The 111,829-nt window shown below is 70.5% G+C and carries 108 protein-coding genes and 2 tRNA genes (2 of these 110 running past the window's edge); 70 read left to right on the forward strand and 40 right to left on the reverse strand.

What is annotated here, in order from left to right; all coding sequences use genetic code 11:
• Window positions 1-203: the final stretch of a ParA family protein gene (locus tag NVS89_RS08510; protein ID WP_309486528.1), read on the forward strand. It extends 670 nt beyond the left edge of the window; only the last 203 of its 873 coding nucleotides appear in the window; its start codon lies beyond the left edge, outside the window; its stop codon occupies window positions 201-203.
• A gap of 11 nt (window positions 204-214) precedes the next feature.
• On the forward strand, window positions 215-1,126 hold the full coding sequence (locus tag NVS89_RS08515; RefSeq protein ID WP_258732183.1) for a ParB/RepB/Spo0J family partition protein: 912 nt from the start codon (window positions 215-217) through the stop codon (window positions 1,124-1,126).
• 33 nt (window positions 1,127-1,159) lie between these two features.
• On the opposite strand, the gene holA is transcribed toward NVS89_RS08515, so the two are convergent.
• The 4 genes from holA to NVS89_RS08535 form a co-directional block, all read right to left on the reverse strand.
• Window positions 1,160-2,185 carry a DNA polymerase III subunit delta gene (holA, locus tag NVS89_RS08520; RefSeq protein ID WP_258732185.1) on the reverse strand — a complete coding sequence of 342 codons (1,026 nt, stop codon included), beginning with the start codon at window positions 2,183-2,185 and terminating at the stop codon, window positions 1,160-1,162.
• A 7-nt stretch (window positions 2,186-2,192) separates the two neighbouring features.
• Window positions 2,193-2,936 (reverse strand): hypothetical protein, encoded by a 744-nt coding sequence (locus NVS89_RS08525; protein ID WP_258732186.1) that lies wholly within the window; start codon window positions 2,934-2,936, stop codon window positions 2,193-2,195.
• On the reverse strand, window positions 2,923-5,532 hold the full coding sequence (gene leuS, locus NVS89_RS08530) for a leucine--tRNA ligase (RefSeq protein ID WP_258732378.1): 2,610 nt from the start codon (window positions 5,530-5,532) through the stop codon (window positions 2,923-2,925). Before leuS ends, NVS89_RS08525 begins: the two co-directional genes overlap by 14 nt.
• A gap of 85 nt (window positions 5,533-5,617) precedes the next feature.
• Window positions 5,618-7,405: a sensor domain-containing diguanylate cyclase gene (locus NVS89_RS08535; RefSeq protein ID WP_258732187.1), complete on the reverse strand. Its 1,788-nt coding sequence runs from the start codon at window positions 7,403-7,405 to the stop codon at window positions 5,618-5,620.
• 160 nt (window positions 7,406-7,565) lie between these two features.
• Between NVS89_RS08535 and NVS89_RS08540 the strand changes: the two genes are divergently transcribed.
• The gene (locus NVS89_RS08540; protein WP_258732188.1) at window positions 7,566-8,249 is read left to right on the forward strand and encodes a YggS family pyridoxal phosphate-dependent enzyme; all 684 of its coding nucleotides are present in this window, start codon (window positions 7,566-7,568) and stop codon (window positions 8,247-8,249) included.
• Window positions 8,250-8,277: 28 nt separating this feature from the next.
• Here the strand turns inward: NVS89_RS08540 and NVS89_RS08545 are convergent, their stop codons facing one another.
• Window positions 8,278-8,745, reverse strand: a complete 468-nt coding sequence (locus NVS89_RS08545) for a L,D-transpeptidase family protein (RefSeq protein ID WP_309486529.1) — start codon at window positions 8,743-8,745, stop codon at window positions 8,278-8,280.
• A gap of 287 nt (window positions 8,746-9,032) precedes the next feature.
• On the opposite strand from NVS89_RS08545, the gene NVS89_RS08550 reads away from it, so the two are divergent.
• The 3 genes from NVS89_RS08550 to arfB all read left to right on the forward strand — a co-directional run bounded on the left by NVS89_RS08550 (window position 9,033) and on the right by arfB (window position 10,804).
• The gene (locus tag NVS89_RS08550) at window positions 9,033-9,719 is read left to right on the forward strand and encodes a response regulator transcription factor (protein ID WP_258732190.1); all 687 of its coding nucleotides are present in this window, start codon (window positions 9,033-9,035) and stop codon (window positions 9,717-9,719) included.
• A gap of 60 nt (window positions 9,720-9,779) precedes the next feature.
• Window positions 9,780-10,265 carry a cyclic nucleotide-binding domain-containing protein gene (locus tag NVS89_RS08555; RefSeq protein ID WP_258732191.1) on the forward strand — a complete coding sequence of 162 codons (486 nt, stop codon included), beginning with the start codon at window positions 9,780-9,782 and terminating at the stop codon, window positions 10,263-10,265.
• 113 nt (window positions 10,266-10,378) lie between these two features.
• The gene (gene arfB, locus NVS89_RS08560) at window positions 10,379-10,804 is read left to right on the forward strand and encodes an alternative ribosome rescue aminoacyl-tRNA hydrolase ArfB (protein ID WP_258732192.1); all 426 of its coding nucleotides are present in this window, start codon (window positions 10,379-10,381) and stop codon (window positions 10,802-10,804) included.
• Between the two features lie 19 nt (window positions 10,805-10,823).
• Here the strand turns inward: arfB and NVS89_RS08565 are convergent, their stop codons facing one another.
• Complete coding sequence (locus NVS89_RS08565) at window positions 10,824-11,039, reverse strand: DUF1674 domain-containing protein (RefSeq protein WP_258732193.1); 216 nt, start codon at window positions 11,037-11,039, stop codon at window positions 10,824-10,826.
• A gap of 234 nt (window positions 11,040-11,273) precedes the next feature.
• On the opposite strand from NVS89_RS08565, the gene htpX reads away from it, so the two are divergent.
• The 5 genes from htpX (at window position 11,274) to NVS89_RS08590 (ending at window position 15,289) form a co-directional block, all read left to right on the forward strand.
• A complete protein-coding gene (gene htpX, locus NVS89_RS08570; RefSeq protein ID WP_258732194.1) occupies window positions 11,274-12,290 on the forward strand; it encodes a zinc metalloprotease HtpX in 1,017 nt (338 codons plus the stop codon).
• Between the two features lie 110 nt (window positions 12,291-12,400).
• Window positions 12,401-12,476 (forward strand) — tRNA-Thr (locus tag NVS89_RS08575).
• Between the two features lie 143 nt (window positions 12,477-12,619).
• Window positions 12,620-14,077 carry an AMP nucleosidase gene (locus NVS89_RS08580; protein WP_258732195.1) on the forward strand — a complete coding sequence of 486 codons (1,458 nt, stop codon included), beginning with the start codon at window positions 12,620-12,622 and terminating at the stop codon, window positions 14,075-14,077.
• 104 nt (window positions 14,078-14,181) lie between these two features.
• Window positions 14,182-15,144: a LysR substrate-binding domain-containing protein gene (locus NVS89_RS08585; protein WP_258732196.1), complete on the forward strand. Its 963-nt coding sequence runs from the start codon at window positions 14,182-14,184 to the stop codon at window positions 15,142-15,144.
• A 58-nt stretch (window positions 15,145-15,202) separates the two neighbouring features.
• A tRNA-Leu gene (locus NVS89_RS08590) sits at window positions 15,203-15,289 on the forward strand.
• 96 nt (window positions 15,290-15,385) lie between these two features.
• Here the strand turns inward: NVS89_RS08590 and aguA are convergent.
• From aguA to acnA, 5 genes are all read right to left on the reverse strand, one after another.
• On the reverse strand, window positions 15,386-16,477 hold the full coding sequence (aguA, locus tag NVS89_RS08595; RefSeq protein ID WP_258732197.1) for an agmatine deiminase: 1,092 nt from the start codon (window positions 16,475-16,477) through the stop codon (window positions 15,386-15,388).
• A gap of 76 nt (window positions 16,478-16,553) precedes the next feature.
• The gene (gene aguB / locus NVS89_RS08600) at window positions 16,554-17,444 is read right to left on the reverse strand and encodes an N-carbamoylputrescine amidase (protein WP_258732198.1); all 891 of its coding nucleotides are present in this window, start codon (window positions 17,442-17,444) and stop codon (window positions 16,554-16,556) included.
• 104 nt (window positions 17,445-17,548) lie between these two features.
• On the reverse strand, window positions 17,549-17,926 hold the full coding sequence (locus NVS89_RS08605) for a DUF2794 domain-containing protein (protein ID WP_374114543.1): 378 nt from the start codon (window positions 17,924-17,926) through the stop codon (window positions 17,549-17,551).
• A gap of 446 nt (window positions 17,927-18,372) precedes the next feature.
• Window positions 18,373-19,302 (reverse strand): DUF1223 domain-containing protein, encoded by a 930-nt coding sequence (locus NVS89_RS08610; RefSeq protein ID WP_258732200.1) that lies wholly within the window; start codon window positions 19,300-19,302, stop codon window positions 18,373-18,375.
• 448 nt (window positions 19,303-19,750) lie between these two features.
• The gene (gene acnA, locus NVS89_RS08615; RefSeq protein WP_258732201.1) at window positions 19,751-22,435 is read right to left on the reverse strand and encodes an aconitate hydratase AcnA; all 2,685 of its coding nucleotides are present in this window, start codon (window positions 22,433-22,435) and stop codon (window positions 19,751-19,753) included.
• 215 nt (window positions 22,436-22,650) lie between these two features.
• Here acnA and ccmA point away from each other — a divergent pair, with 215 nt between their 5' ends.
• The 9 genes from ccmA (at window position 22,651) to NVS89_RS08660 (ending at window position 30,960) form a co-directional block, all read left to right on the forward strand.
• Entirely contained in the window at window positions 22,651-23,277 is a 627-nt protein-coding gene (gene ccmA / locus NVS89_RS08620; RefSeq protein ID WP_258732202.1) for a heme ABC exporter ATP-binding protein CcmA, read from the forward strand.
• Between the two features lie 24 nt (window positions 23,278-23,301).
• Window positions 23,302-23,973, forward strand: coding sequence for a heme exporter protein CcmB (ccmB, locus tag NVS89_RS08625; RefSeq protein WP_258732203.1), 672 nt, complete (start codon window positions 23,302-23,304; stop codon window positions 23,971-23,973).
• 301 nt (window positions 23,974-24,274) lie between these two features.
• Window positions 24,275-24,829, forward strand: coding sequence for a F0F1 ATP synthase subunit delta (locus NVS89_RS08630; protein ID WP_258732204.1), 555 nt, complete (start codon window positions 24,275-24,277; stop codon window positions 24,827-24,829).
• Window positions 24,829-26,358 (forward strand): F0F1 ATP synthase subunit alpha, encoded by a 1,530-nt coding sequence (atpA, locus tag NVS89_RS08635; RefSeq protein WP_258732205.1) that lies wholly within the window; start codon window positions 24,829-24,831, stop codon window positions 26,356-26,358. The genes NVS89_RS08630 and atpA overlap by 1 nt, the downstream gene beginning before the upstream one ends.
• 41 nt (window positions 26,359-26,399) lie before the next feature.
• Window positions 26,400-27,281 (forward strand): F0F1 ATP synthase subunit gamma, encoded by an 882-nt coding sequence (locus NVS89_RS08640; protein WP_258732206.1) that lies wholly within the window; start codon window positions 26,400-26,402, stop codon window positions 27,279-27,281.
• A gap of 35 nt (window positions 27,282-27,316) precedes the next feature.
• Window positions 27,317-28,750: a F0F1 ATP synthase subunit beta gene (gene atpD, locus NVS89_RS08645; RefSeq protein WP_258732207.1), complete on the forward strand. Its 1,434-nt coding sequence runs from the start codon at window positions 27,317-27,319 to the stop codon at window positions 28,748-28,750.
• Between the two features lie 71 nt (window positions 28,751-28,821).
• On the forward strand, window positions 28,822-29,238 hold the full coding sequence (locus tag NVS89_RS08650; protein WP_258732208.1) for a F0F1 ATP synthase subunit epsilon: 417 nt from the start codon (window positions 28,822-28,824) through the stop codon (window positions 29,236-29,238).
• 80 nt (window positions 29,239-29,318) lie between these two features.
• On the forward strand, window positions 29,319-30,008 hold the full coding sequence (gene tenA / locus NVS89_RS08655) for a thiaminase II (protein WP_258732209.1): 690 nt from the start codon (window positions 29,319-29,321) through the stop codon (window positions 30,006-30,008).
• Between the two features lie 169 nt (window positions 30,009-30,177).
• Window positions 30,178-30,960 (forward strand): GntR family transcriptional regulator, encoded by a 783-nt coding sequence (locus NVS89_RS08660; protein WP_258732210.1) that lies wholly within the window; start codon window positions 30,178-30,180, stop codon window positions 30,958-30,960.
• 48 nt (window positions 30,961-31,008) lie between these two features.
• Here the strand turns inward: NVS89_RS08660 and infA are convergent, their stop codons facing one another.
• Both infA and NVS89_RS08670 read right to left on the reverse strand, forming a co-directional pair.
• Window positions 31,009-31,290 (reverse strand): translation initiation factor IF-1, encoded by a 282-nt coding sequence (gene infA, locus NVS89_RS08665; protein WP_013168254.1) that lies wholly within the window; start codon window positions 31,288-31,290, stop codon window positions 31,009-31,011.
• Window positions 31,291-31,497: 207 nt separating this feature from the next.
• Entirely contained in the window at window positions 31,498-33,168 is a 1,671-nt protein-coding gene (locus NVS89_RS08670) for a DEAD/DEAH box helicase (RefSeq protein ID WP_258732212.1), read from the reverse strand.
• A 243-nt stretch (window positions 33,169-33,411) separates the two neighbouring features.
• On the opposite strand from NVS89_RS08670, the gene NVS89_RS08675 reads away from it, so the two are divergent.
• Window positions 33,412-34,155: a class I SAM-dependent methyltransferase gene (locus NVS89_RS08675; protein WP_258732213.1), complete on the forward strand. Its 744-nt coding sequence runs from the start codon at window positions 33,412-33,414 to the stop codon at window positions 34,153-34,155.
• A gap of 16 nt (window positions 34,156-34,171) precedes the next feature.
• On the opposite strand, the gene metW is transcribed toward NVS89_RS08675, so the two are convergent.
• Both metW and metX read right to left on the reverse strand, forming a co-directional pair.
• Window positions 34,172-34,855 (reverse strand): methionine biosynthesis protein MetW, encoded by a 684-nt coding sequence (gene metW / locus NVS89_RS08680; RefSeq protein WP_374114544.1) that lies wholly within the window; start codon window positions 34,853-34,855, stop codon window positions 34,172-34,174.
• Window positions 34,856-34,869: 14 nt separating this feature from the next.
• Window positions 34,870-36,060 (reverse strand): homoserine O-acetyltransferase MetX, encoded by a 1,191-nt coding sequence (gene metX, locus NVS89_RS08685; RefSeq protein WP_258732214.1) that lies wholly within the window; start codon window positions 36,058-36,060, stop codon window positions 34,870-34,872.
• A gap of 133 nt (window positions 36,061-36,193) precedes the next feature.
• Here metX and NVS89_RS08690 point away from each other — a divergent pair, with 133 nt between their 5' ends.
• The 5 genes from NVS89_RS08690 to NVS89_RS08710 all read left to right on the forward strand — a co-directional run bounded on the left by NVS89_RS08690 (window position 36,194) and on the right by NVS89_RS08710 (window position 39,999).
• Complete coding sequence (locus NVS89_RS08690) at window positions 36,194-37,132, forward strand: chorismate mutase (protein ID WP_258732215.1); 939 nt, start codon at window positions 36,194-36,196, stop codon at window positions 37,130-37,132.
• A gap of 38 nt (window positions 37,133-37,170) precedes the next feature.
• Complete coding sequence (locus NVS89_RS08695) at window positions 37,171-38,313, forward strand: pyridoxal phosphate-dependent aminotransferase (protein WP_258732216.1); 1,143 nt, start codon at window positions 37,171-37,173, stop codon at window positions 38,311-38,313.
• Window positions 38,303-39,238 (forward strand): prephenate/arogenate dehydrogenase family protein, encoded by a 936-nt coding sequence (locus tag NVS89_RS08700; RefSeq protein ID WP_258732217.1) that lies wholly within the window; start codon window positions 38,303-38,305, stop codon window positions 39,236-39,238. Before NVS89_RS08695 ends, NVS89_RS08700 begins: the two co-directional genes overlap by 11 nt.
• A gap of 50 nt (window positions 39,239-39,288) precedes the next feature.
• Complete coding sequence (locus NVS89_RS08705; protein WP_258732218.1) at window positions 39,289-39,669, forward strand: hypothetical protein; 381 nt, start codon at window positions 39,289-39,291, stop codon at window positions 39,667-39,669.
• 90 nt (window positions 39,670-39,759) lie between these two features.
• A complete protein-coding gene (locus NVS89_RS08710) occupies window positions 39,760-39,999 on the forward strand; it encodes a hypothetical protein (RefSeq protein WP_258732219.1) in 240 nt (79 codons plus the stop codon).
• A gap of 103 nt (window positions 40,000-40,102) precedes the next feature.
• Here NVS89_RS08710 and NVS89_RS08715 read toward each other — a convergent pair whose 3' ends face one another.
• Entirely contained in the window at window positions 40,103-41,593 is a 1,491-nt protein-coding gene (locus tag NVS89_RS08715) for a CoA-acylating methylmalonate-semialdehyde dehydrogenase (RefSeq protein WP_258732220.1), read from the reverse strand.
• 145 nt (window positions 41,594-41,738) lie between these two features.
• Between NVS89_RS08715 and NVS89_RS08720 the strand changes: the two genes are divergently transcribed.
• Entirely contained in the window at window positions 41,739-42,656 is a 918-nt protein-coding gene (locus tag NVS89_RS08720) for a LysR family transcriptional regulator (protein WP_258732221.1), read from the forward strand.
• Here NVS89_RS08720 and NVS89_RS08725 read toward each other — a convergent pair.
• Together NVS89_RS08725 and NVS89_RS08730 are read right to left on the reverse strand one after the other, a co-directional pair.
• Window positions 42,633-43,598, reverse strand: coding sequence for a tripartite tricarboxylate transporter substrate binding protein (locus NVS89_RS08725; RefSeq protein WP_258732222.1), 966 nt, complete (start codon window positions 43,596-43,598; stop codon window positions 42,633-42,635). The two genes, NVS89_RS08720 and NVS89_RS08725, sit on opposite strands and share 24 nt — an antisense overlap.
• A gap of 277 nt (window positions 43,599-43,875) precedes the next feature.
• On the reverse strand, window positions 43,876-44,574 hold the full coding sequence (locus NVS89_RS08730; RefSeq protein WP_258732224.1) for a GntR family transcriptional regulator: 699 nt from the start codon (window positions 44,572-44,574) through the stop codon (window positions 43,876-43,878).
• A 97-nt stretch (window positions 44,575-44,671) separates the two neighbouring features.
• Here NVS89_RS08730 and NVS89_RS08735 point away from each other — a divergent pair, with 97 nt between their 5' ends.
• The 4 genes from NVS89_RS08735 to NVS89_RS08750 all read left to right on the forward strand — a co-directional run bounded on the left by NVS89_RS08735 (window position 44,672) and on the right by NVS89_RS08750 (window position 48,969).
• Window positions 44,672-45,568: a dihydrodipicolinate synthase family protein gene (locus NVS89_RS08735; protein ID WP_258732225.1), complete on the forward strand. Its 897-nt coding sequence runs from the start codon at window positions 44,672-44,674 to the stop codon at window positions 45,566-45,568.
• A 79-nt stretch (window positions 45,569-45,647) separates the two neighbouring features.
• A complete protein-coding gene (locus NVS89_RS08740; RefSeq protein ID WP_258732226.1) occupies window positions 45,648-46,892 on the forward strand; it encodes an NAD(P)/FAD-dependent oxidoreductase in 1,245 nt (414 codons plus the stop codon).
• 31 nt (window positions 46,893-46,923) lie between these two features.
• Complete coding sequence (locus NVS89_RS08745) at window positions 46,924-47,925, forward strand: 4-hydroxyproline epimerase (protein WP_258732227.1); 1,002 nt, start codon at window positions 46,924-46,926, stop codon at window positions 47,923-47,925.
• Between the two features lie 9 nt (window positions 47,926-47,934).
• Window positions 47,935-48,969: a trans-3-hydroxy-L-proline dehydratase gene (locus NVS89_RS08750; RefSeq protein ID WP_258732229.1), complete on the forward strand. Its 1,035-nt coding sequence runs from the start codon at window positions 47,935-47,937 to the stop codon at window positions 48,967-48,969.
• Between the two features lie 6 nt (window positions 48,970-48,975).
• Here NVS89_RS08750 and NVS89_RS08755 read toward each other — a convergent pair whose 3' ends face one another.
• Window positions 48,976-49,443, reverse strand: a complete 468-nt coding sequence (locus NVS89_RS08755; RefSeq protein WP_258732230.1) for a MerR family transcriptional regulator — start codon at window positions 49,441-49,443, stop codon at window positions 48,976-48,978.
• Between the two features lie 66 nt (window positions 49,444-49,509).
• Here NVS89_RS08755 and NVS89_RS08760 point away from each other — a divergent pair, with 66 nt between their 5' ends.
• Window positions 49,510-51,777 carry a heavy metal translocating P-type ATPase gene (locus NVS89_RS08760; RefSeq protein ID WP_258732231.1) on the forward strand — a complete coding sequence of 756 codons (2,268 nt, stop codon included), beginning with the start codon at window positions 49,510-49,512 and terminating at the stop codon, window positions 51,775-51,777.
• Between the two features lie 23 nt (window positions 51,778-51,800).
• Here the strand turns inward: NVS89_RS08760 and argH are convergent, their stop codons facing one another.
• The gene (gene argH, locus NVS89_RS08765; protein ID WP_258732232.1) at window positions 51,801-53,183 is read right to left on the reverse strand and encodes an argininosuccinate lyase; all 1,383 of its coding nucleotides are present in this window, start codon (window positions 53,181-53,183) and stop codon (window positions 51,801-51,803) included.
• Between the two features lie 27 nt (window positions 53,184-53,210).
• Here argH and tlpA point away from each other — a divergent pair, with 27 nt between their 5' ends.
• Entirely contained in the window at window positions 53,211-53,996 is a 786-nt protein-coding gene (tlpA, locus tag NVS89_RS08770) for a thiol:disulfide interchange protein TlpA (protein ID WP_258732234.1), read from the forward strand.
• Window positions 53,997-54,201: 205 nt separating this feature from the next.
• A complete protein-coding gene (locus NVS89_RS08775) occupies window positions 54,202-55,110 on the forward strand; it encodes a DMT family transporter (RefSeq protein ID WP_258732380.1) in 909 nt (302 codons plus the stop codon).
• Between the two features lie 27 nt (window positions 55,111-55,137).
• Here NVS89_RS08775 and NVS89_RS08780 read toward each other — a convergent pair whose 3' ends face one another.
• The 10 genes from NVS89_RS08780 to NVS89_RS08825 form a co-directional block, all read right to left on the reverse strand.
• The gene (locus NVS89_RS08780; protein WP_258732235.1) at window positions 55,138-56,019 is read right to left on the reverse strand and encodes a 3-hydroxybutyryl-CoA dehydrogenase; all 882 of its coding nucleotides are present in this window, start codon (window positions 56,017-56,019) and stop codon (window positions 55,138-55,140) included.
• Window positions 56,020-56,116: 97 nt separating this feature from the next.
• Window positions 56,117-57,061, reverse strand: coding sequence for an electron transfer flavoprotein subunit alpha/FixB family protein (locus tag NVS89_RS08785; RefSeq protein WP_258732382.1), 945 nt, complete (start codon window positions 57,059-57,061; stop codon window positions 56,117-56,119).
• A 14-nt stretch (window positions 57,062-57,075) separates the two neighbouring features.
• Window positions 57,076-57,825, reverse strand: coding sequence for an electron transfer flavoprotein subunit beta/FixA family protein (locus NVS89_RS08790; RefSeq protein ID WP_258732237.1), 750 nt, complete (start codon window positions 57,823-57,825; stop codon window positions 57,076-57,078).
• A 227-nt stretch (window positions 57,826-58,052) separates the two neighbouring features.
• Window positions 58,053-58,772 carry a rhomboid family intramembrane serine protease gene (locus tag NVS89_RS08795; protein ID WP_258732238.1) on the reverse strand — a complete coding sequence of 240 codons (720 nt, stop codon included), beginning with the start codon at window positions 58,770-58,772 and terminating at the stop codon, window positions 58,053-58,055.
• Window positions 58,773-58,780: 8 nt separating this feature from the next.
• The gene (locus NVS89_RS08800) at window positions 58,781-59,458 is read right to left on the reverse strand and encodes a cob(I)yrinic acid a,c-diamide adenosyltransferase (protein WP_258732239.1); all 678 of its coding nucleotides are present in this window, start codon (window positions 59,456-59,458) and stop codon (window positions 58,781-58,783) included.
• Between the two features lie 23 nt (window positions 59,459-59,481).
• Window positions 59,482-59,685, reverse strand: a complete 204-nt coding sequence (locus NVS89_RS08805) for a twin transmembrane helix small protein (protein WP_258732240.1) — start codon at window positions 59,683-59,685, stop codon at window positions 59,482-59,484.
• 92 nt (window positions 59,686-59,777) lie between these two features.
• Window positions 59,778-60,254 carry a TspO/MBR family protein gene (locus NVS89_RS08810; protein ID WP_258732241.1) on the reverse strand — a complete coding sequence of 159 codons (477 nt, stop codon included), beginning with the start codon at window positions 60,252-60,254 and terminating at the stop codon, window positions 59,778-59,780.
• Window positions 60,255-60,364: 110 nt separating this feature from the next.
• Window positions 60,365-61,342 (reverse strand): hypothetical protein, encoded by a 978-nt coding sequence (locus NVS89_RS08815; protein ID WP_258732242.1) that lies wholly within the window; start codon window positions 61,340-61,342, stop codon window positions 60,365-60,367.
• Window positions 61,343-61,451: 109 nt separating this feature from the next.
• The gene (locus NVS89_RS08820; protein ID WP_258732243.1) at window positions 61,452-61,910 is read right to left on the reverse strand and encodes a baeRF12 domain-containing protein; all 459 of its coding nucleotides are present in this window, start codon (window positions 61,908-61,910) and stop codon (window positions 61,452-61,454) included.
• A gap of 161 nt (window positions 61,911-62,071) precedes the next feature.
• Entirely contained in the window at window positions 62,072-62,905 is an 834-nt protein-coding gene (locus NVS89_RS08825; RefSeq protein ID WP_258732244.1) for a YihY/virulence factor BrkB family protein, read from the reverse strand.
• Between the two features lie 382 nt (window positions 62,906-63,287).
• On the opposite strand from NVS89_RS08825, the gene NVS89_RS08830 reads away from it, so the two are divergent.
• From NVS89_RS08830 to NVS89_RS08880, 11 genes are all read left to right on the forward strand, one after another.
• Window positions 63,288-64,529 (forward strand): glutamate-5-semialdehyde dehydrogenase, encoded by a 1,242-nt coding sequence (locus NVS89_RS08830; protein ID WP_258732383.1) that lies wholly within the window; start codon window positions 63,288-63,290, stop codon window positions 64,527-64,529.
• A 50-nt stretch (window positions 64,530-64,579) separates the two neighbouring features.
• Window positions 64,580-65,152: a nicotinate-nucleotide adenylyltransferase gene (locus NVS89_RS08835; RefSeq protein WP_258732384.1), complete on the forward strand. Its 573-nt coding sequence runs from the start codon at window positions 64,580-64,582 to the stop codon at window positions 65,150-65,152.
• Between the two features lie 142 nt (window positions 65,153-65,294).
• On the forward strand, window positions 65,295-65,708 hold the full coding sequence (rsfS, locus tag NVS89_RS08840; protein WP_258732385.1) for a ribosome silencing factor: 414 nt from the start codon (window positions 65,295-65,297) through the stop codon (window positions 65,706-65,708).
• Between the two features lie 10 nt (window positions 65,709-65,718).
• A complete protein-coding gene (gene rlmH, locus NVS89_RS08845) occupies window positions 65,719-66,201 on the forward strand; it encodes a 23S rRNA (pseudouridine(1915)-N(3))-methyltransferase RlmH (protein WP_258732245.1) in 483 nt (160 codons plus the stop codon).
• Window positions 66,202-66,364: 163 nt separating this feature from the next.
• Window positions 66,365-67,636 carry a murein hydrolase activator EnvC family protein gene (locus NVS89_RS08850; RefSeq protein WP_258732246.1) on the forward strand — a complete coding sequence of 424 codons (1,272 nt, stop codon included), beginning with the start codon at window positions 66,365-66,367 and terminating at the stop codon, window positions 67,634-67,636.
• A complete protein-coding gene (locus NVS89_RS08855; protein ID WP_258732247.1) occupies window positions 67,633-68,982 on the forward strand; it encodes a S41 family peptidase in 1,350 nt (449 codons plus the stop codon). The genes NVS89_RS08850 and NVS89_RS08855 overlap by 4 nt, the downstream gene beginning before the upstream one ends.
• 150 nt (window positions 68,983-69,132) lie before the next feature.
• Window positions 69,133-69,540 (forward strand): hypothetical protein, encoded by a 408-nt coding sequence (locus NVS89_RS08860; protein WP_258732248.1) that lies wholly within the window; start codon window positions 69,133-69,135, stop codon window positions 69,538-69,540.
• A 135-nt stretch (window positions 69,541-69,675) separates the two neighbouring features.
• Complete coding sequence (locus tag NVS89_RS08865; protein ID WP_258732249.1) at window positions 69,676-70,185, forward strand: RNA pyrophosphohydrolase; 510 nt, start codon at window positions 69,676-69,678, stop codon at window positions 70,183-70,185.
• Window positions 70,186-70,327: 142 nt separating this feature from the next.
• Window positions 70,328-70,975 carry a TetR/AcrR family transcriptional regulator gene (locus tag NVS89_RS08870; RefSeq protein WP_258732250.1) on the forward strand — a complete coding sequence of 216 codons (648 nt, stop codon included), beginning with the start codon at window positions 70,328-70,330 and terminating at the stop codon, window positions 70,973-70,975.
• On the forward strand, window positions 70,972-72,231 hold the full coding sequence (locus NVS89_RS08875) for an efflux RND transporter periplasmic adaptor subunit (protein ID WP_258732251.1): 1,260 nt from the start codon (window positions 70,972-70,974) through the stop codon (window positions 72,229-72,231). The genes NVS89_RS08870 and NVS89_RS08875 overlap by 4 nt, the downstream gene beginning before the upstream one ends.
• Window positions 72,231-75,431: an efflux RND transporter permease subunit gene (locus NVS89_RS08880; protein WP_258732252.1), complete on the forward strand. Its 3,201-nt coding sequence runs from the start codon at window positions 72,231-72,233 to the stop codon at window positions 75,429-75,431. Before NVS89_RS08875 ends, NVS89_RS08880 begins: the two co-directional genes overlap by 1 nt.
• Window positions 75,432-75,507: 76 nt before the next feature.
• Here NVS89_RS08880 and NVS89_RS08885 read toward each other — a convergent pair whose 3' ends face one another.
• From NVS89_RS08885 to NVS89_RS08895, 3 genes are all read right to left on the reverse strand, one after another.
• Entirely contained in the window at window positions 75,508-76,179 is a 672-nt protein-coding gene (locus NVS89_RS08885) for an LON peptidase substrate-binding domain-containing protein (protein ID WP_258732253.1), read from the reverse strand.
• An 83-nt stretch (window positions 76,180-76,262) separates the two neighbouring features.
• A complete protein-coding gene (gene trxA / locus NVS89_RS08890) occupies window positions 76,263-77,192 on the reverse strand; it encodes a thioredoxin (protein ID WP_258732254.1) in 930 nt (309 codons plus the stop codon).
• Between the two features lie 77 nt (window positions 77,193-77,269).
• Window positions 77,270-77,791 (reverse strand): prolyl-tRNA synthetase associated domain-containing protein, encoded by a 522-nt coding sequence (locus NVS89_RS08895; RefSeq protein ID WP_258732255.1) that lies wholly within the window; start codon window positions 77,789-77,791, stop codon window positions 77,270-77,272.
• A gap of 235 nt (window positions 77,792-78,026) precedes the next feature.
• Between NVS89_RS08895 and NVS89_RS08900 the strand changes: the two genes are divergently transcribed.
• A complete protein-coding gene (locus NVS89_RS08900; protein ID WP_258732256.1) occupies window positions 78,027-78,830 on the forward strand; it encodes a gamma-glutamyl-gamma-aminobutyrate hydrolase family protein in 804 nt (267 codons plus the stop codon).
• A 15-nt stretch (window positions 78,831-78,845) separates the two neighbouring features.
• Here NVS89_RS08900 and NVS89_RS08905 read toward each other — a convergent pair whose 3' ends face one another.
• Window positions 78,846-79,520, reverse strand: a complete 675-nt coding sequence (locus NVS89_RS08905) for a GntR family transcriptional regulator (protein ID WP_258732257.1) — start codon at window positions 79,518-79,520, stop codon at window positions 78,846-78,848.
• Between the two features lie 120 nt (window positions 79,521-79,640).
• Here NVS89_RS08905 and NVS89_RS08910 point away from each other — a divergent pair, with 120 nt between their 5' ends.
• Window positions 79,641-79,871 (forward strand): Trm112 family protein, encoded by a 231-nt coding sequence (locus tag NVS89_RS08910; protein WP_258732258.1) that lies wholly within the window; start codon window positions 79,641-79,643, stop codon window positions 79,869-79,871.
• 2 nt (window positions 79,872-79,873) lie between these two features.
• Here the strand turns inward: NVS89_RS08910 and NVS89_RS08915 are convergent, their stop codons facing one another.
• Window positions 79,874-81,136 (reverse strand): ubiquinone biosynthesis hydroxylase, encoded by a 1,263-nt coding sequence (locus NVS89_RS08915; RefSeq protein WP_258732259.1) that lies wholly within the window; start codon window positions 81,134-81,136, stop codon window positions 79,874-79,876.
• Window positions 81,137-81,288: 152 nt separating this feature from the next.
• Between NVS89_RS08915 and NVS89_RS08920 the strand changes: the two genes are divergently transcribed.
• From NVS89_RS08920 to NVS89_RS08970, 11 genes are all read left to right on the forward strand, one after another.
• A complete protein-coding gene (locus tag NVS89_RS08920; RefSeq protein ID WP_258732260.1) occupies window positions 81,289-82,209 on the forward strand; it encodes an acyl-CoA thioesterase in 921 nt (306 codons plus the stop codon).
• Between the two features lie 301 nt (window positions 82,210-82,510).
• On the forward strand, window positions 82,511-82,849 hold the full coding sequence (locus tag NVS89_RS08925; RefSeq protein ID WP_163075252.1) for a P-II family nitrogen regulator: 339 nt from the start codon (window positions 82,511-82,513) through the stop codon (window positions 82,847-82,849).
• 48 nt (window positions 82,850-82,897) lie between these two features.
• Window positions 82,898-84,262, forward strand: coding sequence for an ammonium transporter (locus NVS89_RS08930; RefSeq protein WP_258732261.1), 1,365 nt, complete (start codon window positions 82,898-82,900; stop codon window positions 84,260-84,262).
• A 521-nt stretch (window positions 84,263-84,783) separates the two neighbouring features.
• Complete coding sequence (locus NVS89_RS08935) at window positions 84,784-86,022, forward strand: aminotransferase class I/II-fold pyridoxal phosphate-dependent enzyme (protein ID WP_258732262.1); 1,239 nt, start codon at window positions 84,784-84,786, stop codon at window positions 86,020-86,022.
• A 39-nt stretch (window positions 86,023-86,061) separates the two neighbouring features.
• Window positions 86,062-88,773: a DNA translocase FtsK gene (locus NVS89_RS08940; protein ID WP_374114545.1), complete on the forward strand. Its 2,712-nt coding sequence runs from the start codon at window positions 86,062-86,064 to the stop codon at window positions 88,771-88,773.
• A 129-nt stretch (window positions 88,774-88,902) separates the two neighbouring features.
• On the forward strand, window positions 88,903-89,697 hold the full coding sequence (locus NVS89_RS08945) for a LolA family protein (RefSeq protein ID WP_258732263.1): 795 nt from the start codon (window positions 88,903-88,905) through the stop codon (window positions 89,695-89,697).
• A 32-nt stretch (window positions 89,698-89,729) separates the two neighbouring features.
• A complete protein-coding gene (locus NVS89_RS23030) occupies window positions 89,730-89,984 on the forward strand; it encodes a hypothetical protein (RefSeq protein ID WP_502550538.1) in 255 nt (84 codons plus the stop codon).
• Between the two features lie 66 nt (window positions 89,985-90,050).
• Window positions 90,051-90,869 (forward strand): exodeoxyribonuclease III, encoded by an 819-nt coding sequence (locus NVS89_RS08955; RefSeq protein WP_258732265.1) that lies wholly within the window; start codon window positions 90,051-90,053, stop codon window positions 90,867-90,869.
• Between the two features lie 97 nt (window positions 90,870-90,966).
• Complete coding sequence (gene lptM / locus NVS89_RS08960) at window positions 90,967-91,179, forward strand: LPS translocon maturation chaperone LptM (protein WP_258732266.1); 213 nt, start codon at window positions 90,967-90,969, stop codon at window positions 91,177-91,179.
• 16 nt (window positions 91,180-91,195) lie between these two features.
• The gene (gene lysA / locus NVS89_RS08965; protein ID WP_258732268.1) at window positions 91,196-92,464 is read left to right on the forward strand and encodes a diaminopimelate decarboxylase; all 1,269 of its coding nucleotides are present in this window, start codon (window positions 91,196-91,198) and stop codon (window positions 92,462-92,464) included.
• A 154-nt stretch (window positions 92,465-92,618) separates the two neighbouring features.
• Entirely contained in the window at window positions 92,619-95,468 is a 2,850-nt protein-coding gene (locus NVS89_RS08970) for a TIGR02302 family protein (RefSeq protein ID WP_258732269.1), read from the forward strand.
• A gap of 200 nt (window positions 95,469-95,668) precedes the next feature.
• Here the strand turns inward: NVS89_RS08970 and hpt are convergent, their stop codons facing one another.
• The gene (hpt, locus tag NVS89_RS08975) at window positions 95,669-96,277 is read right to left on the reverse strand and encodes a hypoxanthine phosphoribosyltransferase (RefSeq protein ID WP_258732271.1); all 609 of its coding nucleotides are present in this window, start codon (window positions 96,275-96,277) and stop codon (window positions 95,669-95,671) included.
• A 217-nt stretch (window positions 96,278-96,494) separates the two neighbouring features.
• On the opposite strand from hpt, the gene ftsE reads away from it, so the two are divergent.
• The 4 genes from ftsE (at window position 96,495) to NVS89_RS08995 (ending at window position 99,254) form a co-directional block, all read left to right on the forward strand.
• Window positions 96,495-97,154: a cell division ATP-binding protein FtsE gene (ftsE, locus tag NVS89_RS08980; RefSeq protein WP_258732272.1), complete on the forward strand. Its 660-nt coding sequence runs from the start codon at window positions 96,495-96,497 to the stop codon at window positions 97,152-97,154.
• Window positions 97,147-98,133 (forward strand): cell division protein FtsX, encoded by a 987-nt coding sequence (locus NVS89_RS08985; protein ID WP_258732273.1) that lies wholly within the window; start codon window positions 97,147-97,149, stop codon window positions 98,131-98,133. The genes ftsE and NVS89_RS08985 overlap by 8 nt, the downstream gene beginning before the upstream one ends.
• Window positions 98,134-98,144: 11 nt before the next feature.
• Entirely contained in the window at window positions 98,145-98,816 is a 672-nt protein-coding gene (locus tag NVS89_RS08990) for a YdcF family protein (RefSeq protein ID WP_258732274.1), read from the forward strand.
• Window positions 98,817-98,927: 111 nt separating this feature from the next.
• Window positions 98,928-99,254: a hypothetical protein gene (locus tag NVS89_RS08995; RefSeq protein ID WP_258732275.1), complete on the forward strand. Its 327-nt coding sequence runs from the start codon at window positions 98,928-98,930 to the stop codon at window positions 99,252-99,254.
• A gap of 136 nt (window positions 99,255-99,390) precedes the next feature.
• On the opposite strand, the gene NVS89_RS09000 is transcribed toward NVS89_RS08995, so the two are convergent.
• Window positions 99,391-99,963: a gamma-glutamylcyclotransferase gene (locus NVS89_RS09000; RefSeq protein ID WP_258732276.1), complete on the reverse strand. Its 573-nt coding sequence runs from the start codon at window positions 99,961-99,963 to the stop codon at window positions 99,391-99,393.
• A gap of 261 nt (window positions 99,964-100,224) precedes the next feature.
• On the opposite strand from NVS89_RS09000, the gene NVS89_RS09005 reads away from it, so the two are divergent.
• Window positions 100,225-101,307: a DUF2125 domain-containing protein gene (locus tag NVS89_RS09005; protein WP_258732277.1), complete on the forward strand. Its 1,083-nt coding sequence runs from the start codon at window positions 100,225-100,227 to the stop codon at window positions 101,305-101,307.
• Window positions 101,308-101,326: 19 nt separating this feature from the next.
• Here the strand turns inward: NVS89_RS09005 and edd are convergent, their stop codons facing one another.
• The 3 genes from edd to zwf form a co-directional block, all read right to left on the reverse strand.
• Window positions 101,327-103,171 (reverse strand): phosphogluconate dehydratase, encoded by a 1,845-nt coding sequence (edd, locus tag NVS89_RS09010; RefSeq protein WP_258732278.1) that lies wholly within the window; start codon window positions 103,169-103,171, stop codon window positions 101,327-101,329.
• Window positions 103,172-103,275: 104 nt separating this feature from the next.
• A complete protein-coding gene (gene pgl, locus NVS89_RS09015) occupies window positions 103,276-103,977 on the reverse strand; it encodes a 6-phosphogluconolactonase (RefSeq protein ID WP_258732280.1) in 702 nt (233 codons plus the stop codon).
• 149 nt (window positions 103,978-104,126) lie between these two features.
• Entirely contained in the window at window positions 104,127-105,602 is a 1,476-nt protein-coding gene (gene zwf / locus NVS89_RS09020; RefSeq protein WP_258732281.1) for a glucose-6-phosphate dehydrogenase, read from the reverse strand.
• Between the two features lie 173 nt (window positions 105,603-105,775).
• Here zwf and NVS89_RS09025 point away from each other — a divergent pair, with 173 nt between their 5' ends.
• From NVS89_RS09025 to NVS89_RS09055, 7 genes are all read left to right on the forward strand, one after another.
• The gene (locus NVS89_RS09025) at window positions 105,776-106,066 is read left to right on the forward strand and encodes a hypothetical protein (RefSeq protein WP_258732282.1); all 291 of its coding nucleotides are present in this window, start codon (window positions 105,776-105,778) and stop codon (window positions 106,064-106,066) included.
• A 269-nt stretch (window positions 106,067-106,335) separates the two neighbouring features.
• On the forward strand, window positions 106,336-107,346 hold the full coding sequence (locus NVS89_RS09030) for a Bug family tripartite tricarboxylate transporter substrate binding protein (RefSeq protein ID WP_258732283.1): 1,011 nt from the start codon (window positions 106,336-106,338) through the stop codon (window positions 107,344-107,346).
• 266 nt (window positions 107,347-107,612) lie between these two features.
• Window positions 107,613-108,113 carry a tripartite tricarboxylate transporter TctB family protein gene (locus NVS89_RS09035; RefSeq protein ID WP_258732284.1) on the forward strand — a complete coding sequence of 167 codons (501 nt, stop codon included), beginning with the start codon at window positions 107,613-107,615 and terminating at the stop codon, window positions 108,111-108,113.
• Window positions 108,114-108,128: 15 nt separating this feature from the next.
• Complete coding sequence (locus NVS89_RS09040) at window positions 108,129-109,637, forward strand: tripartite tricarboxylate transporter permease (RefSeq protein ID WP_258732285.1); 1,509 nt, start codon at window positions 108,129-108,131, stop codon at window positions 109,635-109,637.
• Window positions 109,638-109,968: 331 nt separating this feature from the next.
• Window positions 109,969-110,700 carry a GntR family transcriptional regulator gene (locus NVS89_RS09045; RefSeq protein WP_258732286.1) on the forward strand — a complete coding sequence of 244 codons (732 nt, stop codon included), beginning with the start codon at window positions 109,969-109,971 and terminating at the stop codon, window positions 110,698-110,700.
• Between the two features lie 263 nt (window positions 110,701-110,963).
• Window positions 110,964-111,431 (forward strand): tellurite resistance TerB family protein, encoded by a 468-nt coding sequence (locus NVS89_RS09050; protein WP_258732287.1) that lies wholly within the window; start codon window positions 110,964-110,966, stop codon window positions 111,429-111,431.
• Between the two features lie 104 nt (window positions 111,432-111,535).
• On the forward strand, window positions 111,536-111,829 hold the beginning of the coding sequence (locus NVS89_RS09055; RefSeq protein WP_258732288.1) for a glutamine amidotransferase. It continues 447 nt past the right edge of the window; only the first 294 of its 741 coding nucleotides appear in the window; it begins with the start codon at window positions 111,536-111,538; its stop codon lies beyond the right edge, outside the window.

Consider the following 111,829-nt stretch of genomic DNA (forward strand, 5'->3'; position numbering starts at 1 on the left):
TGGTGGACGATGTGCGCCAGTTCATGGGCGACAAGGTCTACGAGACCATCATACCGCGCAATGTCCGGGTGTCGGAGGCGCCGTCCTACGGCAAGCCGGTGCTGCTCTACGATCTCAAATGCGTCGGATCGCAGGCCTATCTTCGTCTCGCATCCGAAATAATCCAGCGCGAGCGCACCCTGCGCAGGGCGGCGGCGGTCTGAGGGAGGCGTCAATGGCCATGGCGGATGACGGCGGACGTTCGCGGCTCGGTCGCGGTCTCGCGGCCCTGATCGGCGATATGGGCGAGATGAGCGATCTCGGCGGGGCGCCCGCGCGCCCGGCCGGCGGCCAGCGGCGGGTGCCGCTCGCCTTCCTGCGGGCCAACCCGCGCAACCCGCGCCGCAGCTTCGCCGAGGAAGATCTGGAGGATCTCGCCGGCTCGATCCGCGAGCGCGGCATCATCCAGCCGATCGTGGTGCGGGCGGTGCCCGGCCAGCGCGATGCCTTCGAGATCGTCGCCGGCGAGCGGCGCTGGCGCGCCTCGCAGCGCGCCGGGCTGCACGAGGTGCCGATCGTGGTGGTCGAGGTCGACGACCGCGAGGCGCTCGAGATCGCGATCATCGAGAACGTGCAGCGCGCCGACCTCAACCCACTGGAGGAGGCGGCCGGCTACCAGTCGCTGTCGGACCAGTTCGGCTATTCGCAGAACGACCTGGCGCGGGTGATCGGCAAGAGCCGCAGCCATGTCGCGAACACGATGCGTCTCCTCAAGCTGCCGGAATCGGTGAAGGCCTATGTCTCCGACGGGCGGCTTTCGGCCGGTCATGCGCGTGCGCTGCTGACCCAGGACGACCCCGAGCAGCTGGCGCGGGTGATCGTCGAGCAGGGCATGAATGTCCGCGCGATCGAGGCGCTGGCGCAGGAGCTGAACGTCGCCCGGGCGGAAGCGGCCGGCAAGCCGCCGCGCAAGCCGAAGGCGGCGGCCGCGCTCGACGCCGACACGGCGGCGCTGCAGCGTCGGCTCTCCGATGCGCTCGGCCTGCAGGTGACGCTGCGCCATGATGGCGAGGCCGGCGAGGTGCGCATCCGCTATTCCTCGCTCGACCAGCTCGACGAGGTCTGCCGGCGCCTCGCGGGAAGCTGAGCGTGTGAGCGCGCCGGCACCCGGGCGCGGTCGTCAGCCGCGGCGGGCGGCGCCGGCGATCTGAAGCAGGGCGCGCTCGGCGATGGCCGGGCCCAGCGCGGCATTGCGGCGGGCCGCCAGCAAGGCGTCGTCGAGCGCCAGCAGAACCACCTTCAGCCGCTCGCTGTTCCAGCTCCGAAGCGCCTTCTCGATCAAGGGCTTGCGGCGGAAATGGATGGCCGGCCTCGCGCCGTCGATGGCCCGCTCGACACTGCCGCCGGCCTCGATGCCGAGCCGCATCATGTGCAGGCCCTGCACCGTCCGGCACACCGCACCGAGCAGCACGTCGGGCCGCATCCCCTCATGGATCGCCTTCGCGAACGCGCCCGACATCTCCGACGGCATGCCGGCGAGCGCGGCGTCGGACACCTCGTCGATGGCGAGGCTCGAGGCGTCGCCGACGATGGCGCGCACATGCTCGGCGGTGATGCGCGGCTCGCCGGCGGCGTAGAGCAGCAGCTTGGCGATTTCGCCGCGCGAGGCGAGGCGGTCGCCGCCGAGCAGGCCCATCAGCTCGGCCCGCGCATTGCGCTCGATGGGAATGCCGGCCTCGGCGGTCATGGTGTCGACCAGCCGGCCAAGATCGCGGTCGGTGTCGGCGTAGCAGGCGATGGCGAGGGCGCGCGGGGACGATTCGCACAGCGCCCGCAGGCCGGTGCCGCGCTTGAGGTCGCCGGCCTCGATGACGACAACCGCGTCCTCCATCGGCACGGCGAGCAGCGCCTCGACTGCGGGGACGATGTTGCGGCTGCCGGCACGCACCGAGACCACCCGCCGGCCGCCGAACAGCGCCACCGTGCCGGCCTCGTCGGCCAGCCGGCCCGGATCGCCGGCGATCTCGTCGCCGTCGAGACGGATCGTGCCGAATGGGTCGCTGGTTCCCTGGCCGGCGCGGGCGAGATAGGCGCTCGCGCGCTCGCGCACCAGACCGGTATCGGGGCCGTAGAGCAGGACCACCGGCCGGAGCGGGTCGATGCGCGAGAGCGTCGCCTCGACGTCGCCGGGCCGGACGGCAACCATGGGAAGGTCAGCTCTTGGGCGCGCCGCCGACGGGCGCACCCGTGCCGAGCGTCTGCCCACCGGCGGCCGGCGTGCCCGATGCCGGGGCGCCGGCCGCCTGGCTGCCGGGCTCCTTGCCGCCATTGGCGCGCTTGGTGGCGAAATAGGAAGCGAGCTGCATCTTGATGGTGTCGGCCACCACCTGGGAGGCGCGGTTCTGTGCGTCGCGAATGGCGCGCTCGCGAGCGAAGCGCTGGTAGCCGCTGTCCACCGATGCCTTGCCGAAGGCCATGTTAGAGGTCAGCGTGACCGGTTTCTTCGGGTCGGTGTTGTCGACCAGGCGCCAGAGCGCCTGCACCGAGACCAGCTCGACCTCGGGAAGGCCGGACACGGAATCGACGATGGCCGCGGTGGTGTTGTCGGTGGCGCGCATCTCGAGGCGATAGGGCGTGCCGGACGGATTACCGGCACCGCCGGTGAGCGCGAAGATCAGGTCGTTGCGCACCTCGTTGCCGATGCGCCCTGCGGAGAACACGATCTCGATGTCGCTGAGCTGCTGCTGCATCGAGGGGCCCTGCTCGTCCGGCTTCTGCGCGTACATCGGCTGGAAGCAGCCGGCGGTCGACAGGGCGAGCAGCCCCGCGCCCGCGATGCCGAGCAGGCGGGAGCCCCATGCGCGGCGCACCGGCGCAGGGTGGGTCGACGAGCCGAGCGTCGACGGGCCGAGGGTCGACGGGCGAGCGGTCCGGCGGGACGAATCAGGCGACGACATTCACGATCCTCTGCGGAACCACGATGATACGCTTCGGCGCACGCCCGTCGAGTGCCTGCGACACCAGCTCGAGCGCGAGCACGGCCTTTTCGACCTCGCCGGGGCTGGCTTCCTTCGGCACGGTGATCTCGCCGCGCCGCTTGCCGTTGATCTGAATCGGCAGCGTAACGGTGTCCTCCACCAGCAGCGCGGGGTCGATCTCGGGCCAGCCCGCCTCCGCCGCGAGCCCGGCGCCACCGATCCCCGCCCAGCATTCCTCGGCCAGATGGGGCACCATCGGCGCGACCACGGCGACGAGGAAGGCGGCGGCTTCGCGCAGGGCGAACGCCCAGTCGGGCGTCACGCCGGCCTTGCGCGCGGCGCCGATGGCGTCGCCGAACTGGTTGGCGAAGCTGTGCACCCGGGCGACGGCAACGTTGAAGCGCAGCCGCTCGACATCGTCCGCGACCTGGGCCGCAAGCCGGTGCGAGGCGCGCCGCAGGGCCATCGGTTCGTCACCGAAACGATCGGGCATCGGCGTATCGGCGGGCGCCAGCGCGGTGGTGTCGCCGACCAGGCGCCAGATCCGCTGCACGAAGCGCCAGGCGCCCTCGATGCCGGCGCTGGTCCACTCGCTGTCGCGCTCGGGAGGCGTGTCGGCCAGCATGAACCAGCGCGCGCAGTCGACGCCGTAGGTGTCGGCGACGATCTCGGGCGGCACCACGTTGCGCTTGGACTTCGACATCTTCTCCGGCGCGCCGACCGTCACCGGCTCGCCGGTGCCGACCTTGACCGCGGTGCCGTCGGGCCGCTTCTCCACTTCCTCCGGGAACAGCCACTTGCCAGCCGTGTCCTTATAGGTCTCGTGGACGATCATGCCCTGCGTGAACAGGCCCGCGAACGGCTCCTCGATCGAGACCCGGCCGAGCTTCTTCAGCGTGCGGATGAAGAAGCGCGAATAGAGCAGGTGCAGGATCGCGTGCTCGATGCCGCCGATATACTGGTCGACCGGCAGCCAGTGGTCGGCCGCCGCCTTCTGCAGCGGCGCGGTGCCGGGCTCGGAGGCGAAGCGGGCGAAGTACCAGGACGAATCCACGAAGGTGTCCATGGTGTCGGTCTCGCGCCGCGCCGGCCCGCCGCAATGCGGGCAGGTCACGTGCTTCCACGTCGGGTGGTGGTCGAGCGGATTGCCGGGCTGGTCGAAGCTGACGTCGTCGGGCAGCCGCACCGGGAGCTGGTCCTGCGGCACCGGGACCGGGCCGCAGGCGTCGCAATGGATGATCGGGATCGGGCAGCCCCAGTAGCGCTGGCGCGAGATGCCCCAGTCACGCAGGCGGTAGTTCACCGCGCGCTCGCCGACGGCGGAATTGCCGAGCAGTTCGCCCTCCAGCCGCGCGGCAACCGCCTCCTTGGCCTCGGGCACCGACATGCCGTTGAGGAAACCGGAGTGGAACAGCGTGCCGTCGCCCTCATAGGGACCGCCGTCGAGCTCGAAGCTCGCCGGGTCGGCGTCGGGCGGCAGCACGACCGGGGTGATCGGCAGGCCGTATTTGCTGGCGAAGTCGTAGTCGCGCTGGTCGTGCGCCGGGCAGCCGAAGATGGCGCCGGTGCCGTATTCCATCAGCACGAAATTGGCGACATAGACCGGCAGGTGCGGCCCGCCGAGCGGGTGCGCCACCGTGAGGCCGGTGTCGTAGCCCATCTTCTCCTGGGTCTCGATCTCGGCGGTGGAGGTGCCGCCACGCCGGCATTCCTCGACGAAGGCCTTCAGCGCCGGATCGGTCGCGGCCAGCGTCTCGGTCAGAGGATGGCCGGGCGAGAGCGCGAGGAAGGAGGCGCCGAACAGCGTGTCCGGCCGGGTGGTGTAGACCTTGATCTCCTGCGGCAGCTCGGGCGCCGGGTTCTCCAGCGCGAAGCGCACATGCAGCCCCTCGGAGCGGCCGATCCAGTTGCGCTGCATCAGGCGCACCTTCTCGGGCCAGCGCTCCAGCGTGTCGAGGCCGGCGAGCAGCTCGTCCGAGGCGTCGGAGATGCGGAAGAACCACTGGGCGAGCTTGCGCCGCTCGACCAGCGCGCCCGAGCGCCAGCCGCGCCCGTCGATCACCTGCTCGTTGGCGAGCACGGTGTTGTCGACCGGGTCCCAGTTCACCTCGCTCTCGCGGCGATAGACGAAGCCGCCCTTGAAGAAGTCGAGGAAGATGCGCTGCTGCTCGCCGTAATAGTCGACGTCGCAGGTCGCGATCTCGCGCGACCAGTCGAGCGACAGGCCGAGCAGCTTGAGCTGCTCGCGCATGGTGGCGATGTTCTCGTAGGTCCATTCGCGCGGATGGGTCTTGCGCTCGATGGCGGCGTTCTCGGCCGGCAGGCCGAAGGCGTCCCAGCCCATCGGGTGCAGGACGTTGAAGCCCTTCATCCGCTTGAAGCGCGCCACCACGTCGCCCATGACGTAGTTGCGACCGTGGCCGATATGGATGCGCCCGGACGGATAGGGGAACATCTCGAGCACGTAGTATTTCGGACGGGGATCGTCGTTGCGGGTGCGATAGATGCCGCGCTCGTCCCAGATCTTCTGCCAGCGGGGCTCGGCCTCGCGTGCGTTGTAGCGCTCGGTGCTCATCGGCGGGTTCATGGGCGGATGTCGTCTAGGCCTGGTCAGGATGTCATCGGATGGCGCGGGACTAGGCACGAAGTCCGGCGCCCGGTCAACCGTCGGCTGACGTTCCGCCGTCCGAGGAGGAGACGATGGCCGCTTCCGGGTCGGGCTCGTGGCGCACCGAGGGCGCGCAGCGCACCGCGTTGCGGCCCGCCGCCTTGGCGTCGTAGAGCGCCCGGTCGGCGGCGACGAACAGGTCGGACAGCGTGATCTCCGGCCCGGGCCGGCAGGCGGCGCAGCCGACGCTGATCGAGACGAAGCCGGCCGGCAGGCCATCATGGGGAATGGCGAGTTTCTCGACGGCCGCGCGCAGCCGCTCGGCGACGTCGCTCGCCGCCTCCACCGCGGCGCCGGGCATGAGCACCGCGAACTCCTCGCCACCGATGCGCGCGACGATGTCGGTGCCGCGCACGGTCGAGGCCAGGGCCTGCGCCAGCCGGCGGATGCAGTCGTCGCCTTCCTTGTGGCCGTAGCGGTCGTTGAACTTCTTGAAGTGGTCGATGTCGAGGATCAGCATCGCGAGCTGCGAGGCGGTGCCCCATTGCAGCGCGGCCACCGCGTCGAAGCTGCGCCGGTTGGCGATGCCGGTCAGCGGGTCGAGGCTGGCGAGCGAGCTGAGGCGCCGGTTGGCGCTGCGCAGCGCGTTCTCGCGCCGGGTCAGCTCCTCGGTCATGGATTCGAAGGCGACCGCCAGCGGCTGGATCTCGGTGATCAGGGTCGGTGCCCGCTCGGTCTCGATCGCCTCGCCGCGGCCGAAGCGCACCAGCCGGTTGGCGAGCGCGCGCACCGGCGCCACGATCAGCCGCTCGCCGGCGATCCACAGGCCGAGGAAGATGATGCAGCTCGCCAGCAGCAACGTCATGCCGGCCTGGAAGGTGGCGCGCTCGATCGGCGTCAGGATGGTGCGCTCGTCGACGCCGACCAGCAGGTGCATGTTGGTGGAAGGCAGGCGGCTGTAGCCGTAGATGCGGCGCACGCCATCCGGGCCCTGGGCGGTGACCGTGCCGCTGGTGCGGCTGAGCGAGGGGGCGACGAAGGCCTTCTGCCCCATCTCGCGGCCGATCAGCGCCGGGTCCTCGGGATAGGTGATCATGACCCGGCCCGCCGGGTCGACGATCATCATCTCGGCGCCGGGCCCAAGCTCGCTGACGATCTCGAGCGGGAACAGCTCGCGGATATCGACCCGCGCCACCAGCACGCCGGCGACCCGGCCGCCCGGCGCCACCAGCGACTGGGCGGCATAGACGCTCGGCAGCCCGGTGACGAAGGAGCGCGCCACCGTGTCGATCGAGGGGATACCGCGCATGGCGATGCGGAAATAGTCGCGCCCGGACAGGTCGAGGCCCTCGGCGTTCGGCGAGGTGCCGCAGCGCACGATGCCGTTGGCGGCGGTGACGGCGAGCGAATCCGCCACCGGCACCACCTCCAGCACGCGGCCGAGGCGCGAGCAGATCTCCGGCGTGCTGGGCGTGAGGCCGGGATCGGGTGGCGGGGCCTGTGGGTCGGTGCCCGGCGAGAAGCTGAACGCGTCCTCCGGCGTCATCTGGCTGTCGGAGGCGAGGGTCGCCAGCATGGTGCGGATCGAGACCAGGGCGTTCTGGTACTGGGAGACGCCGCGCTCGGTAACTTCGAACACATGGCGCTCGGCAGCGGCGAGGTCGCTGCGTTCGAGCCGGACGATGCTCATCGTGCGCTCGGCAATAACCAGCGTCATGGCCAGCGCGGCGAGGAAGCCGAGACGTAGGCGAAGGCTGACGGTGCGCGAGGGCTTTACCTCGCCCTGCCGGCGCCGCAGGCGGTCGACGCCATCGGCACCCGGCTGGTTGTCCTCGGTCACGGCCAATCCCGGGTCGGCGTATCTGCCATTGCAGGGAGTTATCGTTGCGGCACGAACGCCAAGAAGTGAGATACAGCAAGAACCGCATGTTTCAAGCCGCTTTCCTTGACAATGGCCCCGTCACCTCGCATTGCGGGCGCGTCGCCGGCCGGAGATCAGCATGACAGTGGAGCAGGACAGCCTGGTGGTCCACCGCCTCGCCGAGGTGCGGGCCCGCATCGAGCGTGCCTGCCGCGACGCCGGGCGCGCGCCGGACGAGGTCCACCTCGTCGCCGTCTCCAAGACCTTCGAGGCGGCCCACATCGCGCCCGCCATCGAGGCCGGCCAGCGCCTGTTCGGCGAGAACCGGGTGCAGGAGGCGAAGGGCAAGTGGCCGGCCCTGCGTGCCGCGCATCCCGACATCGAGCTGCACCTGATCGGCCCGCTGCAGACCAACAAGGTGCGCGAGGCGCTGGCGCTGTTCGACGTCATCCATACGCTCGACCGGCCCTCGCTCGCCGCCGCCCTCGCCAAGGAGCTGGCCCGGCCGGAAGCCCGTCCCGCGCCGCGCCTGCTGGTGCAGGTGAATACCGGCGAGGAGCCGCAGAAGGCCGGCGTCGCGCCCGAAGAGGCCGACGCCTTCATCGCCACCTGCCGCGATACCCACGGTCTCGCCGTCGAGGGGCTGATGTGCATCCCGCCGGCGGACGAGCCGGCGGCGCCGCATTTCGCCCTGCTCGCGACCATTGCGCGGCGCAACGGGCTGTCGACGCTTTCCATGGGCATGAGCGGCGATTTCGAGACCGCAATCGGCCTCGGCGCCACCTATGTGCGGGTGGGCAGCGCGATCTTCGGCGGACGCTAGGCCGGACACGAATCCAAGTCCATCGACGTCAGCCGACGTGGATGCGCGTGCGCGGCGACAGGCGCGCCAGCAGGCGCAGCAGGTCCGCCCGCCGGAAGGCGACGCAACCGGCGGTCGGCGCGAAGCCCTCGCGGGCGAGATGCAGGAACACGGCCGATCCGCGCCGCGCCTGCCGCGGGCGGGTGTTGTGGTCGAGCACGATCACGAGGTCGTAGAGCCCGTCGGCGCGCCACATCCGCTCGTGCGAGGGCGCGAAGGGAAGGCGCACCGGCCGGTTGTAGCGCCCGTCCTCGGGGTCGTCGCACCAGCCGTCCTCCGGCCGGGTCGGGCGAGTGGGGAGGAGGCTGCGCGGCCGCTGGCGGAGATGATCGCCGCGGAAGCGCAACTCGCGCGGGTGCCACAGCCCTGCCGGCGTCGCACCGTCGCCCTCGCGCTTGTCGCGCCTGATTCCCCCCGCGCCGAGCACGACTGGTATGGGGTGACCTTCCGTGAGCACGAGGCCGCGCGTTTGCCGGCCCGGAAGGGCGACGACACGCAGCCCGGACAGGCTCCGGGCGCGTTTCGTGGGGGATTTCGTACGGTTAGGACCGCGAAGGGCCTTCTTCTTCACGCGTTTTCCGTTCACGATCACGTCACGAACCCGCTCGTGTCCTGCACCGCGGGCTGCCGACTCTTGCCGAACGCGCCCGGCCTGCCTAGTCGGGTGGCCCACGGCAATCCATCCAGCGCCGCGCGAGAGTGAACGTGCGGCGTGGCGCGAACAAGAGGTTCGGGAGAGCGGACATGGCGAATGCACAGCGGGTCCTGGTGGTCGACGACGACAATGAGCTGCGCGAGGCGCTGGTCGAGCAGCTCTCGCTCTATGACGAGTTCGAGGTCGTCGCCGTCGATTCCGCCCAGGCCGCGATGAGCGCGGTCGACGACAGCCGCATCGACCTGGTGCTGATGGATGTCGGCCTGCCCGACATGGACGGGCGCGAGGCGGTGCGCAAGATGCGCGAGGGCGGCTTCAAGGCGCCGGTCATCATGCTGACCGGCCACGACACCGACAGCGACACCATCATGGGGCTGGAGGCGGGCGCCAACGACTACGTGGTGAAGCCGTTCCGCTTCGCCGTACTGCTGGCGCGCATCCGCGCCCAGATGCGCTCGCACGAGGCGAGCGAGGACGCGGTCTTCACCATCGGACCCTACACCTTCCGGCCCGGCGCCAAGATGCTGGTGACCGACCGCAACTCCAAGATCCGCCTGACCGAGAAGGAAACCGCGATCCTGCGCTATCTTTACCGTGCCGGTAAGAAGCCGGTGGCGCGGGAAATCCTTCTGCAGGAGGTCTGGGGCTACAACTCCGGCGTAACCACCCACACGCTGGAAACGCACATCTACCGTCTGCGGCAGAAGATCGAGAAAGACCCCTCGCATCCCAACCTGCTCGCGACCGAAGCCGGCGGCTACAAGCTGCTCCCCTGACCGGACGCATGCGCCCGGTCCGCCGAGATTCCGCTGTGAGGCCGGAGAGTTCGCCGTCGGATGTCCATTGAGGACGATATCGCACTGCTCGACCGGGTGCCGCTGCTGCGGCTGCTGGGAAAGGACGTGCTGCGGGTCCTTGCCATCAGTTCGGACACAAGGCCGCTGGCGGAAGGCGAGATCCTGTTCCGCGAGGGCCAGTTCGCCGAGGCCGCCTATGTGGTGGCCAAGGGGCGCCTGCGCCTGAACCGCGAGGACCCCGCGCTCGCCCGCCGGCCCGGGCAGAAGGCGGAGGCCGGGCCGGGCTCGCTGCTGGGCGAGATGGCGCTGATCACCGAGACCAAGCGCCCCGCCACCGCGACGGCGATCGAGGAGTCGGTCGTCATCCGCATCCCGCGCGTGTTCTTCCTGCGCACCATCGAGGGCTATCCCGACGCCGCTGTGCGGATCGGCCGCGAGCTGAGCGGGCGGGTGCGCGACACGCTGGGCGAGCTCGATGTGGTGCGCGCGAAGATCGAGGCGCTCGACACCCCGCCGCGCCGTTAGCGCGGGCGCCGCCGTCGCCCGTTCACGCGGCCGGCGAAACCCTCTACCCTCGGGCCCGTCCTTGCCGCCCCTGGCGCGCCCCCGCTTCCACGCCGAACCACGCTCCGCTCGCCATGATCCCGGTCACTCCCCGCCTCTGGCTCGACGAGAACGAGATCGAGGAGAGCTTCGTGCGCGCCTCCGGGCCGGGCGGGCAGAACGTCAACAAGGTCTCGAGTGCGGTGCGGCTGCGCTTCGACGTGCGCGGCTCGCAGACCCTGCCGGCGGCGGTGAAGGCGCGGCTCGAGCGCATCGCGGGGCGGCGGCTGACCAATGAGGGCGTGATCGTGATCGTCGCCCAGCGCTACCGCACCCAGGAGCGCAACCGCGAGGACGCGCTGGAGCGGCTGGTTGAGATGGTGCGCGAAGCGGCGGTGGCGCCGGTGGTGCGGCGCCCGACCCGCCCCACGCTCGGCTCCAAGATGCGGCGGCTGGAAGGCAAGGCGCGGCGCTCGGGCGTCAAGGCGCTGCGGCGCGAGCGGCCGGCGGGGGAGGACTGAGGGAGCCCTCGCGTCCGGCTCAGAAGTCCGAGGCGATGCCCTTCACTTCCCAGTCGCCATAGCGCACCGGCTCGGGGCCGTCGCGCCCGTCGATCTCCTTCGGCGCCTCAGCTGGATGGCTGGCGGCACGCCGGGCGGCAGCCTCCGCGAGCGCGCGCTCGGCGGCGGGGGTGAGGGCGCGACGCGGCGCGCCTGCATCCGCAGTCGCATCCGCCGGGGCCGTCGTCCGGGCCATCGCGGGGGCTTTCGCGCCCCTGTCCGTCTCGCTCTCGTCCATGGCCGCCATTGGAAACATCGGAGCGCCCGGCGCGTCAAGGCGGGCCCTGCCCTGCCCACTCCGGCTTTCCTTACGTAAAAGCCATGATCGCGCGATCTTGCGCCAGCCTGTCGCGCTTCCCATCCTATTTCCACGAGCCGTCGCCGTCGCCGCATCCGCCGGCGCGCGGGAGGCGGCGCTGACGAGGACGAGATGAACTATTTCCGCACGGCGATCCTGCTGGCCGGCATGACGGCCCTGTTCATGGGCGTCGGCTTCCTGATCGGCGGCCAGAACGGCATGGTGATCGCGCTGCTGTTCGCCGGCGGCATGAACATCTTCAGCTACTGGAATTCCGACCGCATGGTGCTGTCCATGTACGGCGCCCGCGAGGTCGACCAGGCGAGCGCGCCGGAATTCCATGCCCTGATCGCCGAGCTGGCTGCGAGTGCCGACCTGCCCATGCCGCGCGTCTACCTGATCGACAACCCCCAGCCCAACGCCTTCGCCACCGGCCGCAACCCGCAGAACGCGGCGGTGGCGGCGACCACCGGGCTCGTCGGTTCGCTGTCGCGCGAGGAGATCGCCGGCGTGATGGCGCACGAGCTGGCGCACATCAAGCATTACGACACGCTGACCATGACCATCACCGCGACGCTGGCGGGCGCGATCTCGATGCTCGCCAACTTCGCGCTGTTCTTCGGCGGCAACCGCAACAACAACAACCCGTTCGGCGTGATCGGCACCATCGCCATGATGGTGCTCGCGCCGCTGGCGGCGATGGTCGTGCAGATGGCGATCTCGCGTTCGCGCGAATACGAGGCCGACCGCGAGGGCGCCGCGATCTGCGGCCAGCCGCTCTGGCTCGCCTCGGCGCTGGCGAAGATCGCCAATGCCGCCCACCGCATCCCCAACATGGCGGCCGAGCACAACCCGGCGACCGCGCACATGTTCATCATCAACCCGCTGTCCGGCCAGCGCATGGACAGCCTGTTCTCGACCCATCCCGCGACCGAGAACCGCATCGCCGCGCTGCAGGAGCTGGCCCGGCAGATGGGCGGCGCCGCTCCTGCCGCCAGCTGGACCGGCCGCCCGGCGCCCCGCGCCGAGGACCGCCCGGGCGACCCCTGGGGCCGGCGCGGCGCGAGCCCGCCCGCCGCCGGGCCGTGGGACACGCCGTCCGCCCGCCCTTCCGCGCAGGAGCGCCCGCGCCGCGGCCCGTGGGGCTGAGCCGCTAGCGGCCGCCGGCCATCGACCTGCCCATAGGAGCGGGCCGGTGCGAGGCGGCCCTGCTCGGCGCTTGAACTCTTTGCCCTTCGCGGTTATCAGAAGCGCCGCGTGCCGCTTTAGCTCAGTTGGTAGAGCATCGCATTCGTAATGCGAGGGTCGCGTGTTCGAGTCACGCAAGCGGCACCATTTCCCTCTTTGACAATCCATCGTCGCGACGGACCCGGCTTTGGCCCGGCCGGCACGACGCCCTTGCGGCATGTGCGTCGCGCGTGCCCTCTTCCCGTGCCGCGCGAAGCGCGCTAGCAGCGGGCGGGGAGGCGACCGATCCGATGACCTTCGAAACCGCAGCGACCCCCGAGGCCGCCATCGACCGGCTGGAGAGGCTCTACAGCGCCGCGCGCGACGCGCTGCGCCACGACCTCGACCGCTTCTTCGAGACCGGGCAGGCGCCGGACACGCGCGAGCGGGCGCGCTACCGCTACCCGCTGCTGCGCGTCAGCTACGCGCCCGGCGCCACGCCGGAGAACCGCACCAAGCGCGGCTACGCCAAGTTCGCCGCGCCGGGCGTCTACCAGACCACGGTGACCCAGCCGGCCGCCTTCCGCAGCTATCTCATCGAGCAGCTTCGGCCGCTGGTGGAGGAATATGGCGCGCGGATCGAGACCGGGATCGGGGTGGAGGAGATCCCCTACCCCTACGCGCTCGAGGGCGGCGACGAGCTCGGGCGCGGCAAGGTCACCGCCTCGCAGCTCGCGCGGCATTTCCCGACCCCGCTGCTGTCGCTGGTGGGCGACGAGATCGCCGACGGCACCTTCGAGCTGGTGGAGGGCGAGCCGCGCCCGCTGTCGCTGTTCGACGCGGTGCGGGTCGACTTCTCGCTGCGCCGGCTCGTCCACTATACCGGGACCGACTGGCGCGCCTTCCAGCCCTGGATCCTGCTCACCAACTATCACCGCTATGTCGACCAGTTCGTGCGGCTCGGCCTCGCCGAGATCGAGGCCGGCACCGCCGAGGCGCTGGTGGCGCCGGGCGGGGTGCGGATCGACCGCGCCAATATCGACGCCGGCGCGGCGGAGCGGGTCATGTCGGCGCTGTGGCACCGCTACCAGATGCCGGCCTACCATCTGGTGCGGCCCGGCGGGGCGGGCGTGACGCTGGTGAATATCGGCGTCGGGCCTTCCAACGCCAAGACCATCACCGACCACCTCGCGGTGCTGCGCCCGCATTGCTGGCTGATGGTCGGCCATTGCGGCGGGCTGCGGCAGACCCAGGTGATCGGCGACTACGTGCTCGCCCACGCCTATCTGCGGCAGGACGGCATCCTCGACGAGCTGGTGCCGCCCGACATTCCCATTCCCGCCCTCGCCGAGGTGCAGGTGGCGCTGCAGCAGGCGGCGGCCGAGGTCACGGGCGAGGCGGGCGACCTGCTGAAGCAGCGCCTGCGCACCGGAACGGTGGTGACGCAGGACGATCGGAACTGGGAGCTGCGCTGGGCCAAGGAGCGCCGGCGCATCAACCTCTCGCGCGCCATCGCGGTCGACATGGAATCGGGCACCGTCGCCGCGCAGGGCTACCGGCTGCGGGTGCCCTACGGCACGCTGCTGTGCGTCTCCGACAAGCCGCTGCATGGCGAGATCAAGCTGCCCGGCGCGGCCAACGCCTTCTACGAGCGGGCGGTGAGCGAGCATCTCAGGATCGGCCTCGCCGCGCTCGACCGGCTGCGCGAGGCCGGCACGGCGATCCATTCGCGCAAGCTGCGCTCCTTCGACGAGCCGCCGTTCCGCTAGAAAGCGCGCCGCGCGGGGCACGGGCGGCCCGGCGCTTGTCGTCGATGCGTATCGCGCATAGATCCTCGTCCATTGATCTGAACTTCCGATCGATGGAGGGGCGTATGCGCTATCCGGACCTCGAGATCGACCTCGTGCGCGCCTTCGTCGCGGTGGCGGAGGCCGGCGGCTTCACCGCCGCCGCCGGGGCGGTGGGGCGCTCGCAATCGGCGGTGAGCCAGAAGATATTGCGGCTCGAGGACATGCTGGGCCGGCGCCTGTTCGAGCGCACCAGCCGCTCGCTGTACCTCACCCGCGACGGCGAGGCGTTCCTGGTCTCGGCGCGGCGCATCATAGAGCTCAACGACGCCACCGTGCGCGGCCTGCTCGAGCCCGCTCCGTTCGGCAGCCTGCGGCTCGGCGTGGCGGAGGACTTCATCCCGCGCCAGCTCCCCGCCCTGCTGGCGCGGTTCGCGCGGCTCTACCCGCAGGTCCAGCTCGAACTGAGGACGGGGCTGAGCTGCGAGTTGCTGGAGGCCTACGACGCCGGCGCGCTCGACGTGGTGATCGCCAAGCGCGACGGGCGCGCCCAGCGCGGGCGGGTGATCTGGCGCGAGCCGCTGGTGTGGATGGCGGCGTCCGGCTTCGTGGCCGACCCGGAAGGGCCGGTGCCGCTGGTGCTGCTGTGCCCGCCCTGCACCTATCGCGAGGTGATGGTGCGCGCGCTCGACGGCGCCCGGCGCGACTGGTTCGCGGCCTGCACCGCCTCCAGCCTGATGGGCGTCCATGCGGCGGTGGAGGGCGGGCTCGGCGTCACCGTGCTCGGCCGCTCCTTCGTGCAGGAGGGCATGCAGGTGCTGGAGCCCTCCGACGACTGGCCGCCGCTGCCGATGACCGAGATCGTCGTGATCGGCGACGAGGGCGACGGGGCGGGCCTCGTGCGCCCGCTGCTGTCCTTCCTGACCGAGAGCCTGTCGGCGTCGCGGAACGGGGCGGAGCTCGCCGCGCCGGCGCCGTTCGCGCGCGCGGTGCGGCCGGTGGCGCCGGGGCCGGTAGCCGATGGCGCTCGCCGCTCAGGTATCGTATAGGAGCCTCGCCTGTTCGTGCGCCGCAGCGCGCCGAATCGGGCCATGCGCAGGCATGCAGGCGGGTGTGGCGGAACTGGTAGACGCGACGGACTCAAAATCCGTTTCTGGTGACAGAGTGTCGGTTCGAGTCCGACCACCCGCACCAGGCGCCGCGGCGGGGGGCGCAGCCGTACATGCCCGGGCACCGGGCCGTTTCCTTCGCGCCCGAACCCTCTTCGCAGATGACTATTGAACCGTCGGCCTAGCCGGGGCGGCCGACAGGTTGCTGCTGGGTGATGCAGTGGATGTTGCCGCCGCCGAGCAGCACCTCGCGCGTCGGCACGCCGACCACCTCGCGGTCCGGGAACAGCCGGGCGAGGATGGCGCGCGCCTCCTCGTCATGGGCGGGGTCGAGCAGCGGCATCAGCACGAATCCGTTGCCGATGTAGAAATTGACGTAGGAGGCGCCGAGCCGCTCCTGCGCGTGGCGCTGGTAGCTGTTGCCCACCGGCGCGTCGGCGATCGCCTCGCCCGCCGTGCGGTAGAGCGGGCCGGGCAGCGGCAGCCGCACCACCTCGATCGGCCGGCCGCGGGCGTCGGTGGCGCGGCTCAGCCGCTCGAAGGCATCGCGCGAGATGGCGTGCTGCGGGTCGGCGGGGTCCTCGCACCATGTCAGTGCCACGACGCCCGGCCGCACGAAGCAGGCGAGATTGTCGATATGGCCGGAGGTCTCGTCGTCGACGAGGCCGGCGCCGAGCCAGATGACCCGCGAGGCGCCGAGATGGTCCATCAGGTGCTGCTCGATCTCCTCGCGCGAGAGATCGGGGTTGCGGTTCGGGTTGAGCAGGCACTCCTCGGTGGTCAGCACCGTGCCTTCGCCGTCGACATGGATCGAGCCGCCCTCCAGCACCAGCGGGGCGGCGTAGCGCGGGGCGCGCTCGACCTCCAGCATCTTGGCGGCGATCAGTTCGTCCTGGTCGGAGGGCGCGTAGAGGCCGCCCCAGGCGTTGAACATCCAGTCGACGCCGCGCAGGCGGCCCTGGGCGTCGGTGACGAAGGTGGCGCCGGCATCGCGGCACCAGGCATCGTCGCTCGAGGTTTCGACGAGGCGCACCGAGGCCGGCAGCATGTCGCGCGCGCGGCGCCACTGCCGGGCCGAGACCATCATGGTGAGCGGCTCGAAGCGGGCGATGGCGGCGGCGACCTCGGCGAAGGCGGCCTGCGCGGGGCCGGCGCCCTCGCGCCAGTTGTCCAGCCGCTCCGGCCAGATCATCCAGCAGCCGGCGTGCGGCTCCCATTCCGCGGGCATGCGGAAGCCGTCGGCGGCGGGCAGGCTGGTCAGCGTCTCGGCCATCTGGGCGCTCTCGGTACGGGAACTCGGCTTCGGGAACGGCGAGGCTAGGGAATTGGCGGCGAACTGGGCGTGGGACTCAGCGGAGCGGGCGGGTCGGCGCCTGCCCGTCGAGCGACAGCAGCGGCGCGTAGAGCTCCGGCCGGCGGTCGCGGAACACGCCCCAGGAGCGGCGCTGATGGGCGATGGCGTCGAGGTCGAAGGTGGCGGTGAGCACGCCCTCCTCTTCCCGTCCGGCCTCGGCGACCTTGGCGCCGGTGGGGTCGGCGATGAAGGACGAGCCGTAGAAGGTGATCGAGGTGCCCGCCCGCCCGGGCTCGGTGCCCACCCGGTTGGAGGCGATGAGCGGGGTGAGGTTGGCGCCCGCATGGCCCTGCATCACCCGCTGCCAGTGGGCGGAGGAATCGAGCGTGGCGTCGTGCGGCTCGGAGCCGATGGCGGTGGGATAGAGCAGCACCTCGGCGCCGAGCAGCGCCATGGCGCGGGCGCATTCGGGGAACCACTGGTCCCAGCAGATGCCGACGCCGATGCGCCCGACCGCCGTGTCCCAGACCCGGAAGCCGGTGTCGCCGGGCGAGAAGTAGAACTTCTCCGTGTAGCCCGGCCCGTCGGGTATGTGGCTCTTGCGGTAGAGACCCAGCACCGCGCCGTCGGCGTCGAGAATCGCGATGGAGTTGAAGGTCGCCTGCCCGGCGCGCTCGAAGAAGCTGACCGGCAGCACCACGCCGAGCTCGCGCGCGAGGCGGGAGAAGCGGGCGATCAGCCGGTTGCCCTCGAACGGGGCGGCGAGCTCCAGGAAGTCGTAGAGCTGGTCCTGGCAGAAATAGGGGGTCTCGAACAGCTCCTGCAGCAGGATCAGGCGGGCGCCGCGCCCGGCCGCCTCCCGGACCAGCGCCTCGGCGCGATCGCAATTGCCGTCGATGTCCCAGTCGCAGTGCATCTGGGTGGCGGCAACGGTGAGGGCACGCATAGGGGGTCTCCGATGGGGGGCTTCAATGGGGGCCTTCAATGGGCTGGGCTGGCGCGCGGCCCCGCGCGACTCAGTTCACCGCACGAATCAGTTGACGGCGCGAGTCAGTTCACCGCGCGCAGTGGCTTCTCGAGCACCGCGATCACGCGCCGGAGCTCATGGCCGCGCTTCAGGATGAGCCCGGTCTGCGACACCACCGTGTAGGCGCCCTGGCGGCGGGCGAGGCGCGGGTCCTTCTCGATCCGGTAGATCGGGACCTCGGTGGCTCGTCGGAAGATGGAGAAGACGGCGCGGTCCCTGGTGAAGTCGATGGCGTAATCGCGCCATTCGCCGAGCGCCACCATGCGGCCGTAGAGATCGAGGATCCGGTCGAGTTCCCGCCGGTCGAAGGTGACGAGATCGACGCGACCGGCAGCCGGTGCGGCCGCCGGCAAGGCTATGGGGTCGGTATCCGCCACACGCGTCCTCCCACTGTGGTTCATCGCTTCGTCATGATCGGCCCGGCGGGCGCCGGCTTCAAGTCACTTTCGCCCCCGCTCGCCGCAGCGTGTCCGCAGGGGCGGCGCGAAGGACGCTGCGGCAGGTGCCGCCGGGCACGCGAATGCGCCCGCAAAGCGCTGGTATCCGGGCGCGGGCGGCGTTCACGGGCTCGTTAGCCGAAATCACAGCCTCGCCCGAATTCGGCCTTGGGCGCGCCCATCCCGGGGGCGATTTTCTCACCATAGCGTCGGGCCGGTTCGCGAAGCGCATCGGTTTCCCAGCCCCCCAGCCCCCCGCGGCGTCAGTGGATCGGCCCGACGTTATCTCAGGTTCAATCCCCGAATTGCTCTTCAGGGCCGGTGCTTCACCGGCCCTTTTTCTTTGGCGGTTACAGCGCAACGAGCGGCGCCTGCAGGCCGCCGCTCGTTGTCCCTCGCGGGCCGCGATCTCAGTGCAGGGGTTGCAGCGCCGCGCCGACGATCTTGCCCGGCTCGGCGAAGCTGCCGGACTGGACGAGGATCGCGACCGAATCGGCCTGCTGGCCGGGCTGGGCGCCGACCGTGGTGTCGAAGCTGACCTTGCGGCCATCCCAGTCGCCGAGCTTGGTCCAGCCGCGCACCACGTTGTGATAGGTGATGCGCGAGCCCTCATTCTCGCCGCGGCCGATCTCGACCGTCATCCGGCTGGCGACGGGGCAAAGCCAGACCTCGCCGGGCATCGCGGTCGAGGGCCCGTCGCCGACGACGACATGGATGCGCCCGCCGTCGCGCGCCTCGACCGAGACCGGCACCGTCGGCGCAGCGATCGAATCGACGACGTGCTCGAGCGCCGGGCGGTCGGAGCCGATGGTCATGGCGGTGCCGTTCACCACCGCCTGCGGGGTGAACATCTTGCCGTCGCCGCGCAGCCGGGCATAGGCCTTCTGGCGCAGCGAGTGGCCGTGCTTGGCCAGCGTGTCCTTCCAGCCGAGATAGTCCCAGTAATCCACCGCCATGGTCAGGGCGATGACGTTGGGCTGCTCGGAGAGCTCGCCGAGCAGCTTGTCGGCCGGCGGGCAGGAGGAACAGCCCTGGCTGGTGAAGAGCTCGACCACCGCGCGCGGCGAGGGAATGGCGTGCGCAACGTCGTCGGCATCGCCGGCACGGGCCGGCGGGGCGGCGACCAGCGCCGACAGCAGGAGCAGGCCGCCGGCGACGGCGAGGCGCGCAAGGGCGGGCGGATTCGAGGAGGCTCGGGCGAGCCCGCGTTCCGCCCGATGTTCGCCCGACGGCCGTTCGCCCGTCCCGCATTCGCCTGCCGGCGCTCGCCCATGGAGCCGGTGGACGCGGGCAAGGCGTGCCCGCAGGCGGGGGGCGGCGATGGACAGGCAGGCGGTCATCTCGTGCGGAACGTCCTCGACGTGCTGGACCGCGAAGCGTCCTGTATCCGCCCGACCGATGCCGGAGGGATGGCGGACTGGCTCGGGTCCGTTCGATCTCGCATCTCGTCCGCCGGGCCTCGATGCCGGGCGGAACTCACGCTAGGCAATAGGACGCCGGAGCGGGAGGCACCAGTCACATTCGGGTGTCGCGGCGCACGGACCGGTGAAGAGGATACCGCCGTCGTGCACCCGCGGGCGGGAGCGGCGGGGATGGATCGAAATACCGTTGGGGAAGGCGCGCGGGCGAGCCGTGGGGCGGGCTCCGGGGCAGGCTGCGGGGCGAGGGTCGGGCCGGATCTCGCGACGGGTGCGGGAGGCGCCGCGCGGCCGGCGGAAGGCGTTCGCCGCCGTAGGGAGAAGGGCCGGCGCGGAAGCTGTCCGCCCCGCGCCGGCCCGGTCGTCATGGTCACGCCGCGAGGTTGCGCAGCACGTATTGCAGGATGCCGCCATTGCGGAAGTAGTCGAGCTCATCCAGCGTGTCGATGCGGCAGGTCAGCGGCACGTTCTTCACCGTGCCGTCGGCGAAGGCGATCTCCGCGACCAGGGTCTGGCGCGGCTTGAGGTCGCCCTCGATGCCCTTGATGGTCACCGTCTCGTCGCCCTTGATGCCGAGCGACTGCCAGGATTCCTCGTTCTGGAACACCAGCGGCACCACGCCCATGCCGACCAGGTTCGAGCGGTGGATGCGCTCGAAGCTCTGGGCGATGACGGCGCGGATGCCGAGCAGGCGCGTGCCCTTGGCCGCCCAGTCGCGCGAGGAGCCGGTGCCATACTCCTTGCCGGCGAACACCACCAGCGGCACGCCTTCCTGCTTGTAGAGCATGGCGGCGTCGTAGATCGGCATCTCGGTACCGTCCGGCCAGTGCTTGGCGAAGCCGCCTTCCTTGCCGGCCAGCATCTGGTTCTTGATGCGGATGTTGGCGAAGGTGCCGCGCATCATGACCTGGTGGTTGCCGCGCCGCGTGCCGTACTGGTTGAAGTCGGTCGGGCGGACCTGGTGGTCGCGCAGATACTCGCCGGCCGGGCTCGCTTCCTTGATCGAGCCGGCGGGCGAGATGTGGTCGGTGGTGATGGAGTCGAGGAAGAGGCCGATCACCCGCGCCTTGAGGACGTCGGTGACGGGCTCGGGCTCCATCTTCATGCCCTCGAAATAGGGCGGGTTCTGCACATAGGTGGAGCGCTCGTCCCAGGCATAGGTCTCGCCGGTGGGAATGGCGATCTTCTGCCAGTTGGCGTCGCCCTTGAAGACGTCCGCGTACTTCTCCTGGAACATCTTCTTGGTGACGTTCTCGCGGATGAAGCGCGCGATCTCCTGGTTGGTCGGCCAGACGTCCTTCAGATAGACCGGCTGGCCGTCCGAGCCGGTGCCGAGCGGCTCGGTGGTCAGGTCGATCTGGAGCGAGCCGGCGATGGCGTAGGCGACCACGAGCGGCGGCGAGGCGAGGTAGTTCGCCTTGACGTCCGGATTGACCCGGCCCTCGAAGTTGCGGTTGCCGGAGATGACCGCGCCGGCGACGAGGTCGTTCTGGTTGATGGCTTCCGAGATCGGCTCCGGCAGCGGGCCGGAATTGCCGATGCAGGTGGTGCAGCCGAAGCCGACCAGGTTGAAGCCGAGCTTGTCGAGCTCCGGCTGGAGGCCGGAGGCGTTCAGATAGCCCTCGACCACCTGCGAGCCCGGCGCCAGCGAGGTCTTCACCCACGGCTTGGAGGTGAGGCCCCGGGCCGCCGCGTTGCGCGCGAGCAGGCCGGCGGCGATCAGCACGCTCGGATTCGAGGTGTTGGTGCAGGAGGTGATGGCGGCGATGGTGACGTCGCCATGGCCGAGCGTGAAGTCGGTGCCTTCCACCGGCACCCGCTTGGCCGCCTCGCCCGCCTTCTTGAACTCGCCTTCCAGCGCGGCCAGGAAGCCGGCCTTGGTGCCCGAGAGCAGCACCCGGTCCTGCGGCCGCTTGGGGCCGGCGAGCGAGGGCAGCACGGTGTCGAGGTCGAGCTCCAGCACGTCGGTGAACACCGGGTCGGCGGTGCCGGCCTCGCGCCACAGGCCCTGGCTCTTGGAGTAGGCCTCGACCAGCGCGATGCGCTCCTCGGTGCGGCCGGTCTCGTCGAGATAGGCGATGGTCTCCGAATCGACCGGGAAGAAGCCGCAGGTGGCGCCGTATTCGGGCGCCATGTTGCCGATGGTAGCGCGGTCGGCGAGCGAGAGATGCTCGAGGCCCGGGCCGAAGAACTCGACGAACTTGCCCACCACGCCCTTCTTGCGCAGCATCTGGGTGACGGTGAGCACGAGGTCGGTGGCGGTGATGCCTTCCTTCAGCTCGCCGGTCAGCTTGAAGCCGATCACCTCGGGGATGAGCATCGACACCGGCTGGCCGAGCATGGCCGCCTCGGCCTCGATGCCGCCCACGCCCCAGCCCAGCACGCCGAGGCCGTTCACCATGGTGGTGTGGCTGTCCGTGCCGACGCAGGTATCGGGATAGGCGACGGTCTCGCCGCCCGCGTCCTTGGTCCAGACGGTCTGGGCGAGATATTCGAGGTTGACCTGGTGGCAGATGCCGGTGCCGGGGGGCACGACGCGGAAATTGTCGAACGCCGACTGGCCCCATTTCAGGAAGCGGTAGCGCTCCTGGTTCTGCTTGTACTCCTCCTCGACATTCTTGCCGAAGGCGGCGTTGTTGCCGAAGAAGTTCACGATCACCGAGTGGTCGATGACGAGGTCGACCGGGACCAGCGGGTTGATGCGCGTGGGCGAGCCGCCGAGCGCGACCATGGCGTCGCGCATGGCGGCGAGGTCGACCACCGCCGGCACGCCGGTGAAGTCCTGCATCAGCACGCGCGAGGGGCGGTACGCGATCTCGCGCTCCTCGCGGCCGCGATTGACCAGCCAGTCCTTGATCGAGACGATGTCCTGCTTGGTGACAGAGCGCCCGTCCTCGAATCGGAGGAGATTTTCCAGCAGCACCTTCATCGAGAAGGGGAGGGCGGAGATGCCGTCGAGGCCATTCCTTTCCGCCTCCGGCAGGCTGTAATAGACGTAGGTCTTGGTTCCGACGGTGAGGATTTTCCGGCTTTTGAAGCTGTCGAGCGACGTCACGGCAAAAGGGTCCCCGCTTTGATATGGCGCGGATGCGTGGGGGCCTTGGAGGCAGGAGACGTTGCGGGCTATAGCTCGCGCGGCCTTTACCTAAGGCGACAGCGCATCGTTAGGATTTCTATATAGAGCCATTTCAAACTCCGATCCTAGGGGCGTGGGGCGATGCGTCGAAAAATTGTGCGTCGCGGCGTCCGGTATCGGGTGGAGGGACATGCATGCGCCTCGTCGCCGAGGGGCTGAGCTGCCGTCGCGGCGCCCGCCTGTTGTTCGAGGGTCTCGACCTCGACCTGCCGGCGGGCCGCGCGCTCGTCGTCACCGGGCCGAACGGCACCGGCAAGTCGTCGCTGCTGCGCCTTCTGGCGGGGCTGGCGAGCCCGGCTGCGGGCACGGTGCGCCTCGAAGGAGCGGCGGAGCCGGACGATTTCGGCACCGAGGTGCACTATCTCGGCCATCTCGACGCCCAGAAGGCCTCCCTCACCGCCCGCGAGAGCCTCGGCTTCTGGCGCGCCATGCTCGGCCGGCCCGCGCTCACGGTGGAGGACGCGCTGGAGACGGTGGGGCTCGGCGGGCTCGGCGGGCTGCCAGTGGCGGTGCTCTCGGCCGGGCAGAAGCGGCGCCTCGCGCTCGCCCGGCTGCTGGTCGCCGAGCGCCCGCTCTGGCTGCTCGACGAGCCGACGACGGCGCTCGATGCCAGCGCGCAGCTCCTGTTCGCCGGGCTCGCGCGCGCGCATGTGAACAGAGGCGGGCTGATCGTGGCGGCGACCCACGCCCCGCTCGACCTCGGCCCCTCCGACACGCTCGACCTCGGCGCGCGGCGCCCATTGAATCCGGTGGCGGCGTAAGGTGGGCGTCATGGGGCGGCATTCATGAGGCAGGCATTCCTGGCGCTGCTGCGGCGCGACCTGGCGCTGGCGACCCGCGCCGGCGGCGGGGCCGGGCTCGGCGTGGTGTTCTTCCTCGCTGTGGTGGTGGTCACGCCCTTCGCCATCGGCCCGGACCTCGCCCTGCTGGCGCGGATCGGCCCAGCCATATTGTGGATCGGCGCGCTGCTGGCCTCGCTGATCGGCCTCGACCGCCTGTTCGCCGCCGATGCCGAGGACGGCTCGATGGACCTGTTCGCGCTGCTCGACCTGCCGCTGGAGCTGATCGCCGCGGCCAAGGGGCTGGCGCACTGGATCGCGACCGGGCTGCCGCTGGTGGTGGCGGCGCCGGTGCTGTCACTGCTGCTCAATCTGGAGCCGGCGGCGATCGGCGCGCTGACGCTGACGCTGCTGGTGGGCACGCCCGCCATCACCTTTCTCGGCCTGGTCGGCGCCGCCTTCGCCAGCGCCTTCCGGCGCGGGGGGCTGCTGGTGGCGGTGCTGGTGATGCCGCTCACCATACCGGTGCTGATCTTCGGCGTGGCGGCGACCGGCGCGGCGCTGGGCGGGACGGTGCCGTTCGGTATGCCGTTCCGGGTGCTCGCCGGGCTGTCGCTCGCCGCGCTGGTGCTCGGCCCGGTGGCGGCGGCCGCGGCCCTGCGCGCGACACGCGAATGACGCGCCGCCCAATCCGTGGCATACCAGGTGCAACAAAGCGCCGCAGGCGAAGCAAAGCGTTGATATTGCGCCATCCGCGCCGTTTTGGCCGGTGACGGAGCCGCTACGTCATTTGCCCCCCGTCATCCATCACCGCCTCGTGTTGCAGCATGCACGGAGCCGTGTTAGGGAACCGCCCGACCTGATGGGCGGGTGAGGTTAAGTTTCCGATCCGGCCCTCGGTCAAGAACCCTTGTAAATCCGGGGCCCGTGCCCTGCCGCGCCAGCGGCGGCCGACCCGGAAAGCCCCGAGAGAGGCACAGTGGCCGAGACCTACGTATCCGGAGTGGCGGGACGTTACGCGACAGCGCTGTTCGAGCTTGCGCGCGACGCCGGTGTCATCGATGCGGTGAAGGCCGACCTCGACAGGTTCGGCACGCTGATCGCCGAGAGCGACGATCTCAAGCGCCTGGTGCGCAGCCCCGTCTTCTCGTCCGAAGAGCAGGAAAAGGCGATCGCCGCGCTGCTCGACAAGATCGGCATGAGCGGGCTTTCCGCCAATTTCTTCAAGACCGTGGCGGCCAATCGCCGCCTGTTCACCGTCGAATCGATCATCCGCGCCTACGACGCGCTGGTCGCGTCCTACAAGGGCGAGGTGACGGCCGAGGTGACGGTGGCGCAGCCCCTGTCCGACGCCCATGCCGCGACGCTGAAGCAGGCGCTCGACGCCATGACCGGCAAGAACGTCAAGCTCGCCGTCGAGGTCGATCCCTCGCTGCTCGGCGGGCTCAAGGTGAAGCTCGGCTCCAAGCTGGTCGACGCTTCCCTCAAGACCAAGCTCAATTCGATCCGCACTGCGATGAAAGAGGTTCGCTGATGGATATCCGCGCCGCTGAAATTTCCGCGATCCTCAAGGAGCAGATCAAGAATTTCGGCCAGGAGGCCGAGGTCTCCGAGGTCGGTCAGGTCCTGTCCGTCGGTGACGGCATCGCCCGCGTCTATGGGCTCGACAACGTCCAGGCGGGCGAGATGGTCGAGTTCGAGAACGGCACGCGCGGCATGGCGCTGAACCTCGAGATCGACAATGTCGGCGTCGTGATCTTCGGCTCCGACCGCGAGATCAAGGAAGGCCAGACCGTCAAGCGCACCGGCGCCATCGTCGACGCCCCCGTCGGCAAGGGCCTGCTCGGCCGCGTGGTCGACGCGCTCGGCAACCCGATCGACGGCAAGGGCCCGATCGAATACACCGAGCGCCGCCGCGTCGACGTGAAGGCGCCGGGCATCATCCCGCGCAAGTCGGTGCACGAGCCGATGCAGACCGGCCTCAAGGCGATCGACGCGCTGATCCCGATCGGCCGCGGCCAGCGCGAGCTGATCATCGGCGACCGCCAGACCGGCAAGACCGCGATCGCGCTCGACTCGATCCTGAACCAGAAGCCCATCAACCAGGGCGACGACGAGAAGGCCAAGCTCTACTGCGTCTATGTCGCGGTCGGGCAGAAGCGCTCCACCGTCGCGCAGTTCGTGAAGGTGCTCGAGGAGCAGGGCGCGCTCGACTATTCGATCGTCGTCGCCGCCACCGCCTCGGACGCCGCGCCGATGCAGTTCCTGGCGCCGTTCACCGGCACCGCCATGGGCGAGTTCTTCCGCGACAACGGCATGCACGCGCTCATCATCCATGACGACCTGTCCAAGCAGGCCGTGGCGTACCGCCAGATGTCGCTGCTGCTGCGCCGCCCGCCGGGCCGCGAGGCTTACCCGGGCGACGTGTTCTACCTGCACTCGCGCCTGTTGGAGCGCGCGGCCAAGCTCAATGACGAGAACGGCGCCGGCTCGCTGACCGCCCTCCCCGTCATCGAGACCCAGGCCAACGACGTGTCGGCCTACATCCCGACCAACGTGATCTCGATCACCGACGGCCAGATCTTCCTCGAGTCCGACCTGTTCTTCCAGGGCATCCGCCCGGCGGTGAACGTCGGCCTCTCGGTGTCGCGCGTGGGCTCCTCGGCGCAAATCAAGGCGATGAAGCAGGTCGCCGGCAAGATCAAGGGCGAGCTCGCCCAGTACCGCGAGCTGGCGGCCTTCGCCCAGTTCGGCTCCGACCTCGACGCCTCGACCCAGAAGCTGCTCAACCGCGGCGCGCGCCTGACCGAGCTGCTCAAGCAGTCGCAGTTCGCGCCGCTGAAGGTCGAGGAGCAGGTGGTGGTGATCTATGCCGGCACCAACGGCTATCTCGACGCCCTGCCGGTGAGCAAGGTGCGCGAGTTCGAGGAAGGCCTGCTGCTGTTCCTGCGCTCGCGCCACGCCGACATCCTCGACGCCATCCGCACCTCCAAGGAGCTTTCCAAGGAGACCACCGACAAGCTCGTGAAGGCGCTCGACGCCTTCGCGAAGACCTTCGCGTGATCGTCGCATTGCGCGCTCGAGGGCACGGGAGTCGAGGGTAGATGGCAAGCCTTAAGGATCTGCGGAACCGCATCTCGTCGGTGAAGGCGACGCAGAAAATCACCAAGGCGATGCAGATGGTCGCCGCCGCCAAGCTGCGGCGCGCCCAGACCGCGGCCGAGTCCGCGCGCCCCTATGCCCAGCGCATGGAGAGCGTGCTCGGCAACATCGCCGCCGCCATTTCCGGCGGCCCGGACGCGCCGCTGCTGCTGACCGGCACCGGCAAGGACGACGTGCACCTGCTGCTCGTGCTCACCGCCGAGCGCGGCCTGTGCGGCGCCTTCAACTCCTCGATCGTGCGCCTCGCCCGCGAGCGCGCCGTCTCGCTGATGAACCAGGGCAAGACGGTCAAGATCTTCTGCGTCGGGCGCAAGGGCCACGAGGCGCTGCGCCGGCAGTTCGAGAAGCAGATCATCGAGGTGGTCGAGCTGCGCGCCAACAAGGGCGTGACCTTCGCCGACGCGCAGGCGATCGCGGAGAAGATCTCGGCCATGTACCACGCCGGCGAGTTCGACGTGGCGACCCAGTTCTTCAGCCGCTTCCAGTCGGTCATCTCCCAGGTGCCGACCGGCCAGCAGCTCATCCCCGCCACCTTCCCCGAGCAGGCCGAGCCGGCCGCGGGCGCGGCGGCGATCTACGAATACGAGCCGGACGAGGCCGAGATCCTCGCCGACCTGCTGCCGCGCAACCTCGCGGTGCAGATCTTCAAGGCGCTGCTCGAGAACGGCGCGTCCGAGCAGGGCGCGCGCATGAGCGCGATGGACAACGCCACCCGCAACGCGGGTGAAATGATCAAGAAGCAGACTTTGACCTACAACCGCACCCGCCAGGCGATGATCACGAAGGAACTTATCGAGATCATCTCCGGTGCCGAGGCGCTGTGAGGCAAGGGACCAGAGGCATCGGAAGGACGACGAACATGGCTAAGGTCGGACGCATCACGCAAGTCATCGGCGCCGTCGTGGACGTGCAGTTCGAGGATCACCTCCCGGAGATCCTGAACGCGCTCGAGACCACGAACCACGGCAACCGCCTGGTGCTCGAAGTCGCCCAGCATCTGGGCGAGAACACCGTGCGCGCCATCTCGATGGACTCCACCGAGGGTCTGGTGCGCGGCGGCGAGGTCTCCGATACCGGCGCGCCGATCGCGGTGCCGGTGGGCGAGGCCACCCTCGGGCGCATCATGAACGTGATCGGCGAGCCGGTCGACGAGGCGGGCCCGGTGACCGGCGAGACCACGCGCGCCATCCACCAGCCGGCCCCTTCCTATGCCGAGCAGTCGACCGAGGCCGAGATCCTCATCACCGGCATCAAGGTCATCGACCTGCTGGCGCCCTACTCCAAGGGCGGCAAGGTCGGCCTGTTCGGCGGCGCCGGCGTCGGCAAGACCGTGCTGATCATGGAGCTCATCAACAATATCGCGAAGGCCCATGGCGGCTACTCGGTGTTCGCGGGCGTGGGCGAGCGCACCCGTGAGGGCAACGATCTCTATCACGAGATGATCGAGTCCAAGGTGAACATCGACCCGCACGAGAACAACGGCTCGACCGCCGGTTCCAAGTGCGCGCTGGTCTACGGCCAGATGAACGAGCCCCCGGGCGCGCGCGCCCGCGTCGCGCTGACCGGCCTCACCGTCGCCGAGCACTTCCGCGACCAGGGCCAGGACGTGCTGTTCTTCGTCGACAACATCTTCCGCTTCACCCAGGCGGGCTCGGAGCTGTCGGCGCTGCTCGGCCGCATTCCCTCGGCGGTGGGCTATCAGCCGACGCTCGCCACCGACATGGGCGCGCTGCAGGAGCGCATCACCACCACCACCAAGGGTTCGATCACCTCGGTGCAGGCCATCTACGTGCCCGCCGACGACCTGACCGATCCGGCGCCGGCCACCTCCTTCGCCCATCTCGACGCGACCACCACGCTGTCGCGCTCGATCGCGGAGAAGGGCATCTACCCGGCGGTCGACCCGCTCGACTCGACCTCGCGCATCCTCTCGCCGATGATCCTCGGTGAGGAGCACTACAACGTGGCGCGCTCGGTGCAGCAGACGCTGCAGCGCTACAAGTCGCTGCAGGACATCATCGCGATCCTGGGCATGGACGAGCTCTCGGAAGAGGACAAGCTCACCGTCGCCCGCGCCCGCAAGATCGAGCGATTCCTGTCGCAGCCGTTCCATGTCGCCGAGGTCTTCACCGGCTCGCCCGGCAAGCTCGTCGACCTCGCCGACACCATCAAGGGCTTCAAGGGCCTGGTGGAAGGCAAGTACGACCACCTCCCGGAGCAGGCCTTCTACATGGTCGGCACCATCGAAGAGGCGGTCGAGAAGGGCAAGAAGCTGGCCGCCGAGGCGGCGTGATCGCGTCCGCCCGGCGCCCGTCATGGGCGCGGGGCGGTGATCGCCCGTTCTGACGCGCCTCTGGAGGATCCATGGCCAACTTCCCGTTCGAACTCGTCTCGCCTGAGAAGCTGATCTATTCCGGCTCGGTGAGCGAAGTCGTGGTGCCGGGCACGGAAGGTGAATTCGGCATTCTCGCCGGCCACTCGCCCTTCGTCTCGACCCTGAAGCCGGGCGTCCTCACCATCCGCGGCGACGGCGCGACCAAGAAGCTGTTCGTGCGCGGCGGCTTTGCGGAGGCCAACCCGCAGGGCCTGACGGTGCTGGCGGAAATCGCCATCCCGCTCGAGGAGATCCGGCCCGAACGCCTCGCGCAGATGATCAAGGACGCCGAGGAAGACGTCGAGGACGCCAAGGACGAGGTCACCCGGGCCAAGCGCCTGGTGATGCTCGAGGCGCTGAAATCGGCGTCGGCGGCGATCCAGGCCGACGGGCACACCGCCCACTGAACCGGCCTCGCCACAATTCGAGAGCACACTGCGATTCGGGCCGCCTTGCAGCGGCCCTTTTCATGTCCGGAGGATCCAGCATGACCGACGCCGCCCGCCCGACCGCCGCGACCTTCAGCGCGCAGGCCTGGCAGGCCAACCTGCCGGTCTACGAGGCGATCCGGACCATGCCGTTCAACATGGCGCTGGCCGACGGCACGCTCCCGGGCGAGCGCTTCCGCCACTACATGATCCAGGACGCGCACTACCTGATCGCCTTCGGCCGCGCGCTCGCCATCGCCGCCGCCAAGGCCGACGACGCCGACGGGCTGGTGCAGTTCGCGCAGGCGGCGCAGGTGGCGGTGATCGTCGAGCGCTCGCTGCACACCGACTTCTTCCGCAGCTTCGGCGTCGACCCGGCCGAGTTCGAGGGGACCGAGATGTCCCCGGTCTGTCACCACTATACGAGCTTCCTGATCGCCACCGCGCACGCGGAATCCTATCCCGTCGTGCTGGCGGCGCTGCTGCCGTGCTTCTGGATCTATGCCGAGATCGGGCGCGACATCCTCGCCCGCGCGGTGCGGCCCAACGCCTATGACGCCTGGATCGACACCTATGCCGGCGAGGAGTTCCACGAGGCGGTGCGGGCGGTGATCGCGACCACCGACAGGGCGGCGGCGACCGCCTCGCCCGACGTGCTGGCGCGCATGCACGAGGCCTATCGCCGGGCGAGCCAGCTCGAATGGATGTTCTGGGATTCGGCGTGGCGCCTCGGCGCGTGGCCGCTCTGACAGGCGGCCGCTCTAGCGTGCCGCCGGTCCGCAGGGCGAAGGCGCCCGCGGGGGGCAGAAATTTCGGGCCTGCCCGGCGCATACGCGTTCGCCGGACGGGGCCTGTCTACGGGATGAGGATACCGCCGGCCGAGATGCCCGTGCCGATGCCATTGCCGACGCCGATGTCATGGCGCCCGGCCCGGAAAGGTGCTCATATCTCGCCGAAAATGTCGGGCTGCTGATGGACGAGGTCACCACCAACATACAGGGCACGGCCCGCGGCCGGTCGGAAGCGCCGATACGCGCGCGCATCCTGCAGGCCATCTTCGAGCGGCGCCTGCCTCCGGGTGAGAAGCTGACGGAGGACCGGCTGGCCGAGCTGTTCGGCGTCAGCCGCACCGTGGTGCGCCAGGCGCTGTCGCGGCTGGCGCAGGACGGCATCGTCGAGCACCTGCCGAACCGGGGCGCCTTCGTCGCCGCGCCGAGCCGGGCGGATGCGCGCCACGTGCTGGAGGCGCGGGCGGTGGTCGAGCCGGAAATCGCCGGGGCGGCGGCCTGCCGCTGCGATGCGCATGCGCTCTCGCGGCTGCGCCGGCATGTCGAGACCGAGGACAGCGCGCGCGCCGGCGGCGACCGCGGGGCGCTGGTGAGGCTGACCGGCGAGTTCCACGTCGTGCTGGCCGAATCGGCCGGCAACCCGGTATTCGTGCGGCTGCTGACCGAACTGCAGGCGCTGAGCTCGCTGTCGATCCTGCTCTATGCGCGCGGCGAGCACTCCGCCTGCCCGCCCGACGAGCACCACCGGATCGTGGCGGCGATCGAGCGCGGCGACGCGGAGGGCGCGCAGCAGCTCATGCGCGAGCACATCGCCCATGTCGCGGCGGAGATGGACTTGAGCGAACCGGTCGAGCGGCCGACGGGCCTCGCACAGGCGCTGGGCATCAAGCCGCGCGCGCCGAGGCATCGCTGATGTCGCGGCGCGGGGCGCCGGAGCGTCGCGCGACCAAGATGAGGCGAATCAGCGGCGGCGACCCGGGGGCGGACGGCGCTGGCCGCTGCCGATCGGCGGCGTCGGACCACCGGTCTTGTGGCGGAAGTTGATCCGTCCACGCTCGAGATCGTAAGGCGACATCTCGACGACGACACGGTCGCCGACAATGGTGCGGATGCGGTTCTTCTTCATCTTGCCCGCCGCATAGGCAAGGATTTCGTGCTCGTTATCGAGCACGACGCGGAAATTCCCGTCGGGCAGAACTTCGGTGACGGTTCCGTCGAACTCGAGCAGTTCTTCTTTCGCCATTGGCTCTCCTCATTGGACTAGGCCGGCTACGCCGACAGGCACATAACCCGACGACGACGTTTTGTCTCGCTTCGCGCCGCTTCCGGGGCAAGGAATCCGGTAAATCGCGCGGGTTCGGCACGGGACGGGCGCGTCGGCGCCCGGCCCGCGGGGCATGAACGGCCCGGACGGGCGCGGCATCGGCCGGCCCGTCGGGGCGCGTCAGGCTCAGGCCGGGCGGAAGCGGCGCGGCGGGCGACGCTCCTCGCGCGGGGCGCCCTCGCGGTGCTGCCCGTCGCGATGCTGGCCCTCGTGGCGGCCGCCCTCATGGCGCGGCTTGCCGCCCTCGTGCCGGGACTTGGTCTCGTGACGGTGGCCGTCGGGACGCCCCTCGGCGCGCACGAGCCCTTCGGGACGGCTGCGCTCGCGGCGCGGACCGTCGGCCCGGTGCGCGTCGGCGCGGTGGCCTTCGGTGCGCTGACCTTCGGCCCGGTGCCCCTCGCGGCGCGCCCCGTCATGACGCGAACCGTCCTGACGCGAACCGTCCTGACGCGCGCCGTCCTGGCGTTCGCCCTCGCGCGGGCCGCGCTCGGAGCGGAAGCCGCCCCGCTCGCCGCCGCGCTGGAACGGGCGCTCGCCCTCGGGACGCGGCCCGCGGCGCCCGTCGCGCGGCGCGCCCCGGCCCTCGCCGCGATTCTCGCGCGGACCGCGCTCGCGGCCCTCGATGCCGGCTTCGCGCGGCGCGCCCTCGCGGCGCGGCGGGCGACGGTCCTCGGAGGGGATGGTGATGCGGATCAGGCGCTCGATTTCGCGCAGAAAGGCGCGCTCCTCGCCGTCGCAGAACGAGATGGCGATGCCCTCGCGGCCGGCGCGCGCAGTGCGGCCGATGCGGTGGACATAGCTCTCGGGCACGTTCGGCAGGTCGTAGTTCACGACATGGCTCACGCCCGGCACGTCGATGCCGCGGGCGGCGATGTCGGTCGCCACCAGCACCTTGACGCGGCCGTCGCGGAAGGCGGCGAGCGCGCGCTCGCGCTGCGGCTGCGACTTGTTGCCGTGGATCGCCTCGGCCGAGATGCCGGCCCCGGCGAGGCCCTTCACCACACGGTCGGCGCCGTGCTTGGTGCGCGAGAAGACGAGCGCGCGGTCGAGCCCTTCGCCCGAGAGCACCTCGACCAGCAGGTTCGGCTTGCCGGCGCGGTCGGTGAAGATGACCTTCTGCTCGATCTTGTCGGCGGTCTTGGCGACCGGGGTCACCGCCACGCGCACCGGATCGGTGAGGAGCTGGTCGGCGAGCTTCTCGATCTCCTTCGGCATGGTGGCCGAGAAGAACAGGTTGCGGCGCTTGGCCGGCAGCTTGGCGACGATGGCGCGGATGGCGTGGATGAAGCCCATGTCCAGCATCTGGTCGGCCTCGTCCAGCACGAACACCTCGATCATGTCGAGGCGCACCGCGCCGTTCTCGACGAGGTCCACCAGCCGGCCGGGGGTGGCGACCAGCACGTCGACGCCGCCGGCGAGCGAGCGGGCCTGCCGGCCGAGCGGCACGCCGCCGATGGCGAGCGCGGTGGAGGGACGCACATGGCGGCCATAGAGACGGAAGCTCTCGAGGATCTGGCCGGAAAGCTCGCGGGTCGGGCTCAGCACCAGCACCCGGGCGGAGCGGCGCTCAGGCCGGCGGCGCTGGGTGACGAGGTGATGCAGGATCGGCAGCGCGAAGGCGGCCGTCTTGCCGGTGCCCGTCTGGGCGATGCCGATGAGGTCGTGGCCGGCCAGCACCAGCGGCACGGCCTGGGCCTGAATCGGGGTGGGAACGGTGTGATCGGCCTCGGTAAGGGCCTTGACGATCGGCTCGGCAAGGCCAAGTTCGGCGAAAGTGTTCAAGCGACGTTCTTTCATAAGCGATCCCGGCCGCGCGCGCACAGGCGAGCGGACCGCGGATCACGAGGGTCCATAAGACACCCCGCGTGGCCTGGGACGTCGATGAATTGGGATGATGAGGGCTGATGACTGCCGCGGATGAACCGTAGCGGACGTCGAGCAACGCGGCCCCGATACGGACGAGCGCCCGTACACGGCGCCTATGTGGCCCAGATGGGTGTCGATTTCAAGGCGTTACCGTCCGCGTTATAAGGTTGAAGCATGTTTCCTGACGTCGTTGACCTCCGCAGCTTCTATGCCCAGCCCCTCGGCGTGGTGACGCGCCGGCTCATCGGACGCGCGATCCGCGCCCGATTCGACAATGTGCGTGGCCTGTCCGTGCTCGGCATCGGCTATGCGACGCCCTATCTCGGCGTGTTCCGCGAGGAGTGCGAGCGCACGCTCGCCTTCATGCCGGGCGCACAGGGGGTGACGCGCTGGCCCTCCGCCGCGCCCACGCTAGCCGCGCTGGTCGACGAGACCGAGCTGCCGCTGCGCGACGCCATGGTCGACCGCATCCTCGCCGTGCACCTGCTGGAGATGACCCCGGATGCCGAGGACATGCTGCGCGAGGCGTGGCGCGTGCTGGCGCCGGGCGGGCGGCTGCTGTGCGTGGTGCCGAACCGGCGCGGGGTCTGGGCGCGGGTCGACAACAACCCGTTCGGCCATGGCCGGCCGTTCTCGCGGGCGCAGATCACCGACCTGCTGCGCCGCGCCCTGTTCACGCCGGTCGGCTGGGGCGAGGCGCTCTACATGCCGCCGGTGGGGCGCAACTGGTTCCTGCGCTCGGCGGTGGCGTGGGAGCGGTCCGGCGCCACGCTGTCGCTGCCCTTCGCGGGCGTGCACATCGTCGAGGCCACCAAGCAGGTCTACAAACCCGTGCCGATGAAGCGCAAGAGCGCGCGCCTGCGCGTGCCCGTGCTGGAGCCGGTGCTGGCGCCGCAGCCGGCGGGCCTGCGTGGGTGAGGGCCGGGCGGGCGCCTCAGTCCTTGCGCGAGAGCAGGAACACGGCCTGCTCGCCGACCAGGTTCCACACCGACCAGGGCCAGTTGAAGCGCACCTTCTGGCCGTAGCCGTTCAGCGCCACCGCGTGGTCGATCCGCGCGCCGACCGCCTCCACCAGCCCGACGAAGTCGCGGATGGTGCAGAAATGGATGTTCGGCGTGTCGTACCAGCTATAGGGCAGGTTCTCGGTCGCCGGCATGCGCCCGTTCAGCAGCAGGTCGAGCCGCATGCGCCAGAAGCCGAAATTAGGGAACGAGACCACCGCGTGGCTGCCCACGCGCAGCATCTGCTCCAATACCCAGCGCGGCCGGCGGGTGGCCTGGATGGTCTGCGACAGGATCACGTAGTCGAAGGCGTTGTCGGGATAGTCGGCGAGGTCGATGTCGGCGTCGCCCTGGATCACCGCCAGCCCGCGCGACACGCTGGCGTTGACGCCCTCGCGCGAGAGCTCGATGCCGCGCGCGTCGCATTTGCGGCTCGTCGCCAGCAGCTCCATCAGCTCGCCGTCGCCGCAGCCGACGTCGAGCACGCGCGAGCCCGGCTGCACCATCTCGGCGATGGTGACGAGGTCGACGCGGGCGCCGGAATCGACGCGCGCCGCCTCCTTCATGGTGAGGTCGCGGGTCTTCGGGGCCCTGAAGCCGAAATCGCGCAGCGCCATCGAGAACCTCCCGCTCACCGTATGCCGACGCCGCGCGCCGCCGCGTCGAGGAAGCCGCGCGTGATCGCGAACAGCTCCGGCTCGTCGAGCAGGAAGGCGTCGTGGCCCTTGTCGGTCTCGATCTCGGCGAAGGAGACCGAGGCGCCGGCGGCATTCAGCGCATGCACCACGGCGCGCGAATCCGGCGTCGGGAACAGCCAGTCCGAGGTGAAGGAGATGAGGCAGAACCGGGTCGTGGTGCCGCGGAAGGCGTTGGCCAGCACGCCGCCATGCTCGGCCGCGAGGTCGAAATAGTCCATCGCCCGCGTGACGTAGAGATAGGAATTGGCGTCGAAGCGGTCGACGAAGGCCTCGCCCTGGTGGCGCAGATAGGATTCCACCTGGAAGTCGGCGTCGAAGCTGAAGGTGTGGCCGTCGCGGTCCTGCAGCCGGCGGCCGAACTTGCGGTGCAGCGAGCCGTCCGACATGTAGGTGATGTGCGCGGCCATGCGCGCGACCGAGAGCCCGCGGCGCGGGCTGGTGCCGGCGGCGAGGTAGCGCCCGCCCTGCCAGTCCGGATCGGCCATGACCGCCTGCCGCCCGACCTCGTGGAAGGCGATGTTCTGCGCCGAATGGCGCGCGGCGGTGGCGATCGGCATGGCGGCGAAGACGCGCTCGGGGTAGCTCGCCGCCCATTGCAGCACCTGCATGCCGCCCATGGAACCGCCGACCACCGCCAGCAGCCGCTCGATGCCGAGATGCTCGACCAGCATCGACTGGGCCCGCACCATGTCGCGGATGGTCACCACCGGGAAGTCGAGCCCGTAGGGCGCGCCGGTCGCCGGATTGGTCGAGGACGGGCCGGTGGTGCCGAGGCAGCCGCCGAGCACGTTCGAGCTGATGACGAAGAAGCGGTCGGTGTCGATCGGCTTGCCGGGCCCGATCAGCGTCTCCCACCAGCCCGGCTTGCCGGTGACGGGATGGACGTTGGCCGCGTGCTGGTCGGCGGTGAGGGCGTGGCAGACCATGATGGCGTTGGAGCGCGCCGCGTTCAGCGTGCCATAGGTCTGGTAGCCGATCTGGAACGGGCTCAGCACGGCGCCGGAATCGAGCCGCAGCGGCCTGTCCGCGCCGAAGCGCACCACCGGGGAATGGGGATGATCGGCCTCCCCGCGCGCCGGCTCGGCGATGCGGGCGCCGGGACTGAGCGTGACGCTGTCTGCCATCTTTACCGTCCTACCGGACGAAGAGTTCGTTTTATCGAACGATCCAAATGATCCGACCGTGCCGGCTTGTCAATATCGGGTAGGGCCAGATTTTGTTTTGCGCGCGGCGCGCGCGGCGCTAGGACATCCGCCCATGGACACGAAAACCGACAGCGGGGTCAAGCGGCCCGCCGCGGAGGCCGCCTCGTCCGTCGCGCCGGCCGGCGCGACGGTGGACCTCGCGGCGCTGCGCGCCGAGATCGACCGCATCGACGCGGGCATGCACGCCCTGCTGATCGAGCGCGGCGAGATCATCGACCGGCTGGTCGAGGTGAAGCGCTCGCGCGGCGCCGAGGGCGGCTCGGCCTTCCGCCCGGCGCGCGAGGCCTCGATGATGCGCCACATCGTCGACCGGCACCGCGGCATCCTCCCGCTCGACACGGTCGAGGGCATATGGCGGGTCATCATCTCGACCTTCACCTATGTGCAGGCGCCCTACGCGGTCCATGCGGACCTCGCCACCGGCGAGGCGGCGATGCGCGACACGGCGCGCTTCCATTTCGGCTTCACCGTGCCCTTCGTCGCCCATATGGGCGCGTCCGGCGTGGTGGCGGCGGTCGCCGGCTCGAAGGGCGACCTCGGCCTTGTACCGGCCTTCGCCGCGCCCGCCACCGGCGCCTGGTGGACGGCGCTGGAGAGCGAGAGCGCGCCCAAGATCATCGCCCGCCTGCCCTTCGTCGAGCGTGCCGACCACCCCGCCGGCCTGCCGGTATTCTGCATCGCCCATCCGGTGACGGACGGGGCGGTGACCGAGGTCGAGACCTGGAGCCTGCATGTCGCCGGCTGGACCGCGCAGGCGGCGCGCGCGCTCGCCCCGCTGGCCGAGGTGCTGGCCGTGCCCGACCGCAGCCTCGACGGCGCGGCGCTGCTGGCCTCGATCCCGCTCGGCGGCGAGGTGGGGCTCGACACGGTGCTGGCGGCGCTGCGGGCCTCGGGCGCCTCGGTGCGCTCGGCCGCCCTCGTCGGCAGCCATGCCAGCCGCTATACCCACCCCCCGCAGCCCGAGCCGGCCCATCCGGCCGCGAAGGGCTGACGGCTTTCCCCCCGCCCTCTTCCCCCGGAGTTCCCCCGATGTCGTCCGCGTCCGCCCCCAGCCGTCCCGTCCCGCGTCCCGGGGTGCAGGCGATCGAGGCCTATGTGCCGGGCAAGGCGGAAGCGGGCGCCGGCGTGAAGGTCTACAAGCTCTCGGCCAACGAGACGCCGATCGGCCCCAGCCCGAAGGCGATGGAGGCGTTCCGCGCCGCTGCCGCGCTCGAATTCTACCCCGACGGCTCCTCGACGAAGCTGCGCGAGGCGATCGGCGCCGCCTACGGGCTCGACCCGGCCCGGATCGTCTGCGGCACCGGCTCGGACGAACTGATCACCCTCACCACGCTGGCCTTCGCCGGGCCGGGCGACGAGGTGCTCTATTCGCAGTACGGCTTCCTGGTCTACCGGATCGCCACGCTGGCGGCCGGCGCGACGCCGGTGGTGGCGCCGGAGAAGGACTATCACAGCGACGTCGACGCGCTGCTGGCGGCGGTGAGCGAACGCACGCGCATCGTCTTCCTCGCCAACCCGAACAACCCGACCGGCACCTACATCCCGGCCGAGGAGGTGCGCCGGCTGCAGCGCGGCCTGCCGCCGCATGTGCTGCTGGCGCTCGATTCGGCCTATGCCGAATATGTCCACCGCGAGGATTACGAGGCGGGCACCGAGCTCGCCGAGAGCTGCGCCAACGTCGTGATGCTGCGCACCTTCTCCAAGATCCACGGCCTCGCCAGCCTGCGCGTGGGCTGGCTCTACGGGCCGGCCGAGGTGGTGGACGCGGTGAACCGCATCCGCGGCGCCTTCAACGTCTCCGCGCCCGGCATCGCCGCGGCGACGGCGGCGGTGGGCGACACCGCCCATGTCGAAGCGGCGGTGGCGCATAACGATGTGTGGCTGCCCTGGTTGACCGAGCAGCTCACCGCGCTCGGGCTCGACGTCACGCCGAGCGTGGCGAACTTCCTGCTGGTGCATTTCCCCGACGAGCCGGGCCGGACCGCGCGCGAGGCCGACGCCTTCCTGATGCAGCGCGGGCTGATCCTGCGCCGGGTCGATGCCTACGGCCTGCCGGGGGCGCTGCGTCTCACCGTCGGCACCGAGGAGGCGAACCGGCTGCTGGTTGACGCGCTCTCCGCATTCATGGGCCGCAACGCGCCGGCCGAAGCGAGCGCGGGCCATGGTGCTTGATCCGCCGCTGGCGCGCCCGCTGCTCGGGCGCCTCGTCGTCATCGGCATCGGCCTGATCGGCTCGTCGATCCTGCGCGCGGCGGGCGCGCGAAGCCTCGCCGGCACGCTGGTCGCCTATGACGCGGCCGAGGCGGTGCGCGCGCGCGTCGGCGAGCTCGGCATCGCCGATGAGGTGGCCGCGACCCCGGCCGAGGCGGTGGCCGACGCGGACATCGTCATATTGTGCGTGCCGGTCGGCGCCATGGGCGCGGCCGCCGAGGCGATCGCGCCGCATCTGAAGCCCGGCGCCATCGTCTCCGACGTCGGCTCGGTGAAGGGCGCGGTGTTCACCGCGCTGCGCGCGCACCTGCCCGAAGGCGTGCACATCATTCCCGGCCATCCGGTGGCGGGTACCGAATATTCCGGCCCCGATGCGGGCTTTGCCACCCTGTTCCGGAACCGCTGGTCGATCCTCACCCCGCCGGAGGACGCGGACCCCGACGCGGTGGCGCGGCTCACCGGGCTGTGGACCGCGATGGGCGCCAATGTCGAGACCATGAGCGTGGAGCACCACGATCTGGTGCTCGCCATCACCTCGCACGTGCCGCACCTGATCGCCTACAACATCGTCGGCACGGCGGCGGACCTCGAGGAGGTCACGCAGTCCGAGGTGATCAAGTACTCGGCCGGCGGCTTCCGCGACTTCACCCGCATCGCGGCCTCCGACCCGACCATGTGGCGCGACGTGTTCCTCAACAACCGCGAGGCGGTGCTCGAGGTGCTGGGCCGCTTCACCGAGGACCTGATCGCGCTGCAGCGGGCGATCCGCTGGGCCGAGGGCGACAAGCTGTTCGAGCTGTTCACCCGCACCCGCGCCATCCGCCGCTCGATCATCGAGATCGGCCAGGAGACGGCGGCGCCGGATTTCGGCCGCGAGCGGGGGTGACCATGGCGTCGGCGCCCCCCGCGCCGATTCTCTTGCCGAAAGGTTGCCCGATGAAAATGACCGCCGCCGCCGCGCTGACCCTCGCTCTTCTTGCCGCGCCCGCGGCCCGGGCGCAGGGCGTCGATTCGCTCACCGGCCGCGTCTGGGTCGAGGCCAATCCGGCGAACAAGATGCCCGGCACGATGCTCGTCTTCTTCACCGACGGCACGCTCTTGATGGATTCGTGCTGGGAGACCTACGCCCTGCGCAAATGGACGCGCACCGCGCCGAACGCCGTCTCGTGGGACGAAGATGGCGCGAGGGTCTCGGCTACCGTCACCAAGCTCACCGCCACCGATCTCACCCTGAAGGTGAAGGCCGGTCCTGACGTGGTGGAGCACCGCTATTCGCGCCCCAAGGTGCCGTTCGTCTGCCCGAATATGAAGCGTTAGGGTGCCGTCCATCTGGCCACGAAGACAACACAGGCCGATCGCATCCTCTCCCGCGGCAGGCGTGATCGCTTGTCGACAGAGGAGGCACCCATGAAGTCGAAGCTTCACGACCCGGTGTTCCAAGACCCCAGCGACAACACGAATCCGGGCACGCAAATCCTCGATAACAAGATCATCGGAAATGGCTCGGCGGCGCGTGCCGGCGACATTCAGGGCGATGGCGGGCCAATCGACGGCACGATCGTCGGAGATGGCGCTCGGGCCAAGCGCGCGAAGGCGGCAGGGCAGTCCACAACGATGAACATGAGCAAGATCATCGGCAACGGATGACGGCCCCGAGACGTATCGTGGTCGTATCGCCGTGAGATAAAAATGCCCGGCATCATGCCGGGCATTTCAAGTTCGTTAGCCGGGTCAGGAGCCTTGCGGCGCCTCACCCCGTCGTCGGCATGACGAACTGGGCGCCCTCGCGGATGCCGGTCGGCCATCGGGCGGTGGTGGTCTTCATCTTGGTATAGAAGCCCACGCCCTCCATGCCGTAGACGTTGCGGTCGCCGAACACCGAGCGCTTCCAGCCGCCGAAGGAATGGAACGCCACCGGCACCGGGATCGGCACGTTGATGCCGATCATGCCCGCCTTGGCGTCGCGGTCGAAGGCGCGGGCGGAATCACCGTCGCGGGTGAAGATGGCGGCGCCGTTGCCGTACTCGTGGTCGTTGACCAGCTTCAGCGCCTCGTCGAAGCGGTCGACGCGGACCACCGAAAGGACGGGGCCGAAGATCTCTTCCTTGTAGATCTTCATCTGCGGCGTCACCCGGTCGAACAGGCAGCCGCCGATGAAGTAGCCGTCCTCGTAGCCCTGCAGCTTCAGGCCGCGCCCGTCGACCACCAGCTCGGCGCCCTCGGCGACGCCAGTGTCGACATAGCCCGAGACCTTGGCGAGGTGCTCTTTCGTCACCAGCGGGCCCATCTCGCTGTCGCGGTCGAGGCCGGGGCCAACCTTCAGCCCGCGCACCTTCGGCACCAGCTTCTCCATCAGCGCGTCGCCCACGCCCCCGACCGCCACCGCGACCGAGACCGCCATGCAGCGCTCGCCGGCCGAGCCGTAGCCCGCGCCCATCAGCGCGTCGACGGTCTTGTCGAGGTCGGCGTCGGGCATGACGACGAGGTGGTTCTTCGCCCCGCACAGCGCCTGCGCGCGCTTTCCGTGCGCGGCGGCGGTCTTGTAGACATACTCGCCGATCGCGGTGGAGCCGACGAAGCTCACCGCCGCGACGTCGGGATGCGTCAGCAGCGCGTCGACCGCCTCCTTGTCGCCCTGCACCACGTTGAACACGCCGGCCGGCAGCCCGGCCTCGGCCAGCAGCTCGGCCAGCATCAGCGAGGCGGTCGGGTCCTTCTCGGAGGGCTTGAGCACGAAGGTGTTGCCGCAGGCGAGCGCCACCGGGAACATCCACATCGGCACCATGGCCGGGAAGTTGAACGGGGTGATGCCCGCGACCACGCCTACCGGGTGGCGGGCGGAGAACACGTCGACCCCGCGCGCGACCTGCTCGGTGAAGTCGCCGCGCATCAGGTGCGGGATGCCGCAGGCGAACTCGACCACCTCGATGCCGCGCGTGACCTCGCCCTTGGCGTCCTCGAAGGTCTTGCCGTGCTCCTTCGTGATCGCGGTGGCGATCGCGTCGATGTCGCGGTCCAGCAGCGCCTTGAACTTGAACAGGATGCGCGCGCGGGTCAGCGGCGGGGTGTCGGCCCAGGCGGGGAAGGCGCCGGCGGCCGCGGCGACCGCCTCGCCCGTCGTCGCGGCGGAGGCGAGCAGCACCTCGCCGGACTGGGCGCCGGTGGACGGATCGAAGACCGGGGCGCTGCGGCCCGTGGTGGTGGCAAGCCTGCCGCCGATGTAATGACCGATGACCGCCATCGCGACCTCTCCTAAGGGCAAATTCGGGCATGACCCAGCGGGCATGCGCGCGGGAATGGGATGGCAGCGTTGTGCTTGTTGAAACTTCTCACTTCAACGGCCATGATTTCCCATCCGTTGTGCACGGAAAGGCCAAATCGGGCTCATGGACTGGGATCACCTGCGCATCTTCCTCGCCGTGGCGCGCGCCGGCCAGATGCTGGCGGCGGCGCGCCAGCTCGGGCTCGACCATGCCACGGTCGGGCGCCGGCTCGGCGCGCTCGAGGCCAGCCTCGGCGCCAAGCTGCTGGAGCGGCGCACCACCGGCAGCGAGCTCACCCCCGCCGGCGAGCGGCTGCTCGTCCATGCCGAGCGGGTGGAGACGCAGATGCTGCAGGCGCAGGCGGCGCTCGGCAATGTCGACCTCGCGCTTGCCGGCACGGTGCGGATCGGCGCGCCGGACGGGTTCGGCACCTATTTCCTCGCCTCCCGGCTCGGGCGCCTCGCCGAGGAGCATCCGGGGCTGACGATCCAGCTCGCGCCGCTGCCGCGCAGCTTCTCGCTGCCCAAGCGCGAAGTGGACATCGCGGTCACGCTGCAGCGCCCGGCCGAGGGGCGGCTGGTGGCGCGCAAGCTCACCGACTACAGCCTCAGCGTCTACGCCTCGCGCGACTATCTCGCCCGCACCGGGCCGATCGACCGGCTGGCCGACCTCAACGGAAGGCTGCTGGTGACCTATGTCGCCGACCTCGTCTACAGCCCGGCGCTCGACTATTTCGAGGCGCTGCGCGAGATCGAGGCGCGGCGGCTGGAATGCGCCAGCGTGGTCGGGCAGATGGAGGCGGTGCGCGCCGGCGCCGGGGTCGGCATCCTGCACGACTATGCCGCGCGCGGTCACGAGGAGCTGGTGCCGCTGCTGCCGGAGCTGAGCTTCCGGCGCGCCTACTGGCTCGTCACCCATGCCGACATCCACGAATTGCGGCGCATCCGCGAGGTGGAGGGCTTCATCGTCGCGGCGGTGCGCGAGACGCGGCACCTGTTCGTGTCCGCGCCGGCGGCGTCAGCGCAGGCCGAAGCCGGATAGCAGGCTGCGCACCCGCGCCAGCTCGGCATTGAGGAAGATGCGGAAGGGCGGGCCGATCAGCACGTCGCTCGACCAGCTGTACTGGAACAGCGCGGCGCGCCAGGCGAGGCTCGCGAGCATGCGCCCGACCATCGCCTGCAGGCGGGCGGCGTCCGCCGCGTCGACGCCGGGCGGCGCGAACACGCCGCGCCAGTTGGAGATCTCGATGTCGGCGCCCTGCTCGAAGCAGGTGGGAATGGCGATGCCGGGCAGGCGCTGCGGCGAGGAGATGGCCAGCCCGCGCAGCCGGCCGATCGCGATGTCGTCCTGCAGCGCGCTGAGGCTGTCCACCACGCAGTCGGCCCCGCCGGACGTCACATAGTCGACCGCGCCCTTGCCGCCGACGAAGGCGCGGTAGGGAATGGCGCTCGCGCGGACGCCGGCCGCGCGACCGATCAGGCCGACGAACAGATGGTCGACATTGCCGCGATTGCCGCCGGCGAAGCTGACCGAGCCGGGATGGTGGGCCAGCTCGGCGAGGATATCGCGCAGGGAATCGGTCTCCGAGTCATGCGCGACCGCAAGCACCATGTACTCGTTGGTCAGCCGGGCGATCGGCGTGAGGCGGGAGAGATCGGCGGGGACGCGGCCGAGCAGCACGGCGCCGATCATGCCGAGCCCGCCGACGAGCAGCGTGTCGGGCCGGCCGTGATAGCGGGTGAGGAAATCGGCGATGCCGGCGGCGGCGCCTGCGGTTTCGTAGAGCAGCCCGACATCGGCGACCGCGCCGCTCTCGATCAGGCTTTCCTGCATCGCTCTTGCCGTGCGGTCCCATCCGCCGCCCCGGGTCGAGGGGACGAACAGCGTCAGCGGGTCGAGCGCCGGGGGCCCGGGCTGGCCCCGGGCCGCTTGCGTCCCCGCGAGCGTCGCGGCCGCTCCGGCAATGAACAGGCGACGGTCCATAAGTTCTTGCGTATTCAAAGCCTGCGCCACTGCCGCGGAAAGGTCGACCCCGGCCGGCATAACCTTTCGTAAGGGCAGGCGCCAAGGGTTCACGCGTGGCACCGGTGCTTCGGCGCCCGGGTGTCACATGAACAACACGAAATTCGTGTGAAACTATACTATAGTACTACAGTCTCTCCTGTCCACGCGCGGGATGCGCGCGGAGCAGCCTCGCCCCGACCTGCGGCGAGGTTAAGACACGATTGCGGGAGGAGCGGGCGGCAGCGGCCGGGCGGATTCAGGCGCTCGCGCGCGAAGCCGTCCCGTCGCGCTCGGCGCGGCTGCGGACCAGGAAATCCACCAGCGAGCGGCCGGCGCCGCGAATGTGCTCGCGGGTCAGCTCGGCCGCGCGGGTGGCATCGCGCGCCTCGCAGGCGGCGAGGATCGCCTCGTGCTCGCGCCGCGCGCGCTCCATGCCGTCGGTCATGACGAGCTGGATCCGCGAGTAGCGGTCGACCCGGTCCAGCGCCGCGTTGATGGCCTGCAGGAAATAGGGGCGGTTGGCGGCCTCATAGAGCGCGTAGTGGAAGTCGCGGTTGAGTTCGCCCCAGTGCACGCTGTCGGGCTCGCTCGCGAAGGCGGCCGCGATCTGCCGCGCCCGGCGCAGCGCCTCGTCCGTCATGCGCGGCACCGAGGCCTTCAGCATCTCCGGCTCCAGCAGCGCGCGGTACTCGAAGATCTCGCTCACCTCCTCGGTCGAGAGGGTGGTGACGACGGCGCCGCGATAGCGCTGGGTCGAGACGAGGCCCTGTTCCTCGAGCCGGGTCAGCGCCTCGCGCACCGGGATGCGGCTGACGTTGAACATGCGCGCGATGCGGTCCTGGCGCAGCGCCTCGCCCTCCGTCAGGTCGCCCTTGACGATGGCTTCGCGCAGCGCCTCGAAGATCACCTCCGAGGCGGACGCCATCTGGCCGATATCGACGGACCGGACCTTCATCGCCTCATCCTCTCCCGAACTCAAAAAAGGATATTGCAAATTGGATCCAAAAAACAGATGCTCAGGCCGAAATCCCCATCACCGCAGGAGCTGACCCATGTGGGCAGGTGTGCTTCCGGCCGTTACCGCCAAGTTCACCGAGGCTGGCGCCCTCGATCACAAGGAGATGGAGCGCTGCTTCGCGCGCCAGATCGCGGCGGGCGTCGACGGGCTGATCGTCAACGGCTCGCTCGGCGAGGGGCCGATGCTCTCCCATGACGAGCGGCTCGAGGTGCTGGCGCTCGCCCAGTCGGTGGCCGGCGCCCGCCCGGTGCTGATGACCATCGCGGACGCGGCGACGCGCGACTGCGCAACGCTCGCCTCCCGCGCCGCCAGGGCCGGCGCCTCGGGCCTGATGGTGGTGCCGAGCCTCGTCTACCACACCAACCCGAAGGAAACGGTCGCCACGCTGAAGGCGGTGGCCGAGGCGGGCGACCTGCCGGTGATGATCTATTCCAACCGCATCGCCTACCGGGTCGACGTGACGGTCGAGATCCTGGAGGAGCTGGCGAAGGATTCCCGCTTCGTCGCGATCAAGGAATCCTCCGACGACATCCGCCGCACCACCGACATCATCAACGCACTGGGCGAGCGCTATGACGTGTTCACCGGCGTCGACAACCTCGCCTTCGAGGCGCTGGCGGTGGGCGCGGTGGGCTGGGTCGCCGGCCTCGTCATCGCCTTCCCGGAGGAGACGGTCGCGATCTACCGGCTGATGAAGGCCGGGCGCTATGCCGAGGCGCTGGCGATCTACCGCTGGTTCCGCCCGCTGCTCGACCTCGACGTGTCGAGCTACCTGGTGCAGAACCTGAAGCTGGTCGAGGCGCTGGTGACCGGCACCACCGAGCATGTGCGCGCCCCGCGCCTGCCGCTGGAAGGCGAGCAGCGCGCCAAGGTCGAGAAGATCGTCGCCGAGGCGCTGGCCACCCGGCCGCTGCTCGCCAAGGCGGCGTGACGGCCTTCCGGGCCGGCGGCGCCCGCGCGCCCCGGCCTTCAGGGACGGCGCCGGTGCCTCCCGCCTGAACGAGCGCTCCATGTCCGCCTCGGACGACATCATCGTCATCGGTGCCGGCATCGTCGGCCTCGCCTCGGCCTTCCACCTGCAGGGCGAGGGCCTGAAGGTGCGGCTGGTCGAGCGCGGCGGCGTCGCCGAGGGCGCGAGCATGGGCAATGCCGGCGCCCTCGCCTTCACCGACATCCTGCCGCTGGCCTCGCCCGGCATCCTGCGCAAGGCACCGCGCTGGCTGCTCGACCCGCTCGGCCCGCTGTCGATCCCGCCCTGCTACCTGCCGCGCCTCGCGCCGTGGCTGCTGCGCTTCTGGCGCGCCAGCCTGCCGGACCGGCAGGCGCGCTCGATCGCCGCCCAGAGCGCGCTGATGCAGGTTGCCTCCGGCGCGATGGAGGCGATGGTGCGCGAGGCCGGGCTTTCCGGCCGGCTGCGCGGCGACGGCAATCTCCAGCTCTATGAGAGCGAGGCGGAACTTGCCGCCGCGCTGCCGGGCTGGACCGCGCGCGAGGCGGAAGGCATCGCCTTCGAGCATGTGCGCGGGGCGCGGCTCGCCGAGCTGCAGCCCGGCCTGTCGCCGCGCTTCACCGCCGGCACCTTCACCCCGCACTGGAAGACGGTCGACGATCCCTATCATTTCGCGCTGGCGCTGTTCGACGCGGTGATGGCGCGCGGCGCGGCGATCTCGCATGGCGAGGTGAGCGCGCTCGAGCCGCAGGGCGAGCGGGTGCGCGTGCGGCTGGCCGATGGCGGCGCGCTGGAGGCGGGCCATGTGGTGCTCGCCGCCGGCGCCTGGTCGCGCCCGCTGGCGACGATGCTGGGCGACCGCGTACCGCTGGAAACCGAGCGCGGCTACAACACCACCCTGCCCGCCGGCGCCTTCGATCTGAGGCGCCAGCTCACCTTCGGCGGTCACGGCTTCGTGGTCACGCCGCTCGCGACCGGCATCCGCGTCGGCGGCGCGGTCGAGCTCGGCGGGCTTCGCGCGCCGCCCAATTTCGCCCGCTCCGAGGCGATGCTGAAGAAAGCCGCCGCTTTTCTCCCGGGGCTGAGGACGACGGGCGGGCGGCAGTGGATGGGCTTTCGCCCCTCGCTGCCCGACAGCCTGCCGGTCATCGGCCGCTCGGCCGCCTCGCCCCGAGTGGTCTATGCTTTCGGCCACGGCCATCTCGGCCTCACCCAGAGCGCGGGCACCGGCCGGCTGGTGGCCGACCTCGTGACCGGCCGCAGCCCGGCCATCCCGCTCGACCCGTTCCGTCCCGACCGCTTCTGACCCCGACCGCTTCTGATATCGAGCTCACCCCATGGCGCGACACAGCTTCTTCTGCATAGACGGCCACACCTGCGGCAATCCGGTCCGGCTCGTCGCCGGCGGCGGGCCGGCGCTCGAGGGCGCCACCATGCTGGAGAAGCGGGCGCATTTCCTTCGCGACTACGACTGGATCCGCACCGGGCTGATGTTCGAGCCGCGCGGCCACGACATGATGTCGGGCTCGATCCTCTACCCGCCGACGCGGCCGGACTGCGACGTCGCGATCCTGTTCATCGAGACGTCGGGCTGCCTGCCCATGTGCGGGCACGGCACCATCGGCACCGTCACCATGGCGATCGAGCACGGGCTGGTCACGCCGCGCGTGCCGGGCGTGCTGATGCTCGACACGCCGGCCGGGGTGGTGAAGGCCGAATACCGGCAGGAAGGCCAGTATGTGGAGGAGGTGCGCATCACCAACGTGCCCGCCTTCCTCTACGCGCAGGGCCTGAGCGCCGACTGCCCGGGCCTCGGCGAGATCAGCGTCGACGTCGCCTATGGCGGGAATTTCTACGCCATCGTCGAGCCGCAGGACGGCTATCGCGACATGTCCGACTTCACCGCCGGCGAGCTGATCGGCATGAGCGGGGCGCTGCGCCGCGCGCTCAACGCCAAGTATGAATTCGTGCACCCGACGATGCCGGATATTCGCGGCCTGTCGCACATATTGTGGACCGGGTTGCCGCGCCACAACGAGGCGCATGCGCGCAATGCGGTGTTCTATGGCGACAAGGCGATCGACCGCTCGCCCTGCGGCACCGGCACCTCCTCGCGCATGGCCCAGCTCGCCGCGCTCGGCCGGCTGAAGGTCGGCGACGAGTTCGTGCATGAGAGCATCATCGGCTCGCTGTTCCGCGGGCGGGTCGAGGCGGCGGCGAAGGTGGGGGACCGCGAGGCGATCATCCCCTCCATCGGCGGCTGGGCGCGGATGACCGGCTTCAACACCCTCTTCATCGACGAGCGCGACCCGTTCGCGCACGGCTTCGTCGTGGTCTGAAGGATCGCCATGCGCTCGTCGAGGCTCATCCACATCGTCGGCTGCCATGCGGAGGGCGAGGTCGGGGACGTCATCGTCGGCGGCGTCGCCCCGCCGCCGGGCGAGACGCTGTGGGCGCAGTCGCGCTTCATCGCCAGCGACAAGGGCCTGCGCAACTTCGTGCTGCAGGAGCCGCGCGGCGGGGTGTTCCGGCACGTGAACCTGCTAGTGCCGCCCAAGGACCCGCGCGCCCGGATGGGCTTCATCATCATGGAGCCCGAGGACACGCCGCCCATGTCGGGCTCGAACGCCATCTGCGTGGCGACGGTGCTGCTCGACACCGGCATCGTGCCGATGGAAGAGCCGCAGACGCGCATGGTGCTGGAGGCGCCGGGCGGGCTTATCGAGGTGACGGCCGACTGCGCGGGCGGCAAGGCGCGGCGCATCACCGTCCTCAACCACCCCTCCTTCGCCGACCGGCTCGACGCCCGGCTGGAGGTGGAAGGGCTCGGCACGCTCACGGTCGACACCGCCTATGGCGGCGACAGCTTCGTCATCGTCGACGCAAAGGCGCTGGGCTTTTCCATCCGCCCGGACGAGGCCAGGGACCTCGCCGAGACCGGGATGCGGATCGTGAAGGCGGCCAACGCGCAGCTCGGCTTCCGCCACCCGGAGAACGCGGAATGGGACCACATCTCGTTCTGCCAGTTCGCCGCCCCGCTCACCCATGAGGACGGCATCGCCAGCGGGGCCAACGCGGTGGCCATCCGCCCCGGCAAGATCGACCGCTCGCCGACCGGCACCGGCTGCTCGGCGCGGATGGCGGTGCTGCACGCCAAGGGGGTGCTGAAGGTGGGCGATGGCTTCATCGGCCGCTCGATCATCGATTCGCGCTTCGACTGCCGGATCGAGCGCGAAACCACCATCGGCGGCCGGCCGGCCATCGTGCCGGCGATCAGCGGCCGGGCCTTCCTCACCCACACCGCCCAGCTCATGGTCGACCCCGACGACCCGTGGCCCTCGGGCTACCGGCTCTCCGACACCTGGCCGGTCTGGGAGCCCTGAGCGATCTCAGCCGCCAACGCCGGCCGGCGCGGCCGCGCCGTGGTGATGGTGCCGGCATTCATTGTGGTCGGCGAGGATCTCGATCACCCGGCACTCGCCCACATGGCCGTGCGAGCAGCCTTCCACCATGCGCGCCAGCTCCGCCTTCAGCGCAGTGAGGCTGGCGATGCGGCGCTCCACCTCGGCGAGGTGGTCGCGGGCGATGGCGTCGGCGACGGCGCAGGACTGCTCCGGCCGGTCCTGGAGCTGGAGCAGGGTGCGGATCGCCTCGATCTCGAAGCCGAGCTCGCGGGCATGGCGGATGAAGGCCAGCCGGTGCCGATCGGACTCGCCATAGGCCCGGCGCCCGCCCTCGGTGCGCGGCGGGGCCGGCAGCAGGCCGATCTCCTCGTAGTAGCGGATGGTCGGCACCTTCACGCCGCTCGCGCGCGCGACCTCGCCGATGCTGAAGCGGCCTTCGTTCTCGCTCGTCATTCGCGCTTGCTCCTCTAGTCGCTAGAGGAATTAGGCTCGCGCCGACACTGAGACAAGAGGTGGATCATGTCGGCGCTGAAGACCCGCTACCGTATCGATGGCATGGACTGCGCGTCCTGCGCGTCCAAGATCGACACCGCGGTGCGCCGGGTGAAGGGCGTGGAGGAGGTGTCGGTCTCGGTCACGGCCGGCACCATGACGGTCGAGCACGAGGGCGCGGACCTCGCCGTGCTGGAGCGGCGGGTCTCCGGCCTCGGCTACACCATCATGCCGCTGGCGGCCGGGAACGATCCCGGGCCCGCCGCGAAGGGCCATGGCCACGGCCCGTGCGACGGGCACGACCACGCTCATCACGATCATGACCATCATGATCACGACCACGCGCACGACCACGATCACGCGCACGGCCATTCCCATGGCGAGGCGGCGCGCGCGCCGGCCGGCCATGCGCACAGCCACCTGCCGAGCGACGTGCCGTGGTGGCAGACCGGCAAGGCGCGCCTGACGCTGGTCTGCGGCGCCGCGCTGGCGGCGGCCTATGTCGCCGGCCATTTCGTGCCGGTGCTCGATCCCTGGATCTTCATCGCCGCGCTGCTGGTCGGGCTGGTGCCGATCGCCCGCCGCGCGGTGATGGCCGCGCTTGCCGGCACGCCGTTCTCGATCGAGATGCTGATGACCATCGCCGCCGTCGGCGCGGTGATCATCGGCGCCGGCGAGGAGGCGGCGGCGGTGGTGTTCCTGTTTCTGGTCGGCGAGCTGCTCGAGGGTGTCGCCGCCGGGCGGGCGCGCGAGAGCATCCGCTCGCTCACCGCCCTGGTGCCGAAGACCGCGCGCCTCGTCGAGAACGGGGCGACCCGCGAGGTGCCGGCCGAGAGCCTCACCGTCGGCGCGACCATTCTGGTGCGCCCGGGCGAGCGGATTCCGGCCGACGGCGAGGTGATCGAGGGCGCGAGCTCGGTCAACGAGGCGCCGGTGACGGGCGAGAGCGTGCCGGTGGCCAAGGCCGCGGGCGACCCGGTGTTCGCCGGCACGGTGAACGGCGAGGCCGCGCTCACCGTGCGCGCCACCACCGAGCCTTCCGACAACACCATCGCCCGCGTCGTACGCCTCGTCGAGGAAGCGCAGGAGAGCAAGGCGCCGACCGAGCGTTTCATCGACCGCTTCTCGCGCTGGTACACGCCGTTCGTGGTGGTGCTGGCGGCGCTGATCGCCGTCGTGCCGCCGCTCGTCGCCGGCGCCGCCTGGGACGAATGGATCTACAAGGGGCTCGCCATACTGCTGATCGGCTGCCCCTGCGCACTGGTCATCTCGACCCCGGCCGCCATCGCCGCGGGTCTCGCCGCCGGCGCGCGGCGCGGCCTGCTGATCAAGGGCGGGGCGGTGCTGGAGACGCTGCGGCTCGTCGGCCTGGTGGCGCTCGACAAGACCGGCACGCTGACCGAGGGCAAGCCGAAGGTGACCGACATTGTGGCCTTCGAAGGTGACGAGGCCGCGCTGCTCGGCCGCGCCGCCGCGCTGGAGGCGGGCTCGACCCATCCGCTGGCGAGCGCGGTCCTCGCCGAGGCGCAGGCGCGCGGCATAGAGCCGGCGCCGGTGCGCGACGCCGGTGCGGCGAGCGGCGAGGGCGTGAGCGGCACGGTGGACGGGGCGGCGCTGTTCCTCGGCTCGCCCAAGGCCGCGATGGCCCGCGCCAGCCTGTCGGCGGAGCAGCAGGCGGCGATCGAGCGCCTCAACGACGACGGCAAGACGGTCGCGGTGCTGCTGGCCGACGGCGCCGCGCAGGGGCTGATCGCCATGCGCGACGAGCCGCGCGCCGATGCCGCGGAGGGCCTCGCCAGCCTCGCCCAGGCGGGCATCCGCACGCTGATGCTCACCGGCGACAATGAGCGCACGGCGCGGGCGATCGGCCGCGATCTCGGCATCGAGGTGCGCGCCGGGCTGATGCCGGCCGACAAGCAGCGCATCGTCGGCGAGCAGAAGGCGAGCGGGCTCAAGGTCGCCAAGGTCGGCGACGGCATCAACGACGCGCCTGCGCTCGCCACCGCCGATGTAGGCATCGCCATGGGCGGGGGCACCGACGTGGCACTGGAGACGGCGGATGCGGCAGTTCTGCACGGGCGGGTCGGCGACGTGGCGGCGATGATCGCGCTGTCCAGGGCGACCATGCGCAACATCCACCAGAACATCGCCATCGCGCTGGGGCTGAAGGCGGTGTTCCTCGTCACCACCATCGCCGGCATCACCGGCCTGTGGCCTGCGATCCTGGCCGATACGGGGGCGACCGTGCTGGTGACGGCCAACGCGCTCCGGCTGCTGGGGCGGCGGGCGGACTGAGCGCCCGCCGGCCAACGCCCTCTCTATTTGGCGAGTTGCTTCAGCCAGCGCTTGGCCTGGCTGCGCACGTTCTTCGGCGCGGTGCCGCCATAGGAGGTGCGGCTCGCCACCGACTTGACCACGGAGAGCACGCCGAACACCTCCTCGGTGATGCGCGGCTCGACCTCCTGCATCTCGCCCAGCGGCAGCCGGTGCAGCGCCACGCCCTTCGCCGCCGCCAGTGCGACGATGCGGCCGGTGACGTGATGGGCCTCGCGGAAGGGCAGGCCGAGCACCCGCACCAGCCAGTCGGCGAGATCGGTGGCGGTGGAATAGCCCTGGCCGGCGGCGGCCTTCAGGTTCGCCTCGTCCGGCACCATGTCGCGCACCATGCCCGCCGTGGCGGCGATCATCAGCGAGAGAGTGGAGAGGGCGTCGAAGGCGCCTTCCTTGTCCTCCTGCATGTCCTTGGCATAGGCGAGCGGCAGGCCCTTCATCACCATGAGCAGCCCGGAGAAGGCGCCGGCGATGCGCCCGATCTTGGCGCGCACCAGCTCGGCGGCGTCCGGGTTGCGCTTCTGCGGCATGATCGAGGAGCCGGTGGTGAAGCGGTCGGAGAGCTTGAGCAGGCCGGTCAGCGGCGAGGTCCAGATCACCACTTCCTCGGCGAAGCGGGTCATGTGCATGGCGCAGATCGAGGCCGCCGCCAGCGTCTCCAGCACGAAGTCGCGGTCGGACACCGAATCCAGCGAGTTCGCGGTCGGGCGGTCGAAGCCGAGCGCCTTGGCGGTGGCCGCGCGGTCGATCGGGAACGAGGTGCCGGCGAGCGCGGCCGCGCCGAGCGGGCATTCGTTCAGCCGTGCGCGGGCATCCGCCAGCCGGCCGCGGTCGCGCCCGAGCATCTCGACATAGGCGAGCAGATGGTGGCCGAAGGTCACGGGCTGCGCGGTCTGCAGATGGGTGAAGCCCGGCATCACCGTGCCGGAATGGATCAGCGCCTTCTCCGCCAGCGCCTGCTGCAGGTCGCGGACCTGGGCGTCGAGCGTGTCGATGGTGTCGCGCACATAGAGCCGGAAGTCGGTCGCCACCTGGTCGTTGCGCGAGCGCGCCGTGTGCAGGCGGCCGGCCGGCGGGCCGATCAGCGCGGCGAGGCGCGATTCCACGTTCATGTGGATGTCCTCAAGCGCCCGCTGGAAGGTGAAGCCGCCCGATTCGATCTCTGACAGGATCGTGTCTAGACCTGCGAGGATCTTTTCGGCATCAGCTTTTTCGATGATGCCCTGGGCCGCCAACATCGAGGCATGCGCCTTCGAGCCGGCTATGTCCTGCGCGAACAGGCGCTGGTCGAAGCCGATGGAGGCGTTTATCTCCTCCATGATCGCGTCGGGGCCGGTCTCGAAACGGCCGCCCCACATCTTGTTGCTCATGTTGACTTTTTCTCCGCGAGGACGGTCATGACCGAACGACCTGAGAACACGCCGCCGGCCGCCGGCCCGGCCGACGGGACGGGGCCGGGCCGCCCGAAGGGGCGCGTTGCCCTGATCCTGGTGGCCGCCGTCGTTCTCGGCGCTGCCGCCGGGCTGGCAGGCGTATACGGGATTGAAGGTGGAGCGCGCAACGTCGTTGCGAGCGCGCCGGCCCCGTCCGCCACCCCGTCCGCGGGGAGCGACGCCACGTGCGCGGCGGCGAGCGAGACCGGGAGGCGCATCGCCGACCTCGCCAAGGGCGAGCTCGCCGCCTTCGCCCCGACGCTCAGCCCGACCCGCATTCCCGACCTCGCCTTCCTCGACGCGCAGGGCAAGGCGACGCGGCTTTCGGCCGTGGGCGGGAACGGGCTGAAGCTGGTCAATGTGTGGGCCACCTGGTGCGTGCCGTGCCGCAAGGAGATGCCCGCGCTCGACGCGCTGCAGGGCGCGATGGGCGGCGACAAGGTGGGCGGCACGGCGGGCGGGACCGACTTCGAGGTGGTGGCGATCAACATCGACACCCGCGACCCGGACAAGCCGAAGAGCTTCATGAAGGAGATCGGGGTGCAGAACCTCGCGCTCTACGCCGACCCCAAGGCGCAGAGCTTCCAGGACCTCCGGGCCGTCGGGCGCGGCTTCGGCCTGCCCACGACCATGCTGGTGACCGCCGATGGCTGCGAGATCGGCCATATCGCCGGCCCGGCGGAATGGGCGAGCGAGGACGCACAGGCGCTGATCCGCGCCGCGCTGTCCGATGCCGGGCCGAAATCCTAGGACCGACGTTCTGATGCCGAACGGGCAGGCGGGCGGTTTCGGGTCGCGCCGGGCGCGATAAGGCGCTATGGCGGCGCACCCGCGTCAGGAGCCCGCGCCCTTGTCCCTCTCCCGCGACCACGGACGCCCGCCCGCCGCCGGCCGCGACGCCATCGGCACGGCGCCGCGCGCGCCGGCACCCGCTTCCGGCACGGCCCCGCAGCCCATGTCCGCCGGCGACTGGGCGGTGCTCGCCCTGCTGGGGCTGATCTGGGGCGGCTCGTTCTTCTTCGGCAAGATCGCCATCGCCGAGATGCCGCCGCTCACCATGGTGCTCGGCCGGGTCGGCATCGGCGCGCTGGTGCTGCTGGCGGTGACGCTCGCGAGCGGGGTCCGCTTCCGCCTCACCCTGGGGCTGGCGCTCGGCATCGCCGGGCTGGCGATGCTGAACAACGTCATCCCGTTCGGCCTGATCGCCTGGTCGCAGCAGCACCTGCCGAGCGGCCTGTCGGCGATCCTCAACGCGGCGACGCCGCTGTTCACCGTGCTGGTGGCGCAGGCCTTCACCCGGGACGAGAAGCTCTCGGCCAGCAAGCTGGCCGGGGTCGGGCTCGGTTTTGCCGGGGTGGCGGTGATGATGGGGCCGGCGCTGCTGGGCGAGCTCGGCGGCCACCAGCTTCCCGCCCAGCTCGCAGCGATCGGCGCGACGGTCTCCTACGGCTTCGCCGCGGTCTACGCCCGGCGCTTCCGCGGGCTGCCCCCGCTCGCCATGGCGCTGCTTCAGCTCACGGCGGCGAGCCTGATCCTGCTGCCGGTGGTGGCGCTGGTCGAGCGGCCCTGGAGCCTGCCCGTGCCGTCGGCCACCGCGCTTGCCGCGCTGGCCGGGCTCGGCGTGCTCTCGACCGGGATCGCCTACGTCCTGTTCTTCCGCATCGTGGCGCGGAACGGGGCGACCAACATCTCGCTGGTGACGCTGCTGGTGCCAGTGAGCGCGATCCTGCTCGGCGCGCTGTTCCTCGGCGAGGCGCTGGAGCCGCGCGAGGTCGCCGGCTTCGGCCTGATCGCGCTCGGGCTGGCGGCGATCGACGGGCGGCCGGTGCGGTGGGTCGCGGGACGGGTCCGCGCCGGGCGGTGAGGCGCTTTTTGTAGACCGGAACGGGTGCTAGCGGGTCGGGACCGGCTTCTCGCCGCGATAGTCGTAGAAGCCGCGCTGGGTCTTGCGGCCGAGCCAGCCGGCCTCGACATATTTCACCAGCAGCGGGCAGGGCCGGTACTTGGAATCGGCCAGCCCCTCGTGCAGCACCTGCATGATCGACAGGCAGGTGTCGAGGCCGATGAAGTCGGCGAGCTGCAGCGGGCCCATCGGGTGGTTGGCGCCGAGCCGCATCGCGGTGTCGATGGCGTCGACCGAGCCGACCCCCTCGTACAGCGTGTAGATCGCCTCGTTGATCATCGGCAGCAGGATGCGGTTGACCATGAAGGCGGGGAAGTCCTCCGCCACCGCATAGGTCTTGCCGAGCCGGGTGACGAAGAGCTTGGCGAGCTCGAAGGTTTCGTCCTCGGTGGCAATGCCGCGCACCAGCTCGACGAGCTGCATCAGCGGCACCGGATTCATGAAGTGAATGCCGATGAAGCGCTCCGGCCGGTCGGTGGAGGCGGCGAGCCGGGTGATGGAGATCGACGAGGTGTTGGTGGCGAGGATCGTCTCCGGCTTCAGGAACGGGCAGACGGTGGCGAAGATCTTGCGCTTCACCTCCTCCTTCTCGACCGCGGCCTCGATCAGCAGGTCGACGTCGGCGAGGTCCGTGGTCTGGTCGGTGCCGCGGATGCGCGTCAGCGCGGACTGCTTGTCGTCCTCGGAGTACAGGCCCTTGGCGACCTGCCGGACCATGTTGCCGTTGATGGTGGCGAGGCCCGACTTCACGCGGTCGATTTCGAGATCGTTCAGCACCACGTCGTAGCCCGCCAGCGCGCACACATGCGCGATGCCGTTGCCCATCTGGCCGGCGCCGATGATGCCGACGCTCTTGATCTCGAAAGCCATGGTTGACCTTGTCCCGCCTGGTCTGTCCGTCGCTGCTGTCCGCCGATGCCGCCCGCCGGCCCCGTTCATGCTGCTACCCCCCGAGTATAGAGCGACGTCAGCCTTTTGCCTTAGCTATTTCGGCTGTGAGTTCCGGCACGATCTGGAACAGGTCGCCCACCATGCCGTAATCGGCTACCTGGAAGATGGGGGCTTCCTCGTCCTTGTTGATCGCCACGATCACCTTCGAATCCTTCATCCCGGCGAGATGCTGGATGGCGCCGGAGATGCCGACCGCGACATAGAGGTCGGGTGCCACCACCTTGCCGGTCTGGCCGACCTGCCAGTCATTGGGCGCATAGCCGGCGTCGACCGCCGCGCGCGAGGCGCCCACCGCGGCGCCCAGCGTGTCCGCCAGCGGCTCGATCACCTTGGCGAAATTCTCCGCCGAGCCGACGGCCCGCCCGCCTGAGACGATCACGCGGGCGGCGGTCAGCTCCGGCCGCTCGCTGGCCGCGATCTCCTCGCCGACGAAGCGCGTGCCCGCGGGCGCGGCCACCGGCGTCGCGGCGCGCACCGGGGCCGAGCCCTCCTCGCCCGCCGCCGCGAAGGAGGCGGTGCGGATGGTCAGCACCTTCTTCGCCTCGCCCGAGCGCACGCGCTGGACGGCGTTGCCGGCATAGATCGGGCGGTCGAAGGTGTCGGGCGCCACTACGGCGATGACGTCGGAGACCTGCATCACGTCGAGCAGCGCGGCGATGCGCGGCATCACGCTCTTCCAGATCGCGGTGGAGGGGGCGACGAGCGCGCCGTAATCGGCCGCCAGCGCCACGCCGAGCGCGGCAAGCGGCTCGGCGAGCTGATGGGCATAGGCCGCGTCCTCGCAGACCACGACCTCGTCGACACCGTTGAGCCGCGCGGCGGCCTCGGCGGCGGCGCGGCAGTCGGAGCCCGCCACCAGCATGTGGACCGGCGCGCCGAGCGCCTTCGCCGCCGTCAGCGCGCGGGCGGTGACGGGGTTGAGATGGGTGCCGTCATGTTCGGCGAAGAGCAGGGTGGGCAGCATGTCGGCCATGGTCAGAGCACTCCCGCCTGCTTGAGGTCGCCGACCAGCTCGGCCACCGAGGAAACCTTCTTGCCGGCGGTGCGGCCGGCCGGCTCGACGGTGGAGAGCACCTCAAGGCGCGGGGCGAGGTCGATGCCCCATTCGGCCGGTGCCTTCTCGGCGATCGGCTTCTTCTTCGCCTTCATGATGTTGGGTAGGCTGGCATAGCGCGGCTCGTTGAGCCGCAGATCCGTGGTCAGCACGGCGGGCAGGTCGAGGCTGAGCGTCTGCAGGCCGCCGTCGATCTCGCGGGTGACGTCGAGCGAGCCCTCGCCGACCACCACCTTGGAGGCGAAGGTCGCCTGGGGCCAGCTGAGCAGCGCCGAGAGCATCTGGCCGGTCTGGTTGCAGTCGTCGTCGATGGCCTGCTTGCCGAGGATGACGAGGCCGGGCGCCTCCTCCTCGACCACCTTCTTCAGCAGCTTGGCGACGGTGAGCGGCTCGACGCCGGCGTCCTCGGTCTTCACCCAGACGCCGCGGTCGGCGCCCATGGCGAGGGCGGTGCGGATGGTCTCGTCGGTCTTGGCCGGGCCGATGGAGACGGCGATCACTTCGCTCGCCTTGCCGGCCTCCTTGAGGCGCAGCGCCTCCTCGACGGCGATCTCGTCGAAGGGGTTCATCGACATCTTGATGTTGGCCAGCTCCACGCCCGAGCCGTCCGGCTTCACGCGGATCTTCACGTTGTAGTCGACCACCCGCTTCACGGGCACCAGGATCTTCATCACCACATCTCCCGCCCCCGCGGACCTTCAGGGAATCCGCGCCGGGCAGCCGCATTTCGAAGATGGCGATGCCGCCGCAAGGCAGGGTAGCGTTTCGGGGGCGGCATCGACCCGCGGAAAACGCCCGGAAACTATGGACCAGCCCGGGGCGTGTCAACGCATCGGAACCGTCAATATTCCGGCCCGCCGCCCGGTCGGCGCCCCACCGGCGACGGCCGGACCGGCGCTCAGACCGGCGGCGCCCCGTCTGGCGTGCCGTCGCGGGTGGTGACCCAGAGCGGCACCCCCTTGCGGCGCATGAACACGACCAGCACCGCGCCGGCGACGAGCCCGCCAATATGCGCCCACCAGGCGGTGTCCTGCTCGCCGGTGGTGGCGAGGTTCCAGAGCTGGAAGCCGATCCACGCCCCGAGCGGCCAGATGGCGGGCACGCGCAAAGGCACGCGCAGGAACATCAGCACCCAGATGCGCACATTGGGATGCAGCATCAGATAGGCGCCGACCAGCCCCGATATGCCCGCCGAGGCCCCGACCAGTGGCGAAGCCGAATCGGGCATGGCGAGCGAATGGGCGAGGCCGCCGGCGACGCCGCACAGAAGATAGAAGGCGAGGAAGCGGGCATGGCCGAGCGCGTCCTCGACATTGTCGCCGAACACCCAAAGGAACGCCATGTTGCCGATCAGGTGCAGCCAGCCGCCATGCAGGAACATGTAGCTGACGAGGGTCAGCTCGGGCGGCAGGCGCACATATTCGGACGGCAGCACGGCCGCGTGGTTCACCACCGCCGGGATGGCGCCGTAGCCGAAGGCCGAGGCGACGTCGATCTCGGGCCGGTAGCCGTGCTGGATCAGCACGAACACCGCCACGTTGACCGCGATCAACCCCCAGGTCACGTAAGGGTAGGTGATGCCTTCCAGCGGGTTGTCGTCGTTGAAGGGCAGCAGCATGGCGCGCCTCAGTCGCCCCGGCCCGCGGCGGGCACCCAGAGCACGTCGCCGGCCGTCGCGCCGCCGGCGCGGGCGTTCGCCGCCCGGCTCATGACAAAGAGCAGGTCCGACAGGCGGTTGAGATATTTCACCGCCTCCGGCGAGACCCTCTCGCCCGGCGCCTGCGCCAGCTCGACCACCATGCGCTCGGCGCGCCGGCACACGGTGCGCGCGACATGCAGATGCGCCGCCGCCGCGGTGCCGGCCGGCAGCACGAAGGAGCGCAGCGGCTTGAGCGGCGCGTTCAGCATGTCGATGTCGCGCTCCAGCCGGTCGACCTGCGCGGCGACGATGCGCAGCGGCTCGTAGCCGGGGTCCTCGCCGGTGTCGGGCGTGGCGAGGTCGGCGCCGAGGTCGAACAGGTCGTTCTGGACCCGCGCCAGCATGGCGTCGATGTCGGCGTAGACGCCCTGCGCCAGCGTGGTCTCGATCGGGTTGGCCGCGAAGGCGGCCTTGGCGATCACGTCCTCGGTCGGGCCGGCATTGGAGCCGGTGTGAAGCCGCGCCACGCCGATCGCGGCGTTGGTCTCGTCCACCGTGCCGTAGGCGTCGACGCGCAGGTCGTATTTCGCCCGGCGTTCGCCGGTGCCGAGCGCGGTGGTGCCGTCGTCGCCGGTGCGGGTGTAGATGCGGTTGAGCACGACCATCGCCGTCGGGTGTCCCTGCGGCCTCAGCCGTGATTCATCAGGATGATGGTGGCGAGCACGAAGCACAGCGCCACCGCCTGCAGCAGCACGCGCCACTGCATGAGCTTCTGCGAGCGCATCGGCGACCCGCCGCGCGCCATGTTGACGAGGCCGAGCACCAGCACGACCGCGACCGCGCCGAGCGCGATCGGCAGCACGACGAATTTGGCGATGGTCACGAGGTCCATCGAGCTCTCCCGCAGCTCGGCGAGGGATCGGCCCGGCACGGGTCCGCCCACATCGGCACGCTTTATCTGGTAGGACGCCGGCTGGTCTAGCGTCAATTCATGGCGAGAATGGCAGCATTCAGCGCGGTCGCATAGGACACCCAGAGGAGATAGGGGACCATCAGCCAGCCGGCGGTGGAATCGATGCGCGCGCAGGCGAGAATGGTGGCGAGGATGGCGAGCCACAGCGCCCCGATCACCGCCATCCCCCAGCCGATCGCCTCGAAGCCGAAGAAGACCGGCGTCCACAGCGCGTTGAGCGCGAGCTGGAGGAACCACAGCCCGACCGCGCGCCGCCGCTCCGGCGAGGGGTTGTGGAGCTGCCACAGCCGCCACAGCGTCACCGCCATCAGCACGTAGAGCACGGTCCAGACCAGCGGGAACAGCGCGTCGGGCGGGGTCCAGGCCGGCTTGGCGAGCGCGGCGTACCAGGTCGGGATCTGCGGCGTGGTGACGAGCGAGCCGACGGCGCCGACCGCCAGGCACAGGCCGACCGCCAGCACGAGGCGGAAGAAGGACAGGGTCTTCATCGGGCTTCTCCCGGCTGATTCGTCGGTTGCGTGCCTCTTATAGTCGTCATTCGCCGTTCCGGCCGAAGCCATACGGGGCCGGGGCGGGGTTGGATCATCCCGCCCGCATGTCAGCCGGCCTGACCGCGCGCACTGAGCGGGCCCTCCGCCCCGCGCGGGCCGGCGGTGCGGGCGGCGAGGTCGCGGAAGGCGGAGGAGGCGCCGTCGAGCCGCGCGGTCCAGGCGGGATCGGGGGTCTGGCCGTCGATAGCGATGTCGTAGGCCTGCAGCAGCGAGGCGATGGAGAGCGGCTCGATCAGCGCCGCCTTGAGCGCCCAGGCGGCGATGAAGGCGAACACCACGCCGAAGCCGGAGAGCCCGCCCGGCAGCAGGATGGCGAGGCCGAGCGCCGGGCCGAGCAGGATCAGCAGGATCACCGCCGCCAGCGCGTATTCCATCAGCGCGATCCACACCGCGTTGCGGGCCATGGCGCCGGCGTTCTGCGCGTAGAGCACCAGCCCGTCGCGCGCCGCCTCGGCCGGCTCGGTGCCCTCGCGGCGGATGATGTAGGCGAGGATGATCTCGTCCACGAGGCCGAGCGCGATCTTCAGCACCGCGTTGACGAAGGCGTTGAGCGCGCGCATACCGGGAATCCAGCCGGTGAGCAGGTTCAGCATGCCCACCAGCGCGCGCACCACGCCGCGGATCAGCAGGTCGATGCCGAACAGCACGTTGACGGCGAGGAAGCGCGCGTTCACCGCCGCGGTCGCGTAGGCGATCTGGTCGCTGCCGGTGGGAAGCTCCTTGCCGTGCAGCAGCGCGTCGAGCGCGGCGACGTGGCCGGCCTTGACGATGTAGACGAGGTACTGGCGCGCCCACCACAGGATGGCCCAGACGAGGCCGAAGCCGCCCAGCGCGCCGATCATCGCCCCGGTCGAGGGCCCGTCACCGGCGAACAGGTGGCCGACGCTCCAGCCGATGCCCGCGCCGAGGCCGACCGAGACCGCGAAGCCGGTGCAGATCGCCGCATAGACCACGAGCCGCAGCAGCACGAACGGCCAGGTGCGCAGCACCAGCCGGAACGAGGCCGCGAAGGAAAAGTCCCACATGCCGGCCCCCCGACCGCCCGAAAAACGAATCCCCGCCAGCCGGCCGTCGGGCAGACTGGCGGGGAAGCGTAGAACCGTTTGCGGCCGGTGGGAAATGGTCGCCGGCGGATCAGGCGGCGAGGTGCTTCTCGATCTCGTAGACCGGCAGCTTGACCATGTCGCGGTCGACCTCGGCGCCGATCGCCTCCTTCAGCGCCGGGCTGTAGAACGGGCGCAGCACGCCGAGCGCGCGCGGTGCGGCGACGATGACGAGCGACTTCACCTCGCCCTTCGCCACCGCGGCGTCGAGCTTGCCGGCGAGTTCGCGCAGGAAGTCGCGCTCGGCCTCGTCGTGCCAGTCGGTCGGCTCGACCGAGGAGCGCGCGGGGCTCGCGGACTGGTGCACGCGGCCGGGCGCGTCGGTGCCCTGCGCGCCGGTGGGCGGATTGTCCTGCTCGTGCACCTCATGGGTGCGCAGGTTGGGAAAGGTGGCGTCTCCCTTGTTGCACAGGATCAGGGCCTTGCGCCCGTCGCACACGACGACCCACGCGCCGGCCTCGATCTTGATCTTGTCGTAGCTGGTGCTCATTCACGCCTCCTTGCACGCTTCTGCGAACGTCACGCGGCAATGGGCGCATGGCCCGTGGCGCCGCGCCTTGACCTTGGTCAAGCGGGGCGGGGCGGCGAAGTTCCACGACTGCGGGAGGGAAGCGGCGGGAGAAAACCGTCTGGCCGGATGCCCGGCGGCCGTCAGAGCCGGCCTTCGCGGGCGCGGCGGATGGCGGCGTTGAGCTCGCCGCCATACACGAAGATCGAGGCGGTGGTGTAGAGGAAGACGAGGGCGATCATCACCGAGGCGAGGCCGGCATAGGTGGTGACGTAGTTGCCCGCGAACTCGGCGAGGTAGCGCCCGAAGGCGGCGCCGGCGGCGAGCCACAGGCCGAGCGTGACGAGGATGCCCGGCGCCACTTCGGCGAGCGCGCGCCGCCCGGCCGGCAGCCACATATGGGCGACCACCAGCGCCACGATCAGGATCGCCGAGGTCGCGGCGTAGCGCAGGAAGGTGACGACCCAGCCGAAGGGCTGCAGCGCCGGCACCCAGCGCACCGCCGCCAGCCACAGCACCGGGCCGAGCACCACCAGGAAGGACAGCGCCAGCAGCCCGGCGGCGCCGACCACCACATAGCCGATCGATTCCAGCCGCAGCCAGTACCAGGCGCGGCTCTCGCGCACGCCATAGGCGCGGTTGAGGCCGATGCGCAGGCTCTCGATGCCGTTGGAGGAAAAGTAGATCGCCAGGATGACGCCGAAGGTCAGCACGTCGGTGCGCACTTGCGTGAGCACGTTGCGGATCTCGCTGCCGATGGGCGCGGCGACCTGCGCCGGCCAGGCCTCCAGCATGAGCTGGACGGTCTCGTCAGCGAGGTTCTTGAAGTCGAAGAAGGCCGCCAGCGATGTGACGAAGATCAGGAACGGGAACAGCGACATCAGCGCGGACAGCGCGATGTGGCTCGAAATGGCCCAGCCGTCGTCCTCGACGAAGCGCCAGAAGGCGTCCCAGGAGATGTCGAAGGCACGCATCAAGACAGCCGGTCTCCTCGAGCGAAGCAGGCAGGTGCTGCGTGACATCGGACGTCGCGGCGCAAATGGCAAGCCTGTCGGGCAGGAAACTGCCCCATGGAGAGCTCATGCGGCGCGGGTGGGGCCGCCGGCGGCGCCTTGCGCGCGCTGCCGGCCGGGCATCCCCGCGCAAGCGTCGGAGCGGCCCCGCAAATTCGCTTTGGCGCGAGCGGCGCGGGCTGTGGTAGATAGGGCGCCCGTTTCACGACCCTTCGATGAATTTCGACGAGAGACACACCGAGTAACTGCCATGTCCGCCGCCATCCCCTCCTCCCTGCGCGCCGTTCCCCCCGCCGAGACCCGTTCCGGCGAGCCGGCCTGCCCGCCGGAGGACGTGGCCGCGATCATGGCCGGGATCGGCTCCCGTGCCCGCGCGGCCGCGCGCATCCTCGCCAACACGCCGGCGGCGGCGAAGGAGGCCGGCCTGAAGGCGGCCGCCGGAGCGATCCGCGCCGAAGCAGGTGAGATCCTCGACGCCAATGCGCAGGACGTTGCCGCGGCGCGTGCCTCCGGCATGGGCGCCTCCATGCTCGACCGGCTGACGCTGACGCCCGAGCGGCTGGAGGCGGCCGCGCGCGGGGTCGAGGAGATCGCCGAGCTGCCCGATCCGGTCGGCAAGGTGACCGAGCGCTGGGAACGGCCGAACGGCCTGGTGCTGGAGCGCGTGCGCACCCCGCTCGGCGTCGTCGGCGTGATCTATGAGAGCCGGCCCAACGTCACCGCCGACGCTGGCGGCCTGTGCCTGAAGGCCGGCAATGCGGTGATCCTGCGCGGCGGCTCGGACAGCTTCTATTCCAGCCGGGCGATCCACGCGGCGATGGTGCGCGGGCTGACCGCGGCCGGCCTGCCGGCGGACGCGATCCAGCTCGTGCCGACCCGCGACCGCGCGGCGGTGGGCGAGATGCTGGCCGGGCTCGGCGGCAATGTCGACGTGATCGTGCCGCGCGGCGGCAAGAGCCTCGTCGCCCGGGTGCAGAGCGAGGCGCGGGTGCCGGTGTTCGCCCATCTCGAAGGGCTGGTGCACGTCTATGTCGACAAGGGCGCCGATCTCGACAAGGCGCTGACCATCGTGCGCAACGCCAAGCTGCGCCGCACCAGCATCTGCGGGGCGGCGGAGACGCTGCTGATCGATCGTGCCGGAGCCGGAACGTTTCTGGCGCCGCTGGTCACCATGCTGCTCGACGCGGGCTGCGAGGTGCGCGGCGACGCGGACGTGCAGGCGGTCGACCCGCGCGTGCTGCCCGCCACCGAGGAGGACTGGCGCACCGAATATCTCGACGCGGTGATCGCGGCGAAGGTGGTGGACGGGCTCGCCGCGGCGATCGACCATATCGAGACCCACGGCTCGCACCACACCGACGCGATCATCACCGAGGACCAGGCCGCGGCCGACACCTTCCTCGCCGAGGTCGATTCGGCGATCGTGGTGCATAACGCCTCGACCCAGTTCGCCGATGGCGGCGAGTTCGGCTTCGGCGGCGAGATCGGCATCGCCACCGGCCGCATGCACGCGCGTGGCCCGGTCGGCGCCGAGCAGCTCACCTCGTTCAAATATCGGGTGCGCGGCACCGGCCAGATACGCCCGTGACCCCGCCGGCGCCTTCGCCGCAGACGCGCATTCCCCCGCTCGCGCCGGGGATGCGCATCGGCCTCTATGGCGGCAGCTTCAACCCGCCGCACGCCGCCCATCGCGCGGCGAGCCTGCTCGCGCTCAAGCGGCTGGGGCTCGACCAGGTGTGGTGGCTGGTGACGCCCGGCAACCCGCTGAAGGACAATGGCGCCCTGCCCTCGCTCACCGCCCGGCTCGAAGCGGCGCGGGAGGTGGCGCATCACCCGCGGCTGGTGCCGACCGGGCTCGAGGCGGGGCTCGGCACCCGCTACAGCTTCGACACGGTGGCGGCGCTGACGCGGCGCTTCCCCGAGGTGCGGTTCGTCTGGCTGATGGGGGCGGACAACCTCGCCACCTTCCACCGCTGGCAGCGCTGGCGCGACATTGCCAGTCTGGTCCCGATCGCGGTGATCGACCGGCCGGGCTGCACCTTCCCTTCCATGACCTCGCCGGCGGCGACCGCGCTCGCGCGCTGGCGCCGGGCGGAGGAGGACGCGCCGTGCCTTGCGGGGGCCGCAGCGCCCGCCTGGGTGTTCCTGCACGGGCTGAAATCGCCGCTCTCTTCCACCCAACTGCGCGCCGCCGCGGCACGCCCGGGGTGACGCCGGCGCGTGACGCTGAGTCAATGTGGCGAACCGGCGGTTGAAAGGGGGCCGGTTCGGTCTTATCTTAACCGCGCATCAACGGCGGGATTCCGTCGTGATCGTTGCCGAAATGTCGAGAGGATCCGGACCCCTGTCCATCATGGCGCTCTCAGCAGCCGCCTCCACCCCGGCGACTGCACCCGTCTCCGAAGCGCGCTACGACGCCGAGGAGATTTTGGCCCTCGTTCTGGCCCGTCTGGAAGACGACAAGGCCGAGGACATCGTTTCCATCGAACTGCGCGGCAAGACGACCATCGCCGACTACATGGTGGTGGCCACGGGCCGTTCCCAGCGCCACGCGGGCGCCGTCGCCGAACACCTTGTCGAAGCGCTGAAGGCGCGCGGCGTCAAGGGCATTCGGGTCGAGGGCATGCCGGCGTGCGACTGGGTGCTGATCGATGCCAGCGACGTCATCGTCCACATCTTCCAGCCGGAAGTGCGCGGCTTCTACAACATCGAGAAGATGTGGTCGGGCGCGCTCGCGAGCGGCTCGTCACGCACGACGCGCGGCTGAGTCGCGCAGGGTGAGGCTGCTGATCGTTGCGGTGGGCCGGCTGAAGGCCGGGCCCGAACGCGAGCTCTGTGCGCGCTATCTCGACCGGGCCTCCAAGTCCGGCCGTGCGCTCGGGCTCTCCGGCCCGGACGTGGTCGAGATCGCGGAAAGCGCGGCGCGCCGCCCCGAGGACCGGATGGCGGACGAGGGCTCTTCGATCGTCGCCGCGCTGCCGGAGGAGACCGCCGTGCTCGGGCTCGACCCGCGCGGCGCCGCGGTGAGCAGCGAGGAGCTCGCCGCCGACATCGCCGCCCTGCGCGACCGGGGCGTGCGCGCGCTGTCCTTCCTGATCGGCGGGGCGGACGGGCTGAGCGATCAGGCGCGCTCGCGGGCCGACCAGCTCATCGGCTTCGGCCGTGCCACCTTTCCCCACCAGCTGGTCCGGGTGATGATGGCCGAGCAGATCTACCGGGTCGCCACCATCCTGGCCGGGCATCCCTATCACAAGGGCTGACGGCGAGGGCGGCCGACGGAACACGGTGGCGCTTTCGCTAACGCTTTGTTAACCACCCGGGCCCTCCCTTGCCCAGATGCGCCTCGCCGACATGATCACCGGCCGTTCCCACCGTCGCCCGTCCGCCTGCCGTCCCGCTCCGGGCCGGCTCGGGGCGGCGTGCATGGTGGCGGCGGTGTGGCTGGCCTGTGGCGCCCCGCTCGCCGCGCAGACCGCCGCCGACCCGAAGGACGCGGCCGCCCAGCACCAGCGGCGGATCGAAGAGCTCGACGCCGACATCAAGGGCAGCAAGGCCGAGCAGGAGCGCCTCGCGAGCGAGATCGCCGACCTGAAGGGCGACCGGACCAAGCTCAACGCCGCCCTGCTCGACACCGCGAAGAAGGTCCGCGACGTCGAAGGCAAGCTCGATGCCAGCGAGCAGCGCCTGCTCCAGCTCAACCGCGAAGCGTCCGACATCCGCGAATCGCTCGACGCGCGCCGCTCCGTGCTCGCCGAGGTGCTGGGCGGGCTGGTGCGGCTCGGCCGCCGCCCGCCGCCGGCGCTGCTGGTGCGACCCGACGACGCCTTGAAATCGGTGCGTTCGGCGATGCTGCTCGGCGCCGTGCTGCCGGAGCTGAAGGCCGAGACCGAGATGCTCGCCACCGAGCTGGCGGCGCAGGAGCGGGTGCGCCAGGAGAGCGCCCGCGAGCGCGACGCTCTCGCAGAATTGAAAGACAGCCTCGCCGGCGAGCGGCGCCGCACCGCGGCCCTGATCGACGAGCGCCAGAAGTCGCTCGAGGCGAGCGAGGCGGCGCTGCAGAGCGAGCAGCAGCACGCCGACGCGCTGGCTGCCGAGGCGAGCAACGTGCGCGACCTTCTCGCCCGCGTCGAGACCGAGATCACGGCGGCGCGCAAGGCGGCCGAGGCCGCGAAGGCGGCGCAGAACAAGGCGGGGCAAGGCCCGGCCGATCGGCTGGCGGCGCTGCAGGATCCGGGCCGGCTGACCCCGGGCATCGCCTTCGCCGACGCCAAGGGGCTGCTGCCGCTGCCCGCCGGGGGGACGGTGCTGAAGGCGTTCGGCGCCGATGACGGATATGGCGGGCAGGAAAAGGGGGTCTCGTTCGGCACCCGGACGGAGGCGCAGGTGACCGCCCCGAGCGACGGTTGGGTGGTCTATGCGGGGCCGTTCCGCTCCTATGGTCAACTATTGATCATCAATGCCGGCGGCGGATACCATATTCTTCTGGCGGGAATGGATAAGATAACCGTTGAGCTCGGACAGTTCGTGCTGTCGGGCGAACCCGTGGCGGTAATGGGGCAAGGACCACAATTGGTGTCGTCGGTCGGCCTTGGAACTGCCCAACCCATTCTTTACGTCGAGTTCCGTAAGGACGGTAATTCGATTGACCCAACCCCCTGGTGGGCGACGAGCGAGAGCGAGAAGGCACGCGGATGATGCGTAGGACGTCAGTGTTTCTCATTGGAGCGGCGGCCGGCGCGCTTGTCGCGGTGGGCGCCACGCAGCCGCGGCTGCTGCTGCAGCCGACGCAGGCCATGGCGGCCGCCTCGGATACCTACCGGCAGCTCAATCTGTTCGGCGACGTGTTCGAGCGGGTACGCGCCGACTACGTGGACAAGCCCGACGATGGCAAGCTGATCGAGGCGGCCATCAACGGCATGCTCTCCTCGCTCGATCCGCACTCCACCTACATGGACGCGAAGGACTTCCGCGACATGCAGGTGCAGACCCGCGGCCAGTTCGGCGGCCTCGGCATCGAGGTCACCATGGAGGACGGGCTCGTCAAGGTGGTGGCGCCGATCGACGACACCCCGGCCGCCAAGGCCGGCGTGCAGGCCGGCGACCTGATCTCCAAGCTCGACGGCGAGGACGTGAAGGGCCTCACCCTGAGCCAGGCGGTCGAGAAGATGCGCGGCGCGGTGTCGACCCCGATCAAGCTCACCATCATCCGCAAGGGCCAGGACAAGCCGATCGAGGTGACCCTGGTTCGCGACATCATCAACATCAAGTCGGTGCGTTCGCGGGTCGAGAACGGCGACATCGGCTACATCCGCATCACCTCCTTCAGCGAGCAGACCGGCGACGGGCTGAAGAAGGCGATCGAGGACCTGACCAAGCAGATCGGCGAGGACAAGCTCAAGGGCTTCATCATCGACCTGCGCAACAATCCCGGCGGCCTGCTCGACCAGGCGATCGACGTGTCCGACACCTTCCTCGACCATGGCGAGATCGTCTCGACCCGCGGTCGCGAGGCGGACGAGACCGAGCGGCGCAACGCCCGCCCGGGCGACCTGAGCGACGGCAAGCCGGTGATCGTGCTGGTGAACGGCGGTTCGGCCTCGGCCTCCGAGATCGTGGCCGGCGCGCTGCAGGACCACAAGCGCGCGACCATCCTCGGCTCGCTCACCTTCGGCAAGGGCTCGGTGCAGACCGTGATCCCGGTGTCGGGCAACGCCGCGATCAAGCTGACCACGGCGCGCTACTACACGCCGTCGGGCCGCTCGATCCAGGCCAAGGGCATCCAGCCCGACATCGAGCTGGTGCAGGACGTGCCGGCCGACATGAAGGAAAAGGCGGAAGCCGCCGGCGTCGAGATCACCCATGGCGAGGCTTCGCTCAAGGGTCACCTCAAGAACGGCGAGGACGAGAAGACGGGTTCGCCCGCCTATGTGCCGCCGGACCCGAAGGACGACACCCAGCTCAAGCTGGCGGTCGACCTGATGGAAGGCGTGCAGAAGAACGCCGCCTATCCGGCCGACCCGAAGGCGGCCGTGCCGAACTGAGCCGGTGCCTTCGCGCTGCGATATCGGAAACCCCGCCACCGTGCGGGGTTTCTTCGTTTTGGGCGGCTTTTTCGTTCCGGGGCGATCCCTGCCGCCGCAAGACCTTCGCCTTGCCGCGATCCTGCCTTGGTCCGGGTCGACAAGAGCGCCATGAGATCGCCTGATGACCCGTCGGCGCCTGCGCCGGCCGCCACGCATGAGCCTGCCGGTCCGCTCGACCGCGACGCGGTGCGCGATGGCGATCTTTCCAACGCCGCCTTCGGTATCTTCGGCCTCGCCGGCCTTGCCATCGTCGCCGTCGCGTCGGTCTGGTTCCTGACCCGGCCCGGCGCGGACGAGGATGTCGGCCTCGACCGCCTGTTCGCGACCGAGAACGCGCCGGTCCCGGCCGACGCGCCGATGCTGCGCTCGGGCTTCGACCTCGATTCCGTTCCCGGCGGCGGGCCCGGCGGCTTCACCTTCCTCGACGGTGCCACCGGCGAGCGCGAGGTGATCGGCACCGTGCCGGCCCCGGCTTCCGCGCGGGCCGACGTCGAGCCGGTGACGGTCACCCGCTAGCGACGCCCTCCCCGTGGGCGCTCCGGCAGGGCGGCGCTAAGCATAATGCGAGGCTTGCCTACGCGCCGTCACAGGACCCGCCTATGATTGCCCGGCGGCGACACGCCCGCCCGTCCATCGTGAAGTCCGGCCAAGATGACCCCGTTCGAACAGCTTCCCTATCGCCCCTGCGTCGGTGTCGTGCTCGTCAATCGCGCGGGACTGGTGTTTCTCGGCCAGCGCGTCGGCGGCCCCGAGCATGTCGACACCTATCATTCCTGGCAGATGCCGCAGGGCGGCATCGACGAGGGCGAGCAGCCGGGCGAGGCGGCGCTGCGGGAGCTCTATGAGGAGACCAATGTCTGCTCGGTGGAGCCGCTCGGCGAGTCCGCCGAATGGCTCGCCTACGACCTTCCCGAGCCGATCGCGCGCTCGGCCTGGAGGGGGCGCTATCGCGGGCAGAAGCAGAAGTGGATCGCGCTGCGCTTCACCGGCGAGGACAGCGAGATCGACGTCACCCGCCCGGGCGGTGGCAAGCACAAGCCGGAATTCATCAACTGGCGCTGGGAGCACCTCGCGCGGACGCCCTCGCTGATCATCCCGTTCAAGCGGCCGGTCTACGAGCAGGTCGCCCGCGAGTTCGAGGCGCTGGCGATGCCGGCCTGAGGGCGCGGGCGGCGGGCAGGCCAGCACGGTTCCGGCCGGCGAGCCTTGTCGCCCGAAAAATGCGAACGAACGTTCGTTCTTGACTCGTGCCGCTGCGTGATCTAGGTGAGAACGAACGTTCGCTCTCATTCTCGGAGCCTTCATGGCCGCCATTGCCTCCTCCGCCGCTGCGCCCAAGGCGCCGTCCCGTCCCGACCCGCACCGGCGGGTGCTGGATGCGGCGATCACCTGTTTCACGCGCAACGGCTTCCACGGCACCTCGATGCATGAGATCTGCGCCGAGGCGGGGATGAGCCCGGGCGGGCTCTATCGCTATTTCCCGTCCAAGGACGCGATCATCATCGCCATCGTCGAGGAGGAGCGCGCCGCGCGGGCGAGCCTGATGGCCTGCCTCGAGCAGGCGCCGGGCTTCGTCGCCGGGCTGGTCGCGATGGGCGACGCGCTGTTCTCCGGCGCGGTGCCGATGGCCTGCGTCGAGCTGGCGCCGGAGATTTCCGCCGAGGCCGCGCGCAACCCGGTGCTGAAGGCGAAGTTCGACGAGGTCGAGGCGGAGATGGAAGAAGTGATCCGCCGCGCCTTCGTCGCCGCCCAGGCGCGCGGCGAGGTCGACCCGGCGCTCGATCCCGACCTCGCGCTGGTCATGATCAACGCCATTGGCGACGGCCTGCTGCTGCGCAGCCGCCTCGAACCCGACCTCCCGCTCGCCACCCTGATGCCGCTGCTCGGCGAGCTGATCGCGCGCATGCTCGCGCCGCCGGCGGCCCCTCCTTCCTCGGACCTCACCCGATGAGCGCACGGATTCCCTCGCTGCGCGGGCGCATCGCGCTCGCCCTCACCATGACCGCTGTGGTGGTCGGCGTCGCCGGCTATGCCTTCCGCGACCGCATCGCCGAAGGGCTGCGGCTGAGCGAACCGGCCGAGGCCCGGGTCGCCGACCCGAAGCCGGACGAGGTGCGCGGCATCACCGTGTCGGTCATTCCCGCCTCCACCCGCACCGTCATCGACCGCTTGCCCGTCACCGGCACGCTGGTGGCGCGCGAGGAGATCATGGTCGGCCCGGAGCTCGACGGCTACCGGATCACCGACATCCTGGTCGAGGAGGGCGACCATGTGGAGAAGGGCGAGGTGCTGGCCCGCCTCTCGCGCGACATGCTGAACACGCTGCTGGCGCAGAACACGGCGAACGCGGCCAAGGCCAAGGCGAACATCGCCCAGCAACGCGCCCAGCTCGAGCAGGCGCAGGCGCAGAACACCGAGGCCGAGGCCTCCGTGGAGCGTGCGCGCACCCTGATCAAGACCGGCGCCACCTCGCAGGAGGTGCTGGACCAGCGTGAGCGCGCCGCCAAGGTGGCGAGCGCGCAGGTCACGGCGGCGCAGGAGGCGGTGGCGGCGGCCGAGGCCGAGGCGGCGCAGATCGCGGCCAATGGCGACGAGATCCGGGTCCGCCTGTCGCACACCGAGATCAAGGCGCCGGAGGCCGGCATCATCTCCTCGCGTTCGGCGCGCATCGGCGCCATCGTGCTCTCCGCCAACACCGAGCCGCTGTTCCGCATCGTGCGCGACGGCGCCATCGACCTCGACGCCGACGTGCCGGAATCGGCGCTGCCGCGCATCCGCGTCGGCATGCAGGTCGCGGTCACGCCGGCCGGCTTCGACACCCCCTTCGACGGCACCATCCGCCTCGTCGGCGCCAAGGTCGACGCTTCCACCCGCCTCGCCCGGGTCGCGGTGGCGCTGCCGGAGGACCCCCGGCTGCGTCCGGGCGCCTATGCGCGCGGCGTGATCGAGGTGGCCCGCCATGACGGGCTCGCCCTGCCGCAGTCGGCGGTGCAGTTCGACGCCGACGGCACCTTCGTGCTGGTGGTGGAGGACGACGTGGTGCACAAGCGCGCCGTCACCACCGGGCTGCGCGGCGAGGGCTATGTCGAGATCGCCGACGGGCTGAAGGCGGGCGAGAAGGTGATCGCCCGCGCGGGCGGCTTCCTGCGCGACGGCGACCGGGTGACGCCGGTCGCGCTCGCCGACGAAGCGGGGAGCGGCGCCTGATGGCACTCAACATCTCCGCCTGGTCGATCCGCAAGCCGGTTCCCTCCATCGTCCTGTTCGTGGTGCTGACCGCGATCGGCCTCTACACCTTCGACCGGCTGCCGATCACGCGCATGCCGAACATCGACGTGCCGATCGTCTCGGTGACCGTGACGCAGCCGGGCGCGGCGCCGAGCGAATTGGAGACGCAGGTCACCAAGCAGGTCGAGACCGCCATCGCCGGCGTGCAAGGGGTGAAGCACATCACCTCCTCCATCACCGAGGGCGTGTCGCTCACCACGGTCGAGTTCCAGCTCGAGACCGCGGTCGACCGCGCGGTGAACGACGTGCGCGACGCGGTGACCAATATCCGCTCCGAGCTGCCGCAGGACATCGAGGAGCCGCTGATCAAGCGGGTCGACGTCGAGGGCATGGCGATCGTCACCTATGCCGCCTCGGCGCCGGCCATGACGCCGGACGAGCTGTCCTGGTTCGTCGACGACACGGTGATCCGCTCGCTGCAGGGCGTGCGCGGCGTGGCGCAGGTGAAGCGCGAGGGCGGCATCGACCGCGAGATCCGCATCTCGCTCGACCCCGACAAGCTGGCCGCGCTCGGCGTGACGGCGGCGGACGTCAACCGCGCGCTCGCCGCCACCAATGTCGACCTCGCCGGCGGGCGCGGCGACATCGGCACACAGGAGCAGTCGGTGCGCACGCTCGGCGGGGCGACCAGCGTCGCCGACCTCGCCCAGACCCGGATCGCGCTGCCCGCGGACGGCAGCGGCGCGGCGCGCCAGGTGCGGCTCGCCGATCTCGGCACCGTCACCGACGGCGCCGCCGAGCCGCGCATCTTCGCCCGGCTCGACGGCAAGCCGGTGGTGGCGTTCGGCATCTACCGCGCCAAGGGCTATTCCGACGTCGTGGTCGCCCAGCGCGTCGACGAGGAGCTGCGCAAGCTCGAGGCCGCGCATCCGGACGTGCGGATCTCGCTCATCGATTCGACCGTGAAATACACCCAGGCCGACTATGAATCGGCCATGCACACGCTGATCGAGGGCGCGGTGCTGGCGGTGATCGTGGTCATGCTGTTCCTGCGCGACTGGCGGGCGACGCTGGTCTCGGCGCTGGCGATCCCGCTGTCCATCCTGCCGACCTTCTGGGTCATGGACCTGCTCGGCTTCTCGCTGAACGGGGTGAGCCTGCTCGCCGTGACGCTGGTCACGGGCATCCTGGTCGACGACGCCATCGTCGAGATCGAGAACATCGTGCGGCACATGCGCATGGGCAAATCCGCCTATCGCGCGGCCATCGACGCCGCCGACGAGATCGGCCTCGCCGTGGTGGCGACTACGCTCACCATCGTCGCGGTGTTCCTGCCGGTCAGCTTCATGGGCGGCATCGCCGGGCAGTATTTCCGCCAGTTCGGCATCACGGTCGCGGTCGCGGTGCTGTTCTCGCTGCTGGTGGCGCGCCTGCTCACGCCGATGCTGGCGGCCTATTTCCTGCGCGCGCACGGCCACGAGCCGGCGACCGACGGCGCGATCATGCGCTTCTACATCCGGCTGCTGCGGGCCTCGGTGCGGCATCGCTTCATCACCGTCGCTGGCGGCATCCTGCTGTTCATGGGCTCGATGTGGCTCTCCACCCTGCTGCCGTCCGGCTTCATTCCCAATTCGGACGTCTCGCGCTCGGTGCTGGCGGTCGAGCTGCCGCCCGGCGCGACTCTGCAGAGCACGCAGCGCGTGGTCGACCAGATCTCGGCCGAGCTGAAGGCGCAGCCCGAAGTGGCGAGCGTGTTCGCCACGGCCGGCTCGGGCTCGACCGGTGGCCCGGCCAACGCCGCCGGCGAGGTGCGCAAGGCGACCCTCATCGTCAACTTGGTGCCGCGCGCGGACCGCACCGAGACCCAGAAGCAGTTCGAGGGGCGGATGCGCGACGCGCTCACGCAGATCCCCGACATACGCTTCAATTTCGGCGCCTCGGGCGGGGCGGGCCCCGGCCAGCGCGAGTTCACCGTCATCATGTCCGGCTCGGACGGCGCGCAGGTCGAGAAGGCCGCGCTGAAGCTCGAGCGCGAGGTCCGCGCCAAGGTGACCGGCCTCACCAACGTCGTCACCTCGGCGGCGCTGGAGCGGCCGGAGATCCGCGTGGTGCCCAAGCTCGCCGAGGCGGCCGAGCTCGGCGTCTCGGTAGCCGACATCGCCCAGACCGTGCGCATCGCCACCATCGGCGATGTGTCGCAGAACCTCGCCAAGTTCTCGGCCGGCGACCGGCAGGTGCCGATCCGGGTCCAGCTCGACGAGGGCGCGCGCGCCAATCTCGGCACCTTCGAGACGCTGAAGGTGCGCACCGCCTCGGGCGCGGCGGTGCCGCTGTCCTCGGTCGCGCGGATCAGCTTCGGCACGGGTCCGTCCAGCCTCGACCGCTACGACCGCGCGCGCCGCGTCGCCATCGAGGGCGACCTTGCCGGCAACACCCAGCTCGGCGAGGCGCTGAAGGAGGTCTACGCGCTTCCCGCGGCGAAGAACCTGCCGCCCGGCGTCTCGCTGAAGGAGAGCGGCGACGCGGAGATCATGGCCGAGGTGTTCGGCGGCTTCGCCACCGCCATGGGCGCGGGCGTGATGATGGTGCTGGCGGTGCTGGTTCTGCTGTTCGCCAACGTGCTGCAGCCGATCACCATCCTGATCGCGCTGCCGCTTTCGGTGGGCGGGGCCTTCGTCGCGCTGCTGCTGACCAACAACGCCATGACGCTGCCGGTGGTGATCGGCTTCCTCATGCTGATGGGCATCGTGACCAAGAACGCGATCCTGCTGGTCGATTTCGCCATCGAGTCGGTGCATGCCGGGGTCGAGCGCACCACCGCGCTGGTCGAGGCCGGACGCAAGCGCGCGCAGCCGATCGTCATGACCACCATCGCCATGGCGGCGGGCATGATGCCCTCGGCCATCGGGCTCGGCGAGGGCGCCGACTTCCGCTCGCCGATGGCGATCGCGGTGATCGGCGGGCTCATCGCCTCGACCGTGCTGTCGCTGGTGTTCGTGCCGGCGGTGTTCACGCTGATGGACGATCTCGGCCGGCTGACCGGACGGATCTTCGGCCGCTTCGTCGGCGAGCGCGACGAGCCGCCCGAGCATGGCGGGCAGGGCGCGGCGGTGCTGCCGACCGTGCATGCCATGCCCCACCCGGTGGAGAACCGCCAGCCGCCCATCGCGGCGGAATGAACGAAGGCCCGCCCCCGGCCGGGAGCGGGCCTTCCTTTTCAGACAAGAGCTTGAGCGGAATGCCGGGCGCGGCGCGCTACTGCAGCGAGCCTTCGCCGTCGCCGCCGCCGGTGCGCGCCATCGACATCTCCGTCACCGCGACCAGCATGTCGGCCCGCTCGGCGAGGCTCGGCGCCTCCAGCAGCGCCTGTTTCTCGCGTGCGCCGAAGGGCGACATCATGGCAAGCGCATTGACCAGCGCCTCGTTCGGCGCCTCCTTGATGCTCGACCAGTCGGCCTCGAGCTTGTTGGCGTCGAGATAGGCGGCGAGCGTTCGCAGCAGCGCGGCGCGGTCGACCTGCTCGGCGCCGAGATCGGGCGTGAAGTCGCCGGCGAAGTCGCCGAAATCGAGCTCTGCCTGGCGGAAGGGGGTGCCCGCCTCCACCTCGGCGACCAGCCGGAACCGGGCGACGCCGGTCAGCGTGACCAGGTAGCGCCCGTCCCCGCTCTCGGCGAACTCCGTGATGCGCCCGACGCAGCCGACCTTCTGCAGCGCCGGATTGGCGGTGGTCACGAGCGCGGGGACCGGCTGGATCATGCCGATCAGCCGCTCGTTCTTCAGCGCCGCGTCCACCATGGCGAGGTAGCGCGGTTCGAAGACGTTGAGCGGCAGCTGGCAGCGCGGCAGCAGCAGCGCGCCGTCGAGCGGGAACAGCGGAACCACGCCAGGCAGCTCCGAGGGCCCGCCATAGGGGCGATTGATCGCCATGGATGCCCTCCGGCTCGCGATAGTCTTGCCCGGGAGCGTCCCCGGGAAGTGCCGGCCGGCTTGCGTGCCGGGCCGGCGCTGGCTCAGGCGAAAAGTATCGACGACAGCCGCCGGCGTCCGGCGACGGTGTGCTCGTCGGTCGGGCCCCAGGCCTCGAAGAACTGCACGAGCTGCTTGCGCGCGCCGTCGTCGTTCCAGTTGCGGTCCTTGCGCACGATGGCGAGCAGCTCGTCCACCGCCTCCTCGCGCTTGCCGCGGGCGTTGAGCGCCAAAGCGAGGTCGAACCGGGCCTGGTGGTCGAGCGGGTTGGCCTCGACCCGGGCCGCCAGCTCGCGCACGTCGCCGAGCTCGGCCGCGGCCTCCTCCAGCTCGATCGCCGCGCGCACGGCGCTGATCGTGGCGTCGTTGGCCGCGCTCTCGGGTGCCAGCGCCAGCGTGGCCTTGGCCTGCGCGAGGCTGCCGGCGGCGAGCTGGGCGCGGGCGAGGCCGGCGATCGCCTTCAGGTTCGCCGGCTCCTCGGCCAGCACGGCGGTGAAGATCTCCACCGCGCCCATCAGGTCGCCCTCGGCCAGCGCCGCCTCGCCGCTCGCCACCACGTCGGCGATGTCGCCCGCCTCGCCGCCGCCGGCCGCGACCAGGCGGTCGACCAGCGCCTTGACCTGCGTCTCGGGCTGGGCGCCCATGAAGCCGTCCACCGGCTGGCCGTTGACGAAGGCGTAGACGGTGGGCAGCGACTGGATGCCGAGCTGCTGGGCGACGGAGGGGTGCTCGTCGGTGTTCATCTTGGCGAGGCGCACCTTGCCCTTCGCCTCGCGCACCACCTTCTCGATGATCGGGGTGAGCTGCTTGCACGGGCCGCACCACGGCGCCCAGAAATCGACCAGCACCGGACGGCGGCGGGATTCCTCGACGACGTCGGTCATGAAGCTCCGGGTCGTGACGTCGATCACGACATCGTCGCCGGCCGCGGCGGCGCCGTCCTGGGCCGGATTGGCGGGCTGGTTCAGCAACATGGATGTCCTCGCAATGCTTGCGCGCTACCGCGCCCTAAAATGGTCCCTGCCCGCGCAATTGCAACTGCGCCGGCGGCTCACGCCTCGTCCGGCGCGTCGGCCCGGCGCGGTACGTCCATGATGACCGGCTCGTGGCCGGTCGCGCGCAGGAAACGCACGAGATCGTCGCGCCCGATGGCGGTGGTGGCGGTGTTGACCAGCGGGTGGCAGTTGATCACCTCGTGCTCCAGCAGCACCGCGTCGAGCACCACGGTGACGCGCCCGGCCGCGTCATTCACCGGGCCGAAGGCGGTGACCGCGCCCGGCTTCACGCCCAGCACCTCCTCGAGCAGCTCGGCGCTGCCGAAGGAGAGCCGGCTCGCCGCGCCGAGCGGGGCGTGCAGGCTCTTCAGGTCGACCCGCGCCTCCTCGTCCACCACGACGAGGAACAGGTTGCCCTTCTTGTCCTTCAGGAACAGGTTCTTGGTGTGCCCGCCGGGAATATCGCCGCGCAGCTTCTGCGAATCCTCCACCGTGAACAGCGGGGGATGCTCGATCGTGGTGGTCGCGATGCCGAGATCGGCGAGGCGGGCGAACAGGTCGTCGGGGGAGAGCGGCATCGGCGTCCGGGAGGGGTTGAGCGGCATCGGGGCGCGGCAGGATCGGCTGAGGCACGTCGGTTGCCGCGCGTTCTAATGCCGGCCCCGGCTGGTGCGCAACTCCCGCCCGCCCGCGACTCCTTCCCGCCGCGCAGGGCGGGCGCGTGCGCCGCGCATGCCCTGCGTCCTTCGCCGTGGTTGACAGCCGCCCGGCACCGATCCCACATCGTCGGACGGTTCTGAGGATCGAGACATCATGCGTCCAGTTATCGGCGTGATCAGCGACGTCAAGCAGGTGGGCGGCCACACCGTCCACGGCGTCACCGAGAAATACATCTACGCGGTCGCGCGCGGGGCGCAGGCCATGCCGGTGCTGGTGCCCGGCACCATCTCGGCGGTCGATGACGACATGACGCCCGAGCGGGTGGTGATCGAGGAGATCCTCGACCTGTGCGACGGCATCTTCCTGCCCGGCAGCCCCTCCAATGTCGGCCCGCAGCATTATGGCGACCGGCCGCACGACCCGCCGCTGCCGGCCGATCCCCACCGCGACGACATCTCGCTGCCGCTGATCCGCGCGGCGCTGGAGCGCGGCGTGCCGCTGTTCGGCGTGTGCCGGGGCTTTCAGGAGATGAACGTCGCCATGGGCGGGACGCTGTTCCAGAAGCTCTACGAGCAGCCGGGGCGCTTCGACCACCGCGAGGATTCGAGCCTCGATATCGAGGGCCAGTACGCCCCGGTGCACGAGGTGGCGCTGGAGCCGGGCGGGCTGCTGGAGAGCCTCGCCGGTGCGCCGCGCTGGACGGTGAACTCGCTGCACGGGCAGGGCATCGCCCGCCTCGCGCCGGGGCTCGCCATCGAGGCGCGGGCGGACGACGGCACCGTCGAGGCGTTCCGCGTCCCCGACACGCCGGGGTTCAACCTCGCCATCCAGTGGCACCCGGAATGGCGGTTCTGGCAGGACCGGCTGTCGAGCGCGGTGTTCACCGCCTTCGGCGCCGCCGCAAGGCTGCGGGCGGAGGGCCGGCGCGCCGGCGCGCGCGAGCTGGCGGCGGTCTGACGAGCGGCGTTCGGGTCAGCCGAGCTTTTCCAGAAGATGGCCGATGCCGTCGCGTATGTCGGCCTCGATCGCGCGGCGCAGCCCCGCCTCGTCGCCCGCTTCCAGCGCCGCCAGCGCCTCGGCATGGCGGTCGACCGGGTAGTGCCGCTCGAGATCGGCCAGCGCCATGCGCATGAAGGGGCCGATCTGCAGCCAGACCGATTCGATCAGCGGCAGCAGCACGCTGTCGGGCCGCGCGCCGTAGAGCGCCGCGTGGAAGGCGAGGTTGGTCTCGATCATCGCCTCGGTGCCGCCCGCCTCCACCGCCGCGTCGCAGGCGCGGTTGAGCGCCGTGAGCCGCCGCAGCAGGGCGGCATCGGCCGCCGGCAGGGCGCGGGCGGCCGCCTCCACCTCCAGCATGATGCGGGCGGCGAACAGCTCGTCGAAGCGCCGGGCGGTCATCTCCGGCACCCGCACCCGGCGATTGTCGAGCAGCACCAGCGCCCGCTCGGCCACCAGCCGGCGCAGCGCCTCGCGCACCGGCATGGCGGAGACCCCCAGCGCCTCGGCGAGGCCGCGGATCGTCACCGCCTGCCCGGGCGGGAAGCGCCCGGCCATCACGCTGCGGCGCAGGCGGCGGAACACCCATTGCTGCACGGTCTCGCCGGGCAGGCGCGGTTCGAGGAGAAGATCGGGCGGATTGGGTTCCATCGGCCGGCGGGTGAGGGCGGGTGGGCAGGCGGCGCCTGTGACGTGAGACTGTCAGCGTAAAGCGCTATATAGCCCAAATCGGCGGCGCTACCCGCCGGCACGACCTGGAGAGAGACTCACATGGCCGAAAAGTCCGACATGCCCGCCGGCCGCGCCGGCTACGAGCTCGATCCGAAGCTGCTGGAGATCCTGGTGTGCCCGGTCACCAAGGGCACGCTGGAATATGACCGCGAGGCGCGCGAGCTGATCTCGCGCAGCGCCAAGCTCGCCTACCCGATCCGCGACGGCATCCCGATCATGCTCGCCGACGAGGCGCGCACCCTGACCGAGGACGAGCTCGCGGCGCGCTGAAGCTACAGCGCCTCGCCGCGCAGCAGCTTCGGGGCGGCGCCGGCGATGCCGGCCGCGTCGCGGATGAACACGTTCTTCAACGAGGGCAGCCGCTCGACCAGGCCGAGCCCGACGTCGCGCACCAGCCGCACCACGTCGGCGCGCTGGGCGAACAGCCGGTTGAGCCCGTCGGTCGCCACGCCCATGGCCAGCGTATCGAAGCGCCGCCAGCGCTGGTAGCGCTCCAGCACGTCCGGCCCGCCGATGTCGAGGCCGAGCCGGGCGGCGTCGGTGACCGATTCGGCCAGCGCCGCGACGTCGCGCAGGCCCATATTGATGCCCTGCCCGGCGATCGGGTGGATGAGATGGGCGGCGTCGCCCAGCAGCGCCAGCCGGTCGGCGGCGAAGCGCCGCGCCATCTGGAAGCCGAGCGGGAATGCCTTCGGCCGGTCGAGGATTTCGATCGCGCCGAGCTCCAGCCCGAACCGTCGCTCCAGCTCGTCGAGCAGCAGCACCGGCGGCAGCTCCAGCAGCCGGCCGGCGGTCTCTGTGGGCTCGGTCCAGACGATCGAGCAGCGGTTGCCGGTCAGCGGCAGCATGGCGAAGGGGCCGCCCGGCAGGAAATGCTCGACAGCGCGGCCGCCATGCGGGCGCTCGTGGCCGACCGTCATCACGATCGCCGACTGGCCGTAGGACCAGCCGACCACGCCGATGCCGGCGAGCGCGCGCAGCTTCGAGCGGGCGCCGTCGCAGGCGCAGAGCAGGCTGGCGCGGATTTCTTCCCCGCCGGCGAGCCGGATGGCGACGTCGCTGGCGCCGGCCTCGAAGCCGGCGATGGAGGCGGGAACTAGGGCGACGCCCCGCTCGCGCGCGAGTTCGGTCATCGCGTCCTGCAGCGCCGCGTTGGGCAGCATGTGGGCGAAGGGCTCGCCCGGCGCGACGTCGCCGTCGAAGGTGAGGAAGACCGGCCGGGCCGCGTCGCCGAGCTTCGAATCGGTGATCTCCATGGCGAGGATCGGCTCGGCGAGCGCGCTCACCCGCTCCCAAATGCCGAGCGTCTCGAACAGGCGCCGCGCCCCGGCGGCGAAGGCGGAGGCGCGCAGATCCGCGCTCGCGGGCAGGTGGCCGCCGGCGCCGCGCGGGCCCGCATAGGCGGGATCGGCGATGGCGAGGCGGGCGCCCGCGCCGAGGCCCTGGCGCAGGGCAAGGGCGAGGGTGAGCCCGGCGAGGCCGCCGCCGGCGATCACCGCATCGTACCGCTCCGCCTGTCCCTTGGGGGCTCGCATGGCCGCCGGCCTCCGTTCCGTTCCGTTCGGCGGCACCGTCTGTTCGGTGCATTGTGCCGGGGCCATCATATGCCTTAGCTACGGCGTGGGGACAATGCGCCGGCCCCGCGACCTTCCGCTCACCGCCGGCCGCATCACCAGCCGGAGCCGCCATGCCGACCGAGCCGACCGCCGACCGACCCGCCCTCGATCCCTCCTCGCCCGCCAGCATCGCCGAGCTGATCGGCCTGCTCGACCTCGAGCGGCTGGAGGACAATCTGTTCCGGGGCGAGAATCCGCCGGAGTCGTGGCCGTTCCGCACCCGCGTCTTCGGTGGCCAGGTGCTGGCGCAGGCGCTGGTCGCCGCCCAGCGCACGGTCGACGTCGCCGCCCATTCGATGCACGCCTATTTCCTGCTGGCGGGCGACCCCTCGATCCCGATCCTCTACGAGGTCGAGCGGGTGCGCGACGGGCGCAGCTTCGCCACCCGGCGCACGGTGGCGATCCAGCACGGGCGGCCGATCTTCATCATGTCGGTCTCGTTCCATCGCGAAGAGCCGGGGCTCGAGCACCAGCTCGACCTCGACCGGAGCGTGCCCCCGCCCGAGGAGGTGCCGGGCATCAACGAGCTCGCGCCCGAGGTGCTGGCGCGCCTGCCCGCGCCGGTGCTGGACTACTGGACGCGGCCGCGCCCGATCGAGCTGCGCCCGGTCGGGCTCGGCGAGCCGCGCAGCGAACCGCGCCGCTTCGTCTGGTTCCGCGCCGGCCGCCCGCTGCCGGACGACCCGGCGATGCACCGCGCGGTGCTGGCCTATGCGAGCGACATGACGCTGCTGGAGGCGACCACGGTGCTGCACGGCACCAGCGTGCTCGGCACGCGGATCCAGGCGGCGAGCCTCGACCACGCGCTGTGGATGCATCGCCCGTTCCGCGCCGACGACTGGCTGCTCTACGCCCAGGACAGCCCGAGCGCTTCCGGCGCCCGCGGGCTGGCGCGCGGACTTGTCTATGATCGGGGCGGGCGGCTGGTCGCATCCGTGGCACAGGAAGGGCTGATCCGTCCTGTCATACCGTCGTCCGACGACCGTGCCTAATTTTTAATCTTCATGTGTCAAAACTTGGGCGGGACGCGAGGGACCCGATTCGCGCCGACCAAGAAATGGGCAGCTCCCGCGCCGCGCCCCGGCGCGGCCAGAGCCGGCTCACCTTTGGGTGAACACGAGCCGGGCCGGCCGAAAAGCGGCGAAAACCCGTGCCCGCACCGCGGTTGGCACGCGAATTGATTCCCTTACGCCCGGCTTGACCGAAGGGTTGTGAAAACCTGCCTGGCCGAGTCCGACATGAAACGCCCGGGGGTCCTGTCAAAGGGTCCGGGGGCAAGCGGGGACAGGAACCATGAAGATCGTCATGGCTATCATCAAGCCTTTCAAGCTTGAGGAAGTCCGGGATGCGCTCACAGGCATCGGCGTGCACGGACTGACTGTTACGGAGGTCAAGGGATATGGCCGGCAGAAGGGCCACACCGAGATCTATCGCGGCGCCGAATACGCGGTGAGCTTCCTGCCGAAGCTCAAGATCGAAGTGGCGGTCGCGTCCGATCACGTCGGCAAGGTCATCGACGCCATCACCACCTCGGCCAAGACCGGCCAGATCGGCGACGGCAAGATCTTCGTCTACGCGATCGACCAGGCCGTGCGCATCCGTACCGGCGAAACCGACGCCGACGCGCTGTGAGCCAGCGCCATCTCCCGACATTTTCCGATTGCACGGAGCATTGAACCCATGACGAAGAAGAACTGGATACGCGCGGGCCTTCCCGTGCTGGCGATGACGGCGCTGGTAGCGGCCGCCGCATTCGCGCAGGACGCGCCGCAGACCGGCGCGGAGGCCACCACCGAGGCCGCCGCCGCCGTCGCCACCGTGGACAAGGGCGACATCACCTGGATGATGATCTCCACTGTCCTCGTGCTGTTCATGACCGTTCCGGGCCTCGCCCTCTTCTATGGCGGCCTCGTGCGCGCCAAGAACATGCTGTCCGTGCTGATGCAGGTCACGGTGATCTGCGCGGTGATGATGCTGCTGTGGGTGTTCTACGGCTACTCGCTGGCCTTCACCGACGGCAACCCCTTCATCGGCGGCCTCTCCAAGGCGTTCCTCGCCGGCGTCAACACCGACAGCCTGGCCGACACCTTCTCCGAGGGCGTGAAGATCCCCGAATACGTCTTCATGGCGTTCCAGATGACCTTCTCGGCCATCACGCCCGCGCTCATCATCGGCGCCTTCGCCGAGCGCATGAAGTTCTCGGCGATCGTGCTGTTCTGCATCCTGTGGGTCACGGTGGTTTACTACCCGATCTGCCACATGGTCTGGTTCTCGGGCGGCTACCTGTTCGACCTCGGCGCGCTCGACTTCGCCGGCGGCACCGTGGTGCACATCAACGCCGGTATCGCGGGCCTCGTCGGCTGCCTGATCATCGGCAAGCGCACCGGCTTCGGCAAGGAACTGATGCCTCCCCACTCGCTGCCCTTCGCCATGGTCGGCGCCAGCGTGCTGTGGGTCGGCTGGTTCGGCTTCAACGCCGGTTCGAACCTCGAGGCCAATGCGGGCACCACGCTCGCGCTGGTGAACACCTTCGTCGCCACCGCCGGCGCCATCGTCGGCTGGACCATCATCGAGTGGATCGCCAAGGGCAAGCCCTCCATGCTCGGCGCCATCTCCGGCATGGTCGCGGGCCTCGTCGCCGTCACCCCGGCGGCCGGCCTCTCGGGCCCGATCGGCGCGATCGTGCTCGGCTTCGTCGCCTCCATCATCTGCTTCTTCTTCGTCACCACGGTGAAGAACGCGCTCGGCTATGACGACAGCCTCGACGTGTTCGGCGTCCACGGCATCGGCGGCATCGTCGGCGCCATCGGCACCGGCATCGTGGTCGCCCCCTCGCTCGGCGGCCCCGGCATCGACGGCTACGAGATGGGCCACCAGGTGTGGGTCCAGATCCAGGCGGTCGCCACCACCATCGTGTGGTGCGGCGTGCTGTCGGCGATCCTCTACTGGATCGTGAACATCGTCGTCGGCCTGCGTCCCTCGGTGGAGCGCGAGCGCGAGGGTCTCGACATCGTCGAGCACGGCGAGCGCGCCTACCACAGCTGAGCGACTTCCGGGCGCGGTCCGCCGCGCCCGGCCCTTCCGAACGCCGCAGCTTCCCGCTGCCTCAAGGCCCCGGTCTCGTGCCGGGGTCTTTTTCATTGCGGGGGCCGGTGCGAAACCTGCTGCCGATTCATTGCTGGGACAACTCGCGGCACCGCCGGTCGCGGGACGCGCCGTCACCGGCGGGTTGCGGAAGGTCTGGATCTGCCGGGCTGGCCGTGCAGCCGCCCCGTTTGAGGCTCCCGGCCCGGCTTTCATGCCGATCCGCCAAGGCGCCCGCGCGCGCCCGTTTGCCCGGCCCGGATCGCCGCTCCCGGCCGACGGCCTGCCCGGCGGCGTTCGTACGGGGTGATGGCGTCCCGGCGCCGTGCGCTTAGACTGATCCCTCCGCGCCGCGCCACGCCGTCGTCCCCACCTGCCGCCTCGCCTGCCATCGTTCGTCCATGGTTAAGGGCGCCTTTACCGCAGCCCCGCTATGGTGCGGGCGAACCCCGCTCCGTGCGGACATGGCGAGATCGTTCCGAGTGTCAGAGCCAGCCCTCCAGCCCGCCCCCTCCGCGGCGCCCGATCCGGGCCCGGCCGCGCGCTCGCCCTTCGTGCGGCTCACCGAGCTGCTCGCCGGGCTGACGCCGGGCAAGCCGGCGCTGAGCCTGGCGGTGGGCGAGCCGCGCCATGCCATGCCGGACTTCGTCGGGTCGGTGCTGGCCGGCCATCTCGACGGTTTCGGGCGCTATCCCGCCGGCAAGGGCCTGCCCGAGTTCCGCGCTGCCGCCGCCGACTGGTTCGGGCGGCGCTACGCGCTTTCCCGCCCGCTCGACCCGGAGCGCGAGGTGCTGGTGCTCAACGGCTCGCGCGAGGGCCTGTTCTTCGCGGCGACGATGGCGCGCCGCCTCGCCTCGCCCGCCAAGCTCGCGCGCCTCGCCGGCGGCGCGCCGCTGGTGCTGCTGCCCAACCCGTTCTACGCCGCCTATGGCGCCGGGGCGGAGGCGGCGGGCTGCGAGAGCTTCGCCCTGCCGCTGCCCGCCGGGGGCGGCTGGCTGCCGGACCTCGACGCGCTGACACCCGAGCTGATGGGCCGCGCCATCGCACTCTATTTCGCCTCGCCCGCCAATCCGCAGGGCACCATCGCCCCGCGTGCCTATCTGGAGCGGCTGGTCGCGCTGTGCCGCGCCCATGAGGTGATGGTGTTCGCGGACGAATGCTATTCCGAGATCTGGCTCGGCGACGCGCCGCCCACCGGCATACTGGAAGTGTCGGGGCCGGACCATGCCGGCGTGGTTGCCTTCAACTCGCTGTCGAAGCGCTCCAGCCTGCCCGGTCTCCGGGTGGGCTTCTGCGCCGGGGACGCGGCCTTCATGGCCGCCTTCGCCGAGTTCCGCAACGTCGCCGCGCCGCAGGTGCCCGAGCCGCTGCAGCACGTCGCCATCGCCGCGCTGGCGGACGAGGCGCATGTGAGCGCGAGCCGCGACCTCTACCGCGCCAAGTTCGACATCGCCGACCGCGTGCTCGCCGGCCGCTTCGGCTATGAGCGGCCCGATGGCGGCTTCTTCCTGTGGCTCGACGTGGCTTCGGCCGGCGGCGGCGAAGAAGCGGCGCGCCGGCTGTGGGAGCGCGAGGGCCTGCGCACCGTGCCGGGCGGCTATCTGTGCCGCAGCGACGCGCAGGGCCGCAATCCCGGCGAGAACTATCTGCGCATCGCGCTGGTGCAGGATGTCGAGACCACGCAGGCGGCGCTGCCACGCCTCCTGGCGGGGCTGAGCTGACGACGCGAAGGGGGAAGTATGGGGCGGCAGGCACAGACCATGCGGACGCCACGGGACGAGAGCGTCAGCGCCCGTCCCGGACGCGCCTCCGCCTCGCGGACGGCTTCCGGCAAGGGCGCCGGCGCGTCGGCCAAGCTCGGCGGCAAGGCGCCGGGCAAACCGGCATTGGGCAAATCGGGCGGCAGCGCCGGGGCGCGGGCCGCCCGCCGCGCGGCGCGTGAGCCCTCGGCGGCCGATCGCCGATCCCTCGCCCGCATGGGCGCCTTCCTGCCCGAGGAGGTGCGCGGCGCGCTGCGCCGGCGGCTCGCCGAGCTGGCGGGCCTCGTGCTGCTCGTGGTCTGCGCGCTGCTGTTCGTCGCGCTCGCGACCTGGTCGGTCAACGATCCGAGCCTCTCGCGCTCGAGCGATTCGGCGCCGGCCAACCTGCTCGGCCTGCCGGGCGCGGCGATCGCCGACCTGCTGATGCAGCTCTTCGGCGTCGCCGCGGTGGCGGTGGTATTGCCGATGGGCATCTGGGGCTGGCTGATCCTGACCCATCGCCGCCCGCGCCGGGGACGGGCGCGGCTCGTCGCCGGCATCGTCGGCGTCGTCTGCGCCGCCGGCTTCGCTGCCTGCCTGCCGCGTTTCGGGGCGTGGCCGCTGCCGAGCGGGCTCGGCGGGGTGATGGGCGAGGCGGTGCTTGCCGTGCCGGACGCGCTGCGCTCCACCTGGCTCAGCGGCTTCGACTACGCGGTGGTCGGCGGGATCTGCCTGTTCGGCGCCGTGATCGGATTGCCGATCGCGGTCGGCATCGGGCTGAAGGCGCCGGCCGGGCTAGAGGACGAGGACGTCTTCGAGGCCGATGACGATGACGAGGGAGACGAGGAGACAGGCCGCTTCGGGGTCGCGCTCGGCATGGCGACCCATTGGCTGCTGTCGCTGAAGGCCCGGCTGATGCCGGCCCGCGCCCGCCGCACCTATGGCGCGTCCCGCCCGGGCATCTCCGCCCGGCTGCGCGGCCTGTCCGGCCTCGACGAGGAGGAGGAAGGCTTTGCGCGCGGCGGCCGGATGGAGCCGAGCTTCGGTGCCGCCGATATCGAGGACGAGGAGGAGTTTGCCGGCTACGCTTCCGACGACACGCCGTTCGACGAGGACGAGGAGGAGCCGCCTGCGCCGCCGCCGAGCCGCTCGAAGCGCCGCCCGCCGCTGCGCTCGATCAAGGGCGGGCGCGCCATGGCGGAGGAGGCGCGCCGGCGCTACCAGCCGCCGGGGCTCGACCTGCTCACCGCACCGGCCGGCCGCGCCGGCCCCGCCCTGCCCCGCGATGTGCTGGACGACAATGCCCGCGACCTCGAGGGGGTGCTGGAGGATTTCGGCGTGCGCGGCGCCATCGTCAATGCGCGTCCCGGCCCGGTGGTCACGCTCTACGAGCTGGAGCCGGCGCCCGGCATCAAGTCGAGCCGCGTCATCGGCCTGTCGGACGACATCGCCCGCTCGATGAGCGCGATCTCCGCGCGCGTGGCGGTGATCCCGGGCAAGAACGCGATCGGCATCGAGCTGCCCAACCCCAAGCGCGACAAGGTGCTGCTGCGCGAGATCCTGTCCTCCAAGGACCTCGGCGAGGCCGCCTACAAGCTGCCCATCGCGCTCGGCAAGACCATTGGCGGCGACCCCGTCATCGTCGACCTCGCCCGCATGCCGCATCTGCTCGTGGCCGGCACCACCGGCTCGGGCAAGTCGGTCGCCATCAACACCATGATCCTGAGCCTGCTCTACCGGCACCGGCCGGAGCAGTGCCGCCTGATCATGATCGACCCCAAGATGCTGGAACTCTCGACCTATGAGGGCATCCCGCACCTCCTCACCCCCGTCGTCACCGACCCGAAGAAGGCGGTGGTCGCCCTGAAATGGGCGGTGCGCGAGATGGAGGAGCGCTACAAGAAGATGTCGAAGGTCGGCGTGCGCAACATCGACGGCTTCAACGCCCGCGTCATCGAGGCGATGGCGAAGGGCGAGACGATCGTGCGCACGGTGCAGACCGGCTTCGACCGCGAGACCGGCGAGGCGATCTACGAGCGCGAGGAGATGGACCTCTCCCCGCTCCCCTACATCGTGATCGTGGTCGACGAGATGGCCGACCTGATGATGGTCGCCGGCAAGGAGATCGAGGGCGCGATCCAGCGCCTCGCCCAGATGGCCCGTGCCGCCGGCATCCACCTCATCATGGCGACGCAGCGTCCCTCGGTGGACGTCATCACCGGCACCATCAAGGCCAACTTCCCGACCCGCATCTCCTTCCAGGTCACCTCGAAGATCGACTCGCGCACCATCCTCGGCGAGATGGGCGCCGAGCAGCTGCTCGGCCAAGGCGACATGCTCTACATGGCCGGCGGCGGACGCATCTCGCGCGTCCACGGCCCGTTCGTCTCCGACCAGGAGGTCGAGCGCATCGTCGACCACCTGAAGACGCAGGGCGCGCCCGACTATGTCGAGGAGGTCACGGCCGACCTCGACGGCGAGGGCGAGGACGGCGCGGTGTTCGACAAGGGCTCCTTCGGCGAGGAGGGAGGCGATCTCTATTCGCAGGCGGTGGCGGTGGTGATGCGCGACAAGAAGTGCTCCACCTCCTACATCCAGCGCCGGCTGCAGATCGGCTACAACCGCGCCGCCTCGCTGGTCGAGCGGATGGAGCATGAGGGGCTGGTCGGCCCGGCCAACCATGCCGGCAAGCGCGAGATCCTGATCGAACCGACCGGTGCCGACGAGCGTTGATGGCGTGCCGACAGCCGCGCATGCAGGCTGCGTCCGCCCGGCCGGTGCCGGGCTGACCTTGCGTCCATGCCGGCGGTGCGGGCCACAGGATCGCCACAGCGGGCCGCTACCGGCTAGAAGACCTTGACGATGGATTTCGACGATTCGCGCCGTGCGCGCCAGCGAGAGGGCCTCATGCGCCATTTGCTCACCGCCTGCGCAGTTTCCTGCCTGCTGGCCGCCGCGGGCCTGCCTGCGCACGCGCAGGTGCCCCCGCCCTTCGCCCCGCCGAAGAAGCCGTCGGCGGCCGTGATGGCGCAGAGCACGCCGGCCAAGCCGAAGGCGCAGGTTCAGGCCCAGGCGACCGCCGCCGCGCCGGGCGCCGACCCCAACATCCAGATGTCGACCGTCGCCGGCCAGGGCGCGGCGGCGAACACGGTCCAGCGCATCAACCAGTACTTCAACAGCTTCAAGGCGATGAGCGGCAATTTCGTGCAGGTCGACCCCGACGGCACCCGCCGCCAGGGCCAGTTCTACCTGCTCAAGCCCGGCCGCGTGCTGTTCGAATACGACCCGCCGAGCCCGATCGAGCTGGTCGCCGACGGGCGCTCGGTGGCGGTGCGCGACAAGCGGCTGAAGACGCAGGACATCACCCCGCTCTCGGCGACGCCGCTGCGCTTCCTGCTGGCGGAGAACTTCAACCTCGCGCGCAACGCCAACGTCACCGGCGTCTACCAGGACGACGTGTTCGCCACCGTGGTGCTGGAGGAGAAGCAGCCCATGGTCGGCACCTACCGGCTGATGATCATGTTCGACGCCAAGACCATGCAGCTCAAGCAGTGGACGGTGACCGACCCGCAGGGCTACGACACCACGGTCGCGGTCTCGAACCTCAACACCACGGATCGTCCCGACCCGATGCTGTTCGTCATCAACCGCGATTGATGCCGAGGCGGTTATTCCGGCAGCCTGACGGGATGACCGACGAGAAATCGGATATTGCCCAGGTCTGGCAGGCCGGTGCGTGGCTTTGCATCGGCATAGAGGACGCTCTGCGTCATCGTCCCGAACGCATGCGGTGCCGCGAATGCCATGGCCGCGTCCGCGCCCACAAGGAGGGGACGACCGGCCAGCGCGCACATTTCGAGCATCGCGTGGCCCATCCGGGATGTTCGCTCAAACGGTCCACATTCTCTGGTCATCGCTCACTTCATCCCGACGCGCTGGATTGATATTGAGGGGAACCTGTTCCTCCATCGCGGTCGCCTGATGCCGCGTCCGCAAAGGTCCCGTCCTCCGTGCCGCTCTCCATCGCCACCTGGAACATCAATTCGGTGCGCCTGCGCATCGAGCTCGTCGCCAAGCTCGCCCGCGAGCACCAGCCGGACGTCATCTGCCTGCAGGAGACCAAGACGCCCGACGACCGCTTCCCGCTGAAGGACGCGGCGAAGTTCGGCTATCCGCACGCGGCGATCCATGGCCAGAAGGGCTATCACGGCGTCGCCATCCTCTCGAAGCGACCGTTCGAAAGCGTGAGCCGGCAGGGTTTCTGCGACATGGGCGACGCGCGCCACATCAGCGCGGTGCTGGGCCGCGAGGCCGGGCTCGACGCGCCGCTGACGATCCACAATTTCTACATCCCGGCCGGCGGCGACATTCCCGACCCGGCGGTCAACGAGAAGTTCCGCCACAAGCTCGCCTTCCTCGACGAGGCGACCGCCTGGGAGGCGCTACATCCGCTCGCGCCCGGCGCGCGCTCGATCCTGGTCGGCGACCTCAATATCGCGCCGCTCGAGACCGACGTGTGGAGCCACAAGCAGCTTCTCGACGTGGTCAGCCACACGCCGATCGAGGTGGAGAAGCTCGGCGCGCTGCAGGCGGCGGGCGGCTGGGTCGACGTGATGCGCAACTTCATCCCGCCGCAGGACAAGCTGTTCACCTGGTGGAGCTACCGCGCCGCCGACTGGGCGGCCTCCAATCGCGGACGCCGGCTCGACCATGTGTGGGCGAGCCCCGCCCTGGCGCCGGCGGCCACCGGGCTCACCGTGCTTCGCGAGGCGCGCGGCTGGGAGCGTCCGTCCGACCACGTGCCGGTGATCGTGAGCCTCGATGCGTGAGGGCGCGCGGGCGGGCTCGCCTTTGGCGGAGGCTCGTTATAGGTTGCGCCAGACGCCGTCCCGCCGCCCGCTTCGCCGCCAGCCCGAGGATCCTTCCTTGACCCGCCGCCTCCTGTCCCGCCCATCCCGATACCTCGCCGCCGCGCTCGTTCTCGGCGGGGCGCTGGCGCTCGGCGGCTGCGGCGTCAAAGGCCCGCTGGAGCCGCCGCCGGATTCGCCGATGGGCCATCCCGGGCCGGACGGCAAGATGCCCAAGGACACCGGGCCGATAAAGCCGGACAAGCCCTTCATCCTCGACGGCCTGCTCTGATCGGCGCGCCCCGGCCATGCACCATTTCGCCTATCGCGACGGCATCCTCCACGCCGAGGATGTGAACCTCGCCGACATCGCCCAGGCGGTCGGCACGCCGACCTATGTCTATTCGAGCGCGACGCTGGAGCGACACCACCGGGTGTTCACCGAGGCGTTCGAGGGCATGAACACCACGCTGTGCTACGCGGTGAAGGCCAATTCCAACCAGGCCGTGATCCGCACCTTCGCCCGGCTCGGCGCCGGCGCCGACATCGTCTCCGGCGGCGAGCTGAAGCGGGCGTTGGCGGCGGGGGTGGCGCCGCACCGGATCGTGTTCTCAGGCGTCGGCAAGACACGCGAGGAGATCGCGGCCGCGCTCGACGCCGGCATCATGTGTTTCAACGTCGAGAGCGAGCCGGAGCTGCTCACCCTCTCCGAGGTGGCGGTCAGCCACGGCGTCGCCGCGCCGGTCTCGATCCGCGTCAATCCGGACGTCGACGCCCGGACCCACCACAAGATCTCGACCGGCAAGTCGGAGAACAAATTCGGCATCCCGGTCTCGCGGGCGCGCGAGGTCTATGCCCATGCGGCGGCGCTGCCGGGCATCCGCATCACCGGCGTCGACATGCATATCGGCAGCCAGATCACCGATCTCGGCCCGTTCGACAACGCCACCGCGCTGCTCGTCGAGCTCGCCCGCGACCTGCTGGCGGACGGCCACCCGCTGACCCATCTCGATCTCGGCGGCGGGCTCGGCGTTCCCTATGTCGCCGGCGAGCCCGAGCCGCCGCTGCCGGCCGCCTATGCGGCGCTGGTGAAGCGCCATACGCACAATCTCGGCCTCGGCCTGGTGTTCGAGATCGGCCGCATGCTGGTCGCCAATGCCGGCATCCTGCTGACCCGCGTGCTCTATGTGAAGGAAGGCGAGGGCAAGCACTTCGTCATCGTCGACGCGGCGATGAACGATCTCATCCGTCCCACCCTCTACGACGCTCATCACGAAATTTTGCCCGTGCGCGCGCCGGTAGAGGGGCAGGGGCAGATGGTCGCGGATGTGGTCGGGCCGGTGTGCGAATCCGGCGATTTCCTGGCGCTGGGGCGGCGGCTGCCGGCGCTGCGCAGCGGCGACATCGTCGCGGTGATGACCGCCGGCGCCTATGGCGCGGTGCAGGCCTCGACCTACAATACCCGCCCGCTGGTGCCCGAGGTTCTGGTGAAGGGCGGGCAGTTCGCGCTGGTGCGCCCGCGCCTCGACGCCGATGCGCTGATCGCGCTCGACCACCTGCCCGGGTGGCTCGCCTGACGCCGCTGCCGGCCGCCACATTTGCCGCGCCGGGCGGTCACGATCTGATTATCGATTGGGCGCGCCCGCGAAAGCGGCAGGGCTGGCGCCCCTCGCTGCGCATGCTAAGCTGACGTTGGGGCTGGTGTGCGGTTCAGGGTCGGAGGACGATCGCGTGACGGCGGCACCGGAAGGACAGTCGGAAACCGGCGGCGACATGCGGGCCGAGGATCGGGTGCGCGCCGCGATCCGCCGCGCCGAGAAGCGCATGGACGCGGCGCAGCAGCGCGCCTATGCCGCGATCCTGTGGGAGCGCAGCTGGCCGGCCATCGCGGCCGTGGCGGCGGCGCTGGGCGTGTTCCTCATCGCCTCCTGGCTCGGCCTGTGGGTGGCGCTGACGCCGCTCTGGCGCATGGCGCTGCTCGTGCCCTTCGCGCTGCTCGTCCTCGCCGCGCTCATTCCCCTATTCCGCATCCGCCCGCCCTCGGCCGCCGAGACGCTGGCCCGGCTCGACCGCACCAGCCGGCTGCCGCATCGCCCGGTCACCGCGCTGGCGGACCACCTCGCCACCCGGCCGGACGATCCCGTGGGCGCCGCGCTGTGGCGGGCCCATGTGACGCGCGCCTCGAACCAGCTCGGCAGCCTCAGGGCCGGCCTGCCCTCGCCGCGCCTTGCCGCGATCGACGGGCGCGCCGTGCGGGCGCTGGTGCTGCTGGGCGTGGTCGCCACCTTCTTCATGGCGCCGGGAGACCATCTCCGGCGCATCTCGGCGGCCTTCGACTGGCAGACGCCGGTGCCGCCGGTGCCCTACCGCATCGACGCCTGGGTCACGCCGCCAGGCTACACGGCGCGCCCGCCGGTGATGCTGCCGGGGCTGCGCTCGCTCGACGTCGCGCAGAACGCCAATGCCGCCAGCGCCGCCGAGGCGCCGTCCGACCCCTCCACCCCGTCCTATGACGCCGCCGCGCTCACGGTGCCGGCGGGCAGCGAGCTGGTGGTGCGGGTGACCGGCCCGATAACCGCCCGGCCCAGCGTCGAGGGCGGCATCGCCCCGGCGGAAGAGGCCAAGGCCGAAGAGAAGACCGACGGGAAGACGGGCGAAGAGAAGGCGGCGGACGCGACCGGCAAGGGCCCGAATGCTGCGACCGCCGGCACCGCGACGGCATCCTCGTCCTCGACGTCGACCTCCTCGTCCGGCAGCGGCCGCACGGCCGCCAACGAGCATCACTTCCTCATCAAGGCCGACGGCTCGGCGCGCATTACCGGGCCGGACGGGCGCGTCGTCGCCTGGCACTTCCGTGCCGTGCCGGACGAGCCGCCGAGCATCGAGCTCACCCGCGAGCCGCAGGCCTCCGGCCGCACCGGGCTGATCCTCGCCTACAAGGCCGAGGACGATTACGGCGTCGCCGCCGCCGAGGCGACCTTCGCCGCCGTGCCGCCCGCCCCGCCGCTGCATGCGCTGAGCAACGCGCCGGCGAAGCCCGCCGCGCGCGTGCTGGTCGGCCCGCCGAACTTCCCGCTGCCGCTCTCGGGCGGGCGCGGCAAGGTCGCCACCGGGCAGACCACGCGCGACCTCACCGAGAGCCCGTGGGCCGGCACCCGCGTGACCATGACGCTGACCGCGCGCGACCAGGCCGGCAATGTCGGCATGTCGCGCCCGCGCCGCTTCGTGCTGCCGGAGCGGCTGTTCACCAACCCGCTCGCCCGCGCGCTGATCGACGAGCGCAGCCGCCTCGCCCTCGACGCCAACCAGCGCGAGCGGGTGGAGGCGGCGCTCGACGGCCTCGCCATCGCGCCCGACCGCTTCACCCCCGACGCTTCGCAGTATATGGGCCTGCGCACGGCCTACTGGCGGCTCGTCAACGCGAAGACCGACGACGAACTGCGCGGGGTGGTCGACTATCTGTGGGAGGTCGCGATCCGGATCGAGGACGGCGACCTGTCCGATGTCGAGAAGCGCCTGCGCGACGCCCAGCAGGCGCTGCAGAACGCGCTCGAGAACAACGCCAGCGACGACGACATCAAGCGCCTGACCGACGAGCTGCGCCAGGCGATGCAGAAGTTTATGCAGGAGCTGGCCAAGGAGGCGATGCGCAATCGCGACCAGGCCGACAGCTCCCAGCCGATGGACCCCAACACCCGCTTCGTGCGCCCGCAGGACCTGCAGAAGATGCTCGACCGCATCGAGCAGATGGCCCGTAACGGGGCGCGCGACGCGGCGCGGCAGATGCTGAGCGAGCTGCAGAACATGCTCAACGGCCTGCAGGCCGGCCGCCAGCAGCAGCGCCGCGGCCAGAGCCAGATGTCGCAGGCGATGGACCAGCTCGGCGACATGATCCGCCGCCAGCAGCAGCTGCGCGACCGCACCTTCAAGCAGGGCCAGCAGGGTCAGCAGGGCGAGAACGGCCAGCAGGGCCAGCAAGGCCAGCAAGGCGAGCAGGGGCAGAACGGCCAGCAGTTCGGCGACCTGCGCCAGAGCCAGGAGCAGCTTCGCGAGCAGCTCCGCCAGCTCCGCGAGAAGATGGAGCAGGCCATGCGCGGCCGCCAGCCCGGCCAGCAGGGCGAGGGCCAGCAGGGCGAACAGGGCCAGCAAGGGCAGCAGGGACAGAACGGCCAGGGCGGCATGCCCGGCGAATCGGGCCTCGGCCAGGCCGAGCAGGCGATGCGCGAGGCCGAGGAGGCGCTCGGCCAGGGCGACGGCACCGGCGCCGTCGACGCCCAGAGCGAGGCGCTGCAGGCGCTGCGCCGCGGTGCCCAGCAGATGGCCGAGGCGATGCAGCAGCAGGAGGGCGGCCCCGGCGGCCAGCCGGGCGGTCCCTCCGGCGAGATGGCCGAGCGCAACGACCCGCTCGGCCGGCCGCTGCGCTCGCGCGACTATGGCGACGACGTCACCGTGAAGGTGCCGGACGAGATGGACATGCAGCGCGCCCGACAGGTGCTGGAGGAGCTGCGCCGCCGCTTCAGCGACCCCTCGCGCCCGCGCCTCGAGCTCGATTATCTCGAAAGGCTGCTGCACGACTTCTGACCGGTCGCGCGTGCCGGCCGCATGGGCGGCCGCCGCGAGGCCGGCCGTCCGGCGCCTCGGGGAAGCGCGCGGAGCGCCGGCGGGGTTCGGCTGGGCATGCCCGGCATCCGCCCGGCGTTCGCCATGCCCGCCCCTTCACGCGTCGAACGCCCGCCGCGTCGCCCGCCCCTTGGCGCGTCACCGGGGCCGGCGCGCGGGGGTCAGCCTTCCTGGCCGGGGATGTGGCCGATGAAGGGAAGCTGGCGGTAGGCGTGCGAGACGTCCATGCCGTAGCCGACCACGAAATAGTCCGGGCACTCGAAGCCGACGAAATCGGCGTCCACCTGCACCGCCCGCTTCTGCGGCTTCTCCAGCAGCACGCACACCATCACCCGCCGCGCCCCGCGGGCGGCGAGCAGGTCCTTGGCGAAGGCGAGCGTGCGGCCCGATTCGAGGATGTCGTCGATCAGCAGCACGTCGCGCCCGCGCACGTCGCTGTCGATGTCGCGCAGCACCGTGACCTGGCCGGAGGAGACCCGCGCGTCGCGGTAGCTCGACAGGGTGATGAACTCTACCTCCGGCGCCAGCCCGGCGGCATGCATGGCGCGGATGAGGTCGGCGGCGAACACGAAGCTGCCCTTCAGCACCGCGATCACCACCAGCTTCTCAGGCTTCGCTGCCACGATCTCGGCCGCCAGCTCGCGGTTGCGCGCGGCGATGGTCTCGGCGTCGAACAGCACCTCGATATGGGCGGCCTCGGTGGATGAGCCGGCCGCAGAGGCGGCGGATTCGGCGGGCGTGCCAGCAGGACGGTCGGTCTTGTCGCTCATCTTTCTCCCCGTCGGCATGGGCGGCCCGATTCCGGACCGCGCTTTTGCCGGGCACCATGACCGGCCGATGTCGCGCCGTCCAGTTGCCGCTCTTTTGCGCGCCCGCTTTTGTCGCGCCTTGGGCAGGCTATGTTAGAAGCCGCGAGCAGAGTGAATCGCCGTGCTGCCGACCGCGTGCCGGCAGCGCCCCGCCGCAGGCCATCCTTGGGGAACAGCCTTGGTTCGTTTCGAGAATGTCGGTTTGCGCTACGGCATGGGCCCGGAAGTGCTGCGCGACGTCACCTTCGGCATTCCGCCGCACTCGTTCCAGTTCCTCACCGGCCCCTCGGGCGCGGGAAAGACCACGCTGCTGCGGCTGATGTTCCTGTCGCTGCGCCCCACGCGCGGGCTGATCAACATGTTCGGCCGCGATGCGGCCAAACTCGCCCCCGATGAAACGGCGTCGATGCGCCGGCGCATCGGCATCGTGTTCCAGGATTTCCGCTTGCTCGACCACCTCACTACCTATGAAAATGTGGCGCTGCCGCTGCGCGTGCAGGAGCGCGAGGAGGCGGGCTATCGCGCCGAGGTGCAGGAGCTGCTGCAATGGGTGGGCCTTGGCGAGCGCATGCACGTGCTGCCGCCGGTGCTGTCGGGCGGCGAGAAGCAGCGCGCCGCCATCGCCCGCGCGCTGATCAGCCGGCCGGAGATCCTGCTGGCGGACGAGCCCACCGGCAATGTCGATCCCGGCCTCGCCCGGCGGCTGATGCGGCTGTTCCTCGAGCTGCACAAGAGCGGCACCTCCGTGCTCATCGCCACCCACGACATCGCGCTGATGGACCAGTTCGACGCGCGCCGGCTGGTCATCCACCAGGGACGATTGACGGTCTATGATTGAGGCGACCTCCCCACAACAGCCCGACACCCCGCTCCGCGCCCTGCGGCTGCGCCTGCGCCGCGCCGACGCACACCCGGACGAGCATCCCCGCTCCGGCCGCTCGATCGTGCCGCGCGCCAGCGTTACCGCCAATGCGCTGGTGGCGGTGGTGGCGATCATGACCTTCCTCGCCGGCATCACCATCGGCAGCGTCGCCGCCGTGCGCACGGTCGCCGCCGACTGGACCTCCGACATAGCCCGCGAGACCACGATCGAGATCAAGCCCGGCGACGGGCTCGACGTGCCCGCCGCGCTGAGCCGCGCCGTCGCGCTCGCCCGGCAGACGCCCGGCATCGCCGACGCGCGCGCGCTCGACGAGCGCGAGACCGCCGACCTGCTGGAGCCCTGGCTCGGCTCCGGGCTCGACGTGTCGAACCTGCCGGTGCCGCGCCTCGTGGTGGTGACGCTCGGCCCGGATGCCGGGCGCCAGACCATCGCCGACCTGCGCGCCAGCCTCGCGAACGAGGTGCCCTCGGCCAGCCTCGACGACCACCGGCAATGGACTGAGCGGCTTTCCTCCACCGCGCGTACGGTGGTGGTGATCGGCCTCGCCATACTGGCGCTGGTGGGGGCGGCGACGGTGCTTTGCGTGGTGTTCGCGACCCGCGCGGCGGTGGACGCGGCGCGCGGCATCGTCGAGGTGCTGCATTTCATCGGCGCGCGCGACACCTTCATCGCCCGCGAGTTCCAGCACCACTTCCTCACCATCGGCTTCAAGGGCGGCGCGATCGGCGGCGGCGCGGCGATGGCGCTGTTCTTCCTCGGTTCGACCCTGCCGGGCTGGCTTGCCGCGGGCGACCCGGCCGATACGCTGATCGGCGCCATGCGGCTCGACCCGCGCGGCTATGGCGGCATTCTCGGTGTCGCCGTGCTGGTGGCGCTGGTGACGGCGATCACCTCGCGGGTGACGGTGTTCCGCACCCTGCGCGGCATCAGCTAGGCGACGCCTTCGTGTCCCGCACCGACCCTCACGATCCCGCCGGCACGCAGGCCCCGCTGCGGCGCGTCCGGCGCCTCGTCCGCGCCGCGCTGGTGCTCGTGGTCGCGGCGCTGGTGTCGGTGCTGGCCGGCTTCGCCCTGTTCGTCGCCAGCCTGCAGGGCCGGGAAGCGCAGCCGACCCGCAGCGCCGACGGCATCGTCGTGCTCACCGGCGGGGCGGAGCGCATTCCCGACGCGACGATCCTGCTCGCCCAGCACCGCGGCCAGCGCCTGCTCATCACCGGGGTCCACCCCAGCACCACGCTGACCGAGATCGGCCGTGCCGCGCAGGTGCCCGACGACGTGCTCAAATGCTGCGTCGAGCTCGGCCGCTCGGCGCTGAACACGCGCGGCAATGCCATCGAGACCGCGCAATGGGCGCGCGAGCGCGGCTTCCACTCGCTGCTCGTCGTCACCTCCTCCTGGCACATGCCGCGCGCGCTGGTGGAGCTTCGCCGGGCGATGCCGGACATCGAGCTGGTGCCGTTCCCGGTGGTGGCGCGCGAGGACGAGGAGAAGGGCCTGCGCAGCACGCTGGCGAGCGCGCGGCTGCTGTTCGGCGAATATGTGAAGTTCGTCGGCACCTGGCTCGGCGTGCGCTCCTGGCCGGCGCTGGCGCCGCAGTCCGGCATCTCGCGGTCCTGAAGCGCGCGGTCGCAACCGGCGGGCGGGAACAATCGGCGGCATCGCGGATTCACTTCAATGAAACCATTCTGGCGCATTGACGTCATCCACAGATGTTCTAGATTTGTTCCCATGATGACACACGACATCACTTATGGCGATTCGCTCACCGACGACGGCCCGCTGCGCGCGGCGGACACGCTGCTGGCGCGCCGCTTCCGGCTCTGGCGCGGTCCGGACGGGCGTCGGCAGGTCTATTCGGTCTATCCCGTCGAGGACGCGCCGGACTATCCGGATGCGGTGGCGATGGCGGTGCGCTCGGAGAACGGGCGCTGCGTTCCGCTATGGTCGGGTCCGGCCGGGGCCAAGGCCCGGCTGATGGCCCGGGTCATGGGCGCGCAGGAGATCCATCTGCGCATCCTGCCCGAGACCGAGAGCGGGTCGCTCGCGCCGTCCTGAGCACGTCCCCCTGACGTGCTCGCTTCCGACCCGCGCCGTCCTCACGCCTGCGCCGCTGCGACGCGGCGCATGGCGGGATGGCGGCGCAGGGAGCCGAGGGATCGTTTCGGTACCGGTCCGATTGCGCCCGCGCGGCTCACAGCCGCTGCGTCAGCCAGTCGATCTCCGCGTCCCGGATGCCGAGCTCGGCGAGGTGGCGCGCGGTGGCGCTGACATAGTCGGTGTTCGGCCCGCCCACGCCGTGGCCCTGGCGGATCAGGTGCAGGCGCTCGTCCGGGCTCAGCCGGCCCGCATACTGGGTATGGCCGCGATCGACCAGGAAGGCGACGGCGGGAACGGTGCGCGCGCTGCCGTCCTTCAGCCAGACCCGGCGCACCGCCTCGCGATAGATGTTGGTCACCTGCTCGCGCTCGCGCAGATAGGCGAGCGTCGCCTCTGCCTTGGCCGCCGCGACGCGGAAGGCGATGCCGACGCAGGCCCCGCCGCGGTCGAGGCCGAGCACCAGGCCCGGCTTTTCCGGCGTGCCGCGCCAGTGCACCGAGAGCACGCAGAAGGAGCGGTGGGCACCGATCAGCTTGCCGGTCACCCGCTCCTCGAAGTCGAAGCCCGGGTTCCACATCAGCGAGCCGTAGCCGAACACCCACAGCTCGCCCGCGCCCGGGCCTGCCGCACCGGCGGGGTCGATGGTAGCGGGAAGGATGACGTCCATGGCGGCGGGACCGAAATCGGGTTAAGGGCTTCGATAAGGAAACGCAGCCCTGCCGTCGCACGAGCCGGCCATCGCGCGCAAGATGCCGCGCGGCACGCCGGGCGGGAGGCACGATGCCCGGCTGCGCTCCGCCGGTCCACGATCCGTCCACGGGCGCCGCGCGGTCCATGCGCCGGCCCCGGGGGCGGTCCCGCCACGCCATATGCGCGCCGCACCGGCATAGGAATGTGCCCGCCGCCCGCGTCCCGCTGGAGTCTGCCGATGAGCCTTCCCGACGTCCCCTCCGATCCGGCCGCCCCGACCGGCGAGACGCCGCCGCCCGCGAGCGCGCCCCGCTCCCACCGGCGCTGGCTGATCACGCTGCCGGTGGCGCTGCTGCTATTGCTGGCGCTCGGCTGGTGCGGGGTGTGGTTCTACGCCTCGGGCCGGGTCGACAAGGAGGTCGACGCCTGGATCGCGGCGGAGGCGGTACAGGGGCGGACCTGGAGCTGCGCCAACCGGCAGATCGGCGGCTTCCCGTTCCGCTTCGAGCTGATCTGCGACCAGCCGACCGTTGAGTTCGCCGGCATCGACAAATGGACCGCCACCGCCGTGCGCGCCCATGCGGTGGCGCAGGTCTGGGACCCCGGCCACATCATCGCTGAGTTCCAGGGCCCGGCGAAGCTCACCGAGGCGGCGACCGGGCGCGAGGCGATCGCCGACTGGTCGCTGCTGCAGCTCAGCGGCGTCGGCAGCGGCGGGCGGCCGGAGCGGGTCTCGATGCTGGCCAAGGACTACACGCTGACCACCCAGGGCACGACCGTGCTCACCGCGCGCGAGGCGGTGCTGCATGTGCGCCACCATCCGGGCGAGGCCGACAGCACGCTCGACATCGCCACCGCGGTGAAGGGCGCGAAGGGCCTGTTCATCGCCGGCGCGGCGGGGCCGGAAGTGGATGGCGAGATGCAGGCGACGGTGACGCAGGTGCCCGATTTCCGCGCCATGCCGCCGCTCGAGCGCATCAATCTGTGGCAGGCCGCGGGCGGCCGGGTGAAGCTGCTCGAGGCCCAGCTCAGCGCCGCCGGCGGGGTGATCAGCGCGAGCGGCGAGCTCGGGCTCGACTCGCATCGCCGGCTCGACGGCACGCTCGACCTCTCGCTCGCCAATGCGCCGGCCCTGTTCGGGGCGCTGTCGAGCGCGGGGCTGATGCCCGACTTCATGGTGAACCTGGCGCCGGCCATGATGGCGATGGGCTCGCCCACCACCATCGACGGCGCCCCCGCCTCCGGCTTCCGCTTCGCCTTCCGCCGCGGGCAGGTCACGCTCGGCATGATCCCGCTCGGCAAGATCGGCCCGGTGCTCTAGCGGGCGCGGGGCGCGCGCCTCACTGCATGGCGAAGATGGTGGCGCCGGTGTCGGCCGTGCCCACCGCCGCGCGGAAGGAGGCGAACAGCTCGCGCCCGACGCCGACATGCGAGGCCGACAGGTCGGCCGGGGTCGGCGCCCGCTCCGCCCACACTTCGGGGTCGACCAGAACGGTGAGGGTGCCGGCCACCGCGTCGAGGCGGATCATATCGCCATTGCGAATCAGCGCGATCGGCCCGCCATCGGCCGCCTCGGGGGTGACGTGGATCGCCGCCGGCACCTTGCCGGAGGCGCCGGACAGGCGCCCGTCCGTCACCAGCGCGACCTTGTTGCCGCGGTCCTGCAGCACGCCGAGCGGAGGCATCAGCTTGTGCAGCTCGGGCATGCCGTTCGCCTTCGGCCCCTGGAAGCGCACCACGGCGACGAAGTCGCCCTTGAGGTCGCCGGCCTTGAAGGCGGCCTGCAGCTCCTCCTGGCTGTGGAACACCCGCGCCGGCGCCTCGATGATGTGGCGCTCGGTCGCGATGGCCGAGGTCTTGATGACGGCGCGGCCGAGATCGCCCGAGAGCAGCCGGAGCCCGCCGGTCGGCTGGAACGGGGCGGCGGCGCCGCGCAGCACCGCCTCGTCGCCGCTGGTGCGGGCGCCGTCGCGCCAGGTGAGCGCGCCGTCCGCCGCGAGGGCCGGCTCCTGCGTATAGGCGCCGAGCCCGCCGCCCCACACCGTCTCGACGTCGCGATGCAGCAGCCCGTCGCCGAGCAGCTCGCGAATGATGAAGCCCATGCCGCCGGCGGCGTGGAAATGGTTCACGTCGGCCTTGCCGTTGGGATAGACGCGGCACAGCAGCGGCGTGATCTCGGCGAGGTCGGAGAAGTCGTCCCAGCTCAGCTGGATGCCGGCCGCCGCCGCCATGGCGACGACGTGCAGCGTGTGGTTGGTGGAGCCGCCGGTGGCGTGCAGGCCGACGATGCCGTTCACGAACACCCGCTCGTCCAGCATCCGCCCGACCGGCACGTAGTCGTTGCCGAGCGCGGTGATCGCCATGGCGCGTTCGGCGGCGGCGGTGGTCAGCGCGTCGCGCAGCGGCGTGTTGGGATTGACGAAGGAGGCGCCGGGCAGGTGCAGGCCCATGATCTCCATCATCATCTGGTTGGTGTTGGCGGTGCCGTAGAAGGTGCAGGTTCCCGGCCCGTGATAGGACTGGCTCTCGGCCTCGAGCAGCGCGTCGCGGCCCACCTTCCCTTCGGCGAAAAGCTGGCGGATCTTGGCCTTCTCGTCATTGGGCAGGCCCGAGGTCATCGGCCCGGAGGGGATGAACACCGCCGGCAGGTGGCCGAAGCTGAGCGCGCCGATGACGAGGCCGGGCACGATCTTGTCGCAGATGCCCATATAGACCACCGCGTCGAAGGTCTGGTGCGAGAGCGCGACCGCGGTGGAAAGCGCGATCACGTCGCGCGAGAACAGCGACAGCTCCATGCCGGCCTCGCCCTGGGTGACGCCGTCGCACATGGCCGGCACGCCGCCGGCGACCTGCGCCACGCCGCCGGCCGCGCGCGCGGCGGCGCGGATCAGGTCGGGGAAGCGCTCATAGGGCTGGTGGGCCGAGAGCATGTCGTTATAGGCGGTGACGATGGCGAGGTTGGCGCCCTCGCCCTCGCGCAGCATCTCCTTGTCGGCCGGGCCGCAGGCGGCGAAGCCGTGCGCCTGGTTGGCGCAGCCGAGCTGCTGGCGCACCGGCTGCTTGCGCGCGGCGTCGGCGATGCGGTCGAGATAGCGGGCGCGGCTGTCCTGCGAGCGCCGGGCGACGCGCTCGGTCACCTCGCCAAGGCGGGCATTGACGCTGGACGGAATGACGGCGTCGACCATGCTGCTCTCCTCAAGATCGTCATCGGCCGGCGGGTGCCGGCCGGGTCGGCTCGGGCGGTGCCCCGGCGGCACCGCGGTCGGGCGTGGCGCCTCGCGCGGCGAGGCTACGGGGCCCAGAAGATGTCCAGCGGGCGCTCGGCCCGCAGCACGGCGCGGATCGGCATGTCGGTCGCAGGGCCCTCGCCGAGCGCCTTCTCCAGCACCGGACGCTTGGCCGCGCCCTCGATATGGAGCGCCAGCGCATCCGCCGCCAGCAGCACCGGCAGGGTGAGGGTGATGCGCGGCTCGCCGGCGCCTTCCGCGTGCATCGGGATGAGACCGAGCGTCCCCTCGGGGTCGAGCGCCTCCTCCAGATGATCCCCGCCCGGGAAGAAGGAGGCGGTGTGGCCGTCGTCGCCCATGCCGAGCACGGCGCAGGCGAGCGGCCAGGAGAGCTCCTCCAGCGATTCATTGACGGCGAACAGCCCCGCCTCGGGGCTCGGCGCGTCGTTGGCGAGCGGGATGAAGCGCGCCGCCGCCGCCTTGCCCTTCAGGAGGTGCTGGCGCACGAGCCGGGCATTGGAGCGGTCGGAGGTCTCGCGCACCCAGCGCTCGTCGACCAGCGTGACGCCGATCTTGTCCCAGGGCAGGTCGCGGGTTGAGAGCTCCTCGAAGAAGCGCGTGGGGGTGCGCCCGCCCGACAGGGCTAGGCTCGCCAGGCCGTCGCGCTCGACGCGCGCGGCGAGGGCGGCGGCGACATAGTCCGCAAGGGCCTTCGCGACGGCGGCGCCGTCGGCGAATTCGTGCAGCGTGTGGCTCACGACCATCTCCAAACCTCGGCGCAGCCGGCAGGGCGCCGTTCCAGAACCGGGCGCCTGCCGCGCCATGTCAGCCCGCCTGCAAGCCAGCCCGCCTGCAGCTCAGCCCGCCCGCAGGTCAGCCCGCCTGCCGGCGCTGGCTTTCCGGGCGGCGCCGCTCAGGCGCCGTCCTCAAGCCAGGTGCGTCCGTCGCGCTCGATCAGCGCGATGGCGGCGGAAGGGCCCCAGGTGCCGGCGGTGTAGGGCCGCGGCGGGTCCTTGGCGCCGCGCCAGGCGCTGAGGATCGGGTCAACCCAGCGCCAGGCCGCCTCGACCTCGTCGCGGCGCATGAACAGGGTCTGGTTGCCGCGCACCACGTCGAGCAGCAGGCGCTCATAGGCGTCCGGGTTGCGGACCTTGAACGCCTTGGCGAAGCTCATGTCGAGCGGCACGTGGGTGAGGCGGATGCCGCCCGGGCCGGGGTCCTTGATCATCAGCCACAGCTTGACGCCCTCGTCCGGCTGCAGGCGGATGACGAGCCGGTTCGGGACGATGGCGCCGACCGCGTCGCCGAACACCGAATGCGGCACCGGGCGGAAGCCGACCACGATCTCCGACACGCGCGAGGCGAGGCGCTTGCCGGTGCGCAGATAGAACGGCACGCCGGCCCAGCGCCAGTTCTCGACCTCGGCCTTCACGGCGACGAAGGTCTCGGTCTCGCTGCGCTCGGAGCCGAGCTCCTCGAGATAGCCCGGCACGGCGCCGCCGGCCGAGGCGCCGGCGCGGTACTGCCCGCGCACGGTGACGCTCGCCATGTTGTGGTCGTCGATCGGCTTCAGCGCGCGCAGCACCTTCAGCTTTTCGTCGCGCACCGCGTCGGCCTCCAGCGAGGAGGGCGGCTCCATGGCGACGAGGCACAGGAGCTGCAGCATGTGGTTCTGCACCATGTCGCGCATGGCGCCGGCGGTGTCGTAATAGCCCGCGCGGTCCTCGACCCCGAGCGCCTCGGCGACCGTGATCTGCACATGGTCGATATGGGCGTTGTTCCACAGCGGCTCGAACAGCGCGTTGGCGAAGCGCAGCGCCATCAGGTTCTGCACCGTCTCCTTACCGAGGTAGTGGTCGATGCGGTAGACCTGGTCCTCGGGGAAGATCTTGCCGACCTGCTCGTTCAGCTTGAGAGCCGATTCGAGGTCCTTGCCGATCGGCTTCTCGATCACCACCCGGCCGTGATCGGCGAGGCCGAACTTGCCCAGCCGCTCGCAGATCGGGCCGAACAGGTGCGGAGCCGTGGCGAGATAGTAGACCGGGATGTGGCCGGGGAGGCCCGAGACCCGGTGGGCGAGCTCGGGCCAGCCGGGATCGGCGTCGGCATCGGCGGCGATGTAGGACAGGCGGCCGAGGAACCGCTCCAGCGCGCCGCCTTCGAGGTCGCTCTCGGCGACATGGTCGACGAGGGCCTGGCGGGCGAAATTGCGGAATTCCTCGTCGCTCAGCGGGCGGCGCGAGACGCCGATGATCACCGCGTCGTCGGGGATCTGCCCGTCAATGTCGCGGTGGAACAGGGCCGGCAGCAGCTTGCGCCGCGACAGGTCGCCCGTGGCACCGAAAACGGTGAGCACGAAAGGAGCCACCGGAATCAAGCGACTGGTCATTGAACAGCGTCTCCCAAATCAGTTCGCGTCCGGCAACTCGATGGCTGGACCGGTGTCGGCTCCCGGCCAGCATGCTCCCGCGTTTGCCGATTCCTAGCAAAAACGATTCCGCGCGGCGATGGGGATGGCCCCGCCCCGCACGGAGGTTTGTCCCACGGTTGCACGACCATGGGATGATCGCCCCTTCGGGCTTCCCCGCCAGCCGGCGAAGCACCTGCGGCGACGAGAAAAATATTGTGCAACGCAGCAAAATGGCGAAATTTAGGGGGAATGGCGTGAAAATCAGGGCAGGGCGACAGGACGTAGAGGAAATCCTCGCCTTCCCTAAATGGCGTCTGCCCTTGGGAGATCCGCCCTTCACCCTGCGACAGGCGACGTTAGGGAAACCGGATTGGCCATCCGAAAAGACGTTCTCCGACAATGGCTTAATTAATAAGATATCTCGCACACCGCATGAATTATAACGTATACCAGAACTGTTATGCCAAATACATAATTATTGGAATATGTAATACCCGTTGACCTTGCGTCGCACCATTTCTCTTTAGAATTAGGGGCTTGGCTTAAAGCTAATCTTGGTACAACTTATTCCACGGAATATCCGGCTGAGAGACACAAGAAAGACTGCCGGAGATCGCGGTGCTTTCGCGGCTAGGCTCTGCGGAAGGACCCAAAAAAGGCCGGCGGACAAAGGATCCGGCCATTCGCGAAACCCTTTGGGAAGGAAACGCCAATGAAACACTTGCAAGCCTTCGGACTTGGAGCGGTGACCGCTCTCGGCATGACGGCCATGTCCATGCTGCCCGCGGCGGCGGCCTGGCAGCCCACCCGGCCGGTCGAGTTCATCGTCCCTGCCGGCACCGGCGGCGGCGCCGACCAGATGGCCCGCACGCTTCAGGGCATCATCGCCAAGCACGACCTGATGCCGACGCAGCTCGTGGTGATCAACAAGTCCGGTGGTGCCGGCGGCGAGGGCTTCCTCGACGTGAAGAGCAGCAAGGGCAATCCGCACAAGATCGTCATTACGCTGTCGAACCTGTTCACCACCCCGCTCGCCACCGGCATTCCCTTCAACTGGAAGGACCTGACCCCGGTCGCGATGCTGGCGCTGGACGAGTTCGTGCTGTGGGTGAACGCCCAGGAGCCCTACAAGACCGTCCAGGAATATGTCGACGCCATCAAGGCGAAGCCTGACGGCACCTTCAAGATGGGTGGCACCGGCTCCAAGCAGGAAGACCAGATCATCACCGTCGCCTTCCAGAAGGCGGTCGGCAAGAAGCTGACCTACATCCCGTACAAGGGCGGCGGCGAAGTGGCCGTGCAGCTCGTGGGCGGCCACATCAACTCGTCGGTCAACAACCCGATCGAGGCGGTCTCCCAGTGGCGTGGCGACAAGCTGCGTCCGCTGTGCGTGTTCGACGAGAAGCAGCTCCCCTACACCGACAAGATCCTCGGCGACCAGTCCTGGTCCTCGATCCCGACCTGTAAGTCGGCCGGTGTGGACGTCGAATACCTGATGCTCCGCGGCATCTTCATGCCCCCGGGCGTGAGCGACGAGCAGGTCGCCTACTTCGTCGACGTGTTCAAGAAGGTCCGCGAGACCCCCGAGTGGAAGCAGCTCATGAAGGATGGTGCCTTCAACCAGTCCTTCATGGCCGGCGACGAGTTCAAGGCCTGGATCGAGCAGGCCGAGGCCAACCACAAGGACCTGATGCAGGAAGCCGGCTTCATCGCGGGCAACTGATCGGCGGGCGACCGATGTCGCAAGCCCGATGACCTGAAGGCCGGCCGGGTGCCGGCCGTACGGAACGGATCCCCCGGGAGGGATCACGTCAGCCGCGGATCGAGGCGGGGAAGTTCGGGCCGGTGCCTTCGGGCAGGTGCCGCGCTTTCCCGCCGAGCGGCCCGAAGCAAAGCAACGAAAACATAGAGCGAGCTGGCGACAAGCGTACCGCCGACGGGTTCGTCCCGCCGGGTGGTCCTTTGCGCGGATTTTCGGAGACAATCGTGATGGAACAGGCTCATCAAGGGGCCGGCGGTGGGGGACCCAAGCAGCGTGCCGTCGAACTCGGCACGGCGCTGCTGACCCTGCTGTTCGGCTTCATCGTCGTCTATGGAAGCCTCAGGGTCGGCGCCGGCTGGGACGGCGGACCGCAGGCCGGCTTCTTTCCCTTCTATGTCGGACTCATCATCATCGGCTGCAGCGTGCTGAACCTGGTCTCCGCCTATCGCGAGGACCCGGTGGCTCTCTTCGCCGAATACAGCCAGCTCGGGCAGGTGCTGAAGGTTCTCGTCCCCTCCTGCATCTATGTCGCCCTGGTGCCGGCGCTGGGCATCTACGTCCCGTCGATCCTGCTCATCTTCGTCTTCATGGTGTGGCTGGGCAAATACGGCATCCCGCTGTCGCTCGCCGTGGCGTTCGGCGTGCCGATCTTCTTCTACATCACGCTTGAGCGCTGGTTCCTCATCCCGCTCCCCAAGGGGCCGGTCGAGGCATTGCTCGGACTCTGACCAAGGACAGCGCCCATGTTCGACAATTTCCTCAATCTGTACCACGGGTTCGGGATAGCCGCCGACCCGTTCAACATCCTCCTGATGGTGATCGGCATCCTGCTCGGCGTCATCATCGGCGTGCTGCCGGGACTCGGCGGCGCCAACGGCGTCGCGATCCTGCTGCCGCTCACCTTCTCCATGTCGCCGACCTCGGCGATCATCCTGCTCAGCTGCATCTACTGGGGCGCGCTGTTCGGCGGCGCCATCACCTCGGTCCTGTTCAACATTCCAGGCGAACCATGGTCCGTGGCGACAACCTTCGACGGCCACCCGATGGCGCGGTCGGGGCGGGCGGGTGAAGCACTCACCGCGGCCTTCACCTCGTCCTTCGTCGGCGCCTTCTTCGCCATCATCATGATCACGCTGATCGCGCCGCTGGTCGCCCAGTTCGCGCTCCAGTTCGGTCCGGCCGAGAAGTTCGCGGTCTACTTCCTCGCCTTTGCCTCCTTCGTGGGCATGAGCAAGGAGCCGCCGGCCAAGACCGTCGTGTCGATGATGATCGGCTTCGCCCTCGCCTGCGTCGGCCTCGACATGGTGACCGGCCAGCTGCGCCTGACCTTCGGCTTCACCGAGCTGCTCAACGGCTTCGACTTCCTCATCGCGGTCATCGGCCTGTTCGGCATCGGCGAAATCCTGCTGACGATGGAAGAGGGGCTCGAGTTCCGCGGCAAGGCGGCGAAGATCGATCCCAAGGTGGTGTGGAAGACCTGGAAGACGCTGCCGCGCTTCTGGGTGACCTCGCTGCGCTCCTGCATCATCGGCTGCTGGATGGGCATCACGCCCGCCGGCGCGACCCCGGCCTCGTTCATGTCCTACGGCATCGCCAAGCGCGTGTCGAAGAACGGCAAGAACTTCGGCAATGGCGAGATCGAGGGCGTCGTGGCGCCGGAGACCGCCGCGCACGCCGCCGGCACCTCGGCCCTGCTGCCGATGCTGGCGCTGGGCGTCCCCGGTTCGCCGACCGCCGCGGTTCTGCTCGGCGGCCTGCTGATCTGGGGCCTGCAGCCGGGTCCGATGCTGTTCGTCGAGCAGTCCGAGTTCGTGTGGGGCCTCATCGCCTCCATGTATCTCGGCAACGTGGTCGGCCTCGCCCTGGTGCTGACGACCGTGCCGCTGTTCGCCGCGATCCTGCGCATCCCCTTCTCGATCATCGCTCCGGTGATCCTGGTGATCTGCGCGATCGGTGCCTACACGGTGAACAACAACGTGTTCGACGTGCTGATGATGATGGTGTTCGGTGTTCTCGGCTACCTGCTGAAGAAGACCAACTACCCGCTCGCCCCGCTGGTGCTGGCGATCGTTCTCGGCCCCAGCGCCGAGGAAGCGTTCCGCCAGTCGCTGCTGACCTCGGGCGGCTCGGTCACCATCTTCTGGTCGAACCCGCTGGTGTCGACGATCATGGGCCTCGGCCTGCTGGCCGGCCTGTGGCCGCTGGTGTCGCTCCTCCTCGCCAAGCTGCGCACGACGCCGCAGCCGGCCTGAGGACGCATCCGACGAACCGGCCCGCCGCGTCTCCCGACGCGGCGGGCGTCGAAGCGGCCGGGATCCCCCCAAGGTCCGGCCGCCGCCCATGCGAAGAGCGGCCGAGCCGCTCCCCGCCGGCTCCCTCACCCCCGGAGAGCGGAGATCGGGCAAAACGGGCGCCCGAGCGCTGCGCAGCCGCCCACCCCAGAAGGCGGCCCGCGACGGGCAGGGCGATACCGCACGGGAACGGGGAACGGGAGGCAATGCACATGCTCTACGCTTTTCACACCGCATCCGGGTCAGGGTCCCGCCGGGGCCACGCGACACGACTTCTCGGGAAATGGACACGATGATGAGCATCGAGAGCACCATTCGCCGAGTGAACGGAGGGGTCGCCAAGCTCTCCGTCGCGCCGCTGGAGGACACGTCGACCTTCAAGAATCGCGCCTATGCGGCCCTCAAGGAAGTCATCGTCTCGCTCAACATCTACGACCAGCCCCATGAGGTGCGCCTCGACGAGCGCCAGCTCGCCCAGAGCCTCGGGGTCAGCCGCACGCCGGTGCGCGAGGCCATGGCCCAGCTCGAGCGCGAGGGCTTCGTCCACTCGGTGCCGCGCCGCGGCATCTATGTGGTGCGCAAGACCAAGCGCGAGGTGATCGAGATGATCCAGGTCTGGGCGGCGCTGGAAAGCCTCGCCGCCCGCCTGATCACCCTGCACGCGACCGACGAGGAGATCGGCCGGCTGCGCGAGATGTTCGCCTCCTTCGACGAGGGCGACGAGGCTCCGCACGCCAAGCTCGACGAATATTCGGAAGTGAACATCCAGTTCCACCAGACCATCATCGCCATGGGCGGCAACGGCATCCTGGTCAACCTGGCCGAGAACCTGTTCACCCACATGCGGATGATCCGGCGCAAGACGATCGGCGAGGAGGACCGGGCGGACCGCTCGATCCAGGACCACCTCGCCATCATCCAGGCGCTGGAGGCGCGCGACACCGACGCGGCCGAGCTTCTGGTGCGCAACCACGCGCTCGGCCTCGCCGACCATGTGGCGCGCTTCGCCGACTATCTCGAATAGGCGGGTCCGGGCCGCGGCGCGACGGCGCCGCAGTCCTTCCAGGCCGGGCACCGGTTGCCCGAATGCCGACCTCTCCCCCGGCGGGTTCCTCGACCCCGTCGGGTCTTTTTGTTCCGGCCCGGCCGGGGCGGGGCCGCGCGTGCTTGTGACCGGGCCGGCGTTGCGCCGTGGCGGCGATTGCGATACCGACGAGGCGCGGGTCCCAAGCCGGCCCGCCACCCATCCCGTTGTGTCCGCCCGTGAACGCAGGAGAGCCGGCCGGCATGCTGCGCAGTCTGACCGATTTTATTGCCGAGATCGCCGGCGGCGTCCGCGACGAGGCCAGCTTCGCCGAGAACGACTACCGCCTCGCGGCGGCGGCGCTGCTGGTCCATGTGGTGACCATCGACGGCGTGATCGGCGCCGACGAGATGGCGAAGCTGCGCCGCCTGATCGCCTCCCGCTTCTCGATGGACGAGAACGAGGCCGAGGCGCTGCTGGAGGCGGCGATCGCGCGCGACGCCGAGGCGGTGGACCTCTACGCCTTCACCAGCGTGCTCAACCGCGCGCTCGACGACGAGGGCCGCCAGCGCATCGTCGAGATGATGTTCGAGGTCGGCTATGCCGATGGCGGGCTGACCGAGTTCGAGGACAATCTGGTCTGGCGCGCGGCGGAGCTGCTCAATGTCAGCTCGCGCGACCGGGTGCAGATCCGCAGGAAGGTGCGCGAGGGATTCGGAGAGGACGAATGAGCGCGCCGGCGCCGCGCCGCCTCGAAAGCGCCGAATCTGGCGCCTTCCTTGCTTGTCGATTCACTCCTCCGCGCCGCGCGCGCGCCTGACCGCTGCTGGAGACGATGCCTCTTCCCGTCCTGATCGTCCTCCACCAGGAACATTCCTCCCCCGGCCGGGTCGGGCGTCTCCTGGTCGAGCGCGGCCATACGCTGGACATACGCCGGCCCTGCCTCGGCGAGGCGCTGCCGGATACGCTGGGCGCCCATGCCGGGGCGGTGATCTTCGGCGGCCCGCAGAGCGCCAACGACGTCCATGACTATGTGAAGGCCGAGATCGACTGGATCGGCGTGCCGCTCGCCGAAGCCAAGCCGTTCCTCGGCATCTGCCTCGGCGCGCAGATGCTGGCCCGCACGCTG

It is taken from the genome of Ancylobacter mangrovi (genome assembly GCF_024752355.1).
GTDB classification, from domain to species: domain Bacteria; phylum Pseudomonadota; class Alphaproteobacteria; order Rhizobiales; family Xanthobacteraceae; genus Ancylobacter; species Ancylobacter mangrovi.

Coding starts and splice junctions, on each gene's coding strand:
- NVS89_RS08515 (WP_258732183.1), top strand. CDS start 215: ATGGCCATGGCGGATGACGGCGGACGTTCGCGGCTCGGTCGCGGTCTC.
- holA (WP_258732185.1), bottom strand. CDS start 2,185: ATGGTTGCCGTCCGGCCCGGCGACGTCGAGGCGACGCTCTCGCGCATC.
- NVS89_RS08525 (WP_258732186.1), bottom strand. CDS start 2,936: ATGTCGTCGCCTGATTCGTCCCGCCGGACCGCTCGCCCGTCGACCCTC.
- leuS (WP_258732378.1), bottom strand. CDS start 5,532: ATGAGCACCGAGCGCTACAACGCACGCGAGGCCGAGCCCCGCTGGCAG.
- NVS89_RS08540 (WP_258732188.1), top strand. CDS start 7,566: ATGACAGTGGAGCAGGACAGCCTGGTGGTCCACCGCCTCGCCGAGGTG.
- NVS89_RS08550 (WP_258732190.1), top strand. CDS start 9,033: ATGGCGAATGCACAGCGGGTCCTGGTGGTCGACGACGACAATGAGCTG.
- NVS89_RS08555 (WP_258732191.1), top strand. CDS start 9,780: ATGTCCATTGAGGACGATATCGCACTGCTCGACCGGGTGCCGCTGCTG.
- arfB (WP_258732192.1), top strand. CDS start 10,379: ATGATCCCGGTCACTCCCCGCCTCTGGCTCGACGAGAACGAGATCGAG.
- NVS89_RS08565 (WP_258732193.1), bottom strand. CDS start 11,039: ATGGCCCGGACGACGGCCCCGGCGGATGCGACTGCGGATGCAGGCGCG.
- htpX (WP_258732194.1), top strand. CDS start 11,274: ATGAACTATTTCCGCACGGCGATCCTGCTGGCCGGCATGACGGCCCTG.
- NVS89_RS08580 (WP_258732195.1), top strand. CDS start 12,620: ATGACCTTCGAAACCGCAGCGACCCCCGAGGCCGCCATCGACCGGCTG.
- NVS89_RS08585 (WP_258732196.1), top strand. CDS start 14,182: ATGCGCTATCCGGACCTCGAGATCGACCTCGTGCGCGCCTTCGTCGCG.
- aguA (WP_258732197.1), bottom strand. CDS start 16,477: ATGGCCGAGACGCTGACCAGCCTGCCCGCCGCCGACGGCTTCCGCATG.
- aguB (WP_258732198.1), bottom strand. CDS start 17,444: ATGCGTGCCCTCACCGTTGCCGCCACCCAGATGCACTGCGACTGGGAC.
- NVS89_RS08605 (WP_374114543.1), bottom strand. CDS start 17,926: ATGAACCACAGTGGGAGGACGCGTGTGGCGGATACCGACCCCATAGCC.
- NVS89_RS08610 (WP_258732200.1), bottom strand. CDS start 19,302: ATGACCGCCTGCCTGTCCATCGCCGCCCCCCGCCTGCGGGCACGCCTT.
- ccmA (WP_258732202.1), top strand. CDS start 22,651: ATGCGCCTCGTCGCCGAGGGGCTGAGCTGCCGTCGCGGCGCCCGCCTG.
- ccmB (WP_258732203.1), top strand. CDS start 23,302: ATGAGGCAGGCATTCCTGGCGCTGCTGCGGCGCGACCTGGCGCTGGCG.
- atpA (WP_258732205.1), top strand. CDS start 24,829: ATGGATATCCGCGCCGCTGAAATTTCCGCGATCCTCAAGGAGCAGATC.
- NVS89_RS08640 (WP_258732206.1), top strand. CDS start 26,400: ATGGCAAGCCTTAAGGATCTGCGGAACCGCATCTCGTCGGTGAAGGCG.
- atpD (WP_258732207.1), top strand. CDS start 27,317: ATGGCTAAGGTCGGACGCATCACGCAAGTCATCGGCGCCGTCGTGGAC.
- NVS89_RS08650 (WP_258732208.1), top strand. CDS start 28,822: ATGGCCAACTTCCCGTTCGAACTCGTCTCGCCTGAGAAGCTGATCTAT.
- tenA (WP_258732209.1), top strand. CDS start 29,319: ATGACCGACGCCGCCCGCCCGACCGCCGCGACCTTCAGCGCGCAGGCC.
- NVS89_RS08660 (WP_258732210.1), top strand. CDS start 30,178: ATGGCGCCCGGCCCGGAAAGGTGCTCATATCTCGCCGAAAATGTCGGG.
- infA (WP_013168254.1), bottom strand. CDS start 31,290: ATGGCGAAAGAAGAACTGCTCGAGTTCGACGGAACCGTCACCGAAGTT.
- NVS89_RS08670 (WP_258732212.1), bottom strand. CDS start 33,168: ATGAAAGAACGTCGCTTGAACACTTTCGCCGAACTTGGCCTTGCCGAG.
- NVS89_RS08675 (WP_258732213.1), top strand. CDS start 33,412: ATGTTTCCTGACGTCGTTGACCTCCGCAGCTTCTATGCCCAGCCCCTC.
- metW (WP_374114544.1), bottom strand. CDS start 34,855: ATGGCGCTGCGCGATTTCGGCTTCAGGGCCCCGAAGACCCGCGACCTC.
- metX (WP_258732214.1), bottom strand. CDS start 36,060: ATGGCAGACAGCGTCACGCTCAGTCCCGGCGCCCGCATCGCCGAGCCG.
- NVS89_RS08690 (WP_258732215.1), top strand. CDS start 36,194: ATGGACACGAAAACCGACAGCGGGGTCAAGCGGCCCGCCGCGGAGGCC.
- NVS89_RS08695 (WP_258732216.1), top strand. CDS start 37,171: ATGTCGTCCGCGTCCGCCCCCAGCCGTCCCGTCCCGCGTCCCGGGGTG.
- NVS89_RS08700 (WP_258732217.1), top strand. CDS start 38,303: ATGGTGCTTGATCCGCCGCTGGCGCGCCCGCTGCTCGGGCGCCTCGTC.
- NVS89_RS08705 (WP_258732218.1), top strand. CDS start 39,289: ATGAAAATGACCGCCGCCGCCGCGCTGACCCTCGCTCTTCTTGCCGCG.
- NVS89_RS08710 (WP_258732219.1), top strand. CDS start 39,760: ATGAAGTCGAAGCTTCACGACCCGGTGTTCCAAGACCCCAGCGACAAC.
- NVS89_RS08715 (WP_258732220.1), bottom strand. CDS start 41,593: ATGGCGGTCATCGGTCATTACATCGGCGGCAGGCTTGCCACCACCACG.
- NVS89_RS08720 (WP_258732221.1), top strand. CDS start 41,739: ATGGACTGGGATCACCTGCGCATCTTCCTCGCCGTGGCGCGCGCCGGC.
- NVS89_RS08725 (WP_258732222.1), bottom strand. CDS start 43,598: ATGGACCGTCGCCTGTTCATTGCCGGAGCGGCCGCGACGCTCGCGGGG.
- NVS89_RS08730 (WP_258732224.1), bottom strand. CDS start 44,574: ATGAAGGTCCGGTCCGTCGATATCGGCCAGATGGCGTCCGCCTCGGAG.
- NVS89_RS08735 (WP_258732225.1), top strand. CDS start 44,672: ATGTGGGCAGGTGTGCTTCCGGCCGTTACCGCCAAGTTCACCGAGGCT.
- NVS89_RS08740 (WP_258732226.1), top strand. CDS start 45,648: ATGTCCGCCTCGGACGACATCATCGTCATCGGTGCCGGCATCGTCGGC.
- NVS89_RS08745 (WP_258732227.1), top strand. CDS start 46,924: ATGGCGCGACACAGCTTCTTCTGCATAGACGGCCACACCTGCGGCAAT.
- NVS89_RS08750 (WP_258732229.1), top strand. CDS start 47,935: ATGCGCTCGTCGAGGCTCATCCACATCGTCGGCTGCCATGCGGAGGGC.
- NVS89_RS08755 (WP_258732230.1), bottom strand. CDS start 49,443: ATGACGAGCGAGAACGAAGGCCGCTTCAGCATCGGCGAGGTCGCGCGC.
- NVS89_RS08760 (WP_258732231.1), top strand. CDS start 49,510: ATGTCGGCGCTGAAGACCCGCTACCGTATCGATGGCATGGACTGCGCG.
- argH (WP_258732232.1), bottom strand. CDS start 53,183: ATGAGCAACAAGATGTGGGGCGGCCGTTTCGAGACCGGCCCCGACGCG.
- tlpA (WP_258732234.1), top strand. CDS start 53,211: ATGACCGAACGACCTGAGAACACGCCGCCGGCCGCCGGCCCGGCCGAC.
- NVS89_RS08775 (WP_258732380.1), top strand. CDS start 54,202: ATGTCCGCCGGCGACTGGGCGGTGCTCGCCCTGCTGGGGCTGATCTGG.
- NVS89_RS08780 (WP_258732235.1), bottom strand. CDS start 56,019: ATGGCTTTCGAGATCAAGAGCGTCGGCATCATCGGCGCCGGCCAGATG.
- NVS89_RS08790 (WP_258732237.1), bottom strand. CDS start 57,825: ATGAAGATCCTGGTGCCCGTGAAGCGGGTGGTCGACTACAACGTGAAG.
- NVS89_RS08795 (WP_258732238.1), bottom strand. CDS start 58,772: ATGCTGCTGCCCTTCAACGACGACAACCCGCTGGAAGGCATCACCTAC.
- NVS89_RS08800 (WP_258732239.1), bottom strand. CDS start 59,458: ATGGTCGTGCTCAACCGCATCTACACCCGCACCGGCGACGACGGCACC.
- NVS89_RS08805 (WP_258732240.1), bottom strand. CDS start 59,685: ATGGACCTCGTGACCATCGCCAAATTCGTCGTGCTGCCGATCGCGCTC.
- NVS89_RS08810 (WP_258732241.1), bottom strand. CDS start 60,254: ATGAAGACCCTGTCCTTCTTCCGCCTCGTGCTGGCGGTCGGCCTGTGC.
- NVS89_RS08815 (WP_258732242.1), bottom strand. CDS start 61,342: ATGTGGGACTTTTCCTTCGCGGCCTCGTTCCGGCTGGTGCTGCGCACC.
- NVS89_RS08820 (WP_258732243.1), bottom strand. CDS start 61,910: ATGAGCACCAGCTACGACAAGATCAAGATCGAGGCCGGCGCGTGGGTC.
- NVS89_RS08830 (WP_258732383.1), top strand. CDS start 63,288: ATGGCCGGGATCGGCTCCCGTGCCCGCGCGGCCGCGCGCATCCTCGCC.
- NVS89_RS08835 (WP_258732384.1), top strand. CDS start 64,580: ATGCGCATCGGCCTCTATGGCGGCAGCTTCAACCCGCCGCACGCCGCC.
- rsfS (WP_258732385.1), top strand. CDS start 65,295: ATGGCGCTCTCAGCAGCCGCCTCCACCCCGGCGACTGCACCCGTCTCC.
- NVS89_RS08850 (WP_258732246.1), top strand. CDS start 66,365: ATGGTGGCGGCGGTGTGGCTGGCCTGTGGCGCCCCGCTCGCCGCGCAG.
- NVS89_RS08855 (WP_258732247.1), top strand. CDS start 67,633: ATGATGCGTAGGACGTCAGTGTTTCTCATTGGAGCGGCGGCCGGCGCG.
- NVS89_RS08860 (WP_258732248.1), top strand. CDS start 69,133: ATGAGATCGCCTGATGACCCGTCGGCGCCTGCGCCGGCCGCCACGCAT.
- NVS89_RS08865 (WP_258732249.1), top strand. CDS start 69,676: ATGACCCCGTTCGAACAGCTTCCCTATCGCCCCTGCGTCGGTGTCGTG.
- NVS89_RS08870 (WP_258732250.1), top strand. CDS start 70,328: ATGGCCGCCATTGCCTCCTCCGCCGCTGCGCCCAAGGCGCCGTCCCGT.
- NVS89_RS08875 (WP_258732251.1), top strand. CDS start 70,972: ATGAGCGCACGGATTCCCTCGCTGCGCGGGCGCATCGCGCTCGCCCTC.
- NVS89_RS08880 (WP_258732252.1), top strand. CDS start 72,231: ATGGCACTCAACATCTCCGCCTGGTCGATCCGCAAGCCGGTTCCCTCC.
- NVS89_RS08885 (WP_258732253.1), bottom strand. CDS start 76,179: ATGGCGATCAATCGCCCCTATGGCGGGCCCTCGGAGCTGCCTGGCGTG.
- trxA (WP_258732254.1), bottom strand. CDS start 77,192: ATGTTGCTGAACCAGCCCGCCAATCCGGCCCAGGACGGCGCCGCCGCG.
- NVS89_RS08895 (WP_258732255.1), bottom strand. CDS start 77,791: ATGCCGCTCTCCCCCGACGACCTGTTCGCCCGCCTCGCCGATCTCGGC.
- NVS89_RS08900 (WP_258732256.1), top strand. CDS start 78,027: ATGCGTCCAGTTATCGGCGTGATCAGCGACGTCAAGCAGGTGGGCGGC.
- NVS89_RS08905 (WP_258732257.1), bottom strand. CDS start 79,520: ATGGAACCCAATCCGCCCGATCTTCTCCTCGAACCGCGCCTGCCCGGC.
- NVS89_RS08910 (WP_258732258.1), top strand. CDS start 79,641: ATGGCCGAAAAGTCCGACATGCCCGCCGGCCGCGCCGGCTACGAGCTC.
- NVS89_RS08915 (WP_258732259.1), bottom strand. CDS start 81,136: ATGCGAGCCCCCAAGGGACAGGCGGAGCGGTACGATGCGGTGATCGCC.
- NVS89_RS08920 (WP_258732260.1), top strand. CDS start 81,289: ATGCCGACCGAGCCGACCGCCGACCGACCCGCCCTCGATCCCTCCTCG.
- NVS89_RS08925 (WP_163075252.1), top strand. CDS start 82,511: ATGAAGATCGTCATGGCTATCATCAAGCCTTTCAAGCTTGAGGAAGTC.
- NVS89_RS08930 (WP_258732261.1), top strand. CDS start 82,898: ATGACGAAGAAGAACTGGATACGCGCGGGCCTTCCCGTGCTGGCGATG.
- NVS89_RS08940 (WP_374114545.1), top strand. CDS start 86,062: ATGCGGACGCCACGGGACGAGAGCGTCAGCGCCCGTCCCGGACGCGCC.
- NVS89_RS08945 (WP_258732263.1), top strand. CDS start 88,903: ATGGATTTCGACGATTCGCGCCGTGCGCGCCAGCGAGAGGGCCTCATG.
- NVS89_RS23030 (WP_502550538.1), top strand. CDS start 89,730: ATGACCGACGAGAAATCGGATATTGCCCAGGTCTGGCAGGCCGGTGCG.
- lysA (WP_258732268.1), top strand. CDS start 91,196: ATGCACCATTTCGCCTATCGCGACGGCATCCTCCACGCCGAGGATGTG.
- hpt (WP_258732271.1), bottom strand. CDS start 96,277: ATGAGCGACAAGACCGACCGTCCTGCTGGCACGCCCGCCGAATCCGCC.
- NVS89_RS08985 (WP_258732273.1), top strand. CDS start 97,147: ATGATTGAGGCGACCTCCCCACAACAGCCCGACACCCCGCTCCGCGCC.
- NVS89_RS08995 (WP_258732275.1), top strand. CDS start 98,928: ATGATGACACACGACATCACTTATGGCGATTCGCTCACCGACGACGGC.
- NVS89_RS09000 (WP_258732276.1), bottom strand. CDS start 99,963: ATGGACGTCATCCTTCCCGCTACCATCGACCCCGCCGGTGCGGCAGGC.
- NVS89_RS09005 (WP_258732277.1), top strand. CDS start 100,225: ATGAGCCTTCCCGACGTCCCCTCCGATCCGGCCGCCCCGACCGGCGAG.
- edd (WP_258732278.1), bottom strand. CDS start 103,171: ATGGTCGACGCCGTCATTCCGTCCAGCGTCAATGCCCGCCTTGGCGAG.
- pgl (WP_258732280.1), bottom strand. CDS start 103,977: ATGGTCGTGAGCCACACGCTGCACGAATTCGCCGACGGCGCCGCCGTC.
- zwf (WP_258732281.1), bottom strand. CDS start 105,602: ATGACCAGTCGCTTGATTCCGGTGGCTCCTTTCGTGCTCACCGTTTTC.
- NVS89_RS09025 (WP_258732282.1), top strand. CDS start 105,776: ATGATCGCCCCTTCGGGCTTCCCCGCCAGCCGGCGAAGCACCTGCGGC.
- NVS89_RS09030 (WP_258732283.1), top strand. CDS start 106,336: ATGAAACACTTGCAAGCCTTCGGACTTGGAGCGGTGACCGCTCTCGGC.
- NVS89_RS09035 (WP_258732284.1), top strand. CDS start 107,613: ATGGAACAGGCTCATCAAGGGGCCGGCGGTGGGGGACCCAAGCAGCGT.
- NVS89_RS09040 (WP_258732285.1), top strand. CDS start 108,129: ATGTTCGACAATTTCCTCAATCTGTACCACGGGTTCGGGATAGCCGCC.
- NVS89_RS09045 (WP_258732286.1), top strand. CDS start 109,969: ATGATGAGCATCGAGAGCACCATTCGCCGAGTGAACGGAGGGGTCGCC.
- NVS89_RS09050 (WP_258732287.1), top strand. CDS start 110,964: ATGCTGCGCAGTCTGACCGATTTTATTGCCGAGATCGCCGGCGGCGTC.